Annotated in this window: 107 protein-coding genes, 2 tRNA genes and 1 pseudogene (1 of these 110 running past the window's edge); 52 read left to right on the top strand and 58 right to left on the bottom strand. The window is 69.5% G+C overall.

The window, feature by feature from the left end; translation table 11 throughout:
- From gltB to ACPW96_RS10710, 4 genes are all read left to right on the top strand, one after another.
- Positions 1-3,692, top strand: partial view of a glutamate synthase large subunit gene (gltB, locus tag ACPW96_RS10725; protein ID WP_425883078.1) — the 3' portion only. Its footprint begins 883 nt before the window's first position; 3,692 of the gene's 4,575 nt are visible here — the last part of the coding sequence; its start codon lies off the left edge, out of view; it ends in the stop codon at positions 3,690-3,692.
- Positions 3,685-5,151: a glutamate synthase subunit beta gene (locus ACPW96_RS10720; protein ID WP_425818253.1), complete on the top strand. Its 1,467-nt coding sequence runs from the start codon at positions 3,685-3,687 to the stop codon at positions 5,149-5,151. The genes gltB and ACPW96_RS10720 overlap by 8 nt, the downstream gene beginning before the upstream one ends.
- Before the next feature lie 78 nt (positions 5,152-5,229).
- Positions 5,230-6,678: a pyruvate kinase gene (gene pyk, locus ACPW96_RS10715; protein ID WP_425818251.1), complete on the top strand. Its 1,449-nt coding sequence runs from the start codon at positions 5,230-5,232 to the stop codon at positions 6,676-6,678.
- 65 nt (positions 6,679-6,743) lie between these two features.
- Positions 6,744-7,910 (top strand): low temperature requirement protein A, encoded by a 1,167-nt coding sequence (locus ACPW96_RS10710; protein WP_425883076.1) that lies wholly within the window; start codon positions 6,744-6,746, stop codon positions 7,908-7,910.
- A 76-nt stretch (positions 7,911-7,986) separates the two neighbouring features.
- On the opposite strand, the gene ACPW96_RS10705 is transcribed toward ACPW96_RS10710, so the two are convergent.
- A tRNA-Leu gene (locus ACPW96_RS10705) sits at positions 7,987-8,069 on the bottom strand.
- Positions 8,070-8,105: 36 nt separating this feature from the next.
- On the opposite strand from ACPW96_RS10705, the gene ACPW96_RS10700 reads away from it, so the two are divergent.
- Positions 8,106-8,726 carry an ANTAR domain-containing response regulator gene (locus ACPW96_RS10700; RefSeq protein ID WP_425818247.1) on the top strand — a complete coding sequence of 207 codons (621 nt, stop codon included), beginning with the start codon at positions 8,106-8,108 and terminating at the stop codon, positions 8,724-8,726.
- Between the two features lie 43 nt (positions 8,727-8,769).
- On the opposite strand, the gene ACPW96_RS10695 is transcribed toward ACPW96_RS10700, so the two are convergent.
- The gene (locus ACPW96_RS10695) at positions 8,770-9,216 is read right to left on the bottom strand and encodes a PaaI family thioesterase (RefSeq protein ID WP_425883074.1); all 447 of its coding nucleotides are present in this window, start codon (positions 9,214-9,216) and stop codon (positions 8,770-8,772) included.
- 65 nt (positions 9,217-9,281) lie between these two features.
- On the opposite strand from ACPW96_RS10695, the gene polA reads away from it, so the two are divergent.
- Together polA and ACPW96_RS10685 are read left to right on the top strand one after the other, a co-directional pair.
- On the top strand, positions 9,282-11,921 hold the full coding sequence (polA, locus tag ACPW96_RS10690) for a DNA polymerase I (RefSeq protein ID WP_425883072.1): 2,640 nt from the start codon (positions 9,282-9,284) through the stop codon (positions 11,919-11,921).
- An 88-nt stretch (positions 11,922-12,009) separates the two neighbouring features.
- Complete coding sequence (locus tag ACPW96_RS10685; RefSeq protein WP_425883070.1) at positions 12,010-13,686, top strand: DUF885 domain-containing protein; 1,677 nt, start codon at positions 12,010-12,012, stop codon at positions 13,684-13,686.
- Between the two features lie 169 nt (positions 13,687-13,855).
- Here the strand turns inward: ACPW96_RS10685 and ACPW96_RS10680 are convergent, their stop codons facing one another.
- Positions 13,856-14,476, bottom strand: coding sequence for a phosphoribosyltransferase (locus ACPW96_RS10680; protein ID WP_425883069.1), 621 nt, complete (start codon positions 14,474-14,476; stop codon positions 13,856-13,858).
- An 89-nt stretch (positions 14,477-14,565) separates the two neighbouring features.
- Here ACPW96_RS10680 and ACPW96_RS10675 point away from each other — a divergent pair, with 89 nt between their 5' ends.
- Genes ACPW96_RS10675 through ACPW96_RS10665 form a run of 3 tightly spaced genes read left to right on the top strand, consistent with a single transcriptional unit; the run spans position 14,566 to position 17,800 of the window.
- Positions 14,566-15,624, top strand: coding sequence for an LLM class flavin-dependent oxidoreductase (locus tag ACPW96_RS10675; protein WP_425883068.1), 1,059 nt, complete (start codon positions 14,566-14,568; stop codon positions 15,622-15,624).
- Between the two features lie 16 nt (positions 15,625-15,640).
- Entirely contained in the window at positions 15,641-17,002 is a 1,362-nt protein-coding gene (locus tag ACPW96_RS10670; protein WP_425818237.1) for an MFS transporter, read from the top strand.
- Between the two features lie 33 nt (positions 17,003-17,035).
- Positions 17,036-17,800, top strand: coding sequence for an SGNH/GDSL hydrolase family protein (locus ACPW96_RS10665; RefSeq protein WP_425818235.1), 765 nt, complete (start codon positions 17,036-17,038; stop codon positions 17,798-17,800).
- Here ACPW96_RS10665 and ACPW96_RS10660 read toward each other — a convergent pair.
- The 4 genes from ACPW96_RS10660 to ACPW96_RS10645 form a co-directional block, all read right to left on the bottom strand.
- Positions 17,797-18,276, bottom strand: coding sequence for a hypothetical protein (locus ACPW96_RS10660; protein WP_425883067.1), 480 nt, complete (start codon positions 18,274-18,276; stop codon positions 17,797-17,799). The genes ACPW96_RS10665 and ACPW96_RS10660 overlap by 4 nt on opposite strands.
- A 287-nt stretch (positions 18,277-18,563) precedes the next feature.
- Positions 18,564-19,106 (bottom strand): hypothetical protein, encoded by a 543-nt coding sequence (locus tag ACPW96_RS10655; RefSeq protein WP_425883065.1) that lies wholly within the window; start codon positions 19,104-19,106, stop codon positions 18,564-18,566.
- 49 nt (positions 19,107-19,155) lie between these two features.
- Positions 19,156-19,785 (bottom strand): GNAT family N-acetyltransferase, encoded by a 630-nt coding sequence (locus tag ACPW96_RS10650; RefSeq protein WP_425883064.1) that lies wholly within the window; start codon positions 19,783-19,785, stop codon positions 19,156-19,158.
- Positions 19,778-20,359, bottom strand: coding sequence for a dihydrofolate reductase family protein (locus ACPW96_RS10645; protein ID WP_425818227.1), 582 nt, complete (start codon positions 20,357-20,359; stop codon positions 19,778-19,780). Before ACPW96_RS10645 ends, ACPW96_RS10650 begins: the two co-directional genes overlap by 8 nt.
- Before the next feature lie 73 nt (positions 20,360-20,432).
- On the opposite strand from ACPW96_RS10645, the gene ACPW96_RS10640 reads away from it, so the two are divergent.
- The 5 genes from ACPW96_RS10640 (at position 20,433) to helR (ending at position 24,307) form a co-directional block, all read left to right on the top strand.
- Positions 20,433-20,795, top strand: a complete 363-nt coding sequence (locus ACPW96_RS10640) for an ArsR/SmtB family transcription factor (RefSeq protein ID WP_425883062.1) — start codon at positions 20,433-20,435, stop codon at positions 20,793-20,795.
- Entirely contained in the window at positions 20,792-21,262 is a 471-nt protein-coding gene (locus ACPW96_RS10635) for an SRPBCC family protein (RefSeq protein ID WP_425883060.1), read from the top strand. The genes ACPW96_RS10640 and ACPW96_RS10635 overlap by 4 nt, the downstream gene beginning before the upstream one ends.
- Positions 21,263-21,320: 58 nt before the next feature.
- Complete coding sequence (locus ACPW96_RS10630) at positions 21,321-21,566, top strand: hypothetical protein (RefSeq protein ID WP_425883058.1); 246 nt, start codon at positions 21,321-21,323, stop codon at positions 21,564-21,566.
- A gap of 131 nt (positions 21,567-21,697) precedes the next feature.
- Positions 21,698-21,961 carry a DUF6458 family protein gene (locus ACPW96_RS10625; protein WP_425818219.1) on the top strand — a complete coding sequence of 88 codons (264 nt, stop codon included), beginning with the start codon at positions 21,698-21,700 and terminating at the stop codon, positions 21,959-21,961.
- A gap of 183 nt (positions 21,962-22,144) precedes the next feature.
- A complete protein-coding gene (gene helR, locus ACPW96_RS10620) occupies positions 22,145-24,307 on the top strand; it encodes an RNA polymerase recycling motor ATPase HelR (protein WP_425883057.1) in 2,163 nt (720 codons plus the stop codon).
- A gap of 11 nt (positions 24,308-24,318) precedes the next feature.
- Here the strand turns inward: helR and ACPW96_RS10615 are convergent, their stop codons facing one another.
- Entirely contained in the window at positions 24,319-24,828 is a 510-nt protein-coding gene (locus tag ACPW96_RS10615) for a nucleotidyltransferase domain-containing protein (protein ID WP_425883056.1), read from the bottom strand.
- Between the two features lie 116 nt (positions 24,829-24,944).
- Here ACPW96_RS10615 and ACPW96_RS10610 point away from each other — a divergent pair, with 116 nt between their 5' ends.
- Positions 24,945-25,172 (top strand): hypothetical protein, encoded by a 228-nt coding sequence (locus ACPW96_RS10610; RefSeq protein WP_425883055.1) that lies wholly within the window; start codon positions 24,945-24,947, stop codon positions 25,170-25,172.
- Between the two features lie 2 nt (positions 25,173-25,174).
- Here the strand turns inward: ACPW96_RS10610 and ACPW96_RS10605 are convergent, their stop codons facing one another.
- A complete protein-coding gene (locus ACPW96_RS10605) occupies positions 25,175-26,401 on the bottom strand; it encodes an FAD-dependent monooxygenase (protein ID WP_425883053.1) in 1,227 nt (408 codons plus the stop codon).
- A 121-nt stretch (positions 26,402-26,522) separates the two neighbouring features.
- On the opposite strand from ACPW96_RS10605, the gene ACPW96_RS10600 reads away from it, so the two are divergent.
- From ACPW96_RS10600 to ACPW96_RS10590, 3 genes are all read left to right on the top strand, one after another.
- Positions 26,523-26,960 carry a MarR family winged helix-turn-helix transcriptional regulator gene (locus ACPW96_RS10600; RefSeq protein WP_425883051.1) on the top strand — a complete coding sequence of 146 codons (438 nt, stop codon included), beginning with the start codon at positions 26,523-26,525 and terminating at the stop codon, positions 26,958-26,960.
- Between the two features lie 168 nt (positions 26,961-27,128).
- Positions 27,129-28,049 carry an AEC family transporter gene (locus tag ACPW96_RS10595; RefSeq protein ID WP_425883050.1) on the top strand — a complete coding sequence of 307 codons (921 nt, stop codon included), beginning with the start codon at positions 27,129-27,131 and terminating at the stop codon, positions 28,047-28,049.
- A 93-nt stretch (positions 28,050-28,142) separates the two neighbouring features.
- Positions 28,143-28,709, top strand: coding sequence for an HdeD family acid-resistance protein (locus ACPW96_RS10590; RefSeq protein WP_425818204.1), 567 nt, complete (start codon positions 28,143-28,145; stop codon positions 28,707-28,709).
- Between the two features lie 74 nt (positions 28,710-28,783).
- Here ACPW96_RS10590 and ACPW96_RS10585 read toward each other — a convergent pair whose 3' ends face one another.
- Positions 28,784-30,778: a prolyl oligopeptidase family serine peptidase gene (locus tag ACPW96_RS10585; RefSeq protein WP_425883048.1), complete on the bottom strand. Its 1,995-nt coding sequence runs from the start codon at positions 30,776-30,778 to the stop codon at positions 28,784-28,786.
- 2 nt (positions 30,779-30,780) lie between these two features.
- On the bottom strand, positions 30,781-31,545 hold the full coding sequence (locus tag ACPW96_RS10580) for an SDR family oxidoreductase (RefSeq protein WP_425818201.1): 765 nt from the start codon (positions 31,543-31,545) through the stop codon (positions 30,781-30,783).
- A gap of 173 nt (positions 31,546-31,718) precedes the next feature.
- Between ACPW96_RS10580 and ACPW96_RS10575 the strand changes: the two genes are divergently transcribed.
- The 4 genes from ACPW96_RS10575 (at position 31,719) to ACPW96_RS10560 (ending at position 34,448) form a co-directional block, all read left to right on the top strand.
- Positions 31,719-32,207 (top strand): NfeD family protein, encoded by a 489-nt coding sequence (locus tag ACPW96_RS10575; RefSeq protein WP_425818199.1) that lies wholly within the window; start codon positions 31,719-31,721, stop codon positions 32,205-32,207.
- A gap of 23 nt (positions 32,208-32,230) precedes the next feature.
- A complete protein-coding gene (locus ACPW96_RS10570) occupies positions 32,231-33,151 on the top strand; it encodes an SPFH domain-containing protein (RefSeq protein WP_425883046.1) in 921 nt (306 codons plus the stop codon).
- On the top strand, positions 33,148-33,939 hold the full coding sequence (locus tag ACPW96_RS10565) for a glycerophosphodiester phosphodiesterase family protein (RefSeq protein ID WP_425883044.1): 792 nt from the start codon (positions 33,148-33,150) through the stop codon (positions 33,937-33,939). The genes ACPW96_RS10570 and ACPW96_RS10565 overlap by 4 nt, the downstream gene beginning before the upstream one ends.
- 125 nt (positions 33,940-34,064) lie before the next feature.
- Positions 34,065-34,448, top strand: a complete 384-nt coding sequence (locus ACPW96_RS10560) for an RNA polymerase-binding protein RbpA (protein ID WP_425818193.1) — start codon at positions 34,065-34,067, stop codon at positions 34,446-34,448.
- Here the strand turns inward: ACPW96_RS10560 and lnt are convergent.
- The 9 genes from lnt to ACPW96_RS10515 all read right to left on the bottom strand — a co-directional run bounded on the left by lnt (position 34,445) and on the right by ACPW96_RS10515 (position 44,366).
- Positions 34,445-36,004, bottom strand: coding sequence for an apolipoprotein N-acyltransferase (gene lnt, locus ACPW96_RS10555; RefSeq protein ID WP_425883042.1), 1,560 nt, complete (start codon positions 36,002-36,004; stop codon positions 34,445-34,447). The two genes, ACPW96_RS10560 and lnt, sit on opposite strands and share 4 nt — an antisense overlap.
- Positions 36,001-38,484 carry a DEAD/DEAH box helicase gene (locus ACPW96_RS10550; protein ID WP_425818189.1) on the bottom strand — a complete coding sequence of 828 codons (2,484 nt, stop codon included), beginning with the start codon at positions 38,482-38,484 and terminating at the stop codon, positions 36,001-36,003. The genes lnt and ACPW96_RS10550 overlap by 4 nt, the downstream gene beginning before the upstream one ends.
- Positions 38,481-39,302 (bottom strand): twin-arginine translocase subunit TatC, encoded by an 822-nt coding sequence (tatC, locus tag ACPW96_RS10545; RefSeq protein WP_425883040.1) that lies wholly within the window; start codon positions 39,300-39,302, stop codon positions 38,481-38,483. Before tatC ends, ACPW96_RS10550 begins: the two co-directional genes overlap by 4 nt.
- Positions 39,303-39,309: 7 nt before the next feature.
- Positions 39,310-39,585 (bottom strand): Sec-independent protein translocase subunit TatA, encoded by a 276-nt coding sequence (gene tatA, locus ACPW96_RS10540; protein ID WP_425883038.1) that lies wholly within the window; start codon positions 39,583-39,585, stop codon positions 39,310-39,312.
- A gap of 78 nt (positions 39,586-39,663) precedes the next feature.
- Positions 39,664-40,623 carry a helix-turn-helix transcriptional regulator gene (locus tag ACPW96_RS10535; protein ID WP_425883036.1) on the bottom strand — a complete coding sequence of 320 codons (960 nt, stop codon included), beginning with the start codon at positions 40,621-40,623 and terminating at the stop codon, positions 39,664-39,666.
- The gene (locus ACPW96_RS10530) at positions 40,620-41,618 is read right to left on the bottom strand and encodes a helix-turn-helix transcriptional regulator (RefSeq protein WP_425818182.1); all 999 of its coding nucleotides are present in this window, start codon (positions 41,616-41,618) and stop codon (positions 40,620-40,622) included. Before ACPW96_RS10530 ends, ACPW96_RS10535 begins: the two co-directional genes overlap by 4 nt.
- A 45-nt stretch (positions 41,619-41,663) precedes the next feature.
- Entirely contained in the window at positions 41,664-42,632 is a 969-nt protein-coding gene (locus ACPW96_RS10525; protein WP_425883034.1) for an FKBP-type peptidyl-prolyl cis-trans isomerase, read from the bottom strand.
- Positions 42,633-42,642: 10 nt separating this feature from the next.
- Positions 42,643-43,689: a tRNA (adenine-N1)-methyltransferase gene (locus tag ACPW96_RS10520; RefSeq protein WP_425818178.1), complete on the bottom strand. Its 1,047-nt coding sequence runs from the start codon at positions 43,687-43,689 to the stop codon at positions 42,643-42,645.
- Positions 43,686-44,366 (bottom strand): HAD family hydrolase, encoded by a 681-nt coding sequence (locus ACPW96_RS10515; RefSeq protein WP_425818176.1) that lies wholly within the window; start codon positions 44,364-44,366, stop codon positions 43,686-43,688. Before ACPW96_RS10515 ends, ACPW96_RS10520 begins: the two co-directional genes overlap by 4 nt.
- A 92-nt stretch (positions 44,367-44,458) precedes the next feature.
- On the opposite strand from ACPW96_RS10515, the gene ACPW96_RS10510 reads away from it, so the two are divergent.
- Positions 44,459-45,322, top strand: coding sequence for a PAC2 family protein (locus tag ACPW96_RS10510; RefSeq protein ID WP_425818174.1), 864 nt, complete (start codon positions 44,459-44,461; stop codon positions 45,320-45,322).
- Positions 45,323-45,359: 37 nt separating this feature from the next.
- Here ACPW96_RS10510 and ACPW96_RS10505 read toward each other — a convergent pair whose 3' ends face one another.
- The gene (locus ACPW96_RS10505) at positions 45,360-46,190 is read right to left on the bottom strand and encodes an undecaprenyl-diphosphate phosphatase (RefSeq protein WP_425883032.1); all 831 of its coding nucleotides are present in this window, start codon (positions 46,188-46,190) and stop codon (positions 45,360-45,362) included.
- 72 nt (positions 46,191-46,262) lie between these two features.
- Complete coding sequence (locus tag ACPW96_RS10500; RefSeq protein ID WP_425883031.1) at positions 46,263-47,594, bottom strand: M20/M25/M40 family metallo-hydrolase; 1,332 nt, start codon at positions 47,592-47,594, stop codon at positions 46,263-46,265.
- An 82-nt stretch (positions 47,595-47,676) separates the two neighbouring features.
- Here ACPW96_RS10500 and ACPW96_RS10495 point away from each other — a divergent pair.
- Positions 47,677-47,760 (top strand) — tRNA-Leu (locus tag ACPW96_RS10495).
- 178 nt (positions 47,761-47,938) lie between these two features.
- Positions 47,939-48,448 carry a hypothetical protein gene (locus ACPW96_RS10490; protein ID WP_425883029.1) on the top strand — a complete coding sequence of 170 codons (510 nt, stop codon included), beginning with the start codon at positions 47,939-47,941 and terminating at the stop codon, positions 48,446-48,448.
- A 49-nt stretch (positions 48,449-48,497) separates the two neighbouring features.
- Here the strand turns inward: ACPW96_RS10490 and ACPW96_RS10485 are convergent, their stop codons facing one another.
- Positions 48,498-49,577 carry a VIT1/CCC1 transporter family protein gene (locus ACPW96_RS10485; protein ID WP_425883027.1) on the bottom strand — a complete coding sequence of 360 codons (1,080 nt, stop codon included), beginning with the start codon at positions 49,575-49,577 and terminating at the stop codon, positions 48,498-48,500.
- A 201-nt stretch (positions 49,578-49,778) separates the two neighbouring features.
- Positions 49,779-51,602 (bottom strand): DEAD/DEAH box helicase, encoded by a 1,824-nt coding sequence (locus ACPW96_RS10480; protein WP_425883025.1) that lies wholly within the window; start codon positions 51,600-51,602, stop codon positions 49,779-49,781.
- A gap of 126 nt (positions 51,603-51,728) precedes the next feature.
- On the opposite strand from ACPW96_RS10480, the gene ACPW96_RS10475 reads away from it, so the two are divergent.
- Positions 51,729-52,583 (top strand): SGNH/GDSL hydrolase family protein, encoded by an 855-nt coding sequence (locus ACPW96_RS10475; protein ID WP_425818162.1) that lies wholly within the window; start codon positions 51,729-51,731, stop codon positions 52,581-52,583.
- A 247-nt stretch (positions 52,584-52,830) separates the two neighbouring features.
- On the opposite strand, the gene ACPW96_RS10470 is transcribed toward ACPW96_RS10475, so the two are convergent.
- A complete protein-coding gene (locus tag ACPW96_RS10470; protein ID WP_425818160.1) occupies positions 52,831-53,412 on the bottom strand; it encodes a dihydrofolate reductase family protein in 582 nt (193 codons plus the stop codon).
- A gap of 88 nt (positions 53,413-53,500) precedes the next feature.
- Complete coding sequence (locus tag ACPW96_RS10465; protein WP_425883024.1) at positions 53,501-54,298, bottom strand: TrmH family RNA methyltransferase; 798 nt, start codon at positions 54,296-54,298, stop codon at positions 53,501-53,503.
- 167 nt (positions 54,299-54,465) lie between these two features.
- Here ACPW96_RS10465 and ACPW96_RS10460 point away from each other — a divergent pair, with 167 nt between their 5' ends.
- The gene (locus ACPW96_RS10460) at positions 54,466-55,311 is read left to right on the top strand and encodes a Sir2 family NAD-dependent protein deacetylase (RefSeq protein WP_425883023.1); all 846 of its coding nucleotides are present in this window, start codon (positions 54,466-54,468) and stop codon (positions 55,309-55,311) included.
- Between the two features lie 19 nt (positions 55,312-55,330).
- Positions 55,331-55,942 carry a histidine phosphatase family protein gene (locus ACPW96_RS10455; RefSeq protein ID WP_425818156.1) on the top strand — a complete coding sequence of 204 codons (612 nt, stop codon included), beginning with the start codon at positions 55,331-55,333 and terminating at the stop codon, positions 55,940-55,942.
- A 13-nt stretch (positions 55,943-55,955) separates the two neighbouring features.
- Here the strand turns inward: ACPW96_RS10455 and ACPW96_RS10450 are convergent, their stop codons facing one another.
- The 6 genes from ACPW96_RS10450 to ACPW96_RS10425 all read right to left on the bottom strand — a co-directional run bounded on the left by ACPW96_RS10450 (position 55,956) and on the right by ACPW96_RS10425 (position 63,387).
- The gene (locus ACPW96_RS10450; protein ID WP_425883021.1) at positions 55,956-56,810 is read right to left on the bottom strand and encodes a PHP domain-containing protein; all 855 of its coding nucleotides are present in this window, start codon (positions 56,808-56,810) and stop codon (positions 55,956-55,958) included.
- A gap of 123 nt (positions 56,811-56,933) precedes the next feature.
- Positions 56,934-57,746, bottom strand: coding sequence for an HpcH/HpaI aldolase/citrate lyase family protein (locus ACPW96_RS10445; protein ID WP_425883019.1), 813 nt, complete (start codon positions 57,744-57,746; stop codon positions 56,934-56,936).
- Positions 57,743-58,414 carry a MaoC/PaaZ C-terminal domain-containing protein gene (locus ACPW96_RS10440; protein WP_425883017.1) on the bottom strand — a complete coding sequence of 224 codons (672 nt, stop codon included), beginning with the start codon at positions 58,412-58,414 and terminating at the stop codon, positions 57,743-57,745. Before ACPW96_RS10440 ends, ACPW96_RS10445 begins: the two co-directional genes overlap by 4 nt.
- Before the next feature lie 10 nt (positions 58,415-58,424).
- Complete coding sequence (locus ACPW96_RS10435) at positions 58,425-59,594, bottom strand: acyl-CoA dehydrogenase family protein (RefSeq protein WP_425883016.1); 1,170 nt, start codon at positions 59,592-59,594, stop codon at positions 58,425-58,427.
- Between the two features lie 17 nt (positions 59,595-59,611).
- The gene (locus ACPW96_RS10430) at positions 59,612-61,672 is read right to left on the bottom strand and encodes an acetyl/propionyl/methylcrotonyl-CoA carboxylase subunit alpha (protein WP_425883015.1); all 2,061 of its coding nucleotides are present in this window, start codon (positions 61,670-61,672) and stop codon (positions 59,612-59,614) included.
- Between the two features lie 92 nt (positions 61,673-61,764).
- On the bottom strand, positions 61,765-63,387 hold the full coding sequence (locus ACPW96_RS10425) for a carboxyl transferase domain-containing protein (protein WP_425883013.1): 1,623 nt from the start codon (positions 63,385-63,387) through the stop codon (positions 61,765-61,767).
- Positions 63,388-63,492: 105 nt separating this feature from the next.
- On the opposite strand from ACPW96_RS10425, the gene ACPW96_RS10420 reads away from it, so the two are divergent.
- The 3 genes and pseudogenes from ACPW96_RS10420 (at position 63,493) to ACPW96_RS10410 (ending at position 65,932) form a co-directional block, all read left to right on the top strand.
- Positions 63,493-64,086 (top strand): TetR/AcrR family transcriptional regulator, encoded by a 594-nt coding sequence (locus ACPW96_RS10420; RefSeq protein ID WP_425883011.1) that lies wholly within the window; start codon positions 63,493-63,495, stop codon positions 64,084-64,086.
- 50 nt (positions 64,087-64,136) lie between these two features.
- A pseudogene (locus ACPW96_RS10415) lies at positions 64,137-65,557 on the top strand (alkaline phosphatase family protein); the annotation flags it as partial.
- A gap of 12 nt (positions 65,558-65,569) precedes the next feature.
- Complete coding sequence (locus ACPW96_RS10410) at positions 65,570-65,932, top strand: hypothetical protein (RefSeq protein WP_425883399.1); 363 nt, start codon at positions 65,570-65,572, stop codon at positions 65,930-65,932.
- 18 nt (positions 65,933-65,950) lie between these two features.
- Here the strand turns inward: ACPW96_RS10410 and ACPW96_RS10405 are convergent, their stop codons facing one another.
- The 3 genes from ACPW96_RS10405 to ACPW96_RS10395 all read right to left on the bottom strand — a co-directional run bounded on the left by ACPW96_RS10405 (position 65,951) and on the right by ACPW96_RS10395 (position 69,508).
- Positions 65,951-67,456, bottom strand: coding sequence for a DEAD/DEAH box helicase (locus ACPW96_RS10405; RefSeq protein WP_425883009.1), 1,506 nt, complete (start codon positions 67,454-67,456; stop codon positions 65,951-65,953).
- Between the two features lie 711 nt (positions 67,457-68,167).
- Positions 68,168-68,941 (bottom strand): hypothetical protein, encoded by a 774-nt coding sequence (locus tag ACPW96_RS10400; RefSeq protein WP_425883008.1) that lies wholly within the window; start codon positions 68,939-68,941, stop codon positions 68,168-68,170.
- A gap of 18 nt (positions 68,942-68,959) precedes the next feature.
- Positions 68,960-69,508, bottom strand: coding sequence for an NUDIX domain-containing protein (locus ACPW96_RS10395; protein WP_425883007.1), 549 nt, complete (start codon positions 69,506-69,508; stop codon positions 68,960-68,962).
- A gap of 170 nt (positions 69,509-69,678) precedes the next feature.
- Between ACPW96_RS10395 and ACPW96_RS10390 the strand changes: the two genes are divergently transcribed.
- Positions 69,679-70,932, top strand: a complete 1,254-nt coding sequence (locus ACPW96_RS10390; RefSeq protein ID WP_425883005.1) for a family 1 glycosylhydrolase — start codon at positions 69,679-69,681, stop codon at positions 70,930-70,932.
- Between the two features lie 209 nt (positions 70,933-71,141).
- Here ACPW96_RS10390 and ACPW96_RS10385 read toward each other — a convergent pair whose 3' ends face one another.
- From ACPW96_RS10385 to pdhA, 3 genes are read right to left on the bottom strand one after another with little or no spacing between them, the layout of a single operon-like run.
- On the bottom strand, positions 71,142-72,503 hold the full coding sequence (locus ACPW96_RS10385; protein WP_425883003.1) for a dihydrolipoamide acetyltransferase family protein: 1,362 nt from the start codon (positions 72,501-72,503) through the stop codon (positions 71,142-71,144).
- A complete protein-coding gene (locus ACPW96_RS10380) occupies positions 72,500-73,510 on the bottom strand; it encodes an alpha-ketoacid dehydrogenase subunit beta (RefSeq protein ID WP_425818132.1) in 1,011 nt (336 codons plus the stop codon). Before ACPW96_RS10380 ends, ACPW96_RS10385 begins: the two co-directional genes overlap by 4 nt.
- Entirely contained in the window at positions 73,507-74,649 is a 1,143-nt protein-coding gene (pdhA, locus tag ACPW96_RS10375) for a pyruvate dehydrogenase (acetyl-transferring) E1 component subunit alpha (RefSeq protein WP_425883001.1), read from the bottom strand. The genes ACPW96_RS10380 and pdhA overlap by 4 nt, the downstream gene beginning before the upstream one ends.
- 172 nt (positions 74,650-74,821) lie before the next feature.
- Between pdhA and ACPW96_RS10370 the strand changes: the two genes are divergently transcribed.
- Entirely contained in the window at positions 74,822-75,295 is a 474-nt protein-coding gene (locus ACPW96_RS10370) for an Lrp/AsnC family transcriptional regulator (RefSeq protein WP_425818128.1), read from the top strand.
- Here ACPW96_RS10370 and ACPW96_RS10365 read toward each other — a convergent pair.
- Positions 75,267-76,349 carry an EamA family transporter gene (locus ACPW96_RS10365; protein ID WP_425882999.1) on the bottom strand — a complete coding sequence of 361 codons (1,083 nt, stop codon included), beginning with the start codon at positions 76,347-76,349 and terminating at the stop codon, positions 75,267-75,269. The genes ACPW96_RS10370 and ACPW96_RS10365 overlap by 29 nt on opposite strands.
- 73 nt (positions 76,350-76,422) lie before the next feature.
- On the opposite strand from ACPW96_RS10365, the gene ACPW96_RS10360 reads away from it, so the two are divergent.
- On the top strand, positions 76,423-76,986 hold the full coding sequence (locus ACPW96_RS10360; protein ID WP_425882997.1) for a CGNR zinc finger domain-containing protein: 564 nt from the start codon (positions 76,423-76,425) through the stop codon (positions 76,984-76,986).
- Here ACPW96_RS10360 and ACPW96_RS10355 read toward each other — a convergent pair.
- The gene (locus ACPW96_RS10355) at positions 76,943-77,872 is read right to left on the bottom strand and encodes an alpha/beta fold hydrolase (protein ID WP_425882996.1); all 930 of its coding nucleotides are present in this window, start codon (positions 77,870-77,872) and stop codon (positions 76,943-76,945) included. The genes ACPW96_RS10360 and ACPW96_RS10355 overlap by 44 nt on opposite strands.
- Positions 77,873-78,033: 161 nt before the next feature.
- Here ACPW96_RS10355 and ACPW96_RS10350 point away from each other — a divergent pair, with 161 nt between their 5' ends.
- Positions 78,034-78,765, top strand: a complete 732-nt coding sequence (locus tag ACPW96_RS10350) for a 3'-5' exonuclease (protein ID WP_425818122.1) — start codon at positions 78,034-78,036, stop codon at positions 78,763-78,765.
- A gap of 46 nt (positions 78,766-78,811) precedes the next feature.
- Here the strand turns inward: ACPW96_RS10350 and ACPW96_RS10345 are convergent, their stop codons facing one another.
- From ACPW96_RS10345 to glgA, 3 genes are all read right to left on the bottom strand, one after another.
- Entirely contained in the window at positions 78,812-79,069 is a 258-nt protein-coding gene (locus ACPW96_RS10345) for a type B 50S ribosomal protein L31 (RefSeq protein ID WP_425818120.1), read from the bottom strand.
- A 106-nt stretch (positions 79,070-79,175) separates the two neighbouring features.
- Positions 79,176-79,961 carry an ABC transporter ATP-binding protein gene (locus ACPW96_RS10340; protein ID WP_425882994.1) on the bottom strand — a complete coding sequence of 262 codons (786 nt, stop codon included), beginning with the start codon at positions 79,959-79,961 and terminating at the stop codon, positions 79,176-79,178.
- A 10-nt stretch (positions 79,962-79,971) separates the two neighbouring features.
- Positions 79,972-81,219 carry a glycogen synthase gene (glgA, locus tag ACPW96_RS10335; RefSeq protein WP_425818116.1) on the bottom strand — a complete coding sequence of 416 codons (1,248 nt, stop codon included), beginning with the start codon at positions 81,217-81,219 and terminating at the stop codon, positions 79,972-79,974.
- A gap of 45 nt (positions 81,220-81,264) precedes the next feature.
- On the opposite strand from glgA, the gene ACPW96_RS10330 reads away from it, so the two are divergent.
- The 3 genes from ACPW96_RS10330 to ACPW96_RS10320 all read left to right on the top strand — a co-directional run bounded on the left by ACPW96_RS10330 (position 81,265) and on the right by ACPW96_RS10320 (position 84,078).
- A complete protein-coding gene (locus ACPW96_RS10330; RefSeq protein ID WP_425818114.1) occupies positions 81,265-82,509 on the top strand; it encodes a glucose-1-phosphate adenylyltransferase in 1,245 nt (414 codons plus the stop codon).
- A gap of 154 nt (positions 82,510-82,663) precedes the next feature.
- Positions 82,664-83,305: a phosphoserine phosphatase SerB gene (gene serB, locus ACPW96_RS10325; protein ID WP_425882992.1), complete on the top strand. Its 642-nt coding sequence runs from the start codon at positions 82,664-82,666 to the stop codon at positions 83,303-83,305.
- A 74-nt stretch (positions 83,306-83,379) separates the two neighbouring features.
- Positions 83,380-84,078, top strand: coding sequence for an alpha/beta fold hydrolase (locus ACPW96_RS10320; protein WP_425818110.1), 699 nt, complete (start codon positions 83,380-83,382; stop codon positions 84,076-84,078).
- 54 nt (positions 84,079-84,132) lie between these two features.
- Here the strand turns inward: ACPW96_RS10320 and fabG are convergent, their stop codons facing one another.
- Positions 84,133-84,843, bottom strand: coding sequence for a 3-oxoacyl-ACP reductase FabG (fabG, locus tag ACPW96_RS10315; RefSeq protein ID WP_425818108.1), 711 nt, complete (start codon positions 84,841-84,843; stop codon positions 84,133-84,135).
- 143 nt (positions 84,844-84,986) lie between these two features.
- On the opposite strand from fabG, the gene ACPW96_RS10310 reads away from it, so the two are divergent.
- The 3 genes from ACPW96_RS10310 to ACPW96_RS10300 all read left to right on the top strand — a co-directional run bounded on the left by ACPW96_RS10310 (position 84,987) and on the right by ACPW96_RS10300 (position 87,123).
- Positions 84,987-85,439, top strand: a complete 453-nt coding sequence (locus tag ACPW96_RS10310; RefSeq protein WP_425818106.1) for a DUF4190 domain-containing protein — start codon at positions 84,987-84,989, stop codon at positions 85,437-85,439.
- An 87-nt stretch (positions 85,440-85,526) separates the two neighbouring features.
- The gene (locus ACPW96_RS10305; protein WP_425882990.1) at positions 85,527-85,889 is read left to right on the top strand and encodes a DUF3099 domain-containing protein; all 363 of its coding nucleotides are present in this window, start codon (positions 85,527-85,529) and stop codon (positions 85,887-85,889) included.
- Positions 85,890-86,217: 328 nt separating this feature from the next.
- Positions 86,218-87,123 carry an SURF1 family protein gene (locus tag ACPW96_RS10300; protein WP_425882988.1) on the top strand — a complete coding sequence of 302 codons (906 nt, stop codon included), beginning with the start codon at positions 86,218-86,220 and terminating at the stop codon, positions 87,121-87,123.
- 10 nt (positions 87,124-87,133) lie between these two features.
- Here ACPW96_RS10300 and ACPW96_RS10295 read toward each other — a convergent pair whose 3' ends face one another.
- Positions 87,134-88,732, bottom strand: coding sequence for an ABC-F family ATP-binding cassette domain-containing protein (locus ACPW96_RS10295; RefSeq protein ID WP_425818102.1), 1,599 nt, complete (start codon positions 88,730-88,732; stop codon positions 87,134-87,136).
- Between the two features lie 194 nt (positions 88,733-88,926).
- On the opposite strand from ACPW96_RS10295, the gene ACPW96_RS10290 reads away from it, so the two are divergent.
- The gene (locus tag ACPW96_RS10290; protein ID WP_425882987.1) at positions 88,927-89,559 is read left to right on the top strand and encodes a biotin transporter BioY; all 633 of its coding nucleotides are present in this window, start codon (positions 88,927-88,929) and stop codon (positions 89,557-89,559) included.
- A 69-nt stretch (positions 89,560-89,628) separates the two neighbouring features.
- Here the strand turns inward: ACPW96_RS10290 and ACPW96_RS10285 are convergent, their stop codons facing one another.
- The 12 genes from ACPW96_RS10285 to sufB all read right to left on the bottom strand — a co-directional run bounded on the left by ACPW96_RS10285 (position 89,629) and on the right by sufB (position 101,225).
- Entirely contained in the window at positions 89,629-90,669 is a 1,041-nt protein-coding gene (locus ACPW96_RS10285) for an ABC transporter substrate-binding protein (protein ID WP_425882985.1), read from the bottom strand.
- A 23-nt stretch (positions 90,670-90,692) separates the two neighbouring features.
- Positions 90,693-91,514 (bottom strand): ABC transporter ATP-binding protein, encoded by an 822-nt coding sequence (locus ACPW96_RS10280; RefSeq protein ID WP_425818096.1) that lies wholly within the window; start codon positions 91,512-91,514, stop codon positions 90,693-90,695.
- Positions 91,511-92,530, bottom strand: coding sequence for a FecCD family ABC transporter permease (locus tag ACPW96_RS10275; RefSeq protein WP_425818094.1), 1,020 nt, complete (start codon positions 92,528-92,530; stop codon positions 91,511-91,513). Before ACPW96_RS10275 ends, ACPW96_RS10280 begins: the two co-directional genes overlap by 4 nt.
- Complete coding sequence (locus tag ACPW96_RS10270; RefSeq protein WP_425882983.1) at positions 92,527-93,537, bottom strand: FecCD family ABC transporter permease; 1,011 nt, start codon at positions 93,535-93,537, stop codon at positions 92,527-92,529. Before ACPW96_RS10270 ends, ACPW96_RS10275 begins: the two co-directional genes overlap by 4 nt.
- Positions 93,534-94,478: a siderophore-interacting protein gene (locus tag ACPW96_RS10265; protein ID WP_425882981.1), complete on the bottom strand. Its 945-nt coding sequence runs from the start codon at positions 94,476-94,478 to the stop codon at positions 93,534-93,536. Before ACPW96_RS10265 ends, ACPW96_RS10270 begins: the two co-directional genes overlap by 4 nt.
- 97 nt (positions 94,479-94,575) lie before the next feature.
- Entirely contained in the window at positions 94,576-95,961 is a 1,386-nt protein-coding gene (locus ACPW96_RS10260; protein WP_425882980.1) for an MFS transporter, read from the bottom strand.
- On the bottom strand, positions 95,958-97,130 hold the full coding sequence (locus tag ACPW96_RS10255) for a MalY/PatB family protein (RefSeq protein WP_425882978.1): 1,173 nt from the start codon (positions 97,128-97,130) through the stop codon (positions 95,958-95,960). The genes ACPW96_RS10260 and ACPW96_RS10255 overlap by 4 nt, the downstream gene beginning before the upstream one ends.
- Before the next feature lie 56 nt (positions 97,131-97,186).
- Positions 97,187-97,516, bottom strand: a complete 330-nt coding sequence (locus tag ACPW96_RS10250) for a metal-sulfur cluster assembly factor (protein WP_425818084.1) — start codon at positions 97,514-97,516, stop codon at positions 97,187-97,189.
- Positions 97,517-97,525: 9 nt separating this feature from the next.
- Entirely contained in the window at positions 97,526-98,296 is a 771-nt protein-coding gene (gene sufC, locus ACPW96_RS10245; protein WP_425818082.1) for a Fe-S cluster assembly ATPase SufC, read from the bottom strand.
- 2 nt (positions 98,297-98,298) lie between these two features.
- Positions 98,299-98,625: a non-heme iron oxygenase ferredoxin subunit gene (locus ACPW96_RS10240; RefSeq protein WP_425818080.1), complete on the bottom strand. Its 327-nt coding sequence runs from the start codon at positions 98,623-98,625 to the stop codon at positions 98,299-98,301.
- Positions 98,622-99,806, bottom strand: coding sequence for a Fe-S cluster assembly protein SufD (sufD, locus tag ACPW96_RS10235; protein WP_425882977.1), 1,185 nt, complete (start codon positions 99,804-99,806; stop codon positions 98,622-98,624). Before sufD ends, ACPW96_RS10240 begins: the two co-directional genes overlap by 4 nt.
- Positions 99,807-101,225 (bottom strand): Fe-S cluster assembly protein SufB, encoded by a 1,419-nt coding sequence (gene sufB, locus ACPW96_RS10230; RefSeq protein ID WP_425818076.1) that lies wholly within the window; start codon positions 101,223-101,225, stop codon positions 99,807-99,809.
- Between the two features lie 254 nt (positions 101,226-101,479).
- On the opposite strand from sufB, the gene ACPW96_RS10225 reads away from it, so the two are divergent.
- From ACPW96_RS10225 to ACPW96_RS10215, 3 genes are all read left to right on the top strand, one after another.
- Entirely contained in the window at positions 101,480-102,493 is a 1,014-nt protein-coding gene (locus ACPW96_RS10225; protein ID WP_425882975.1) for a COX15/CtaA family protein, read from the top strand.
- A 90-nt stretch (positions 102,494-102,583) separates the two neighbouring features.
- Positions 102,584-103,012, top strand: a complete 429-nt coding sequence (locus ACPW96_RS10220; RefSeq protein WP_425818072.1) for a dinucleotide-utilizing enzyme — start codon at positions 102,584-102,586, stop codon at positions 103,010-103,012.
- A gap of 35 nt (positions 103,013-103,047) precedes the next feature.
- Entirely contained in the window at positions 103,048-104,616 is a 1,569-nt protein-coding gene (locus ACPW96_RS10215; RefSeq protein WP_425818070.1) for a Na+/H+ antiporter, read from the top strand.
- A 428-nt stretch (positions 104,617-105,044) separates the two neighbouring features.
- On the opposite strand, the gene ACPW96_RS10210 is transcribed toward ACPW96_RS10215, so the two are convergent.
- Positions 105,045-105,971 (bottom strand): heme o synthase, encoded by a 927-nt coding sequence (locus tag ACPW96_RS10210; RefSeq protein WP_425882973.1) that lies wholly within the window; start codon positions 105,969-105,971, stop codon positions 105,045-105,047.
- A gap of 306 nt (positions 105,972-106,277) precedes the next feature.
- On the opposite strand from ACPW96_RS10210, the gene tkt reads away from it, so the two are divergent.
- The 6 genes from tkt to pgl are packed head-to-tail and all read left to right on the top strand — an operon-like array spanning position 106,278 to position 114,381.
- The gene (tkt, locus tag ACPW96_RS10205; RefSeq protein WP_425882971.1) at positions 106,278-108,377 is read left to right on the top strand and encodes a transketolase; all 2,100 of its coding nucleotides are present in this window, start codon (positions 106,278-106,280) and stop codon (positions 108,375-108,377) included.
- Positions 108,374-109,483: a transaldolase gene (gene tal / locus ACPW96_RS10200; RefSeq protein ID WP_425818066.1), complete on the top strand. Its 1,110-nt coding sequence runs from the start codon at positions 108,374-108,376 to the stop codon at positions 109,481-109,483. Before tkt ends, tal begins: the two co-directional genes overlap by 4 nt.
- Positions 109,480-111,099, top strand: a complete 1,620-nt coding sequence (locus ACPW96_RS10195) for a glucose-6-phosphate isomerase (RefSeq protein ID WP_425882970.1) — start codon at positions 109,480-109,482, stop codon at positions 111,097-111,099. The genes tal and ACPW96_RS10195 overlap by 4 nt, the downstream gene beginning before the upstream one ends.
- Positions 111,100-111,114: 15 nt before the next feature.
- A complete protein-coding gene (zwf, locus tag ACPW96_RS10190; RefSeq protein WP_425882968.1) occupies positions 111,115-112,662 on the top strand; it encodes a glucose-6-phosphate dehydrogenase in 1,548 nt (515 codons plus the stop codon).
- On the top strand, positions 112,659-113,609 hold the full coding sequence (locus ACPW96_RS10185) for a glucose-6-phosphate dehydrogenase assembly protein OpcA (protein WP_425818060.1): 951 nt from the start codon (positions 112,659-112,661) through the stop codon (positions 113,607-113,609). Before zwf ends, ACPW96_RS10185 begins: the two co-directional genes overlap by 4 nt.
- Positions 113,599-114,381 carry a 6-phosphogluconolactonase gene (pgl, locus tag ACPW96_RS10180; protein ID WP_425818058.1) on the top strand — a complete coding sequence of 261 codons (783 nt, stop codon included), beginning with the start codon at positions 113,599-113,601 and terminating at the stop codon, positions 114,379-114,381. Before ACPW96_RS10185 ends, pgl begins: the two co-directional genes overlap by 11 nt.
- The last annotated feature ends 134 nt before the right edge of the window (positions 114,382-114,515 follow it).

Genomic DNA, 114,515 nt, shown 5'->3' with positions numbered 1-114,515 from the left:
GCGACTCCGCGTCGTTCGACGAGGTGCTCGAGCTGCTCACCCTGACGGGACGCAGCCTGCCGCACGCCATCATGATGATGGTGCCGGAGGCCTACGAGAAGCAGGCGGACATCGACCCGCAGCTGCGCGCCTTCTACGACTTCCACTCCATGCAGATGGAGCCGTGGGACGGCCCCGCCGCACTCATCTTCACCGACGGCACGCTGGTCGGCGCCACCCTCGACCGGAACGGGCTGCGTCCGGGTCGCTGGACCGAGACGACCGACGGGCTCGTCGTGATCGGCAGCGAGACGGGCGTGCTCGACTTCGAGCCCGAGCGCATCAAGCGCCGCGGGCGTCTGCGCCCCGGGCGCATGTTCCTCGTCGACACCGCCGCCGGCCGCATCGTCGAAGACGACGAGATCAAGGCCGAGCTCGCCTCGCTGCAGCCGTGGCAGGAGTGGCTCGACAAGGGCACCGTCCGCCTCGCCGACCTCCCCGACCGCGAGCACATCGTGCATCCCATCGCCTCCATCACCCGTCGCCAGCGCACCTTCGGCTACACGGAGGAGGAGGTGCGCATCCTGCTCATGCCCATGGGCCAGACCGGCGCGGAGCCGCTCGGGGCGATGGGCAGCGACACCCCGATCGCCGTGCTCAGCGAGCGTCCTCGCCTGCTGTTCGACTACTTCACGCAGCAGTTCGCCCAGGTCACGAATCCGCCGCTGGACTCCATCCGCGAAGAGGTCGTCACGAGCCTCAAGCTGGGCCTCGGCCCAGAGCGGAACCTGCTGGACTGGGGACCGGAGCACGCACGCTCGGTCACGCTGGATTTCCCGGTGATCAACAACGACGAGCTCGCGAAGATCCAGCACATCGACACCGCCCTCCCCGGACGCAGCTCGGTGACGATCCGCGGCCTCTACCGCGTAGAGGCCGGACGCAAGGGCATGGAGAAGCGCATCGCCCAGATGTGCCTCGAGGTGGACCAGGCGATCGAGGACGGCGCAGAGCTCATCGTGCTCTCCGACCGCGACTCGAACAAGGACCTGGCCCCCATCCCGTCACTGCTCATGCTGGCCGCGGTGCACCACCACCTCATCCGCAACGAGACGCGGATGAAGGTCGGCCTGGTGGTCGAGGCCGGCGACGTGCGGGAGGTCCATCACGTCGCGACCCTGATCGGCTACGGCGCATCCGCCGTCAACCCCTACCTGGCCATGGAGACGGTCGAGTACCTCGTGCGCGCCGGCTACATCACCGGCGTGACCCCCGAGAAGGCCGTCAAGAACCTGATCTACGCGCTCGGCAAGGGCGTGCTGAAGATCATGTCGAAGATGGGGATCTCGACCGTGTCGTCCTACGCCGGCGCGCAGGTCTTCGAGGCCGTGGGGCTGTCGGACGAGTTCGTGAAGGCGTACTTCACCGGCACCGAGAGCAAGCTCGGCGGGGTGGGCATCGACGTGATCGCCACCGAGAACGCCGCCCGTCACGCCTACGCGTACCCCGAGGACGGCGCGGCCCGCGCCCACGAGCGCCTCTGGACCGGCGGCGAGTACCAGTGGCGGCGCGACGGCTCGCCCCACCTCTTCAACCCGGACACCGTCTTCCGCCTGCAGCACGCCACCCGCTCCCGCCGCTACGACATCTTCCGCGAGTACACGCAGCTCGTCGACGATCAGGCCCAGGAGCTGAAGACCCTGCGCGGGCTCTTCAAGCTGCGCTCCGGCGCTCGCAAGCCCGTGCCGCTCGGTGACGTCGAGCCCGTGTCATCCATCGTCAAGCGCTTCTCGACGGGTGCGATGAGCTACGGCTCCATCTCGAAGGAAGCCCACGAAACGCTCGCCATCGCGATGAACTCCATCGGCGCCAAGTCGAACACCGGGGAAGGCGGCGAGGATGTCGACCGCCTGCTGAGCGAGGACCGACGCAGCGCCATCAAGCAGGTCGCCTCGGGCAGGTTCGGTGTGACGAGCCTGTACCTCACCAAGTCGGATGACATCCAGATCAAGCTCGCCCAGGGCGCCAAGCCGGGGGAGGGCGGACAGCTTCCACCGACGAAGGTGTACCCGTGGGTCGCCCGCACGCGCCACGCGACCGCGGGCGTGGGCCTGATCTCGCCCCCGCCGCACCACGACATCTACTCGATCGAGGACCTCAAGCAGCTGATCTTCGACCTCAAGCGGTCGAATCCCGAGGCGCGCATCCACACCAAGCTGGTGAGCCAGTCGGGGATCGGTGCCGTCGCCGCCGGCGTTGCGAAGGCCCTGAGCGATGTCATCCTGGTCTCCGGGCACGACGGCGGAACGGGCGCCAGCCCACTGAACTCGCTGAAGCACGCGGGAACACCGTGGGAGCTCGGGCTCGCCGAGACCCAGCAGACGCTGATGCTCAACGGCATGCGGGACCGGGTGGTCGTGCAGGTCGACGGGCAGCTGAAGACCGGCCGCGACGTGATCATCGGCGCGCTGCTCGGGGCCGAGGAGTTCGGCTTCGCGACCGCGCCGCTGGTCGTCAGCGGCTGCATCATGATGCGCGTCTGCCACCTCGACACCTGCCCGGTCGGCGTCGCGACCCAGAACCCGGTGCTGCGCGAGCGCTTCACGGGCAAGCCCGAGTTCGTCGTGAACTTCATGGAGTTCATCGCCGAAGAGGTGCGCGAGTACCTGGCCGAGCTGGGCTTCCGCTCGCTCGACGAGGCGATCGGCCACAACGAGCTGCTCGACATCAACGGCGCCGTCGAGCACTGGAAGGCATCCGGACTCGACCTCGCGCCGATCCTCGAGGGACCCGCGTTCTCGGAGGACGAGCCGCGCCGCAACACCCACGGGCAGGACCACGAGCTGCACGAGCACTTCGACGTGCAGCTGATCGAGCGCGCCCAGGACGTGATCGCACACGGCGGCGAGATCGTGATCGAGCTTCCGGTGCGCAACACGGCCCGGGCCGTCGGCACCATGCTCGGCAACCGCGTGACCAAGGCCCACGGCGAGAACGGTCTGCCTTCGGGCTCGATCGTGGTGAACCTCACCGGGTCGGCAGGCCAGTCCTTCGGGGCCTTCATGCCCGCCGGCATCACGCTGCGCCTCGAGGGCGACTCGAACGACTACGTCGGAAAGGGACTCTCGGGTGGCCAGATCGTGATCCGGCCGCCTCGGCGTGCGACCTTCCCCGCATCCGAGAACGTCATCGCGGGCAACGTCATCGGCTACGGCGCCACGCAGGGCACCATGTTCCTCAGCGGCGTCGTCGGCGAGCGGTTCTTCGTGCGCAACTCCGGCGCCACCGCGGTCGTGGAGGGCGTCGGAGACCACGCCCTCGAATACATGACCGGCGGCCTCGCCGTCATCCTCGGCAAGACGGGTCGCAACCTCGGTGCCGGGATGAGCGGAGGCAGCGCCTACGTCTACAAGCTCGATGAGGCGCTCGTGAACCGCGAGGCGCTCGTGTCCGGAGAGCTCGTGCTGCAGGAGCTCGGCTCGGGCGACGTCGAGATCCTGCGCGACCTGCTGGAACAGCACGTCGCCGAAACCGACTCGGTGCTCGCGAAGGCGATGCTCGAGGACTTCGAATCCGAATCGCTCAACTTCGTGCGCGTGCTGCCTCGCGACTACGCGGCCGTGCTCGAAACCCGCCAGGCGGCCGTCGCCGAGGGGCTCGACCCCGACGGCGACGTCGTCTGGACACGCATCCTGGAGGTGACAGGTGGCTGACCCCAAGGGCTTCCTCAAGACGACGGAGCGCGAGCTGCCGCCCCGACGCCCGGTTCCCGTCCGGATCATGGACTGGAAAGAGGTGTACGAGTCGGCCGAGTCCGGCGTCATCCGCCGCCAGGCCGGTCGGTGCATGGACTGCGGCATCCCGTTCTGCCACAAGGGCTGTCCGCTCGGGAATCTCATCCCGGAGTGGAACGACCTGATGTGGCGCGGCGAGGGCCGGTCGGCCATCGAGCGCCTGCACGCCACGAACAACTTCCCCGAGTTCACGGGGCGCCTGTGCCCCGCTCCGTGCGAGAGCGCGTGCGTCCTGGGGATCAACCAGCCGGCGGTGACGATCAAGCAGATCGAGGTCTCGATCGCCGATGAGGCCTTCGCGAACGGCTGGGTCGAACCGGAGCCGCCCGCGCGCCTCACGGGCAAGACCGTCGCCGTCGTCGGCTCCGGTCCCGCCGGTCTCGCGGCCGCCCAGCAGCTCACCCGCGCCGGCCACACGGTGGCCGTCTACGAGCGCGATGACCGGATCGGTGGGCTCCTCCGCTACGGCATCCCCGACTTCAAGATGGAGAAGAAGCACCTCGAGGCCCGCCTCCGTCAGATGCGCGACGAGGGCACGCGCTTCCGCGCCGGTGTCACCATCGGCGTCGACATCTCCTGGAGCGACCTGCGCGGCCGCTACGACGCCGTCGTGATCGCCACCGGGGCGACGATCCCGCGCGAGCTCGCCATCCCGGGTCGCGACCTCGCGGGTGTGCACTTCGCGATGGAGTACCTCATCGAGTCGAACAAGGCCGTCGCGGGCGATCAGGTGCCGAACCAGATCAGCGCGGAAGGCAAGCACGTCATCGTGATCGGCGGCGGCGACACCGGCGCCGACTGCATCGGCACGGCACACCGCCAGGGTGCGCTCAGCGTCACCAACCTCGCGATCGGCGTGCAGCCGGCGACGTCGCGCCCGGAGCACCAGCCGTGGCCGATGGACCCGACGGTCTTCGAGGTGAGCTCGGCGCACGAAGAGGGCGGTGAGCGCATGTACCTCGCATCCACCGTGGAGTTCCTCTCCAACGGCGCCGGAGAGGTGCGCGCGCTGCGCGTGGCCGAGACCGAGTACGTCGACGGCCGGCGCGTTCCCAAGAGCGGCACCGAGCGCGAGATCCCCGCGGACCTCGTCCTCATCGCCATGGGCTTCACCGGCCCCGAGCGCACGGAGCTCGAGGAGCAGCTGCGACCGCAGTTCACCGGACGGGGCAACGTCGAGCGCGATGACCGGTACGAGACCTCGGTGTCCGGCGTCTTCGTCGCCGGCGACGCCGGTCGCGGTCAGTCGCTCATCGTCTGGGCGATCGCGGAGGGCCGCGCCGCCGCCGCACACGTGGACTCCTTCCTGATGGGGGAGACCGCCCTGCCGGCGCCCGTCCGCCCCCACGATGTCGCCATCGGGCTCCAGCCCGCGTAGGCTGGCGACGCATTTGCCGCCCTTTCAGGGCGTTCCCGATCTCCCCCCACATCACCAACCGACTCGGAGCACATACGGATGAGACGCGCCAAGATCGTCGCCACCCTTGGGCCGGCCACATCGTCGTACGAGATGGTTCGCTCCATCATCGACGCCGGCGTGGACGTCGCCCGCATGAACCTCAGCCACGGCGACTACTCGGTGCACGAGGCGAACTTCGCCAACGTGCGTCGTGCGGCGGATGACGCGGGCCGGCCTGTGGCCGTGCTCGTCGACCTGCAGGGCCCGAAGATCCGCCTCGGCAAGTTCGCCGACGGACCGCACGATCTGCAGGTCGGCGACATCTTCAAGATCACCACCGATGACATCCAGGGCACCAAGGAGATCGTCTCGACGACCTTCAAGGGGCTGCCCGACGACGTGAATCCCGGCGACTTCCTGCTGATCGACGACGGCAAGGTGCGCGTCGAGGTCGTCGAGGTCGAGGACAGGGTCGTGACCACCAAGGTCATCGTGGCGGGCCCGGTGTCCAACAACAAGGGCATCAACCTGCCCGGCGTCGCGGTCAACGTGCCTGCTCTGTCCGACAAGGACGAGGCGGACCTGCGGTGGGGCCTGCGCATCGGCGCCGACCTGATCGCGCTCTCGTTCGTGCGGAGCGCGAAGGACGTGCAGCGCGTGCACGTCATCATGGCCGAGGAGGGACGTCACGTCCCGGTGATCGCCAAGATCGAGAAGCCGCAGGCGGTCGACAACCTCGAAGAGATCATCGACGCGTTCGACGGCATCATGGTCGCCCGTGGCGACCTCGGCGTCGAGCTGCCGCTCGAGGCCGTGCCGATCGTGCAGAAGCGCGCGGTGGAGCTCTGCCGGCGCATGGCCAAGCCGGTCATCGTCGCGACGCAGATGCTGGAGTCGATGATCGACAACCCCGTCCCCACCCGGGCCGAGACCAGCGACGTGGCCAACGCCGTGCTCGACGGTGCCGACGCGGTCATGCTCTCGGGCGAGACGAGCGTCGGCAAGTATCCGGTGGTCGTCGTCGAGACGATGGCGAGGATCGTCGCATCGACGGAGGACCACGGTCTCGAGCGCATCGCGAAGCTGACGACCAAGCCCCGCACCCAGGGCGGGGCGATCACGCTCGCCGCGATGGAGGTCGCGGAGTTCGTCGAGGCGAAGTACCTCTGCATCTTCACCGAGTCGGGCGACACCGCACGCCGGATGTCGCGTCTGCGGCCGCACATCCCCATGATCGGCTTCACCCCCGAGCCGGCGATCCGTCGCCGCATGGCCCTGACCTGGGGCATCCAGTCGGCCCTCGTCGAGCACGTCGCCCACACCGACCGCATGTTCATCCAGGTCGATGACTACTTCCTCTCGAACGACCTCGCCAAGGTCGGCGACAAGGTGGTCGTGATCTCCGGATCGCCCCCCGGAATCATCGGCTCCACCAACGACATCCGCATCCACAAGATCGGCGACGCCGTGCACGGCAAGGCCCCGGTCTACAAGCTCGACGCATAACCGGCCCCGCAGCCACCCAGGGCACGTCTCCCGCTCCGGCGGGGGACGTGCCCTATGCTGTCGCCGTGGATGACGCGCAGGCACCCGGTCGAAGCGGTCGCCGAGTCCATTGGCTGGAACTGTTCTTCGACCTGGTCATGGTCGCGTACATCGGCCAGATCGCCCATACGATGCACGGGGACCCCGGCTGGGTGCAGGCCGGCGCATTCTTCGGGCTCCTGGCCGCGGCGTGGTGGGCCTGGGTGAACGCCAGCCTCACCATGAACCTCTTCGGTGCGCGCGTGACGCCATCCATCTGGGTGTCCGTCACCATCGCGATGGTGGCGATCGGGGTGATGGCGGCCGCCGTCCCCGAAGCGTTCGGCGACCGTGCCGCTGCCTTCGCGATCGGCAACGCCGTCATCCGGATCGTGTGGTTCGCACCGTGGTTCGCCAAGCGGGAGAAGGTCGGCGTGCCGCTCTGGCGGCCCGTGCTCTACTCGATCGTGACGGCGGGTCTCTGGGTGGCGTCCATCTTCGTCCCACCGCCTTCGCAGTTCCTGCTGTGGGTGATGGCGGTGGCCATCGAGGTGGCGCTGCTGAGTGCGCTGGGGAGCCAGGCCGAGTGGCTGCGGGCGAGCCTGGACATCGACCACCTCGTCGAGCGGATCAGCCTGCTCGTCGTGATCGTGTTCGGCGAGTCGATCCTCTCGATCATCGCCGAGTTCGACGCACACTGGGCTCCGCTGCCCGCCGTCACGGCGGTGCTCGGGCTGCTGGCCGTCTCCGTGCTGGCGTGGATCTTCTTCGGCTACGGCGCCGTGGCCGCGGAGCGCGGACTGCGCGGCCTGCAGCTGCGGGGAAGCATCGGCGGGCTGCGGGACACCGTGATGTATCTGCCGTTCCTGCTCATCGCCGGCATCACGATGTTCGCCGCGGCGCTGGGGACGGCGGTGGCGGAGGCCGGGCATCACCTGCCCGCAGGGGCGGCGGTCTGCCTCGCCGCCGGCGTGTCGCTGTTCTTCCTCACGTGCGCCGCCGAGGCACTCCGCTACGGCGCCGCGAAGAGGGATGTGGTCCTCTGGGGACCGGCCGGCATCGTGCTCCCATGGGCGCTCGTGCCGATCGCGCAGTGGGTCGACGCGACGGCCGTCGTGGCGGCATCCGTCGTTCTTCTCGCCCTGCTGGCAGGCCTGAACGAGCTCAACGTGCGGCGGATGCGCGCCCGAGGGGCACTCGCCGCCGTCGGCTGAACGGATGCCGCGGCCGCGGGCTGCCGGCGGTCCGGGTGAAGGAGGAGGGCGCCCCGTGATGGGCGCCCTCATGCCGTACCGGTGGTGGGACTCGAACCCACACGCCCTCTCGGACAAAGCATTTTGAGTGCTCCGCGTCTGCCATTCCGCCACACCGGCCCGCGTTCGTTCTTGACCATACCGTAGGATTCAAGAGTGACTGAGCAAGAACAGAGCGATACCCCTACGACGCCCGCACCCCGCCGCGTGGTGGTCGCAGAAGACGAGTCGCTCATCCGTCTCGACATCGTGGAGATCCTCCGCGACAACGGATTCGATGTCGTCGGCGAGGCCGGAGACGGTGAGACGGCCGTGCAGCTCGCGACCGAGCTGCGCCCCGATCTCGTGATCATGGATGTCAAGATGCCGCAGCTCGACGGCATCAGCGCCGCCGAGAAGCTCAGCAAGAACCACATCGCCCCCGTCGTGCTGCTGACCGCCTTCAGCCAGAAGGAGCTCGTCGAGCGCGCCAGCGAGGCCGGCGCTCTGGCGTACGTCGTGAAGCCGTTCACGCCCAACGACCTGCTCCCCGCGATCGAGATCGCCCTCAGCCGTTACCAGCAGATCATCACGCTCGAGGCCGAGGTCGCCGACATGGTCGAGCGCTTCGAGACCCGCAAGCTCGTCGACCGCGCGAAGGGCCTGCTGAACGAGAAGATGGGCCTCACCGAGCCCGAGGCGTTCCGCTGGATCCAGAAGGCGTCGATGGACCGCCGTCTGACGATGCAGGATGTCGCCAAGGCGATCATCGAGCAGCTCGCGCCCAAGAAGGCGTAGCCCCCACCCGGCGGGGCCCGACTCGTGGGCCGCCGCGGCCGACTCAGACGGGCGCGTCCCGGATGATGTTGGTGATGCGGATCGTCGAGAGCCGGCGGCCCTGCTCGTCGCTCACGGTGATCTCGTGCACCGTCAGGCTGCGGCCGAGGTGAACGGGCGTACAGACCCCCGTCACGACGCCCGACGTCGCAGAGCGCGTGTGCGTGGCGTTGATGTCGACACCCACGGCGAGCCGGCCAGGACCGGCGTGCAGGTTGGCGGCCATGGAGCCGAGCGACTCGCCGAGCACGACGTACGCCCCGCCGTGCATGAGCCCCACGGGCTGCGTGTTCCCCTCGACGGGCAGCGTCGCCACACAGCGCTCCAGGGAGAACTCGAGGAACTCCATGCCCATCTTCTCGGCGAGGGCTCCCATGCCGCGACGGAAGGCCCATTCCATGCCGTTGACGGGCTCCGATCCGTCTCCGGGCGTCGGTGATGTGTCGGTCATGGCGGCACTCCAGAGGGCACGGCGGCGTGGGAATCGATGTCCCCACCCGTGGCTAGGCTGACATGGTGACGGACTCCGCAAAGCCTACCCTCCTCCTCGTCGACGGCCACTCGCTCGCTTATCGGGCGTTCTTCGCACTCCCCGTCGAGAACTTCTCCACGAAGGACGGGCAGCACACCAACGGCATCTACGGGTTCCTCTCCATGCTGATCAACCTGATCAAGGCCGAGAGGCCCACGCACATGGCGGTCGCCTTCGACACCTCCCGGCAGTCGTTCCGCAGCCGTGAGTACGCCGAGTACAAGGCCAACCGGTCCGAGAGCCCGTCGGAGTTCAAGGGCCAGGTCCCGATCCTTCAGGACTGCCTCGCCGCCATGAGCATCAAGGTGCTGCACAAGGAAGACGTCGAGGCCGACGACATCCTCGCGACGCTCGCCACCGAGGGCGAGGCCGCCGGATTCGATGTGCTGGTCTGCTCGGGAGACCGGGACACCCTTCAGCTGGTCAACGAGAACATCACGGTCCTCTACCCCAACGTGCAGGGCGTCTCCCAGCTCAAGCGCTACGACACCCAGGCCGTTCTCGACCGGTACGGGGTGCCGCCGGAGCAGTACCCCGACATCGCCGCTCTGGTCGGCGAGACGAGCGACAACCTGCCGGGTGTGCCGAAGGTCGGGGAGAAGACGGCGGTCAAGTGGCTCGGCCAGTTCGGCTCGCTCGACGCCCTGCTCGAGAACGCCGACAAGGTCACGGGCGTCGTCGGCAGCAATCTTCGCGAGCACCTCGACGACGTCCGGCGCAATCGCAGCCTCAACCGCCTGCTGCGCGACGTCGAGCTGCGGGTCTCCGTGGCCGACCTCGAAGTGCAGCCGATGGATGCGCAGGCCGTGCGCGACATCTTCGCGCGGCTGGAGTTCAAGACCCTGATCCCTCGGGTCGCCGAGCTCGCCGGCATCGAGCAGCAGATGGCAGCGGTGACATCGGCGGCTTCGGTTCCGATGCCCGTGCCGACCGAGCTGGCGCCGGGGGAGCTCCGCGCGTGGCTCGGCGACGCCGACGGTGAGGTCGGCGTCACGATCCTGGAGGCGGCCGGCCTGCCGTCTCGCATCGGCTTCGCCACGCCGGATGCCGCGGTCGAAGCCGCATGGACACCCGAGATCTCCGAGGCGCTCGCGGAGTGGCTCGCCTCCGACTCCCCGAAGATCTTCAGCGATGCCAAGCCCCAGGTGAAGGCGCTGCGCCGGGCAGGACTGCGCCTCGGCGGCCTGGCGTTCGACGCCATCCTCGCGGGCTGGCTGCTGCGTCCGAGCTTCCCCGACAGGAAGCTCGCCGACCTCGTCGACCGCTATCTCGACGAGAAGCTGCCCGAGTCCGACCCCACGCAGCTCGTTCCGGAGACGGAGGGAGCCACGCCCGGGCAGCTGTCGTGGTACACCCTGCGCGTCACCGCCGCGCTGCGCGCCGAGCTGGCAGAGAGCGTGTCGACGGTGCTCACCGACATCGAGCTGCCGACGCTGTCGACCCTCGCCGACATGGAGCTCGCTGGCGTGTCCGTGTCGCACGAGAAGCTCACCGACTTCTCCTCGACGCTCGCCGAACGCGCCGACGGGATCGCCCAGGAGGCGTATGCGGCGATCGGGCGCGAGGTCAACCTCGGCTCTCCCAAGCAGCTGCAGGAGGTGCTGTTCGAGGAGCTGCAGCTGCCCAAGACCCGCAAGACGAAGACGGGATACTCGACGGATGCCGCGGTCCTGGCCGATCTGCAGGAGGCGGCCCCGCATCCCTTCCTCGACCTGCTCCTGCAGCACCGCGAGGCCACGAAGCTTCGTCAGATCATCGAGTCGCTCGACGTCGCGATCGGCCCGGATCACCGCGTGCACACGACGTACCTGCAGACCGGCAGCCAGACGGGCCGTCTCTCGAGCACCGATCCGAACCTGCAGAACATCCCCATCCGCACCGAGGAGAGCCGCCGAATCCGATCCGCGTTCGAGGTGGGCGAGGGCTACGAGGCGCTGCTGACGGCCGACTACTCGCAGATCGAAATGCGCATCATGGCCCACCTCTCCGAAGACCCCGGACTGATCGAGGCCTTCAACAGCGGCGAAGACCTGCATCGTTTCGTCGGCGCACGCGTCTTCGGCGTCGAGCCGCGAGATGTCACGCCCGCCATGCGCACCAAGGTCAAGGCGATGTCGTACGGGCTCGTCTACGGCCTCTCGGCGTTCGGGCTGTCCAAGCAGCTGCGCATCGAGCAGACCGAGGCGAAGCAGCTCATGATGGAGTACTTCGCCCGCTTCGGGGCGGTCCGCGACTATCTCCGCTCCTCCGTGCAGAAGGCGAAGGTCGACGGCTACACCGAGACGATCTTCGGGCGCCGCCGGCCCTTCCCCGACCTCGCCAGCCCCAACCGCGTCCTCCGCGAGAACGCCGAGCGCGCGGCGTTGAACGCCCCGATCCAGGGCAGTGCGGCGGACATCATGAAGATCGCGCTGTTCCACATCCACGACTCCCTCCGCGAACAGGGCATGCGGTCGCGCGTGCTCATGCAGATCCACGATGAGCTGGTGGTGGAGGTGGCACCGGGGGAGTGGGATGCCGCCGAGAAGATCGTCCAGGAGCGGATGGGCGACGCGGCGAACCTCTCGGTTCCGCTGGACGTGCAGATCGGCCGGGGAATGGACTGGAACGAGGCCGCGCACTAGCCGAGCGGAGCCGCGCGACCGGATCCGATCGGGTTCATGTGAGTCGCCGACTGGATGGCACGCCGGTCCCGTGCATAGGCTCGACCTCATGACTGAATCACCCCGGACCCCCACGCCCGTCGACACGATCGCCGACGCGTGGGTCGACACCCTTGCAGAGCTCGACCCGTACCTCGCCACCTACATCGGCCGCTCGGAGTACAACGACCGCTACCCGGACTTCTCGCCCGACGGTCAGCAGCAGTTGGTGGACGCGGCGAGATCGACTCTCACCGCCCTCGACGGCGCGGTTCCCGTCGACGCGATCGACGAGGTCACCAAGGAGGACCTGGGACGCGAACTGCGGCTCGCGATCGAGACGCACGACGCCAAGTGGTACCTCCGCGACCTCAACGTGATCGCCTCGCCCGCCCAGGACCTCCGCGCCGCGTACGACATCATGCCGTCGGACACGGCCGATGACTGGTCCGTCATCGCGGCGCGACTCAAGGCTCTTCCGAGTGCGGTCGACGGCTACGTCGCCAGACTGCGCGAGGGCATCGCGCAGGGCGTCGTGCCCGCGCGCCGTCAGGTGTCCGAGGTCGTGACCCAGATCGGGCGGTACACGAGCGACACCGGCTTCTTCGCCGCGTTCGCCGCCGACGCCGCCCCGAAGGACGGTCAGCTGCCCGCATCGCTGGCTCGCGAGATCGCCGACAACTCCAACGCCGCCCGCGTCGCCTACGACGAACTCGCCTCGTTCCTCTCGAACGAACTCGCGCCCGAGGCGGGCGAGGAGGACGCCGTCGGCCGTGAGCTCTACGCTCTGCGCTCCCGCCGCTTCCTCGGGGCGACGATCGACCTCGACGAGACGTACGAGTGGGGCGTCGAGGAGCTCGCCCGCATGGTCGCCGAGCAGGAGTCCATCGCGAGGGAGATCAAGGCCGGGGCATCCGTCGAGGAGGCCGTGGCCTTCCTCGAGGCAGACCCGTCGCGCAAGCTGCATGGCACGAAGGCCCTGCAGGAGTGGATGCAGATCACGAGCGATCGCGCCGTCGAGGAGCTCGGCCGGACCCACTTCGACATCCCGGAGAAGATCCGAACGCTCGAGTGCATGATCGCTCCGACGCAGGAAGGCGGCATCTACTACACCGGCCCCACCGATGACTTCTCGCGTCCCGGCCGCATGTGGTGGTCGGTTCCCGAGGGCGTCACGGAGTTCGACACCTGGCGCGAGCTGACGACCGTCTACCACGAGGGCGTGCCGGGGCACCACCTTCAGATCGCGCAGGCGGTCTACAACCGCGGTGAGCTCAACTCATGGCGGCGCCTGGTCGCCGGCACCTCCGGTCACGCGGAGGGGTGGGCGCTCTACGCCGAGCGCCTGATGGAGCAGCTCGGCTACCTCGATGATCCGGCCGACCGGCTCGGGATGCTCGACGGCCAGCGGATGCGGGCCGCGCGCGTGGTGCTCGACATCGGCGTGCACCTGCGCAAGCCGCGCCTGGACGGCGAAGGCGCGTGGGACCACGACTACGCGCTGGCGTTCATGCGCCGAAACGTCAACATGTCGGACGAGTTCGTGCAGTTCGAGGTCAATCGCTACCTCGGGTGGCCGGGGCAGGCTCCGGCGTACAAGGTCGGCCAGCGCATCTGGGAGCAGGTGCGGGATGACTACGAGGCGGAGAAGGGCGAGGACTTCTCCATCAAGGAGTTCCACAAGCGGGCCCTCGACGTCGGCAGCGTCGGGCTGGACACCCTGCGGACGGCGCTTCTCAAGGGCTGAGTCCCGTCCGCGAACGCTGAGCCACACCCGCGGTCGCTGGGCCCCACCCGCGGTCGCTGAGCCGCACCCGCGGTCGCTGAGCCGCACCCGCGGTCGCTGAGCCGCACCCGCGGTCGCTGTGCCGCACCCGCGGTCGCTGAGCCTGCCGAAGCGCGACGCTTCGGCAGGCTCAGGCGTTGCGGAGCAGCCGCTCGACCTCGGCGTCCTCGGTCTGGGTGAAGTCGTCGTAGAACTGCCCGACCGCCCAGAAGTCCGGCTGAGGAGCGAGGCAGATGTATTCGTCGCAGACGTCCTGACCCGGTCGCCAGTTCGCCGGAGCCACGGGCGTCGCAAGCACCACGCTCGCAGCGCCGCGCGCCTTGAGGCTCTGGCAGGCGGCGATCGCCGTGGCGCCGGTGGCCACCCCGTCGTCGACGATGATCGCTGTCCGCCCGATGACGTCCAGGCGAGGCTGGCCGAAGCGCTCGATGCGCCGTCGCAGCTCGACCCGCTCCATATCCTCGACGAAGTTGAGCTGCTCCGGCGTCACTCCGGCGTTCTGCACCGCGCCGGGACTCACCACACGAACCCCGTCGGCGATCGCGCCGACGGCGAACTCCTGGTTGCTGGGAGCACCGAGCTTGCGGACCACCGCCACATCCAGGGGTCTCCCGAGTGCCCGCGCCACCTCTGCGGCGACGACGACGCCGCCTCGCGGGATGCCGCAGACGACCGCGTCCTGACCCCGCCACCTCTCCAGCACCTCTGCCAGACGGCGGCCTGCGTCCGCTCGATCGGCGAAGAGGCTCACGGTCACACGATACGCCGCCATATGCTGGCCGGGAATGTCACCGCCGAACACACGGTTGCATGCGAGTGAATAGAACAGGATGGTGCACCGTGAGCGGATCACGCACAGTAGACCTCGGCCTCGATACCTTCGGCGACGTGACGCAGGACGAGCAGGGCACGCCGATCAGCGACGCGGCGACGATCCGCAACGTCGTCGAGCAGGCGGTGCTCGCCGACCAGGTCGGACTCGCGTTCTTCGGAGTGGGGGAGCACCACCGGCCGGAGTTCGCGATCTCGAGCCCTGAGATCGTGCTCGCCGCCGCGGCGGCGCGTACGCGCGACATCCATCTGGGCACCGCCGTCACCGTGCTCTCCTCGGATGACCCGGTGCGCGTCTACGAGCGCTTCGCGACCCTGGATGCCGTGAGCGGCGGCCGCGCGGAGGTCATCCTCGGTCGCGGATCATTCATCGAATCGTTCCCGCTGTTCGGCTACGACCTGCGCGATTACGAGGTGCTGTTCGAGGAGAAGCTCGACCTCTTCACCCGCCTGCTCGAGGAGAAGCCCGTCACCTGGCAGGGCACGACCCGCGCGCCACTGGTGGACGCCGACGTCTTCCCGAAGACGGAGAACGGTCTGAAGGCGTGGATCGGCGTCGGCGGAACGCCTGAGTCCGTCGTGCGTGCCGCGCGCCACGGTCTCGGGCTGATGCTCGCGATCATCGGCGGGCCGGCCGGCCGCTTCCGGCCGTTCGTCGACCTCTACCACCGCTCCCTCGACTCCTTTCAGCGCGAGGAGCTCCCCGTCGGCATCCACTCGCCCGGCCACATCGCCGAGACGGACGCGCAGGCGTGGGAGGAGGCGTACCCGGGCTTCGAGTCGATGAACAACACGATCGGCCGGGAGCGCGGGTGGCCCCCGTACAGCCGGATGCGATTCCAGCACGACGTCGGACCCGAGGGCTCGATCTACGCCGGGTCGCCCGAGACGGTCGCGCGCAAGATCGCCGACACCGTCCGCACGCTCGGCGCCCAGCGGTTCGACATGAAGTTCTCGACCGGCACCCTCTCGCACGACAAGCTGATGCGCAGCATCGAGCTGTACGGCACGCGCGTCGCGCCGATGGTGGAGGAACTGCTGGCCGAGCAGCCCCGTCGCGTCTCCTGATCCGTACGATGGCGGGATGACGGATGCCCGGATGAAGGTCGCTGCGACGCGCTCGGAGCGGCTGGACCGACTGCCCTTCACCCGCCAGCACCTGAAGGTGCTGACGGGCTCGGGGATCGGCTGGGCCCTCGACGCGATGGATGTGGGGCTGATCTCCTTCATAATCGCGTCGCTGGCGGTGCAGTGGAGCCTCGAGCCGTCGCAGGCGTCGTGGATCGCGTCGATCGGCTTCGTCGGGATGGCGGTCGGCGCCAGCGTCGGCGGGCTGCTGGCCGATCGCATCGGCCGCCGCCAGGTCTTCGCCGTCACGCTCGTGATCTACGGGCTCGCGACCGGTGCGTCCGCCCTGGTCGGCGGGCTGGCCATGCTGCTGGTCCTGAGGTTTCTCGTGGGTCTCGGTCTCGGTGCCGAGCTTCCCGTCGCGTCGACGTACGTGAGCGAGCTGGCGCCGGCGCGCATGCGGGGGCGGCTGATCGTCATCCTCGAGGCTTTCTGGGCGGTGGGCTGGACCGCGGCCGCGCTGATCGGCTTCCTCGTCATCCCGAGTTCGCCCGATGGATGGCGCTGGGCCTTCGCGCTCGGGGCGCTGCCCGCCGCCTATGCGCTCGTGGTGCGCTGGGCCCTGCCCGAGTCGGCGCGGTGGCTGGAGCGACGCGGTCGTTCCGCCGACGCGGAGGCTGTCGTGCGGCGTTTCGAGGAGGCCGCAGGCGTCGAAGCACCGATCGACCCGGATGCCTCCGCCGAGGCATCCGTCGTCGCACCACCCCAGCCGAGCGCGGGCCAGCGCCTCGCTGCACTGTGGACCCGCGAGTTCCGGGTGCGGACGGCGTGCCTCTGGCTCGTGTGGTTCTGCGTGAACTTCTCCTATTACGGAGCGTTCATCTGGATCCCGACGATCCTCGTGGCGGCCGGGTACGACCTGGTTCGCTCCTTCGGGTTCACCCTGATCATCACGCTCGCCCAGCTGCCCGGATACGCCGTCGCCGCGTGGCTCATCGAGGTCTGGGGACGCCGCCTCACACTGTCGGTGTTCCTCGTCGGATCGGCGGTGGCGGCCGTGTTCTTCGGGACCGCGACGACCGAGGCGGCCGTCATCATCAGCGGGATGGCGCTGTCGTTCTTCAACCTCGGCGCGTGGGGCGCGTTGTACGCCGTCACGCCCGAGATGTACCCGACATCATTGCGGGCCACGGGGTCCGGGTGGGCGGCCGGCGTCGGGCGCATCGCCTCGATCGGCGCGCCGCTGTCTGTGCCGATCCTGCTCGCAGTCGGCGGTGCTCCGCTGCTCTTCGTGGTCTTCGCCGTCTTCTTCCTCGTCGCTGCCGGTGCGGCGTGGGGGCTGGTCGACAAGCGAGGACTCGCACTGGATGACCGCTGAGCCGGCGCCCGCTGACCCCCGTAGGGTGGGGGAGTGTCATCCGTTCGCTACGTCGCCATCGGCGACTCGTTCACCGAAGGAGTCGGCGACGAGCTTCCCGATGGGCGCACCCGAGGCTGGGCCGACATCGCCGCGCAGGGGTGGGCCGACGGCATCGGCGAGCCGATCGAGTATGCGAACCTGGCGATCCGGGGCAGGCTCGTCTGGCCCATCGTCGACCAGCAGCTCGAGCCCGCGCTCACGCTGAAGCCCACGCATCTCTCGTTCAACGGCGGCGGCAACGACATGCTGCGGCCGAAGGCGGACGTTCAGCGCATCGCCGACGCATTCACCCACGTGCTGCGCCGTTGCGACGAAGAGGGCGTGCGGCTCATCCTGCTGTCGGGCGCGAACCCCTCGGGACAGCTTCCGCTCGGCCGCGTCATGCAGCGACGTGGCGATCTGCTGACGGTCGCCGTCAACGATCGGATCGCCGACCGTCCCGACGTCATCCGTGCGCTGAACTGGCCTGATCGGGAGCTCGGCACGCCCCCGTTCTGGTCGGAGGACCGGTTGCACATGAATTCCCGTGGGCACCACCGTGTCGCGGCCCGAGTGCTGGATGCGCTCGGCGTGCCGCGGCCGGAGGAGTGGTGGTCGCTTCCCGAGCTTCCGGAGGTGGAGCGGCTGCGCCGGGCGCAGTACTACCGGGAGCACGTGGGGCCGTGGGTGCGCCGGCGACTCACCGGCACGTCGTCGGGTGATGGTCGCGAGCCCAAGTACGGGTCGTGGACGACGCTGGAGCCGACGGCCGCTTAGCAGCCCGGTCCGGTGGGATTCTCGATGCAGGTCCTGTCCACCAGTCCGGTGTGCACCTCGACCACGCGGACGTCGTAGCCTCCGGTGGTCGCCTCCACGAATCCGGGCACCGGTCGCCAATTGCCGGTGCCGAAGTCGACGGATGCCGAGTACAGCACGGTGACCGACACGGGGTACGTTCCGCGGGTGCGGTAGACATGGCTCGTGTCGGTAGGCGTGAAGTCCGCCTGCCCAAGCGCGGCCCAGCTGGTCCCGCCCGTTCCGCTCGTGCGGGTGGAGCCGTCTCCATAGGCGAACCGGAAGCCGGCAGGCACGAACCGCACCGTCACGGCGAAGTCGAAGAGCGTGCCGGCGATGCGCTGCTCGGATGCCGCGGCCACGACGTTCGTCGGCATCCCCAGCACCCCGAGCCCGGCGGGCTCGCCCGACAGCTCCGGCTTCGCCGGCACGAACGATGCGATGTCGGCCAGAGTCACGTCTGGGAGTGTCACGACGGTGTAGTTGCCACGACATCCGATGACCGGCGGGCAGACCTCTTCGGGTTCCGGCGCAGAATCCGCCTTCGCATCCGGGTTCGAGGGGCGATTCGATGGACCGCCGTCGGGACGGGATGATCCCGGGCTGTTCAGTGACCCGCCGATGTCGACTTGGTCGCCTGAATTCGAGACTTCACACGATCCGGTCCAACCCAGTCGATCGCAATCGTCGGCCCAAGCCGGAGTCTCGACGACTGCAAGTAATACGACCAGCGCCGCGGCGGCAGCTACTCGGAGCCACACGTCGGATCGCCCTCGCGCCCTTCGATCTCGGACACGAGCCATCCGTCTGGCGCACTCCGCGATGCATCCAGGTGGATCGTCATTGAATGCACGTCGCCGCGGTCGTCGCTGACGACTGAGGCACCCTCAGAGTCGAGGACGCGCACATCCGACACAACCAGGCAGATCGAGAGTTGCAAACTGTCCGGCAACCCTTCCTGTGCGCCATCCTCGATGACTGTCGGTATCGAATCGCCCGCGACGGCCCAGCCGTCCGCGTGCATCTGCGAGAACGACTCGCGGGCCGCGGCGTTCGCTTCTCCGGTCGTCAACGCGAACACCGGCTCGAACGTCTCCGGGTCACTGAGGTCCACCTGGTTCACGGCATCCACGTACGCCCGATAGGTCTCCTCGGCCGCGGCGAACGCCTCGTCCTCGGACACGAACGCCGGCGTCGTCTCGGCAGGCGCTGGCTCTCCGACACAGCCGCTGAGGAGCCCGGCGACCACCGCGAGGGTCACGAGGGTTCCGAATCGGCGAGAAGTCACCCGACTACGGTAATCCGCCGGCCTCGAAGCTCCGGAAGTTATCCACAGCTCACGGCTCTGCGCGGGAGTACTCGGACCCCGACCTCGTGCGCGCGAGCACACCATGGTCGACCATGTGCCGCCGCAGCAGCGCGACGTCGTTCGTGAGGCCGCTCAGCCGTTCGTTGAGCGCCCGTTCCGACAGCACCTCACCGGGGGAGAAGGTACGGTCGGCCACCCACGCGAGCAGTTCCCGCAGCTCGGCCGCTCTCACGGGGAACCGGTCGATACGACCATCCGCGTCGACGAATCGCCCCGGTCCGGATCGCGGCCGCCGCGGACCCGGGGCCGCCCGCTCCCAGTGCTCCGACCCTGTGGCGTCGCTCCCGGACGCCGAGAATCCGGCCGACGCCGCAACCGCCGCCGCGGCCCGGTTGTCGGGGTCCAACGTGATGCGAAGCGTCTGGGCATCCGGCCACGCCCGCAGCCCGAGGAACTGCCCGAGGGCCGCCGTGGCCACCCCTCGTCCGCGCCGCGCCTCGGTGACGAACAGACGGACATCGATGCGCCCTCCGAGGCGATCCGCCTCCAGTGAACCGACGTCCTCGCCGTCGGCCGTCAGCGCCCAGATCCGGTGGTCCGAACTTGTCGCGTCGTCGCGTTGCTCGAGCGATACGCGAACACGCGACCGCTCAGCCATCGGCCGGGTGCACCGAGTAGGTGAGCTCCGCGAACTGACCGACCTGCCGCAGCTTCTCGAGCTTCAGGCGGGGCCACTCGAGTCGTCGGGGGAGGAGCGGCCGACCCGACTCGAGAGTGGCCGGGGCGATCGTGACGAGCAGTTCATCGAGCAGCCCGGCATCCGCGAACTGCCCCGCGAGGTCACCCCCGCCGACCACCCAGACGTCCTTTCCTCCGGCCGCTTCGACGATCGAGGGCCAGGCGTCCACCACGGATCCCGAGACGAATCGCACGTCGGCACCCGGAACGGCCGGCAGCGTACGCGAGGTGAAGACGAAGGTCGGACGGGCACCGTAGTACTCCGGCCACTTCTCCGGCTGGTCGACGAGATTTTCGTGCGCGAGCACCCACTCGTATGTCGTGGATCCCTGGACGAGCACTCCCACGTCGGAGAGGAAGCTCTGGATCCCGTTCTCTTCGCCGCCCTCGCCCCCTTCGCCGCCCGGTACGGCGAACAGCCAGGAAAGCGAGTCGGCATCGTCCGCCAGGAATCCGTTCAACGTCGTGGCGGTGTAGAAGATGGTGCGTGGCATGAATTCACGGTAATCAGCGCCTCCGACATCCGCATCATTGAACTTTCTGGTTCAGTGTCGTATAGTGAACCTTATGGTTCAGCAATTAGCGCTCGACGCGACGTTCGCGGCCTTGGCCGACTCGACGCGGCGGGAGATCCTCGCGCGTCTGGGTGAGGGACCCGCCTCGATCACCGAACTGGCCGCGCCCGCCGGCATGACGCTCACGGGCATGAAGAAGCACGTGCAGGTGCTCGAGGATGCCGGCCTCGTCGTCACCGAAAAGGTCGGTCGTAGCCGGCAGTGCCGGCTGGGCACCGAGCGATTGGACGACGCCATGGCCTGGATCACGTTCTACCAGAAGCTCTGGGAGCGCCGCCTCGACGGACTGGAGGCATACTTCACGCTTCGCACGAATCAGAACACCAACACCACCACGAACGGAGAATCGGAATGACACAGGAAAGCCCGGCGCGCGACGCCGAGACCATCGAGATGCGGATGACGCGGGTCATCCCCGCGAGCCCGGATGCCGTCTTCGACGCCTACACGGATGCCGAGAAGCAGAAGGTCTGGTTCACCATCCTGGATGAGCGGCCCGGGATCGTCGAGGTCACCACCGACCTCCGCGTCGGGGGAGTGCAGACGGCCGTGTGGGGTCCCGATGAGAACACGCTGTTCCGCGAGACGCAGACCTTCCTCGAGATCGACCGCCCTCATCGCCTGGTGACGGAATCGGTCGGCAGCAGCCCCGACGGGATGACGATGACGACGCGCATCGAGATCACCTTCGCCGAGCAGGGGAGCGGCACCCTCGTCACCGTCCTGCAGTCGGGCTTCCCCGTTCCCGAGGTCCGTGACTTCTTCGAGACCGACGTCTGGGTCGGCGCGTTCGATCGCATCGAAGCGTACCTGACCCGGTAGCAGTCGCCGCTGCCAACGGAGCAACCCATGGTTCACCGCGGTGCCGGTGGGCGTCGGGATGACGATCGCGGCGCTGCTGCCGGTGGCCTGGCGATGGGTCACCCCGACGGCCCTGGTGCTGACGGTGATCGCCGGTCTCGGCTCGATCGTCGCCATGCCTCTGCAGACCGATCTGGATGCCGCGAGCGCGCTCGCCCTGTCGCTCTGCCACGTCGCGGTGACCGTGGTGACGTGCGCCGGGCTGATGCGACTGCACGCCATACGGCAGTCGGCCACCCATCGAGAGGTCCGGATGCGGGCGTAGCGGTGTGTGCAAATCGTTGTCAACGGGCTACCGCGTTCGCCGCCGGCGCGGGATTATGGTGGCGTTGCGGCGGCCGAGACCCGGCGCGCCGCAGGTGGTCTCGCCCGCGAGCCGCCGGAAGGAGAAACATCGTGAGTATCGGCACAGGAGTCGTCCTCTTCGTCATCGGGGCGATCCTCGCATTCGCAGTCAATGTCGAGGTCAGCTACGTCAACCTCGATCTGATCGGCTACATCCTGATGGGCGCGGGCGTGGTCGTCTTCGTCATCGGACTCGTGCTCATGCTGCGCAAGCGCCAGAGCGTGGCGACCTCGCACACGAGCGTCGACCCGGTCAGCGGTGACCGCGTGACCCGCCAGGCCACCAGCCGCACGGACGACCCGCCCGTCGTCTGAGCCTCGTTCGGCGAAGCCGCCGGCATCCCACGGATGCCGGCGGCTTCGGCGTGTGCGGCGCGGTCGGCGAGGGGGTGTCCCGGAAACACGAAAGGAAGGGAGAAACTCTCCCTTCCACTCTCAATCTATAGCGCGACCGGGGGCTTGCGGCAAGACCCCGGTCGTGGCGCAGACTCGTTGATCGTGACTCTCACCGCCGGCGCATTCCGCCTTCCCGACCGTCTCGCCGCCAAGGCCGATCCCGCGCTGATCGCGGACGATGAACAACGCTTCGCGACGATCGCCGAGACCCTCGAGCACTCGATCGCTGACCTCTCCGACCGCGTCGATGCCGTCCGCCTGGCACCGGGCGGCGTGGGGCAGCAGGCGATGGACCGCGACATCCAGATCCACCAGCTCACCGCACGACTGCGTCTGCTGCGCCGCTTCGGGCTCGATGTGTGCCTCGGACGGATGGTCCGAGCGGATGATCCGGAGCCGCTGTACGTCGGGCGGTTCGGCCTCACGGACGAGAACGGCGCTCGTCTGCTGATCGATTGGCGCTCGCCCGCGGCCGAACCGTTCTTCGGTGCCACCCACGCGAACCCGATGGGCCTGACGAGCCGGCGGCGATATCGCTGGACCGGCGGCCGGATCAGCGATTACTGGGACGAGGTCTTCAGCCCCGACGGTCTCGAAGGTCACGCGGCCCTCGACGATCAGTCGGCCTTCATCGCCAGCCTGGGGAGCAGCCGGTCGACCCGGATGCGCGATGTGCTGAGCACGATCCAGGCCGACCAGGATGCCATCATTCGGGCCGGCTCCCGAGGCGCCCTCGTCGTCGACGGCGGACCCGGTACGGGAAAGACCGTCGTGGCCCTGCACCGCGCGGCCTACCTCTTGTACTCCGAGCCGAGGCTCACCCGAGGGGGAGGCGGGGTGCTCTTCGTGGGTCCGAGTCCTGCGTACCTCGCCTATGTGGACGACGTGCTGCCGAGCCTCGGAGAGGAGGCGGTGCACATCTGCACCCTGCGAGACCTCGTGGCAGAAGGGGCGACGGCACAGCCGGAGCCGGATGCTGACGTGGCGCGCCTCAAGTCGTCCGGCGAGGTCGAGAGGGCGATCGAGGCGGCGGTCGCCCATCACGAGCGTCCGCCGTCGAGGGGCCTGCTGGTCGAGACGCCCTGGGCGGACCTCTGGCTGAGCGCCGCCGAGTGGGCCGAGGCGTTCGACGCCGCCGACCCCGGCACACCGCACAACGAGGCGCGGGACCAGGTGTGGGGGGCCCTGCTGGACATCCTCACCGATCAGCTCGACGACGCCGGCGTGCCACCGAAGCTGCTGCGCCGCGAGCTGGCGCAGAACGAGGAACTGACCACGACCTTCACCAACGCCTGGCCACTGCTCGACCCGGCGGGCGTCGTCGGCGAGTTGTGGTCGGTTCCCGCCTACCTCGCGGCCTGTGCGCCGTGGCTGAGTGCCGCCGAGGTGTCGGCGCTGCAACGGCGACACCCCGCGGCATGGACGGTCTCCGACCTTCCGTTCCTGGATGCCGCCCGGCGGCGGGTCGGCGACCCGGAGGCTTCCAGGCGCCGACGCCGCGAAGAAGCCGCGGCCGCTGCAGAGCGCGACCGGATGGCGGACGTCGTGGCGGATCTCATCGCGTCGGATGACTCCGAGATGCTCGTGATGTCGATGCTGCGGGGGGAGGACCTGCAGAACGCCCTGGCGAACGAATCCACTCTGCCGCGGACCGAGCCGGAGGTGCTCGCCGGGCCGTTCGCGCACATCATCGTCGACGAAGCCCAGGAGCTCACGGACGCGGAATGGCGGATGCTGTTAGGCCGATGCCCCTCCCGCAGTTTCACGATCGTGGGGGATCGGGCGCAGGCGCGACACGGCTTCGCGGAATCGTGGGAGGAGCGGCTGCGCAGGATCGGGGTCGACCGCGTCGAGCTCGCGTCCCTCAGCATCAACTACCGCACGCCCGAAGAGATCATGGCCGAAGCGGAGCCGGTCATCCGGGCGGCGCTTCCCGACGCAAATGTGCCGACCCCGATCCGACGCAGCGGCATCCCCGTGCTGCACGCGCCGGCCTCCGAGCTGCCGGCTCTCATCGAGAACTGGCTGGCGACGCACGCGGAGGGCATCGCCTGCGTCATCGGCGACACGAGCCTCCCGGAGACCACACGGGTCCGGTCGCTGACGCCGGAGCTGTCGAAGGGCCTCGAGTTCGACCTCGTCGTGGTCGTCGATCCGGATCGGTTCGGCACGGGAATCGAGGGAGCGGTGGATCGCTACGTCGCGATGACCCGAGCTACGCAGCAGCTCGTGGTGGTGGAGTCCGCCGGAGGAGGCCACAGGTGAGCCGGCGAAGGTCACCCGGCCTGTCCACGACCGCGGGCCAGCTCCATCAGCAGCGCGACATCGTGCACATCGACGGGTCGCGGTGCGTATCCCTCCCGAAACCGCAGCTGCTGATCCACCGAGAGGCACGGGATCGGCACGCCCTCGATCGTGCCGATGGTGAAGCCATCCGCGGCGTAGTGGAAGCTCCCGCCGCCGAGTCCGGTCTGCACTCCGCTGCCGTCAGCACCGAATGCGACGGGATGGATGTCCACCACGCGCCCGTCCGCTGCCGTGAGCTCCAGTCGCGAAGGCGCCCAGTCGACGGTGACGGAGAAGCCGTCGCGGTCGAGGAGGTCGAGGAGGCCCATGAGGTGCACGCTGTCCACGGCAAGATCGAGGTCGCCGTGCTCGCGCGTCTGCCGGCCGACCAGCGCGTCGACGGCCCAACCGCCGCCCGCCCACGCCCGGATGCCCGCTGCACGGAACGATCCGAAAAGTGCGACGACCTCGCCGCCGGACATCATCGGCTCTCCAGACATGGGGCGACGGGTGATGAACTCACGCGTGAAACGTATCGCGACCCACCCAGGAGCGTCTCCACCGCCCAACGCACTGCGGCCTTTCCGTCGGCTGCGCAGGGTGACAGGCTCGCGGTATGGAGATCATCGAGTGGTGGCCGAAGATCGACCCCACCGCAAAGGAATGGCTGGTCACCCACAACGGGGAAGCCGTCGCCCCGGACGTGTTGACCAAGATCGTCGCGGCCGGCGGCTCGCTCACCTCGGACGCACGGTGGATCGGCGAAGAGGGACCGGACGGGTTCTACCTCTCCGACGAGGCGATCGACTGGATCGAGGCGACCGCGAACGGCGAAAAGGCCTGAGGTCACCCGCCCGTTTGAGGCTGCTTCGCGGCGGCCCCCTCGACCGGTCGCTCCCAGGGGATCTCGTGGTTGTAGAGCCAGTCGTTGCGGGTGTCGTCGGCGGCGTTCTTCAGGAAGCGAGGCATCATCCAGTCCCGGATGGCGATGCCCAGACGGCTCTTGGTCACCCGCTTCTGCGCGTCGATGCGGCGCGCGTAGCGGACCACCGCCTCCGCCCGCGGCGCGCGAACGGCCTGGTAGTCCGCGAAGGCGGTGGCGCGGTCCGGTCGATCGCGCAGGCACCGCGCCAGGGTGATCGCATCCTCCAGCGCGAGCGACGCGCCCTGCCCGGAACTGGGGGAGGCCGCGTGCACCGCATCACCGACGGCCACGACGCGCCCCCGGCTCCAGGAGCGCACACCGGCCAAATGGTAGATCGGGTACCCGGTCAGCTCTTCGTCGGTGCCGGCCAGGATCTGCGGCACCGGACTCGGATCGTCCGAGTGCAGGTCACGCAGTTCGATCAGCCACTCCGCGCTCGAGACGCCCGTGAGCGACCCTCGGGGCGGCTCGGGCATCGTCAGGTTCGCGAACCAGTACGCGGTGCCGTCGTGCCGCACCAGATAGCCGAAGAATGAGCGCGCCCCGAAGACGAAGTGCTGGGCGTCGGGCGTCGCTTGGAGCCCGTCGATCCGCGCGATCCCGCCCGTGCCGACGAGTCCCGAGTAGCGGGGGACCGGTGCCGACGGATCGATCCAGCGCCGGGTGAGGGAATGGATGCCGTCGGCCCCGATGAGGATGTCGCCCTCCGCGGTGCTTCCATCGGCGAAGCGCGCGTGCACAGAGGTCGGCGTCTCCTCGATGGAGGCCAGGCGCGCGCCGGAGCGGAACGGGATGCCGGCGGCCGTCGCGGCCTCGCGGATCACCTGGTGCAGCCAGGCTCGCCGCACGATGACGCTGCCTCGCTCAAGGTCGCGGGCGGGACCGTTGGGCACTTCGCCGAGGGTGCGCCCGGTTCCGCTGAGCATCACCATGCGCGACGCCCTGTGTGCATCTGTCAGCAGGCGCTCCCGCAGCCCGAGCTGTGCGAGCACCGCGAGGCCGTTGGTCGCGACGTTGAGGAAGAGCCCGCCGTACGGGTCGGGGGAGTCGGCGGCTTCGAACACTTCGACATCCCACCCGGCCCGCGTGAGGAAGAGGGCGGTGGCCGGACCCGCGATGCCGGCGCCGATGACGAGTGCTCTGGGCATGAGCGAAGAACCTTTGCTAGTGTGGAGTGAGCTGGAGACTCTCGCATATGGAGCCTCTCGTATTTGGAGAGAATAGCGGATGCCGGTGGAAGAGTCAACGCGGGACGCATCGATTCAGCGCATGGCAGACGTCATGCGCAATTTCATGGCGCGAGCGGTGCTCTTCCAGGATGCCGTTGCACGCTACGGCGGCATCAACAGCACCGACATGCAGGCGGTGGGCCTGCTGATGAGCGAGGGCCCGGCGACACCGGGGGAACTGGCCGAGCGCACGGGCATGACCGCCGGAGGGGCGATCACCGCCGTCATCGACCGCCTGGAGCGGGCGGGTTACGTCACCCGCCAGCGCGACGGGGCGGACCGCCGCCGGGTCATCGTCACGGCGGTGCCCGAGACGGTTCTGGCGAAGGTGGGGCCGATCTACGGACGAATCGCGGCACGCTGGGCCGACTACCTGGAGACGCTGAGCGACGAGCAGCTCCAGTTCGCCGAGGAGCTCTTCACGCGCGCCACGGAGATCAATCGTGAAGAGACCCAGGCGTTGCGGGGGACGCCTTAGTTCGCCCGTTGCACGACGTGATTCTCCTCGAACTGACATAATGCGCATTATCGGCAATTGCGCGAATGGCCGCGCAACGATGAACCCCTAGGCTCGGAGCATGACATCGCGCCGCCGCGACCGCGGCGTCCGCCTTGCGGTTCGCTTCCTGAGATCCCCGGGTCTGCCATGATCGGCGTGTTCACCGGATTCGTCGTCGTGGGACTCGCGATCGTCGTGGGCTACATCCTCGGACGGCTCGACCTGCTCGGCGAGCACGCGCGCTTCGTGCTGAGCCGCCTGACGTTCTTCGTGCTGTCGCCCTTCCTGCTCTTCGTCGTGCTGGCCGGCGCGGACGTCCGGACGCTCTTCTCGTCGCTGCTGCCGGTGTCGGCACTCGCGGCGATCGTCGTGTTCGCCGTGCAGGCCGTGTTCAGTGGCCTCCTGTGGCGCCGCGGACTGGGCGACACCGTGGTGGCGGCGCTCTCGAGCGGAATGGTCAACTCGAACAACATCGGCATCCCGATCTCGCTCTACCTGCTCGGCAACGCCGCCTACTCGGCTCCCGTGATCCTCGTGCAGCTGCTCGTCTTCATGCCGATCTCGCTGGCACTGCTGGATGCCGCCACCTCAGGAGCGAAGTCGTTCGGGCGCATCATGCGTCAGACGGTGCGCAACCCGATGCTGATCGGCTCCGCACTCGGCGTGCTGGTGTCGCTGTCCGGCATCGAGCTGCCGCCCATCGCGCTCGATCCGCTCACGCTCATCGCCAACGCGTGCGTGCCGATCATGCTGATCAGCTACGGCATCTCGCTGCACGGCCAGCGCGTGCTGACCTCGGCGGGAAGTCGTCGCGACATCGTGCTCGCGACCGCGCTGAAGCTGATCGCGATGCCTGTCGTGGCGTGGGCGCTCGGTGCCTTCGTCTTCCACCTCTCCCCCACCGGCGTGCTGATCGTCGTCGTGCTCGCGAGCCTTCCCACCGCCCAGAACGTCTTCAACTACGCGCAGAGGTACGACGTCGGCGAGACGATCGCCCGCGACACGATCTTCCTGACCACGATCGGCTGCATCCCCGTGCTGCTGCTCGTATCCGTGCTCTTATCGTGATGTGACGCGCCACTGAAATGTGCGGGGGCGCCACGCCGGGAAGGCGTAATCTGAGGGACGCCACTCACAGTAAATTCCCAGAAAGGCACTTTCATGTCCTCTGCAACCCCCCGCTCTGAGGATACGGCGGCCCTCAACGGCATCCGTACCGCCCTCGGTCTCGGCGGAGTGATCTCCCTCATCGTCGGTATCGCGATCCTGGTCTGGCCGGGCAAGTCCGCGGTCGTCGTCACGGCGATCATCGCCGTCTACGTCATCGCCGCCGGCCTGGTGTACGCCGGTCTCGGGATCTTCTCCAAGAACAAGCGCGGCTGGTCCCGCCTCGGCCACATCGTGCTCGGCATCCTGTTCATCATCGCCGGCGTGGTCGCATTCGCGAACCTGAGTCAGACGGCCGCGTGGTTCGCGACCTTCGCGGGCATCCTCGTGGGTATCCTCTGGATCGTCGAAGGCGTGGTGGCCCTCTCGACCCTCGGGGACGCCCGATCGAAGGGCTGGACCGTCTTCTTCGCGATCATCAGCATCATCGCCGGTATCGCACTGCTCTTCTCCCCCCTCTACGGGGCGGCGGTCCTCTGGTGGCTGCTCGGCATCGGGCTCGTCGTGCTCGGCATCATCCAGATCGTGCGCGCGTTCACGTTCGGCAACAGCCGGGCCTGACCGAGGCACGCACGCAGAAGGGCCCGGGACGTGTACCGGGCCCTTCTGCGTGAGCGTATGGGGCGCTCGTGGTATCAGGCGCGAGCCGGCAGCTTGCGCGCCCACCAGTCCAGCACCGCGTCGAAGCGCTCCAGACGGTGCCGGGGCTGCCCGGACCGCGTCAGCTCGTGATTCTCGCCGGGGAAGATCAGCAGTTCCGCATCCACGCCGTTGCGCTTCAGGGCCGAGTAGTACCGCGTCGCCTGCTCGAGCGGGCAGCGGAAGTCCAGCTCGGAATGAAGGACGAGCGTGGGGGTCCGCACCTTGCCCACCACCGCCATGGGACTCTGCCGCTGCATCGCCTCCGAGTCGATCCCGACGTATTCGTCGCCGAAGAACGATCCGATGTCGCTGGTGCCCTGGAAGGACACGGGGTCGAGGAATCCCCGCTCCACGATGGCGCCGGCGAAGCGGTTCTCGTGCCCGATCACCCACGCGGTCAGGTAGCCCCCGTACGACCCGCCCATCACGCCGACGCGCGCGCCGTCCAGCCTGTCGTCCGACGCGACCGCGCCGTCCAGGAAGTCGAGAACGTCCGCGAAGTCGACGGTCCCCATGGCCTGGCGGATGCTGCGGCCATGCTCGCGTCCATACCCGGCGGAGCCGCGCGGGTTGCAGTAGGCGACGGCGTAGCCGGCGTCCACCAGGGTCTGCACCTCGTCGAAGGGGTGGATGCCGTACGTGGCATACGGACCGCCGTGGATCATGAGGATGACGGGGTGCGGCCCCTCGCCGTCGGGCACCGCCACCCAGCCGTGCACCGGGTAGCCGTCGCGTCCGTCGATCGTCAGCTCGCGCACGGGAGCCAGCCGCGCGCGCCGCAGCTCCGCCCCGAAGTCGGTCAGCGGGCGGACGGAGCCGTTCTCGACGAGCACGAGCTCGCCGAACGTGTCGGGCCGGGCCAGCGTCGCCACGATGCGTTCACCCGCGGCATCCTGGCCACCGACCTCGACGTCTCCGCCGATCACCGCCGCAGACTCGCCGGCACGCGTGATCCGCAGAAGGTGCACCCGGCCGCGCGTGCGATTCTGCACGAGGAAGTCGTCGCCGAGAGGCGTGATGTGACTGCCCACCTCGCCGAGATCGACGGTGTCGGCATCGGTGATCCGTCGGGGACCGCCCTCCTCGAGCAGCCACAGTGCCACGCCCGGCGCGACGAAATCGATGCCCTCGGCGCCGACGTCCGAGGCGAGCACGGCGATCGCGCCGTCCTCGGCGACCACGACATCCGACAAAGACAGGTTCGCCGTGCGGCCGAGAACCTCGCGCTCGCCCGAGCCGTCGACGCGCACCGCCACCAGCCGCGAGCGGAGATCCCGGCGGTGCCCCTCGATCTCATCGACCACGGTCAGCACCTCGGAGCCGTCGGGCGAGAAGACGACGCTGCCGTGATCGGCCACGCCGGACGTGACCTGGATGGACTCCGCGGGGACGGCCGGCTTCTTCGGCGCCTGGGCACCCTCCGGCAGCACGGACGAAGCAGGGGCGTAGAGCGGCTCCGCCCCGACATCCGGCACATCCACGACGAAGACCTGCGCGGGCCGGTCGGCGATGTACCCGAGACCGTTGGCGTGCCACCGGATGCCCGTGATGCGCCGAGGCGCCTCGGCGTCGGCATCCAGCCCTTCCACGGAGCCGTAGCGCCCCTTCTCGGGCACACGCGCCGAATAGGCCAGGCGCGCTCCGTCCGGCGCCCAGTCGAAGGAGCCCACCCCCAGCGGCTGGTCGGTGACCTGCACCGGCTCTCCCCCGGCGGCGGCGACGACATGCAGCTGCGGCCGCTTCTTCTCGTCGCCACGCAGGAACGCCACGAGACCGCCATCGGGCGCGAGCCGCGGTGACGAATCCGCGACGCCCCGCGTGAGGCGGCGCGGTGCTCCCGGCTCGTCGAGCTCCACGCGCCACAGCTGACCGACGTTCCGGTTCGCGGCGGCATCCGGGCGCGACGTCGCGAAGATCGCGAACGATCCGTCGGGCGCGACCGTGGGCCGGGAGACGGAGACCAGCTTGTCGATGTCGGCGGGGCGCATCGTCACCTTCCTTCGAAGTCGCTCGTGTCGCCGACGAGACGGGTGTTGCCGGCCGGCACGGGTTCGACGGCGGCCAGCGCGACCTCCCTGGCGAACTCGTCGACGTTGTAGAGCTTGCCGGCCGCGTCGCGACGTCCGGCGATCGCCCCCGGGTTCGCCCGCTCGAGCAGCGTCGCCGTGATGGTGCCCTCGATCATGTCGCCCGAGACGACCACGAATTCGATTCCGCGCCCCTCGAGTTCGGGGATCAGGGCGCGGAGCGCGTCCTCGCCCGCTCGCTTCGAGAGAGCCACCGGGAGGTACTCGGGCATCGTCGGCGTCGTCTCGATGAAGTGCGCCTGGTGGCTGGTGACGAAGACCACCCGAGAGCCGTCGCCGAGCAGCGGCAGCGCCGTCTGCAGCACGTTCACCTGAGCGTCGCGGTTGAGCTTCAGCGCGTAATCCTCGGCCATGCCCGACTCCATGCCTCCGGAGGCATTCAGCACCAGGATGTCGAGCTTTCCGTACTCGCGCCGCACCTCGTCGAACATGTCCGCGACGGATGCCGGATCGGTGAGATCGGCGCCGACCACGAGAGCGCGGACCCCCGTCTCGCGCAGCTGCGCGGCGAGCTTCTCGGCCCGCGGCGCCTTGTTGCGGAAGTTGATGACGACGTCGGCGCCCGCCGCCGCGAGGTGGCGGACGGTGTCGGCTCCGATCCCTCGGGACGACCCCGTGACGAGCGCGGTCCTGCCGCTCAGCGATCCTGGTGCAAGGGACTCGGACACGGGTGACTCCTCGGTTTCTCGTACGCGGTCGCGCCCCTCCGAGGTGCTCGCGAGGGGCCCTTCGACCCTACCAACCGGCACCGCCGAGGCCACTTCGGAACGGGCTCCGGCGGCCTCGGATCCCGTCCTCCGAAAGGACCACCGTGATAGGTTCGAGAGCAGGGAGGCACACCGTGGAGCTCATCCAGACCATCGAACAGTACGCATGGATCGGGTGGCTCGTCCTGATCGCCGCCTTCCTCATCATCGAGATGCTCACCCTCGATTTCACCTTCCTGATGCTCGGCATCGGAGGGATCGTCGGACTTCTGTCAGACCTTCTGGGAGCGCCCGTCTGGCTGCAGGTGATCATCGCGGCCCTGGCGGCCGCCGTGCTGCTGTTCACCATCCGTCCACCGCTCCTGCGACGACTGCGCCGCGGTGAGGACCCCGCGAAGAGCAACGTGGAGGCCCTGATCGGCCTTCACGGGCAGGTCATCTCGACGGTCTCCCGCCTGAGCGGACAGGTGAAGCTCAGCAACGGCGATGTCTGGACCGCTCGCACCCATGGCCACGAACTTCCCCCCGCCACCTCCGTGACCGTCGCGGCCATCGACGGCGCGACCGCCCTGGTGACGCCGGCCGAGGGCGCCATCACCTCCGAGAGCGAGCCACAGCTGTGAGAACCGCCGCAAGCGTGACCGAAGTGACGCAGTACATCCCCACGGTGATCGGGTGGGTGCTGGCCCTCGCGGTCTTCGTCTTCGTGCTGGTCATCATCGTGCGCTCCATCCGGATCATCCCGCAGGCCACGGCGGGCGTCGTCGAGCGCCTCGGCCGGTACCACAAGACTCTGATGCCCGGACTGAACCTCCTCGTGCCCTTCATCGACCGGGTGCGCCCGCTCATCGACATGCGTGAACAGGTGGTCTCGTTCCCGCCCCAGCCCGTCATCACCGAGGACAACCTGGTCGTCTCGATCGACACCGTCGTCTACTTCCAGGTCACCGATGCCCGCGCCGCCACCTACGAGATCGCCAACTACCTCGGCGCCGTCGAGCAGCTCACCACCACGACGCTGCGAAACGTGGTCGGCGGGCTCAATCTCGAAGAGGCCCTCACCAGTCGCGACAACATCAACGGGCAGCTGCGTGTCGTTCTCGACGAGGCCACGGGGAAGTGGGGCATCCGGGTCGGCCGCGTCGAGCTGAAGGCGATCGACCCGCCGCACAGCATCCAGGACTCCATGGAGAAGCAGATGCGCGCCGAGCGGGACCGCCGGGCGCTCATCCTCACCGCAGAGGGGACGAAGCAGTCCGCGATCCTCACGGCGGAGGGACAGCGGCAGGCGGAGATCCTGAAGGCGGAGGGCGACAAGCAGGCCGCCGTCCTTCGAGCTCAGGGCGAGTCCGAAGCCATCGAGATGGTGTTCAACGCCATCCACCGGGGCGACGCCGACGAGAAGCTGCTCGCCTACCAGTACCTCCAGACGCTGCCGAAGATCGCCGACAGCGCCTCGAGCAAACTGTGGATCGTGCCCAGCGAGCTCACCGATGCGCTCAAGGGCATCGCCGGCGGCTTCTCGGCGCAGCGCGACGAGAACAGGCCTCCCCCTCCCCTCGCGTGAGCCCCCATCCCTACCTGGCCGGAGCCGCGCTCCCCCGGGTGCTGGCGCATCGCGGGCTGGTGACGGCGGATGCCGCGAGTCACGGCATCGCGGAGAACTCCTTCGCCGCCGTGGCCGCCGCCCACGCCGCCGGAGCCCTTTACATCGAGTCGGACTGCCATCGCACAGTCGACGGCACGGTCGTGCTGTTCCACGATCCGGGCCTCGAGCGCGTGACCGGCGACCGGCGGCTGGTCTCCGAGGTGACCGAGCGAGAGCTCGAGCAGCTGATGGCGCCGCGGGGTGGTCTGATCACCCTCGCGCAGGCATTGGACGCCTTTCCCGGCGTGCGGTTCAACCTCGATGTCAAGGCGGCCGACGCCGCGCCGTCGGTCGGGCGCATCGTCGCGCCGCACGCCGATCGGGTCCTGGTGACGAGCTTCTCCGATGCCCGCCGCCGCGCCGCCGTGGACGCCGCCGTCGACGCCGGTGCCGGCATCCGCCCCGCCACGTCGGCGGGGAGCCGCACCATCCTGGATGTGGTGATGGCCGTTTCGCTGCGCTCGCGTCCGCTCGCGGTACGAGCTTTGGAGGGCATCGACGCGCTCCAGATCCCCGAACGCCATGGGCGGCTGCGCCTGCTCACGCCCCGCCTGCTCGACGTGGCGCACGCCCTGGGCGTAGAGGTTCACGTGTGGACGGTGAACGACGTGGATCAGATGCGACGGCTCGTCGACATGGGGGTCGATGCCGTCGTCACCGACCGAGCAGACGCGGCGCTCCGTGCCTTCGGAGGGCCCGCATTGTAGATCGCGGATGCGGCTGCCACAAGGGCTGCTGTGCATTGACTGGGAAAGGGCGGAAAATGGCCGCAGTTCGGATGATGCGCTCAGACTAGGACGTTATACCTGGGTAGCGACGAGAGGACCACACAATGGCAGACCGCAGTTTGCGCGGCATCCGACTCGGTGCCCAGAGCTTACAGAGCGAAGAGGGCGTCGTGTTCATGGAGCGCACCCAACACATCTACGCCTGCACGGTGTGCGGGCGCGACACCACCCTGACCTTCGCGGCCGACGCCGAGGCGCCCGAGACGTGGGAGTGCCGCACGTGCGGTGCCGAAGCGGTTCTCCGCATCGGGGAAGGCACGGCGGTCATCGACCACAGCGAGGACAAGATTCCCCGCACCCACTGGGACATGCTGCTCGAGCGCCGCAGCCGCGCCGAGCTCGAGGAGCTGCTCGAAGAGCGCCTCGCCTTCATCCGCGCCCGTCGAGGCGCCGGTGAAGACGTCACGGCGGAGAAGATCGGCGCCTAGACCAGCGCATCGTTCAGAGACGCCGGCCCTTTCGGGGCCGGCGTCTCTTTGCGTGCGCGGAGGCGGACGGTGAGGCCCAGCGCGACCAGCGCCGCGACGCTCCCCCACCCGATCAGCACCTGCACCCACGGCCCGAGCAGCACCGCCGGCGTGAGGCCCGTGCGGAGCTCGACATCCGTCAGCATCTGGCCCGCCTCGCCCGCCGGCAGCGTGTCGAGGGTGATGCCGTCGGGGCCGATGACCTGGCTCGTTCCCACGGTCGAGATGTTCACCACGGATCGGCCGGTCTCGATGGCCCGCATCCGGGCGAAGGCGAGCTGCTGCAGGTTCTCGTCGGTGTCACGGAAGTCGGCGTTGTTCGTCTGGAACATGTAGACCTGGGCGCCGTCGCGGGCGCCCTCCCAGATGACGCCGTCGTAGATCACGTCGAAGCAGATCGCCAGGCCGATCCCGACGCCGTCGAGGTCGATCAGCGGCGGGTTCGTGCCCGGCGTGTACTCCCGCTGGATGAGGCCGATCAGGTCGGGGGCGAGGGCCTCGAAGAACGGCCGATCGGGCACGTACTCCCCCATCGGCACGGGGTTGCGCTTGTCGTGCAGCTGCACCGCACCCTCCCCGCCGACCCAGAGCATCGACGTGTTGAAGATGTCCTCTCGGCGGGTGGTGGCCGCGTTGACGAGCAGCGGCGCGCCCACCCGTTCCGCCAGCGCATCCAGCACGCTCGCGGTCGCTTCGTTGCGGAGCGGATCCGAGTCGATGCCACCCTCGGGCCACAGCAGCACGTCGAGGTCCTCGCCGAACAGCGGAACGGACGCATCGACCTGAGCCTGCAGCACGGCGTTCTGCGCTCGCTCATCGAAGTAGCCGGACGGGCCGTTCCCCTGCGCGCTGCCGACCCGCAGCTCGCCCGCCGTGGACGTCTGCCACGCGGGAGTGGCGAGCACCAGCAGCGCGAGGACGCCGGAGGGCAGCGCCGTGCGCAGGTCCTTGAACTGCGCGTTGCGCCCCCACTCGATCGCCGCGGCGCAGAGCGCGACCATCAGAAACGTCAGCCCGGCCACGCCCAGCCAGGACACGACGTGCGCCAAGGGGCTCTCGGACTGGCTCATGCCCAGGCGCGCCCATGGGAAGCCGGTGTACGGCCATGACCCCATGAACAGCTCGCGCGCGGTCCAGAGTCCGGCGACCAGCAGCGGCAGCAGCGTGAGCTGCGCCCAGCGGGCCGGAAGCGCCCGCGGCATCCAGCGGTACGCCAGAGTTATCGGGATGGCGCCCAGTCCCATGAAGAGCGTCTCGAGCCCGCCCAGCGCGAACCACGGGACGACGCCGAGGTAGCGGGTGATCCACGCGATGTGCACGAAGTAGAAGAACGCGCCGAAGACGAGGCCGACCGCCAGGGATCCCCAGGCGCTCCGCCCGATGAGCGTGAGCAGAGACATCGTCACGCCGATGAAGGCGACGGGCCATGCCCCGACGGACGGATACGCCATATCGAGGATCGGGCCGGCGGCGGCCGCAACGAGCAGCGCCGCCCACAGCGGCAGAAGCGGCTTCATACGCTCGAGTAGGCCACGATGCCGCGGCGCACGGCGTCGAGGGCCTTCCGGGCCGTCCGGCCGAGGTTGCCGTCCTCGGCGACGATGGAGAGCTGATCGAGCAGATCGATGGTCTGCTTCGCCCACCGCACGAAGTCGCCGGCGGCCATGTCGGCCTCGTCGAGCACCCGGTCCAGCGGCATGCCCTTCGCCCAGGAGTGCATCGCCTGCGCGAGTCCGGCGGATGGGGCCTCCGACCCTGGCAGGTGGTGGTCCTGCTCGAGGTCGTCGAGGCGGGCCCACAGCTCGAGCGTCTCGTTGAGCGCGACGCGGAACGGGCCGCGCGGCCACCCGCGCTCGTCGGGCCCTGCCTCGTCCCGCCGCGGTTCGTAGACCAGGCAGCAGGCGACCGCCGCAAGGGATGCGGCATCCAGGCTCTTCCAGAGTCCGAGCCGCAGGGACTCCGCCACGAGCAGGTCGCGCTCCCCGTAGATGCGGCGCATCGTGCGACCCGCTGGCGTCAGGCTCGTCGCGCCCTCGTCGTCGATGCGCACGTAGTCGAGGGCCTGCAGCACATCGACCACGCGATCGAAGATCCGCGCGACCGTACCGGTGCGCTGCTCGATCTGGCTGCGTGTCTTGTCGACCTGGCGCTTGAGCTTCCAGTACCGCTCGGCCCAGCGGGCGTGCTGCTCCCGGTCGGGACACTGATGGCACGGATGCCGCTGCATCCGCTTGCGAAGCGTGGCGATCTGCTGCTGGCGGCGCTCCCGGGTTCCGCGCGATACGCCGGCGTCGACCCGGTTCTGCTTCTCGAGATCGCTCAGCTCGCGGCGGATGCCCGAGTACTCGGCGAAGTCGCCGCGGTCGCAGGTCATCGCCTTTGCATAGCCCTCGAGGGACTCCTCCCCCTCGCGCACCTGACGGGCGAGCCCCACGACCGCGCGGTCGGCCTGGAACTGTGCGAAGGACGACTCGAGGATCTCCCTCGCTCTCGGACGCCCGAACCGGTCGATGAGGTTGACCGCCATGTTGTACGTCGGCCGGAAGCTGGAGTTGAGCGGATACGTCCGCCGAGAGGCGAGGGCAGCGACCTGCTGAGGATCGACGCCCTCGGTCCACTGCACGACGGCATGGCCCTCGACGTCGATGCCGCGCCGGCCGGCCCGGCCGGTGAGCTGGGTGTACTCGCCCGACGTGATCGCGACCCGCGCTTCGCCGTTGAACTTCTCGAGCTTCTCGAGCACGACGGTGCGCGCCGGCATGTTGATGCCGAGGGCCAGCGTCTCGGTGGCGAACACCACCTTCACGAGCTTGCGCTTGAACAGCTCCTCGACGACCTCCTTGAAGGCCGGCAGCAGACCGGCGTGGTGTGCGGCCACTCCCCGCTCGAGGTTCTCCCGCCACTCCCAGAAGCCGAGCACGGCGAGGTCCTCGTCGTGCAGGGCACGGGTGCGCTCCTCGATGATCTCCCGGATCTCGGTGCGCTCCTCCTGAGAGGTCAGCCGCACACCGGCGCGGCGCACCTGCTGCACAGCGCCCTCGCATCCGGCGCGGGAGAAGATGAAGAAGATGGCGGGAAGGAGGTTGGCGCGGGCCAGCAGCTCCACCACGTCCGGCCGATCGAGCCGCTCGATGCGCTGCACGTTTCCCGGCCGGACCGGGCGGCGCCCGCCCCGGTTCGGACGACGGCTCACCTCTCCGAGCTGCCGTCGGCTGTTCGCGTTCTGAACGCGCCGGTTCTCCTCGAAGTTCTGGCCCTTGAAGGACCGGATGCGCATGAGCTCCTGGTTGACCTGCGCCGTGGCGACGCCCGCGCGGTCATCGAAGAGGGGCAGCAGGTCGCCTCGCACGAGCACATGCTGCTCGAGCGGCACGGGCCTGATCTCGGAGACGATCACCTCGGTGTCGCCCCGGACGGTGTCGAGCCAGTCGCCGAACTCCTCGGCGTTCGACACGGTCGCGCTGAGCGAGACGAGCCGCACGGACTGCGGCAGGTGGATGATGATCTCCTCCCACACCGCGCCGCGAAAACGGTCGGCGAGATAGTGCACCTCGTCCATCACCACGAAACGCAGGCCGCGGAGTGCCGACGAATCGGCGTACAGCATGTTGCGCAGCACCTCGGTCGTCATGACCACGATGCGCGCGTTGCCGTTGATGTTGGTGTCACCCGTGAGAAGGCCGACGTTCTCGGCGCCGTACACGTCCTGGAGTTCGCGGAACTTCTGGTTCGAGAGCGCCTTGATCGGCGTCGTGTAGAACGCCTTGTCGCCATCGGCGAGCATCGCCAGGTGCACTGCGAACTCGCCGACGATCGTCTTGCCGGCACCGGTCGGCGCCGCGACCAGCACGCTGCGCCCCTCTTCGAGCGCGCGGCACGCCTCCACCTGGAAGGGGTCGAGCGAGAACCTCTGGGCCTCGGCGAACTTCGCGGTGATCGGATGCCGGCGGCCCTCGCTCGCGGCCGCGTAGCGCTCCGCGGGCGACGGCGTGCTCACGCCGGAGGTCCGTCGGCCAGGAGCTTCTGCTCGCGCTTGGATCGGCGCCGGTCGAAGAGCAGTGCCACACCCACGGCGGCGAAGTACAGCACCACCATGATGCCCGCGAGCATGAGCATCGACACCACGTCCGCCGCGGGGGTCGCCATCGCGGCGAACAGCGTGATCACGAGCACGGCGACCCGCCACCCCTTGAGGATCGCGATGCCGCTCATGATCCCGGCGAGGTTGAGCAGCACCAGGAACACGGGAAGCACGAACGAGACGCCGACGACGAGCAGCAGCTTGAGCACGAAGTCGTAGTAGTACGTGGTGTCGTAGAACAGGCTTCCGCCGTCCGGCACGAAGGTCGCCATCAGCTCCACGATGTGCGGCACGATCAGCCAGCCGACGTAGGTGCCCGCGAAGAACAGCGGAATCGCGGCGCCGAGGAAGCCCCACGTGTAGCGGGTCTCCTTCCGCGTCAGGCCGGGCATGACGAAGAGCCAAATCTGCGACAGCCAGACGGGCGCGGAGAGGATGAGCCCCACCACGACCGAGATGCGGATGCGCAGCTCGAAACCGCTCGTGACCGTCGTGAACATCAGAGCGACCTGGTCCGCATCGCCGCGCGATTCGGCCACGAGGCGGATGGGGTCGGTCAGCACCTGGATGATGGCGTCCGTGACGATGAACGCGATCACCATGCCGGCGATGAGTCCGAGCACCGAGATCAGCAGGCGGCGCCGCAGTTCCACCAGATGCGCGCCGAGTGACATGCGCTTGTCGCGCCGAGGGACCTCCGGCTGAGGCACGCCTAGGGGGTTGGCCGTGGCCACGGCCACCCTACTGCTTGGATTCGGCGGTTCCGCCGGACGAGTCGGCGGGCGCGCGCACGGGCGTCCCGGGCGTCGGCGTTCCCGTCGCACTGGGAGTCGCGGGTGCCTCTACGGACTGGGCGGTCGTCGCGTCATCCTCTTTCATCGCCTTCATCTCGCCCTTGAAGACGCGCGCGGACTGACCCATGCTCTTGGCCAGAGCGGGAAGCTTCGCTGCGCCGAAGAGCAGCAGGATGACCGCCAGGACGATCAGAAGGTGCCATCCGGTGAGTCCTTGCCACATGGTCGTTTCCTTTCGCGGGCGTACCGACAGTCTAACGCTCCGCCCCGGCGCCGCCGCCGTTGCAGCCCTGTGTACGGTCTATGAATACTGCGCGAGCCCGGCCTCTGCCCACTCGACGGCGGCGACTCTGGCCGCCTCCGGCTCTTCGATGACCACCGCTCCGCCTCGTCGCGCGGCGAGGCGCTTCAGCGCCTGCTCGTCCGCGACGCGGAGTGTTGCGGACGAACGCCCCGCGCCCTGCTCGACCACCGCGTGATCGAGATACTGCCCGAGCAGCGGTGCCAGGTGGTTCGGGTAGGTCACGCGGATCTCGAGGTCTCCCCCGTCTCCCGAGAAGACCTGGGTCTCCGGGTCATCGTGCCGGCCGGACGGGATGTCGGTGACGACGAGGTCGCTGACGCGATCGAGATGGAACGTGCGGATGTCCTGCCTCATGTGGCACCAGCCACGCAGGTACCACTGCGCGTCGTTGATCAGCACCCGCACGGGGTCGACGGTGCGCGTCGTCGCCGATGCCGCATCCGGCCGCCGGTAGGTGAACGACACGGCGACGCCCCGGTCGAGGGCATCCATGACCGCCTCCCGCACCTCGTCGACCGGGTCGGCGGTGAGCACCAGCTCGGCGGGCGGCGCGCCGGCGCCGCGCGCGAGCTTGGCGATGAGCCCGGCCACGACGCCCCGGCTCGCGACGCCCGGAAGGGACTGCGCGAGCTGAAGTCCCGCGAGCAGGGCCGCGGCCTCACGGGATGTCAGGCGAGGGGCGCGCTCGAAGGCGACGATGTGGTCGAGGTCGAGGGCGAGCTCGTCGTGCTCGTCGAGCAGGTCCCAGTCGATCCCGAAGAGGTCGTTGTCCATGCCGCTCGGGAGGCCGATCAGCGTGAGACCCTCGGCCATCTTGCGCATGACCTGCGGCGAGACATCGAAGTCGGCCGCCGCTTTGGCGACCGGCACCGGCCCCTTCTCGATCAGATAGGGCACCAGGGTCATGACGATCGAGACGCGGTCGGACGTGAGCAGCGCCGGCTTCTGACCGTTCACGGGGCACCTCCGATGGTGTGGGCAGCGGCGTGGGCATCGATGGTGCGCCGGAGCCGCGCGATGACCTCGTGGCGCAGGCCGGCGGGCTCGAGCACGCGGACCTCGGGACCGTACGAGGCCAGTTCGTCGGCCAGCACGTGCACGTCGACGAACGGGACGTGCACGGTGGCGCCGTCGACGGTCCCCCGCCGCAGGCGCAGCGCGGCCTCGGTGTCCGGGCGCACCTCGAGCACCGCGATGTTGCGGCGGGCGACATCCTGCAGCCCCTCCTCGGCACGGGTCCCAGCGCCCTCCCGGAGCGAGGGGTCGAAGGTCTCCCTCGTCACCTCGACCGGCCCGACGATGCGCGTCAGCAGGAAGGTGCGCTCCTCCTCGATGTCGAGGTCGATGCCGAACACGTGCCACCGGCCCTCGAACTCGATCAGGGCCAGCGGGGCGACGCGGCGCACCCGAGGCGCGTCGTCGCCGGGCTTGACGTAGGAGAACCGCACGACGCGCGACTGCTCGTGCGCCGTCTGCAGGGCGGCGAACGAGGGATCGCGAAGGCTCACGCGCGGCGCGTAGCCGATGATGGGCTCATCGACGTCGATGCCGAGCGAGCGGATCTTGCGGAGCGCGCTCCGCGCATCGGTCGACATCGAGCTCTGGCTCCACACCGCCCCTGCGAGATTCAGCACGGCGACCTCGGCGGGAGTGAAGACGATGTCCTCGGGCAGCACGTAGTCCGTCTTTGGGATGAGATAGCGCGCCTCGCGCAGGTCGTCCGGGTCGGCGTTGTCGCCGAGGGTCTGGATCGGCACGCCGAGGCGGCGGAGCTCGTCCTTGTCGCGCTCGAACATCTTCTCGAGGGCGTCGGCGCTGGCACCTTCCGATCGCTTCTCGCGGTACCCCGAGACGCTCGAGAGGACCTGCTCCTTGGTGAGCCCGTAACGGCTCGCCATCAGGGCGACCGTGAGGCTCAGCAGGCGCTCCTCAGGAGGGATCTTGGTGGGCACGACCCCATCCTAGGACGGGCCTCGCGCCGGTTCCGGCCCCCTTGACTATTGCGCGGGGGCGGCGTCGATGCCGAGGATGTCGATCACGAACACCAGCGTCGAATTCGCCGGGATGCTGCCCTGCGCCTGGTCGCCGTAGCCGGCCTCCGGCGGGATCACCACGAGGATCTGCGAACCGACCGTCTGACCCTCGAGCGCCTGCCCGAAGCCCTCGACGACTCCCTCGACCGTGAGCGATACGGGCTCCTTGCCCCAGGAGCTGTCGAAGACCTCCTTCTCCGCCCACGTGACACCGGTGTAGTGGACGCGCACGGGGTCATCGCCGGTGACGACCTCGCCGTCGCCCTTCTTGAGCACCTGCACGACGACCTCGTTCGGCGGGGCGGCATCCGGGATCATGATCCCGGGCGTGCCATCGGCCGCACGGACGACCGTGGGCAGCCCCCGGCCTTCGACGAACTGGTCTCTGCCGTCGGCCCTGGGAAGGTAGACCTTGCGCACGTCGACCACGGCCACGGCGGAGTCGCCCTCCGCCAGGCCGATCGTGGACGCTGCGCCGGCGTCGATGTCATCGGGGGCGATGACGGCGACAACCCGGGACCCCTCGGTGGCGCACTCCAGCGCGTCGCCCAGCCCCGGGACCGCCCCGGTCCAGTCCGACAGCGGGACGACCTGGGCATTCGAGCCGTCGTAGGCCGTCTGGAAGAGCGTCTCGCCGTCGGTGCCGTTGACGATGGTCAGATCGAGCACGACGAGCTGGCCGTCCTCGGTGATGGCGGCGCCGGTGCCCGTCTCGATGTCGGCGAACGTGGTGGACTTGGCCTTCAGCGGCGTGTATGCGTCGACCTCCGGAGCGGAGTCCGTGTCACCGGAGACCGTGACGAGATCGGCCGCGGCCCCGTCCGAGGCCGGTCGGGTGCATCCGTCCGGGCTCGCGGAACCGGACGAGGAGCACCCGGCGAGGGTCAGAGCGGCGAGCGCCGAGACGGCCAGGACAGCGGGGATTCTACGCACGCGCTTCAGTCTATTCGGTCGGCTCCGGCGCGATCTGCGGCTGTGAGCGGGAGTCGTCTGCGGGGGGAGCGGATGCCGCGAGGCGAGCGCCGTCCGCGGCGCGCTGCGCCTCGCGGACGCGCTTGCGGAGGTTCTTGTCGGTGATGTCGCGGTCACCGACGGCCCCAGGCGTCCAGAGCTCGACGTCCTGGTCTCCGTAGCTGGACTTCGACGCGCGGCGCTTGACCTCCGGCAGCACCGACCCCGGCGCCAGGCGCCGGGCCGTGAGCAGGAATCCGGTATGCGCCACCATCCGGTGATCCGGCCGCACGGCGAGTCCCTCGACGTGCCAGCCGCGCACCATGGTCTCGCTGGCATCGGGCTCGGTGAACAGGCCTGTGCCGCGGATGTACTCCGCGACACGGGACAGCTGCGTGGCCGTCGCGATATAGCAGAGCACCACTCCCCCAGGCGTCAGGGCATCCGCGACCGCGTCGATGCACTCCCACGGCGCCAGCATGTCGAGCACGATGCGGTCGACGCTTCCGGCCGCCACGTGATCCGGCAGCTCCTCGACCAGGTCTCCCACCACCACCTCCCATGATGGGGGCGCTTCTCCCAGGAACGTCTCGACGTTCGCCCTCGCGACATCAGCGAACTCCTCGCGTCGCTCGAACGAGACGAGGCGCCCCTCGGGGCCGATGGCCCGCAGCAGCCACAGTGCCAGCGCGCCCGAGCCGACACCCGCCTCCACGACGGTGGCACCGGGGAACACATCGGCCTGCGCGAGGATCTGCGCGGCATCCTTCGGGTAGATGATCGCGGCCCCGCGCGGCATCGACATCACGAAGTCGCGCAGAAGAGGCCGCAGGGCGAGGTACTCGTGACCAGCGCTGTTGGGGACCACGGATCCGTCGGGAAGCCCGACGAGAGCCTCGTGCTTGAGGACGCCGTGATGGGTGTGCAGCTCGCCGCCCGGTCGCAGCGTCACGGTGTGCAGCCGGTTCTTGGGTCCGGTCAGCTGCACGCGATCGCCGAGCCGAAAGGGTCCGCTCGGCCGGGTGTCGACATCCGTCATCTCTTCGCTCCTGTGTGCGCGGCATGGAACTGCGCGATGTCGTCGACGGTGCGCCCGTCGAGGCTTGGCCAGAGGCCGGCGGCGCCGGCACCCTGCAGCGAGACCATGTGCGGCACGCCGAGGGTCACCGCGCCGGATGCGACGGCCGAGCGGATGCCGTTCGGGGAGTCCTCGATCGCCACGGTCTCGCTCGGGTCGACGCCGAGCGCGGCGCAGGCCTGCAGATAGGGGTCGGGGAAGGGCTTCGGACGCGTGGACTCATCGCCGGCGATGACCACGTCGAACGCCGGGAAGTCGATCAGCTCGATGATGCTCTGCGCCATGCGACGCACCGACATCGTGACGAGCGCGGTCGGGATGCCTGCCATCTTGAGGTCCTGGAGCAGCTCGCGCGCGCCGGGACGGAACGGAACCCCGTCCGCAGCCACCCGACGCAGCACGCTGTCGGTCAGGGTCTCGATGATGTCGTGCACGCCCATCCGCACGCCGGCGCTCTGGAAGATCCGCGCCGAGTCCTCGAGCCCCAGCCCGACGAGCTGGAGGCCCTGTTCGTGCGACCACGTGCCCCCGAAGCCCTCTACGAGGGGGTACTCCGCCGCCATCCAGTACGGCTCGGTGTCGACGAGCGTGCCGTCCATGTCCCACAGCACGGCGCGCGGAGGAAGGGGCGCTGTCACTTCATCAGGTTACCGGGCGGGATGCCGCCGCCCGCTCCGGAGACCGTGCGCCTATCCTGGAGGGAACCCGCGCGGCGGGCGCTGGAGGTGTGGTGGACGGACTGGGACGCAGGGTGATCGTGGCCGCGTTCGACGGCTGGAACGACGCCGGCGAGGCGGCCTCCTCAGCGGTGGCGCAGCTTCGCGACGAGGGCTCGTACGAGCCGGTGTTCTCCGTCGACCCGGAGCTCTACTTCGACTACCAGTACACGCGACCCACCGTCGCGATCGACGGGGAGGGCAACCGCGAGCTGCGCTGGCCCGAGGCGACGCTGCTGCGACCGGTCAAGCCGAGTCGCGGTGTTCAGCTCTGGCTGCTGACGGGCGTGGAGCCCGCTCGCGCGTGGCAGGCGTTCTCCACGGAGTTCGTCGACGTCGCCCTCCGCGAGGACATCACGGGCTTCGTCGCGCTCGGATCCATGATGTCCGACGTGCCGCACACCCGCCCGATCTCGATCTTCGCCGGCAGCGACAACGAACGGGTGCGGGATGAGCTCCGGCTCGAGCGCAGCACCTACGAAGGCCCGGTCGGCATTCTGAGCGTGCTGGCGCACTCGGCCGAGCAGGCCGGCATCCCCTCCGCCAGCCTCTGGGCGAGCGTGCCGCACTACGTCGCCGGGCACACCCCCTCTCCGAAGGCGACGCTCGCCCTGCTCGACCGCCTCGAGGACATCACGGGAGCCGAGGTGAGCCGGGGGGAACTGGCCACGCAGTCGGCCGCGTGGGAGGCATCGATCGACGCGGCAGCGGCTGACGACGAGGAGATGACCGAGTACATCCGCCAGCTGGAGCGCACCCGCGACACGTGGGACTCGCCGGAGGCCTCCGGGGATGCGATCGCCCAGGAGTTCGAGCGCTACCTCCGCCGCGGCGGCGACGGGCCGTCCAAGCCCGGTCGCGACGACCCGCGCCGTTGACCCCACGACAGGCTCAGGGACCGTCTGGCTGCGGGTATCAGTACGGCTGGAGCACCCCGGTGCTCAGCAGCACGATCAGCAGAACGCCCAGAGCCAGCCGGTAGATCACGAACGGCAGGAAGCTGCCGCGCTTGAGGTACTGCATCAGGAACGCGATCACGCCGAGGCCGACCGCGAAGGCGACGCCCGTCGCGACGGCGGTGTCGATCGGCCCGTACGGGCCGCCCTGCTCCTCGAAGCTCTGGATGAGCTCGTACAGGCCGCTGCCGAAGACGGCGGGCACCGCGAGCAGGAAGGCGTACTCCGCGGCGGCCGGACGCGTGTAGCCCAGCGCCAGTCCGAGCGTCGTGGTGGCCCCGGAGCGGGAGACGCCGGGGATGAGTGCCAACGCCTGCGCGAAGCCGAGGCCCAGGCCGTGCGGGTAGGTCAGGTCGGGAAGCTCGCGCGTTCGCTTGCCGTAGCGGTCGGCCGCGCCGAGCAGAAGGCCGAACACGATCATGACGACCGCGACGAGCCACAGGTTGCGGAAGGTACCGCGGATGACGTCCTGGAAGAGAAAGCCCAGCACGCCGATGGGGATCGTGCCGATGATGATCAGCCAGCCCATGCGGGCGTCCGGGTCGTTGCGGGGGATCTTGCCGCCCAGCGCCTGGAACCACGCCTTGATCACGCGGGTGATCGTTCCCCAGAAGTACACGAGCACCGCCGTCTCGGTGCCGAGCTGCGTGATGGCGGTGAACGTGGCGCCCGGATCCTGCGCGGACGGCAGGAACTCGCCGATGATGCGCAGGTGTGCGCTGGATGAGATGGGCAGAAACTCGGTGAGGCCCTGCACGAGGCCGAGGATGATCGCTTCGATCAACTGCATGGACGGCGCCTTTCGGTTGGACGCGACGGTGCGAGGGGTGATCTGGATGCCACGCTCGCGGCATCCGGGGGGTCAGTAGCTTCGCAGCAGGTCGGTCAGCACGCGCTGTCCGAAGACGAGCGCGTCGATGGGCACGCGTTCGTCCACACCATGGAACATACCCGTGAAATCGAGATCGGCCGGCAGGCGCAGGGGCGCGAAGCCGTAGCCGGTGATGCCCAGAGTGGAGAGCGCCTTGTTGTCGGTGCCCGCCCCGAGCAGGTATGGGATGACGGGGATGCCCGGGTCGTGGCGACCGAGCGAGGCGACCATCGCATCGACGAGCGATCCCTCGTAAGGCACCTCGAGGCCGATATCGCGGACGACGATCTCGATCTCGATGTCATCGCCCACGATCCGCTGGATGTCGGCGAGCGCCGCGTCTTCGGTGCCCGGGAGGGTGCGCACGTCGATGAGGGCCTCGGCGGTGTCGGGGATGACGTTGTGCTTGTAGCCGGCGGTCAGCACGGTGGGATTCGTCGTGGTGCGGAACGTCGAGCGGATGAACGCCTCTGCGGCGCCCGTGGTTTCCGCGAGGGCGTCCGGATCGTCGTCGTTCGACCCGCTGACATCCTTCAGGCCGGCCAGCAGCGCCTCGGTGGTGGTCGTCAGGCTCACCGGCCACTCGGTGCGGCCGAGCGCCGCGACGGCTTCGGCCAGTCGCGTGATCGCGTTGTCGGGATGCACGCGGCTGCCGTGACCCGCGCGTCCGCGGGCGCGGAGCCGGATCCAGACCAGGGCCTTCTCTCCGACCTGCAGGAGATAGGCCCGACGGTCGCCGACCGAGATGGAGTAGCCGCCGACCTCGCTGATCGCCTCCGTGGCTCCCTCGAACCACTCGGGACGCTGCCTCACGACCAGGGCCGAGCCTTCGACGCCGCCGTTCTCCTCGTCGGCGAAGAAGGCCAGGATGATGTCCCGCTCGGGTTGTTCGCCCGCGCGGAGGATGTCCGCCACGGCGGTGAGGATCATGGCATCCATGTTCTTCATGTCGACGGCGCCACGGCCCCAGAGCAGGCCGTCGCGCACGACGCCCTCGAAGGGATCCACGCTCCACGACTCGGCAGCCGCCGGAACCACATCCAGATGCCCGTGCAGGATGAGCGCGGGCTTGTCGGGATTGCGACCCGCCACGCGCGCCATCACGTTGGTACGCCGCGCGATCGGCTCGAAGTACTCCGGCTTCAGGCCGATGCTCTCGAGGTAGGCGCCGACGTACTCGGCCGCTTCCCGCTCGCCCTTCGCGTTGCCGCCGCCGTAGTTGCTGGTGTCGAACCGGATGAGGTCCGCAGCGATGCGCGCCACCTCGGGAAGGTCGGTGGATGCCGCTGCGCGCGTCTCGTCGGAGTGCGGTTCGGCGGGCATGCGCACCAGGCTACCTGCGTTCGGTCGCCCACCCGAAACGTGATAATGTCGTTCTTCGGTTGGGAACAGCCGAGACACCCTTGCGCGGGTGGCGGAATAGGTAGACGCGCTAGCTTGAGGTGCTAGTGCCCGAAAGGGCGTGGGGGTTCAAGTCCCCCCTCGCGCACATTCGTGAAGAAGGCCCCCGGTAGGGGGCCTTCTTCCGTCTCGCCCATTGAGGTGCGTGTCGCCCAGTGGGATCCTGGTGTCTCAATCGCGGTATCTCGACGCCCTGGGTCGTAGCGCCGTTTCGCCCACCCGACCGCCCGAACGTGGAACGTACCGCCCTATCCCGGGAGGCTCTCATGTTCATCGCCTCGCGACGCCGGCTCGGTGTCGCAGCACTCCTCGCGGCGGCGTTCAGCGTCGTCGCTCTGCCGTCGGCGGCGCTGGCCGCCGAACCGTATGACGCGCAATTCCCCGCCGGTCAAGCCTGCAGCTTCGAGCTCGGGCTGAACATCACGTCCGGTGGAAACATGGTCGAGCGGGAATTCACCGACCGCGAGGGCAACGTCGTGCGCACGCTCACGGCTGGGAAGGGATTCGGCCTGACCTTCACCAACGTCGACACCGGAGCTGCGCTCTCCTCCCGGAGCAACGGATTCGCCACCCGGACCGTTCTCAATCCCGACGGATCCTCCACCGTGACCAGCACCGGTCACACCCTGGTGATCCTCTTCCCCACCGATGTCCCGGCCGGGCCCAGCACGACGCTGTACGTGGGCCGCGTGACCTATACGTCGACAGCCACCAATGACTTCACGATCACCGGGTCATCGGGACGGACCATCGACGTCTGCCGTGAGCTGACCTAGACACGAGCAGGACCGGGGTCGCGGCATCCACACCACGTGGTGTCGCGGATCAGCCCATCGAGACGCCGAACAGCAGACCGAGGGCGTAGGTGATCGCCGCCGCGCCGTAGCCGATCATCAACTGGCGGAGCGCCCGTCGCAGTGGCGGGCCGCCCGAGAGCAGCCCGACCATCGCGCCGGTGGCGAGCAGCGCGATGCCGACAAGCACCAGCGCGACGACGACGGCGGCGACTCCGGACAGTCCGAAGATCCATGGAAGCACCGGGATGATCGCCCCGGAAGCGAAGAAGAGGAAGCTCGAGACGGCCGCGCCCCAGGCGCCGCCGACGACGTCGTACCCGTCCGGGCCGTCGTGGGCGGCAGCGGGCGACGCGCCCGCTCGGGCCGCTTCGACGACGAGACGGGCCCGTGCGAGGGCCTCGTCGCTGTCCATACCCCTCGTCCGGTAGACGAGAGCCAGTTCGTTGGCGTCGAGGTCGAGGTCGGGCAGCACGTCGTCGGCGTATCCGTTCGGCTCCGTCGCGGCGAGCAGCTCCCGCTGCGACCGCACCGACACGAACTCCCCCGCCCCCATGGAGAGGGCACCGGCAAGGAGACCCGCGATGCCGCTGAACAGGACGAACTGGGGCGCGACACCGGTCGCTCCGATGCCGAGCACGAGCGCGAGGTTGCTGACGAGGCCGTCGTTCGCGCCGAAGACCGCGGCCCGGAAGGTGCCGGACAGGCGCCGGCGCCCGCGCGCCGCGAGTCCGCGTACCACCTCGTGGTGGATCTTCTCGTCGGCGCGCATCGTGTCGGTGGCCGCGTCGTCCTTCTCGTACGGCGAGCGCCCCTCGGCCTGCTGTGCGAGAGCGAGCACGAAGATGGTGCCGAAGTGACGAGCCATCCAGGCGAGGGTCCTGGTGCCCAGGTCGGGCTGCGGGAGCCGGGCCGGCTCCCCGTCGAGGAGCGTGAGCCAGTGCCTCTCATGCCTGCCCTCGGCAGCCGCGAGCTCGAGGAGGATCTCGCGATCCTCGCCGGACTTGCGGGCGGCCAGTTCCCGGTAGAGGCGCGCCTCGGCGCGCTCGTTGACGAGATAGCGCGCCCACCGCCGGCGATCGGCTGCGGTGGGTGCTGCGGGCGCGCTCATAGGGGCCTCCGGAGACAGGCGGGCACGAGGGGGGACGTCTCCACGCTACCGACGCCTTCGCTTGCCGCCCGCCTCGAGACGGGGATTGTCAGTATTTCGGACCCCCGAAGCGGCAGGGGTGCAGCGGCCGGCGCACGACCGGCGCCGGGCGGCGGGCGTAGGGCGCCAGGCGTCCAGAGGCGGTTGGACGGGGCGGCAGGCCTACGAACGGACGCGCGCGCGCAGCACGTCGACCCGGGCCTGCAGCTGTGCGACCGTCGCCTGCGCGACCGCCGGCCCGCCGCACACGCGGCGGAGCTCGGCGTGCACGGCACCGTGCGGCTCGTTCGTCTGGCGTGCGTACAGACCGACGAGGCTGTTCAGGAGCTGCCGCTGCTCTTTCAGCGTGCGGTGCAAGGCAACGGGGAGAGTGGATGCCGCGGCATCCGGATTCTGCGCCTCCCGCTGCTCCCTCGAGTGCCGGTGGCGGGACTGCCGAGCTTGACGCTGCATCAGCAGGTCGTGCACGTGCTCGGGTTCGAGCAGGCCCGGAAGCCCGATGAACTCCAGTTCCTCCTCGGTGCCCGGTTCCGCGAGCTGACCGAACTCCTTGCCCTCGAACACGACCCGATCGAAGTGCGCGAGCGAGGAGATGGCCTGGTAGGTGAACTCCTCGGTCAGGGAGTCCGACGCCTTCTCCTCGCGATTCTCCGACTCGAGCAGGTCGTCGTCGAGCCCGTCGTCGTCCTTCTCGCCGCGATCGAGGGCGTGGTCGCGCTGTCGCTCCAGCTCGCCCGCGAGGGCCAGCAGCGTCGGCACGTTGGGCAGGAAGATGCTCGCGGCCTCACCTCGCCGCCGCGCACGCACGAACCGGCCGATGGCCTGGGCGAAGAAGAGCGGCGTGGAGGCGGAGGTCGCGTAGACGCCGACCGCGAGGCGCGGGACGTCGACCCCCTCCGACACCATGCGGACCGCCACCATCCAGCGCGAGGTCGAGGACCCGAACTTCTCGATGCGGGCGGAGGCCTCGGCCTCATCGGACAGCACGACGGTCGGACGCTCGCCCGTGATGCCGCGCAGCAGCTCGGCGTAGGCCCGCGCGCTGGTCTGGTCGGTGGCGATGACGAGGCCGCCGGCATCCGGCACATGCTCCCGGATCTGGGTGAGCCTCTGATCGGCCGAGCGAAGCACCGCCGGCATCCACTCCCCCGCCGGATCGAGTGCCGTGCGCCACGCCTGCGCGTTCACATCCTTCGTGTTGTCCTGGCCGAGGTGCGCCTCCAATTCATCGCCCGCTCGCGTGCGCCAGCGCATCTTGCCGGCGTACACGTGGAAGAGCACCGGGCGCACGACGCCGTCCGCCAGGGCCCGCGCATAGCCGTAGGAGTAGTCCGTGCGGGAGACCCGGATGCCGTGCTCGTCGGGGAGGTACTCCACGAACGGGATCGGCGCCGTGTCGCTGCGGAACGGGGTTCCGGAGAGGAGCAGGCGGCGCGTCGCCCGGGCATAGGCCACGCGGAGCGCGTCGCCCCAGCTGAGCGCGTCACCGCCGTGGTGCACCTCGTCGAGGATCACGAGCGTGCGCTGCTCGAGGATCAGCCGCTCGTGCACCGACGCCTTCGTCGCCACCTGCGCGTAGGTCACGGCCACGCCGTGGAAGTGCCGGGCAGGCGCGGAGTACCGGTTGCTGAACGCCGGATCGAGCCGGATGCCGACCCTGGCCGCGGCATCCGCCCACTGCGTCTTCAGGTGCTCGGTCGGTGCCACGACGACGATGCGGTCGATCACCCGGCGCCGGATGAGCTCGGTCGCCAGGCGCAGGGCGAACGTCGTCTTTCCGGCGCCCGGTGTGGCGGCGGCAAGGAAGTCCCGTGGCCCTGACCCCACGCCGTCAGGCCCGTCCATGCCGAAGTAGAGGTCGAGCGCCTCGGCCTGCCACGCCCGGAGCCGCTCCGCGGTGCCCCACGGGGCTCGCTGCGGGTAGGAAGGCGACAGGTGCTCGGCGGCGAAGGAGCCGAGATGCGGGGCGGCCTCGACATCCGTCATGCGCGCCCCCTTCCGTACCCGTGCGCCGCGCGACACACGAGGGTCCACCATAGACGAGGTGGCCGACAGAGGCATGTCGACGTCCCGCGCTAGTGTCGACGGCGGGGGTCACGAACGAGGAGCGACATGTCCAGCATTGAGGCGGATCACCCGCCCGCCAACCCGGCGCCGCACCCCTGGCGGCGCTTGGTTGCGATCGGCGACTCCTTCACGGAGGGGATCGGCGATCCGGAGCCGAGCCTTCCCGACGGGCATCGCGGATGGGCCGACCGCGTCGCCGAGGTGCTCGCCCTGCAGGTCGACGATTTCGCCTACGCGAACCTGGCGGTGCGGGGCAGGCTGATCGCTCAGATCGTGGCCGACCAGATCGAGCCGGCGCTCGCGCTGAAGCCCGATCTCGTCACGTTCTCCGCCGGCGGCAACGACGTGATCCGGCCCGGGAGTGACCCGGATGCGGTCGCGAACCAGTTCGAGGATGCCGTCGTGCGGCTGCGCCGCGACGGCGCCACCGTGGTCGTCTTCACGGGAATCGACACGTACTTCACGCCGGTGTTCCGCGGGATCCGGGGAAAGGTGGCGATCTACAACGAGAACATCCGCGCCGTCGCCGAGCGCTACGACTGCATCGTCGCGGACATGTGGGCGCTGAAGGAGGTCCAGGACATGCGCTTCTTCGACCCGGATCGCCTGCACCTCAATCCCCTGGGCCACCACGAGGTCGCGCGCATGGTGCTGCGGGCGCTCAACGTGCCGAACGACCTGCAGCCGATGCAGCCCGACCCCCTTCCCCTGACGAAGTGGCGGCAGGCCCGGGCGAGCGATCTCGTGTGGGCTCGCTCGCACCTGATGCCCTGGGTGCTGCGACGCCTGCGGCATGAGTCGTCGGGGGATCACGTCACGGCGAAACGGCCGGAGCCGCTGCCGATCATCACTCTGGCGCCGGGTGCGGATGCCGCGGCAGAGCCCGGCGAGAAGGCCTGACGCTTCGATCCGCGCGGATGTGCCCGGTGAGCCAGCAGACGAGCGCCAGGAGCCGACGTTCGGCTGGCGAGGCTTGACTCAGGACGGTCCACGTTCTCGCGTCACATGGATCGATCAGCATGGCGTTCGCCTTCCCGAACTCGTCGAGGCAAACCCGCCCATACGGGGTTGCATCTCGATGTGTAAGAGGGAGGAGGCGGCGGTTTTCGTACGTCGCTCAGGTCAGAGCGGCATATCGGGGACGCGCCTAGGCGTGCCCGGCGAGGTCGGGAGGTCCGTCGAGCGGCGTCGGCACGTATTCGAGCAGCTGCAGTCTGCCGTCGAACAGGCGGCTCTGTACAAGCTCGAGGCGCACATCCGGGTACCCGTCGAAGATCCGGTCCGTCCCCGTGGCGCCCGTGATCACCGGGAAGAGAACGACCCGGTAGCGGTCGACGAGACCGGCGCGGAGCAGATCGCGGCAGAGTGAGACGCTGCCGAGGGTGCGCATCGGCCGGTCGGCGGACTCCTTCATCGAACGCACCGCCTCCACGGCGTCTTCTGTCACGAGCTCTGTGTTCGCCCACGAGAGCGGCGCCTCGAGAGTCGATGAGAACACGACCTTCGTTGCGGCGGTCAGCTCCCCCATCCCCCCTTCCTCGCCCGTCTCGGCGAAGCCGGACATCAGCCGGTACGTGTTGGCCCCCATCAGGACGATGTCGTCCTTCTCGGGCGACGTGTCGAGCCAGCCGAGGTATTCCGGACCTTCCATGCCCCAGAAGCCGGGCCAGCCTTCCGCCGCCCCGTATCCGTCCAGCGAGATGATGAAGTCGACGGTGACCCTTTGCATGACGCTTTCCTTCCGCTGCGGCCCGCAGGAGCGCGAGACGCGGCCATGGTAACGCCGGTGCCGTTCTCGGCGCGAGGACTGCGGCTGCTCAGCGCCGGAGCGCCCACAGCGCGACGGCGCTCGCGGCCGCGACGTTGAGCGAGTCGACGCCGCCCGCCATCGGGATCGTGACGATCGAGTCCGCCGCTTCGAGGGCGCGCGAGGTGAGTCCGTCACCCTCGGCGCCGAACACCACCGCGACCCGCTCATGCGCGGCCGCCGCGAACTCGTCCAACGGCACCGCCCCGTCGGCGAGGGCGAGCGCCGCGATGTGAAGATCCGCGGCGTGCAGGATGTCGCGCGCCTGCCCCCAGTCCGGCAGACGCGTCCACGGAACCTGGAATACGGTGCCCATGCTGACCCGGACGCTGCGGCGGTAGAGCGGATCGGCGCACCGCGGGGTGACCAGCACCGCATCGGCGCCGAGACCGGCGGCGGCGCGGAAGATCGCGCCGACGTTCGTGTGGTCGACCATGTCCTCGAGCACGACGACGAGCCGAGCGTCTGCGACGATGTCCGCGACGGACGGCAGCGGAGGGCGATGCATCGCGGCAAGGGCTCCCCGATGCACGGCATACCCCGTCAGCGCCTCGGCGATCTCGGGCGCGACCACGAACACGGGAGTGTCGTCGGTCAGAAGCGGCTCGACATCCGCCAGCCACTTCGCCTGCACGAGCACAGATCGCGGCCGGTGCCCCGCCGCGAGCGCCCGCGCGATCACCTTCGCCGACTCCGCGATGTAGAGCCCGCCCTCCGGCTCCAGCACACGCCGGAGCGCGATGTCGGTCAGGTCGCGATAGTCGCGCAGCAGCGGATCCTGGGGGTCGCCGACCGGGATGACGCGCATCGACGCTCCCTTCCGCTCCGCTCGACTCCACTCTGTCGCATCGGGCACTCCCCCGCATCGGGCACTCCCCCGCACCGGGCCGCTACGCCTCAGATCCCGGATGGCCCGTAACATCCCGGAAAAGCCCGGCACGTAGACTCGCCCCACCGCGAGAGGAGGCGAATCGAGTGGCGACCGTTCCACAGCTCGACGCTGAAGCGACCGCCATGGTCGATCGCGCCATCGCCACGCTCGCCGGACGGCGCGTCGCCGTGCTGACCGGCGCGGGCATCTCGACGGACTCCGGCATCCCGGACTACCGCGGTCAGGGCGCCCCGGTGCGCACCCCCATGACGGCCCAGCAGTTCCTCGCCGACGAGGCGGCGCGGCGGCGGTACTGGGTCGGCAGCCACCTCGGGTGGAACGCCTTCTCTGCCGCCTCCCCCAACGCAGGGCACGAGGCCCTGGCGACGCTGGAGTCACGCCGCATCGCCACGGGCGTGATCACGCAGAACGTCGACGGGCTGCACCTGCGAGCCGGCAGCAGCCGTGTGGTGGAACTGCACGGCACCATGCGCCGGGTCTTCTGCACCCACTGCGGCCAGGTGTTCGACCGGCGCGACATCGCCGCGCGCGTCGAGGCCGACAACCCCTGGATCTCCGTGCCCGCGAACATCCGCCTGGCGCCCGACGGCGACGTGCTGCCCGAGAGCACGGACGGCTTCCTCGTTCCCGCGTGCACCGTCTGCGGCGGGATGCTGAAGCCGGATGTCGTGTTCTTCGGCGAGTTCATCCCGCTCGAGAAATTCCGTGAGGCCGAAGCGCTCGTGCGGAGCAGCGATGCCCTCCTCATCGCCGGATCGTCGCTGGTGGTCAACTCCGGCATCCGGCTCGTCGAGCGCGCCCGCCGCCGCAGGATCCCCGTGGTCATCGTGAACAGGGGCGAGACCCGCGCCGACGCCCGTGCGACCGTGAAGGTCGATGCTGGCACGAGCGAGGTGCTCCGGACCCTGGCCGAGGCTCTTCCCAGCTGAAGCCCCCTAGGCTCGGATGGTGACCCTGCTGACCCTCGTGCGCCACGGCCAGACCGACTGGAACCTGGCGCGGCGTATCCAGGGATCGACGGATGTCCCCCTCAACGACACGGGTCGGGAGCAGGCGCTGGTTGCCGCCGCCGCCATCCGCCACGACCTGGAGGCCGAAGGCGGCCCCGCCCCGGTGATCGTCGCGAGCGACCTGTCGAGGGCCCGCGAGACAGCGGAGATCATCGCCACCGAGCTCGGTCTCCCCGCCCCGCGGCTCTACCAGGAACTTCGCGAACGCGCGTACGGCGAGGCCGAGGGCGTGCTCGTCGAGGAGTTCGGGGAGCGCTTCGGCGGGTGGGACCGCGACAGCATCCCGGGCGCCGAGTCCCGCAGCGCCCTGCGCCGCAGAGCGGTACGAGCCGCTCGGCGCGTCGTCCGCGATGTGCGGCACGACACCGCCCCGAGTCCCGTCGCGGTGATCGCCGTGTCGCACGGGGCCCTGATCAGCGAGCTGATCCGCCACGCGAGCGGCGACAGCCTTCCCCTTCCGGGCGAACGACTGGGCAACGGCTCCCTGCACCGCTTCGTCGTGGAACGGCACAGCATCCGGCTGGTGTCGTACGCGGGCGCGGTCCTCTAGCCTCCGAGCGGCGTCACCGGATCCAGAAGTCCTCCGGGCGTGACCCCGCTCGGAATCCGAACCACTCGAGCATCGCCGTCGCCTCCGGGAAGCCGGCTGCGAGACCGTCGGCCCCGTGCGCATCGCTGCCGAAGGAGACGGCTCGCCCGCCCTCTTCCCTCCACCACTGCGGAAGCCACGGCCACAGGCGCCGGGTGTTCATCTCCAGCACGCGGCCGGAGTCCGCGAGCGCACGCATCGCAGCCCGGAAGCCATCCTCGAACCTGCGGGGGTCGAACGGACCCTCGGCCTCGACCGGCCAGTAGCGCACCGCGTAGTCGATGTGGGTGAGCACCACGAACGAATCCGATCCGGCGACCATCCGCGGGATCTCCTCGAGGTACGCCCGCATCACCTCCTCTGCCGGCCTGTAGCGGAACAGTGTGGTCGGCTCCGACCGATTCCCGTCCTCGAACGGGAGCACGTGAAGCGAACCGTTCACGCGGTCGATCACACCGCTCGACAGCAAGGAGGCGGCCTGTGCGTCTCTCAAGTGCGGCTGCCCGAATTCGACACCCGTGAGGATACGAAGACCCGGGTGGCGATGGCGGCAGCGATCGATCGCCTCCAGGTAGCCGTCGGCGTCGAACGGCGGCAGTCGCACATGGCCGGTCGCGTCGACGTACTTCTGCGCGTGCTCGCCGATGTCGCCGTCATCGACCCGCCAGGCGTCCTCGAAGTCGAGGTGCTCGGTGAACACCACGGCCGGCAGTCCGATCCGCACCGCCCGCTCGCACGTGCGGGCCATCGACCCCGCGGACGCCGGATCGGAGCCGCAATCCCAGGACCACTCGCTGTGGACGTGCGAATCGGCGGGCAGGACCGTCATCTCTTCGAGGGTAGTCCGCCGCCGACGATGCGGCGAGGGTGAGGCGATCACGCGCGGCCGGGTCACGGCCGCCATCGCCGAGAGGCGGGCCGTGGACGAGAGGCTCGAGCGGCGTGCCGCGGACTAGGAGCCCGCGCGCCGCAGCATCGCCCGCGCGTGCCGCAGCACGGGCTCGTCGACCATACTGCCGCCGTACGTGAAGACGCCTCGCTCGCCTCGCGCGGCGGCGAGGACGGACTGTGCCCACGTGAGGTCCTTCTCCGCCGGCCGGTAGGCGTCGCGGATCACGTCCACCTGAGAAGGATGGATGCACGCGGTGGCCGCGAAGCCGGATGCCGCGGCGTCGGCGGCCTCGATGGCGAGGCGCTTCGTGTCGGCGATATCGAGGTGCACGGCATCGATCACCGCCTTGCCACGCGCTCCCCCGGCGAGGAGCACCCGCGAGCGGGCATACCGCGCGATGTCGCGATAGCGGCCGTTCGGCTTGCGGCTCGAACTGCCGCCGAGTGAGGCGACCAGGTCCTCCGCGCCCCACATCAGCGCCGTGACCTGAGGGCTCGCAGCCAGCTTCTCCGCGGCCGCGACTCCTCGTGCCGTTTCACACAGCGCGATGAGCGAGAAGCGGGGGTCGATCGCCTTCAGCACCTTGACGCCCTCGGCCTTCGCCACCATCACGGTGCGATAGTCGGTCTGCGAGAGGGTCGACAGGTCCGACGCGAACTCCTCGGTACCCGGTGGGTTGATCCGCACGATCACGCGGTCTGGGTCGAGGTCGGACTCGATCACCGCACCGCGCGCCGCCGTCTTGGACGTCGCCGAGACCGCATCCTCCAGATCGAGGATGACGGCATCCGCTCGTTCGAGCGCCTTCGCGAAGCGCTCGGGCCGGTCTGCCGGGCAGAACAGCAGAGCCGGGCCCAGCGTGAACTCGGTCACGACGACCCCTCGACAGGCTCGGGGACCGGACCGTCGGCGTCGGGAACCAACCCCTCGACAGGCTCGGGGACCGGACCGTCGGCGTCGGGGACCGGACGGTCGACAGGCTCGGGGACCGGACGGTCGACAGGCTCGGGGACCGGTCGGTCGACAGGGGGGGCCGGACGGTCGGCATGGGCATCCGCGCACCACATCAGCGCCACGCGCGTCGCGGTGGCCACCACGGTGCCGTCCTGGTTGCGGCCGGTGTGCCGCATCGTGACGAGCCCCTGACCGGGGCGGGACGAAGAGAGGCGCTTCGACTCGATCGTCGTCTCGGTGTAGAGGGTGTCGCCGGCGAACAGCGGATGCGGGAAGGCGATGTCGGACAGGCCGAGCTGCGCCACGAGCGTGCTCTGTGTCAGCTGCGTGACGGATGCGCCCACCATCGTCGCGAGCGTCCACATGGAGTTCATCAGCCGCTGACCGAACGGCTGAGTCGCGGAGTACGCGGCGTCCAGGTGCAGTGCCTGCGTGTTCATGGTGAGCGCCGAGAACAGCACGTTGTCGGCCTCGGTGACGGTCCGCCCCGGCCGGTGCGCGTAGCGCGCGCCCTCCTCGAACTCCTCGAAGTACAGCCCGCGCTGCACGATCTCTCGCCCGGAGTCCGGCCCTTCGCTGTGCGCCACGCTCGCCACGCTACCCGTGCAGGCCGAGCGCGCGCGAGATGACGAGAAGCTGCACCTCGTTCGTGCCCTCGCCGATCTCGAGGATCTTCGAGTCGCGATAGTGCCGGGCGACGGGGTATTCGTTCATGAAGCCGTTGCCTCCGAAGATCTGAGTGGCGTCGCGGGCGTTGTCCATCGCCGCATCGCTCGAGGTGAGCTTCGCGATGGCCGCCTCCACCTTGAACGGCCGGCCCGCGTCGCGCAGCCGGGCGGCGTGGTGCCAGGCGAGCCGGGCATTGTGCACGCGGGCCTGCATGCGGGCGATCGTGAACTGGATGTGCTGGCGGCTTGAGAGCACCTCGCCGAAGACGGTGCGCTTCTTCGCGTAGTCGATGGCCGCTTCAAGGCATCCCTCTGCTGCGCCGGTGGCGAGCGCCGCGATCGCGATGCGCCCCTCGTCGAGGATGTGCAGGAAGTTCGCGAATCCGCGGCCCTCCTCTCCCAGCAGATTGCCGACGGGCACGCGAGCGTCCTGGAATGTCAGCGGATGCGTGTCCGACGCGTTCCAGCCGACCTTGTCGTACGCCGGCTCGACGGTGAAGCCCGGCGTGCCGTGGGGCACCATGATCGTGGAGATCCGCTTGCGGCCGTTCTCTTCGCCGGTCACGGCGGTCACGGTCACGAAGCGCGTGATGTCGGTGCCGGAGTTCGTGATGAACTGCTTGGACCCGTTGATCACCCACTCCTCGCCCTCTCGGCGCGCGGTCGTGCGGGTCGCGCCGGCATCCGAGCCCGCCTCCGGCTCGGTGAGCCCGAACGCGGCCAGCGAGCGGCCGGCGAGCAGGTCGGGCAGCAGGTCCGCCTTCTGCGCGTCCGTGCCGAAGCGGAAGACCGGCATGGCGCCGAGGCTGACCCCGGCCTCGAGCGTGATGGCCATCGACTGGTCGACCCGGCCGAGGGCTTCGATCGCGAGGCAGAGGGCGAAGTAGTCGCCTCCCTGGCCGCCGACGTCCTCGGGGAACGGGAGCCCGAACAGCCCCATCTCCCCCATCTGCGCCACGACGTCCAGAGGCAGCCTGTGGGTGCGGTCGGCCTCGTAGCTGCGGGGCGCCACCACCTCATCGGCGAAGTCGCGCACCATCGAGGCGAGCTCGCGCTCATCGTCGGTCAGCTGGTCATTGGTGTGCAGGGAGTCGTACATGGGGTGTCCTCTGGTTCTCAGTCGAGCGATGCTGCGGCGTCGGGTTCGACGCGGGCAAGGATCTGTTCTCGGCGCACCTGGTCGCCCAGAGCGACGAGGATGCGCGCGGTTCCCGGGTGCGGAGCGGTGACGTACTGCTCCATCTTCATCGCCTCGATCGTGACGACGCGGTCCCCGGCCTGGACCATCGCGCCGTCCGCGACGTGAACCGCCACGACGGTTCCCGGCATGGGGGCGAGGAGCTCGGGATGCGTGGCGGCGATGTCGCCGTCCGCCTCGGCCAGTCGGCGCTCGAGCGCCACACGACGCGTCAGGGCAGTGAGCCGGTGAGTGGCGCCATCGGCGTGCACCCACAGGGAGCCGTCGGCATCCATCGCGACCCGCGTGTCCGGTGGGCCGGAATAGCCGAGCATCCGGCGCTTGGCGCCGGTGCCCATGCTGACGGCCTCCCCATTCCGCGGTGTGGTCGCACTCAGGATCTCCCCCGTGTCGGTCGCGAAGGTCTGCGCAGCGGGCCGGGACGGCAGCCCGGGGCGCCAGCCGCTGCCCGCCCGCCACAGGGGGCTCGCGAGCCGGGCCGGACGAGGCACTACGCCGCCATCCAGAGACAACGCGCCGCGTGGCGTCTCGCCGCGCATCACGTTTCTCACGAACGATGCGGCGGCGCCGAGGGCGGCTTCGGCCGGCCCCGCGGCGACGAAGGGCGGCATCCGGCCTATCAACCCGGTGTCGAGGTCGCCGGCTCGCACCGCGGCATCCGCCAGCAGCGCTCGCAGGAAGCCGACGTTCGTGTCCACACCGAGCACCGCCGTCTGAGCGAGCGCGCCGTCGAGCGTTGCCAGCGCCCCCGCACGGTCCTCACCCCACGCGATCACCTTGGCGATCATGGGGTCGTAGTCGGGGCTCACGCGCGAGCCCGTCTCGATCGCCGAGTCCACGCGCACATGGGCACCGGTCGGCTCGATCCACTCCAGCACGTCGCCGGTCGCGGGAAGGAAGCCTCGTTCGGGGCTCTCCGCGTACACGCGGGCCTCGATCGCGTGACCCGTGAGCCGCACATCATCCTGCGTGAACCCGAGCGGCTCGCCCGCCGCGACACGCAGCTGCAGCTCGACGAGGTCGAACCCCGTGACGAGCTCTGTGACGGGGTGCTCGACCTGCAGGCGCGTGTTCATCTCGATGAAGAAGAACTCGTCGGGACGCGCGGCCGCGACCAGGAACTCGACCGTCCCGGCGCCTCGGTAGTCCACACTCGCGGCGGCCGCGCAGGCCGCCGCGCCCAGCCGCTCGCGTGTGGCGACGTCCACGATCGGCGACGGGGCCTCTTCGATGACCTTCTGGTGCCGGCGCTGCATCGTGCACTCCCGTTCGCCCAGGTGCAGCACGGTGCCGTTCGCGGCGGCGAGAACCTGCACCTCGATGTGCCGAGGGCGCTCGATGAGCCGTTCGAGCAGCAGCGTGTCATCGCCGAAGGCCGCGCTGGCGACGCGACGGGCGGTGGCGAGCGCCTCCGGCAGCGCGGATGCCTCGCGCACCACCTGCATCCCCTTGCCGCCGCCCCCGGCGGACGGCTTGATCAGCAGCGGGTAGCCGACAGCTGCCGCGGCATCCGCGATCTCGTCATCCGTGAGGCCGGTCGCGTCGATCCCGGGAACGACCGGCACGCCGCTCGCCGAGACGTGCGCCTTGGACCGGATCTTGTCGCCCATGACGTCGAGCGCCCGCTCCCCCGGGCCGATGAAGACAATGCCCGCGGTGGCGCAGGCGCGGGCGAAGGCGACGTTCTCCGACAGGAACCCGTACCCCGGGTGGATGGCCTGCGCCCCTGATTCCCGGGCCGCGGCGAGGATGGCATCGGCATCCAGGTAGGACAGCGCCGCCGCCGCGGGACCGATGCGGTAGGCGGCATCCGCCTCTCGCACATGCGGGGCGTCGGCATCCGCGTCGCTGTAGACGGCGACCGAGCGGATGCCGAGCCGCTTCAGGGTGCGGATCACCCGGCGGGCGATCTCGCCCCGATTGGCGACCAGGACGGTGTCGAACGCCGGCGTCGACGGTTGGTGAGCCTGTCGAACCACAGGGACCGGCGTCGACGGTTGGTGCCCTTCGACAAGCTCAGGGACCGGGACAGGCTCAGGGACCGGAGTGGGAATTGTGCTCTCCATGGTGCTCACATCCGGAAGACGCCGAAGCGTGGTTCGGGGAGCGGCGACCGGGAGACGACATCGAGCGCGAGCCCGAGCACGTCACGCGTGTCGGTCGGATCGAGAACGCCGTCGTCCCAGAGCCGCGCGGTGGCGTAGTAGGGGCTGCCCTGCGTCTCGTACTGCTCCCGGATCGGCTCCCGGAACGCAGCCTCGTCCTCGGCCGACCACTCCTCTCCGCGTGCCTCGAGCTGGTCGCGCTTGACGGTGGCGAGGACGGATGCCGCCTGCGGGCCGCCCATGACGGAGATGCGGCTCGCGGGCCAGGTCCAGAGGAACCGCGGCGAGTACGCCCGGCCGCACATCGAGTAGTTGCCGGCCCCGAAGGACCCGCCGATCACGACCGTCAGCTTGGGCACGCGCGTGGTCGCGACAGCCGTGACCATCTTCGCGCCGTCCTTCGCGATGCCGCCGGCCTCGGCATCCCGCCCCACCATGAAGCCCGAGATGTTCTGCAGGAAAAGCAGGGGGATCCCTCGTTGGTCGCACAGCTCGATGAAGTGCGCGCCCTTCTGCGCGGACTCCGAGAAGAGCACGCCGTTGTTCGCGAGGATCCCGACCGGATGACCGTGGATGCGGGCGAATCCCGTGACGAGCGTGTCGCCGTACAGCCGCTTGAACTCGTGCAGCTCGCTGCCGTCCACGAGCCGCGCGATGACCTCGCGCACGTCGTACGGCTGATTGACATCGACCGGCACCACGCCATAAAGCTCGTCGGGATCGACCACCGGGGGCACGGTCTCCGCGACGTCCCACGCGGGCGCGAGCGGCGGGGGCAGCGTCGCGACGATGTCGCGGACGATCTCGAGCGCGTGCTCGTCGTCCTCCGCAAGGTGATCCACGACCCCCGAGGTTCGGGCGTGCAGGTCTCCCCCGCCGAGCTCTTCCGGCGTCACGATCTCGCCGATGGCGGCCTTCACGAGGGGCGGCCCGCCGAGGAAGATCGTGCCCTGGTTGCGAACGATCACGGTCTCGTCGCTCATCGCGGGAACGTAGGCGCCCCCGGCCGTGCACGAACCCAGCACCGCGGCGATCTGCGGGATCCCCTGCGCCGACATCTGCGCCTGGTTGTAGAAGATGCGCCCGAAGTGGTCGCGGTCGGGAAACACCTCGTCCTGCTTGGGCAGGAATGCCCCGCCGGAGTCGACGAGGTAGATGCAGGGCAGCCGGCTCTCCAGCGCCACCTCCTGTGCGCGCAGGTGCTTCTTGACCGTGATCGGCAGGTATGTGCCGCCCTTCACCGTCGCGTCGTTGCACACCACCATCACGTGGCGGCCGTGCACCAGCCCGATTCCGGCGATCACGCCGGCGGCGGGCACCTCGTCGTCGTACAGTCCGTCGGCGGCCAGCGGCGCGAGTTCGACGAATGGGCTGCCCGGGTCGAGCAGCCGCTCGACGCGGTCGCGCGGCAGCAGTTTGCCGCGGGCGGTGTGGCGCGTGCGCGAGGACTCCGGCCCGCCGAGGGATGCCGCGGCCAGCCGCTCCCGCAGGTCGGCGGCGAGCCCCGCCTGCCCGTCGCGCGTGCGGGTGAAGGCATCGTCGTGCACCACCCCGCTGGACAGGGTCGTCATGCTGCTGCGGGTCGGCATCCGGTCTCCGTCGACGTCACGATCTCATCACACGGCTTGTCCGCCGCGCGTGTACCCGGTTAGTGTGCACTAACTGAAATCCAAGGTTAGCGAGGATTAACTGAGATGGCAAGCGTCCCCACCGAACGCGACCGGGCCAAGGCCGACCGGCAGTCCGCGCTGCTGCGCGAGGCGGCCCGCCTCTTCGCGGACCGGGGCTTCTCGGGCGTCAGCCTGGAGGAGCTCGGGGCGGCGGTCGGAATCAGCGGGCCGGCCGTCTACCGGCACTTCGCCGGCAAGCAGGCGCTCCTCGGCGCCATTCTCGTGCGTGTCAGCGAGGGGCTCCGAGACGGGGGTCGGGAGGTCGTCGAGGCCGGTGGCAGCGCACGCGAACGGCTCACGGGGCTGGTGCGCTTCCACGTCGACTTCGCCCTCAATCAATCCGATGTCATCCGGGTGCAGGATCGCGAGCTCGCGAACCTCGTCGAGGACGATCGCCGCGCGGTGCGGCGCCTGCAGCGCGAATACGTCGAGACCTGGGTGGGTGTGCTCGCGGAAGCGCACCCGGATGCGGCCGAACGCGAGCTGCGCGTACGGGCGCACGCCTGCTTCGGCCTGATCAACTCGACCCCGCACAGCGTGCGCGGACTCCGCGACGCCCCCGACGAGGAGACCGTCCGCGAACTCCTCGAGTCGATGGCCCTCGCCGCCATCTCGTAGTCCCCGTTCCACCCACCCTCGGGTCCCAGGGCGCCGGTACCCTGGAGGCGATGGCGCGGGAGCGGAACACCGAGGGCGAGGCGGATGCTGAGGCGTCCGCCCCCACCGCGTCTCCAGCCACCGCCTCGTCGCGGCGCGACTTCCTCAAGGTCGGCGGTCTCGCCGCCGCGGGCCTCCTCGTCGGCGGAGCGGCGGGCGCCGCGGCGGGAGCCGCCATCGGGCATGCCGCAGGGTACAAGGAGGGCGCGCTGGACTACGGGGCCCTCTCCCCCCGTGAAGAGCCGGGATTCGACCACGTGATCGTGCTGATGGGCGAGAACCGCTCATTCGACAACCTGCTCGGCTGGCTGTACACCCCCGACACGCTGCCCGGGGGCGAGACCTTCGACGGCCTGGCGTTCGGCGACTACTCGAACCTCGACCCCACGGGCCGACGGGTCCCGGCGCATCGATACGAAGGACCGACCGACGAGGTGATGGGCAGGCCCAACCCCGATCCGGGCGAGGAGTTCCCGCACGTCAACACCCAGCTCTTCGGCACGGTCGATCCGGCGGGAAACGCGCAGCTCTGGGTCGACGCCATGACGGCGCCGTACAACGCTCCGGCATCCGGCGCCTCTGCGACCATGGACGGCTTCGTTCAGGACTACTACATCAACATCGAGCGGTCGCGGAAGGGCAAAGTGCCGGACCCCGCCGAGGCCGATCACATCATGGGTGGCTTCGCCCCAGAGATGCTTCCGGTGCTCTCGACGCTCGCGAAGGAGTTCGCGGTCTTCGACGCCTGGTTCGCCGCCGTGCCGTCGCAGACGTACTGCAACCGTTCGTTCTTCCACGCATCCACCTCGCACGGCCATGTGACAAACAAGCACGGCGGCGGGTACACGAAATGGATCGACGCGGCCCCGGCAACCACGATCTTCGACCGCCTGCAGGAGGCCGGGCTGTCGTGGAAGGTCTACTACGACGAGCAGCAGCTGGTCTCCCTCACGGGCGTCATCCACGCCCCTGCGCTCGAGGACTACTGGCGCACCGAGCACTTCGGGTTCATGTCGGAGTTCTACGAGGATGCCGAAAGCGGCACCCTGCCGGCGTACGCGTTCATCGAGCCGCGGATGATCTACAACCACAACGACTTCCACCCGCCGTTCGGCGTCTTCCGCAGCAGTGAGGTCGACGGGTCGGAGGTGCTCGATTCGGCCGTGTCCGACGTCCGGGCGGGTGAGGCGCTCGTCGCGAACGTCTACAACGCCGTGCGGCGCAGCGCCACTCCTGAGGGTTCGAACGCGCTCAACACTCTCCTGCTGATCACCTTCGACGAGCACGGCGGCACGTACGACCACGTCGCTCCCCCGGCCGCGACGCCGCCGGAGGCCGATGCACCTGCGGGCGAGATGGGTTCGCCTTCGATCGGCTGGGTCCGCGCGTGCCCGCGATCGCCGTGTCTGCGTACACCCGGGCCGGGACGATCGTCCACGACGAGATGCACCACGGATCGGTGATCGCCACGCTCTGCCGGCGGCACGGGCTGAGTCCGCTGACGAGGCGAGACGCCGGAGCAAACGACCTGTTCTCGATCGTGAACCTGCAGACGCCGCGCGACCCCCGGCAATGGCCGGGCGTGCACCCGATGTATGTTCCGTCGAACCCGGAGGCGCAGGACGCGCCGGATCCCACCCAGCATCCGCACAAGGACAAGCCGCTGAGCCCTCCGGGAAAGGGACTCGTGGGCCTGCTGCTCGCGCGGTACGGGTCGGGTTCCGACCCCGAGCCCGAGACCTACGCCGATGCCTACAACGTGCTCAAGACGCATGGGCTCGGGCTGTTCTACCCGAAGCGCGTGTAGGCGCCTCGGGTAGAGCGATCAGCCCTGCGAGCGGCGGTTGGTACGGGGCCGTCCACCGACGGTGTCGCCGACGCGCATGCCGCCGCTGCGGGGAGCCTGACCGCCCGAGCGCTGGCCGCCGCCGCCGGTGCGCTGGCCGGACTGGCCGCTGCGCGTGCTCGGCTGACCCTCGCCACGTGCGGCCGGCTGACCCGAACGGTGCCCGCCCTGGCCGCGCTGTCCCTGGCGCTGTCCGCCCTGAGCGCCGTCGCGCGCCGCGCGCTTGCGCTGCGCGTTGGCACCCTGCGAACGCCCGCCGCCACCCTGCTGCTGGACCACCGGGCGCGGCTCGGGCTTCACGTACGCCGCGGTCTCGCCGACAAGCGTCGTCACGGCGTGGGAGTCGTGCACCACCGGCGTAGGCTTCACGGCGATGGCGGCCTTCTTGAGGAGCGACACGGTGTCGCCGCGCTGCGAGGGCAGCATGACCGTCACGACGTCACCCGCGCTGCCGGCGCGAGCCGTGCGGCCCGAGCGGTGCAGGTACGCCTTGTGCTCCATGGGCGGGTCGACGTGCACCACGAGCGCGACGTCGTCGACGTGCACACCGCGGGCCGCGACATCCGTCGCCACGAGCACCCGGACCGAACCGTCGCCGAACGCGGCGAGGTTGCGGTCACGCTGCGGCTGCGACAGGTTGCCGTGCAGGTCGACGGCCGGGATTCCCGACTCGGTGAGCTGCTTGGCGAGCTTCTTTGCCTGGTGCTTCGTGCGAGTGAAGAGGATGCGACGGCTGCGACCGGACGCGAGCGTGTTGATCAGATTGCGCTTCGTGTCGTTGTCGGCAGTCTCGAACACGTGGTGGGTCATCGCCGCGACGTGCGAGGTGGCCTCGTCGACGGAGTGCAGCACCTCGTTCTGAAGGAAGCGGCGGACAAGCTTGTCCACGCCGTTGTCGAGCGTGGCGGAGAAGAGCAGCCGCTGGCCACCCTGGGGCGTCTTGTCGAGGATGCGGGTGACGACCGGGAGGAAGCCGAGGTCGGCCATGTGGTCGGCCTCGTCGAGCACGGTGATCTCCACGGCGTCGAGGGTGATGAACCGCTGGTTCATCAGGTCTTCGAGGCGACCGGGGCAGGCCACGACGATGTCGACGCCGGCGTTGAGTGCGTCGACCTGGCGCTTCTGGTTGATGCCGCCGTAGATGGTGGTGGTCTTGAGGCCGTAGGCGGCTGCGAGCGGCTTGATGACCTCGTCGATCTGGGTGGCGAGCTCACGGGTCGGCGCGAGCACAAGGGCGAGCGGGCGGCCGGCGCGGCGGCTGCCGCCGGCGAGCTTGCCGCCGAGGCGGGCGACGAGGGGCAGCGCGAACGCGAGCGTCTTTCCCGAGCCGGTCTTGCCGCGTCCGAGCACGTCGCGTCCGCCGAGCGTGTCGGGCAGGGTGTCGACCTGGATGGGGAACGGCTCGCTCTTGCCCTGCTCCGTGAGGACGCGCACGAGCGGGGCGGGTACGCCGAGAGCGGCGAAGGTGGGGATTTCGGTGGTCATGTGGTGGTGCCTTTCGGGCAGTGTCCACCCGCACGCGCCGGAAGGCGCTGTCATGCTGCGTTCGGGCGCGGCATCGCGGTGGGGATGAGGCGAAGGCGTCGGTCGACGCATCCGTTCGCCGTGAGAATTATGCAGGAATCCGCTCGCTGAGCGAGGGCCTCATGGTGCGTTCTGACGACGCAAGGGAGCAGATGAGCTCCGCAGGTATCCCCAGTCTACCGCAACGGACGCGCACACCCTGGCAGGGACCCGTATCCGGATGCCGCGGCCTCCCCAGCTCCAGCCCAGCTCGGCTGATTCAAGACCACAGCGGCGTGTGGACGATCTGGGTGGGGAGATACAGCCAAAGTGAAACCAGTGCGAGAACGGAGACTGCACACATGGTCGCGCCTGTGCACCCGAGATTGATCGCGGCCCGGCGCCGGGGGGCGTCAGCAGAGCTCGATCGGCCCTCGATCCAACAGATCAGCCCAAGCGCCATTCCCACGAACGCGGTAAGCAGCCCGAAGGCGCAAGGAACCCCCACTATGACGTTCGGCCCGAGAAGGGCCAACGGGGTGAACGCGACGACGACTGCGGCGACGACTGCAACGAGGAAGGACGTCGGCGCGAGCACGATCGACCTCACTCCGTACGCGGTCGACACCGCGGTGGGGCGCTCGGGTTCAGGGGGCACGGTCGCAGTCTGGCGTGGGCCTGGCGGGCTAGGGGTCACGCGAACATCTGGCGCAGCACGTCGAGATCGCCGACGGCGAGCGCCTGCGCGATGACGTCGGCGTGGGCGGGGTTGGGGAACAGGCGAGACAGGTCGTCGGCGAAGATCGCGCGCATGGCCTCGAGGTCGTCCGCGTGGGCCGCGGCGCTCATCGCCTCAACCGCGAGCTGGTACGGGATCTGCTGGTACCCGGCGGGCGCGTCGTCGGGGCTGAAGTACGGAATCCACGGGATGGAGCTGTCAGGGTGGAGGAGCAGCACCTCGCCGGGCTGGATCGTCCGCGTGTGGTTGAGGTCGGCGATAGCCAGCGCGTTCGCGATGCAGAACCGGTCACCGATCGCTAAGAGCGCGTCACCGGGAGCGACGGTGTAGGTCACGATCCGGCCCTCGTCGTCCAGGCTTGTGATGCCCGCGGCGAGGTCTCGTGCGCCGCGGTCCACCAGGTCCACACTCAGGCTTGCGCTCATCCCTCCGGCGTTCAGCCAGGCCGGGTTCTCGCATCCGGCAGGAACGCCTTTGGGGATGGCGGTGCCGTTTCCGACGTACACGTAGCCGTCGCCGAGCTCATCGATCATCTTCTTGCCGATCGGGTCGTCCTCCGCGGACGCCAGCTCCCCGCTCGGCTCCTGGGTCGGCTCCTCGGTGGGCTGGAAGATCGGCCAGGACGACAGCTGAGCGTATGCGCCAGACACGGTCGGCACAGCGACGGCGACGAGGCCACCGACGACGAGAACGGCAACGCCCGTGGTGATCCTGGCGGCGAGGTGCATGTGAACGAACCTACTGGGTCAGGCGAACCGGCCGAGGTGAACCGCGGCCAGTGCGATCGCCGCGATCGACTCGCCATCGCTCATGCCGCCGCGGCCGATCAGCGACACGAGCTCCGAGAACGGCATCCGTTCCACTGCGTCGATGCCCTCCTCCCGCTGCGCCTCGGAGAGCAGACCTCCGGCATCGGAGCGAAGTCCGCGCGCAAGGAAGACGTGCTCAGGCGCGCTGGCGACGCCGTTCAGGGCGTTCATGCGGCCGACCTCGAGCCAGTCCTCTGCGATCAGTCCGGTCTCTTCACGCAGCTCGCGCTGCGCCGCGGCGAGCGGATCCTCTCCGTCGGTTCCGCCGGCGGGGACCTCGAGTGACGGTCCGCCGGTCGCGTATCGCTCCAGCCGGACCAGACACACCCGATCGGACTCGTCCACCGCGACGACGAAGACCGCCGGATGCCGCATCTCCACCACGCCGTAGATGCCCGGCCCCCCAGGGCCGATCACGTCGTCCTCCCGTACGCGGATCCAGCGGTTCTCGTAGACGGTCCGCGACGCGAGAGTCTGCCATGCCATGCGCCCCACGATAGGCCGCGAATGCGCGCTCGCGCGGAGGCCAGGTGCCCATCGTCGGGTGGGACTCCGTCGGGCACTCACCGTCGACCCGGTCCGCGCCTCTACGGCGGCTCTTGCACTTCGGAACAGCGGGGCCTCCCGCGGCCGGTCGCTCTGTGGTCTAGTGGAATATGGGCCAGCCGCAGCGCCAGGGGATCTTTCCCACTTTCTTCCTCTCCGGTTTCGAGTGCTCGACGTTCCTGTGGCAGGACGGGCGTCGCCGTGACCTGGTGGCCGAGACGCAACACCGCGCGCACGCACTGGAGGACTACCGGGTGCTGCGGAACCTCGGCATCGCGGTCGCCCGCGAGGGCATCCCGTGGCCGCTGGTCGACAAGGGTGGCGGCCGCTACGACTTCTCCCCCATCGAGCCCGTGCTCGATGCGATGCGGCAGACCGGCGTGCGGCCGATCTGGGATCTCTTCCACTACGGCTACCCGGGCGACAGCGACCCGTTCGACGATGCCTTCGCCGCCCGGTTCGCGGACTACTGCCGTGCCTGCGCCCGGCACGTGTCCGAACAGCTCGACGGCCCGAGTTGGTTCACCCCCGTCAACGAGATCACGTTCTTCTCGTTCGCCGGGGGCGAGTGGGGCTGGGCGGCGCCGTACGGCAAGGACCGGCAGACGCGCGAGCGCTTCCGGCTCGCGCTCTGCACAGCGTCGATCGCCGGCGTGAAGGCCCTGCGCGAGGTGCTGCCGCAGTCGCGGATGGTCCACGTCGACCCCCTGATCCAGGTGGTGGCCCCGCCGGACCGCCCGGACCAGCAGGAGGCCGCGGAGCACGAGACCTTCGTCGACGCCTTCCTGGCGTGGGACATCCTGTACGGCAGGGAGCACCCGGAACTCGGCGGCGCGCCCGAGATCCTGGACATCGTCGGGGCCAACAACTATTCGTTCGGGCAGATGGAATACCGCGAGAGCGGGCCCCACCAGGCCCTGCCTCCCGGCAGTCCGGGCATCCAGCCGCTGTCCACCCTGTTGCAGCGCATCTGGGACCGCTACCGGCGGCCGATGATCATCGGAGAGACCAGCGGCCTGGGCGAAGGGCGTCCCGACTGGCTGCGGGACGTGATGAACGAGTCGATGGCGGCCGTCAACCTGGGCATGGACCTGCACGGCGTCTGCCTGTTCCCCGGTGTGGACATGCCCGACTGGCACACGGGCGAGTGGCTGCACAACGGCATCTGTGATCTGGTGCCCTCTGGACAGGAGTTGTCGCGCGTGCCGCACGAGCCGTACATCTCAGAACTGCGGCGCTGGCAGAAGGAGCTGAACCGGGTGACCGAGCTGGACGAGGACCCGTTCAGCGATCCGGTGGACCTGCAGGACGTGGTCGACGCCGCCCAGCGCCTGCGGCCCGCGCCCGACGAAGACTGGTCGTAGGGCGTGCGTGGCCGGACGGGCCGAAGAAATGCGCTCGGGTCGACATCGACCCGAGCGCATACTTTGCAAGGCGTCATCGGTGCGACTGATCCCCACCCGCCCCAGCCGGTGCGCCCCGATTGCGATAGTCAGACTACGCCCGCGCATGCCGAGCGTCTAGACCTCAACGTCTGATCGTCGGCGATCGTCTCGCTGCAAGATCGTTCAGGTCAGCCCAGCAGCATCGCCCGGCCGGGTTCGCGCAGGATGTCGCCGACATCCACCAGGAACCGCGCGCCCTGCTCGCCATCCACCAGACGATGGTCGAACGAGAGGCTCAGCGTCATGACGTCGCGCAGCGCGATCTCACCGCGGTACTCCCACGGCTGACGCCGCACCGCGCCGAGTGCCAGGATGCCCGCTTCGCCGGGGTTGATGATGGGCGTCCCCGCCTCGACTCCGAAGACGCCGACGTTGGTGATCGAGAAGGTGCCGCCCGTCATGTCGCCCGGCGTGGTCTTGCCCGCCCGAGCCGTCGTAGCGAGGGCGCCGATCGCATCGGAGAGCTCGACGAGGTTCATCGCGTCGGCGTCCTTGATGTGCGGCACGACCAGGCCGCGCTCGGTGGCCGCGGCGATGCCCAGGTTCACGTAGTGGTGCTGCACGATCTCGCCGGCGGCTTCGTCCCACTTCGCGTTCAGGCTCGACGTGCGCGACAGGGCGAGGCACACCGCCTTCGCCGCGACGGCGAGAACGCCGATGCGGTGCTCGGCGAGCGACTTGTCCGCGCGGAGCGAGGCGATCAGCTCCATCGTCGGCGTCACATCGACCGTGTGGAAGGTGGTGACGTGCGGGGCGGTGAAGGCGCTGCGCACCATCGCCTCCGCCGTGAACTTGCGCACGCCGCGAATGGGCACGCGCGTCGTGCGGGTGGCATCGTCGCGGCCGGGCGCCGGAGCGGCCGACGTGGGACGCGCAGCCGCGGGCCCGGTCACGGGCGCGGCTACCCGAGACGCGTAGGCCTCGACGTCTGCGCGGGTGATGAGGCCGGACTCCCCCGACCCTTCGACGAGCGCCAGGTCGACGCCGAGGTCCTTCGCGAGCTTGCGCACCGGAGGGGTGGAGCGCGGGCGCTCGATCGGCACCTCGTGAGCGAGCTCCGTCTCGCGAAGCACGTCGTGCGGCGCGGCCTCGAGGACGGCGGTGTCGACGGCGGGAGAGTCGGTACGGGCGCCGCGTGCGCGACGAGCGGGTCGACCGGATGCCGCGGGAGCGGCGCCGTAGCCGACGAGGTTCGGTGGCAGCTTCTCCGCCTCGGCGGTCTCATCGGGCGCCGCCGCGTGCGCGGAGGAGCCACCCAGCTCGAACGAGATGAGCGGGGCGCCGACCGCGACGACGTCGCCGGCTTGGGCGTGGAGTGTCGTGACGACGCCGGCGTGCGGTGAGGGCAGCTCGACGACGGCCTTGGCCGTCTCGACCTCGGCGATCGTCTGGTTGAGCGTCACCGTGTCGCCGACGCTCACGAGCCAGGACACCAGCTCCGCCTCGGGAAGGCCTTCGCCCAGGTCGGGCAGCGTGAACTCCTGGATCACAGCTGAACCCCCGAGAGGCTGTTGGGGCGGTCGAGCGCGCGGTCGACGCCGTCGAGGATGCGGTCGAGGTCCGGGATGTGGAACTGCTCGATCTTGGCCGGGGGGTACGGGATGTCGTGGCCCGTCACGCGCACGGGTGCCGATTCGAGGTAGTTGAAGCAGCGCTCGGTGATGCTCGCGATGAGCTCGGCTCCGACGCCGCCCTCCCGCGCCGCCTCGTGGGTGACGACGACCCGACCGGTCTTGCGGACCGATGCATCGATCGTCGTGTAGTCCACCGGAGACACGGATCGCAGGTCGATCACCTCGATCGATGTGCCCTCGTCCTCGGCCGCGGCCGCGGCATCCATCGCCGTCTTGACCTGGGCGCCATACGTGATCAGCGTGACATCCGTGCCCTCGCGCACGACGCGCGCGACGTGCATGGGCGGCGCATCGGCCAGGCTCGCGCCGAGGTCGACTTCGCCCTTGGTGTGGTACAGCCGCTTCGGCTCGAAGTAGACCACGGGGTCATTCGAGGCGATCGCCTGCCGGAGCATGAGGTGGGCGTCCTGCGGATTGGACACGGCGACGACCCGCAGACCCGAGGTGTGCACGAAGTACGCCTCCGGCGACTCGGAGTGGTGCTCGGCGGCGCCCACCCCTCCCGCCCACGGGATGCGGATCGTGATCGGCATCGTGACGTTGCCGCGGGTGCGGTAGTGCAGCTTCGCGACCTGGCAGACGATCTGATCGAACGCGGGGTACACGAACCCGTCGAACTGGATCTCGACGACCGGCCGGTAGCCGCGGTACGCGAGCCCCACCGCGGTGCCCATGATGCCCGACTCGGCGAGCGGGGTGTCGATGACGCGGCGCTTGCCGAACTCGTCCATGAGCCCATCGGTGACGCGGAAGACACCCCCCAGCTTGCCGACGTCCTCTCCCATCACGACGACTTTGGGGTCGTCCTTCATGGCCTGACGGAGCCCCTCGTTGATGGCCTTCACCATCGTCAGCTGCGTCATCGTCCCGCTCCCTCGCTCGAAGCGCCCGGCTCCGGTGCGAAGCCGTCGAGGTAGGCGGCGAACTCGGCGCGCTGGCGGTCCAGCCCTGAGTGCGGTTCGGCGTAGACGTGGTCGAGCACGCCGATCGGAGGCCGGGAGGTGAGTGCCAGCGTCTGGGCCCGCAGCTCGGCGCCCACCCGGTCCGATTCTTCGGCCACCGATGCGGCGAACGCCTCGTCGAAGCCGCCGATGCCGCGAAGGTAGGCCTCCAGGCGCGCGATCGGGTCGCGGCGACGCCAGAGCTCCACCTCGTCCTTGTCGCGGTAGCGCGACGGGTCATCCGCGGTCGTATGCGGGCCCATCCGGTAGGTGACGGCCTCGATATAGGCGGGACCGTTGCCCTTGCGCGCGTTCTCGAGCGCCCACCGCATCGCCGCCACGCAGGCGAGCACATCGTTGCCGTCGACGCGCATGCTCGGGATGCCGAAGCCCGGTGCCCGGCCGGCGATCGGGAACTTCGCCTGAACCGTCACCGGCTCGGAGATGGCCCACTGGTTGTTCTGGCAGACGAAGACGACCGGCGCGCGGAACGACGACGCGAAGATCATCGCCTCGTTGACATCGCCCTGGCTGGTGGCTCCGTCGCCGAAGTACGTGACAGCGACCTGATCGGTCTCGTCGTTCTGGATGCCCATGGCGTATCCGACGGCGTGCAGGGTCTGCGCTCCGATGATGATCTGCGGCGTCGCGACGTTGATGTCGTACGGGTTGAAGGAGGAGTGCTCCTCACCGCGCCACGCCCGCACGAAGTCGACGAGCTCCGCGCCCCGCACGTAGTTGACGCCGATCTCGCGGTAGCTCGGGAAGATGAAGTCGTCGGAGCGCACCGCATGGGCGGTGCCGACCTGGGCGGCCTCCTGGCCCTGGCACGGCGCCCAGAGCGCGAGCTGGCCCTGACGCTGCAGCGCCATGCCTTCGGCGTCGATGCGGCGCACCACGACCATGTCGCGGTAGAGGCCCTCCATCTCAGCCACGTCCATGCCGGCGAGGAATCGGTCGAGGTCCGCGTTCGGAAGCCTCTCACCGTTCTGATCGAGAACCCTGGAGACGTCGTCGACGTCGATCGAGGGTTCTGCTGCGGGTGTTCGGGTCTGCGCCATCGCTGTACCTCCAGAATCGCGGTCCGCCCTCGTGAGGCCGACCGGACCGATCGCCGGCAGCTTCGCCGACCATTCGAGATTACGTCGGCGAGGCACCTAGCTCAAGCATGTGCATGAGACTTGAGCATGTTGCCAAGTGGGGCACCCCGATGACGTGCTATTGTTTCGCACTATGGCCTCCCTCGACCACGTCGACCTCGAGCTTCTCGCCGCGCTCGCCGATGATCCCCGCGCCACCGTCGTCGCGCTCGCCGATCGACTGGGGCTCTCGCGCAACACGGTGCAGGCCCGGATGGCCAGGCTGGAGCGCGCCGGGGTCTTCCTCTCCTTCGAACGGGCCATCTCCTCGAGTGCGCTGGGCTTTCCCCTCGAGGCCTTCATCAACGTCGAGGTGCGCCAGGTGGAGCTGCCGCGCATCACCCAGGAGCTCACTCAGATCCCCGAGGTCGTACAGGCCCACGGGCTGAGCGGTCAGGTGGATCTGCTCGCGCGGGTCGCCTGCAGAGACGCGCGGCACCTGTTCGACATCGACGCGCGCATCCTGGGCATCGAAGGCGTGGAGCGCACCGAGACCTCCCTCGTGATGGGCGAAGTGATCCCCTACCGCCTGGCCCCGCTCATGGAGCTGGCACGGCGGGAGCCGTAGCCGCGGCCGCGGAGCGATCCGCCTCAGCCGCCGCGGAGCGATCCGCCTCAGCCGTCGCGGAGCGATCCGCCTCAGCCGCCGCGGAGCGGCGTGGGACAGCGGCGACCGCCTCGGCATCCATCCTGACCAGGATGACGCCACCGAGGATGAGCGCTCCGCCCAACAGCTGCACCACAGATGGCGCCTCCCCCAGCAGCAGCCACGCGAATCCCAGCGCGAACAGCACCTCCGAGAGGCCGACGAACGAGGCGACTCGCGAGCCCACACGGGGCACCGCCATCACGCCCAGCGCGTAGCCCACCGTCGTCGCGACGCCCGCGACCCACAGCAGCGGGACGAACCACGGCAGCTCCATGCCCGCGAGCGGAACCGAGACAGCGGGAGCCGCGAAGGGCAGGATGCCGCTGACCAGGAGCAGGCCCATGAACGCCGTGCCCACCAGCAGTCCTCCCCCGGCGAGGGCGAGCGGGGGCAGGTCATCGCCTGCCCGCTCCGAGATCAGGAAGTAGGCCGCGACGCAGACGGCCGCGGCCAGGGCGAGCAGCGTTCCGATGAGATCGAATTTCGCCCCGGCGATGTCGACGACCAGCACCAGGCCCGTGACGGCGACGATGGTGCCCGCGATGACGAGGCGGGAGGGGGCACGCCGGGTGCGCACCCAGGCATAGCCGACGAGCAGCACGGGTGCCAGGTACTGGATCAGCAGCGCGATGGCCACCGGCATCCGCTGCATCGCCCCGAAGAAGAAGATCTGGCAGCCGGCCACCGCGGTGAGTCCGAAGCCCACGATCAGCAGGCCGTGGCGACGCAGAAACCCCGGCTGCCGCGTGATCGCGAGGAGGAGGGGCGCGGAGAGGATGAGCCCCGAGACTCCCATGCGCACCAGCAGGGCGGCGCCGACCGACCATCCCGCCTCCAGCAGCGGCTTGATCAGAGGCCCGCTCGAGGAGAACGCGAGGGCGGAGGCCACGGCCATGAGGAGACCTGTGGTGCGCACACGTGATGAGACGGCCGCCATGGGAGCGGGAGCGATGGATGCGGTCGAAGCAGTCATGCGGGATCCGTCTGTCAGGAGTCAATGAGCGTTACACTCGTGACGATACGGTACTTGCTTGTCAGGAGTCAAGATGGTTTTCATTGATGACACGCGCCTTGCGCTCGAGGCGGCGGCGGCGCTCGCAAACACGCACCCCGATACGGACAGGGACGGCGCGGACCGCCTCAGCGATCTGGCCGATCTCGACGCCTTCCTTCGCGACCGTCCCTACACGGGCGACATCCGGCGGGACGCAGAGGAGCTCGCGGAGATGCGCGAGATCCGGCCACGGCTGCTCGCGCTGTGGGCGACGGACCGCGACGGCGCGGTTCCGCTTGTCAATGCCATGCTGCGCGACGGCCGAGCGCTGCCGCAGCTCGTGATCCACGACCAGTACGACTGGCACGTCCATGCCACCGGTGACGACGCGCCCCTGGCGACGAGGATCCTCGTGGAGACGGCCATGGCGTTCGTCGACGTCATCCGCGCCGACGAATACGACCGCGTCCGCGTCTGCGAGGCCGACGACTGCGCCGGGGTCTACGTCGACTATTCCCGCAACGGGTCGAAGCGCTACTGCGACTCCGGCAACTGCGGCAACCGGATGAACGTCAACGCGTACCGCCGTCGGCGGGGGCTGCAAGAAACCCCGTGATCGCGGCGGCCGCCTCGAGCGGCTTCTCGTAGTGGATGAGGTGGCCGACGTCGGCGATCTCGACGAGCTGCGCGTCGGGGAAGATGCGCGCCAGCCGGCGCTCGGCCTCGATCGGCGTGATGTCGTCGCGGTCGGCGGCCACCAGGAGAGTCGGCACGGCGATGCCCGGGGCGTACTCGCTGACATCGTGCGAGACGCTCGTGACGAATGCGTCGCGCAGCACGTCCCGGTCGGCGAACCGCGAGAAGTAGGTGTCGTGCTGCTCGTGGATGAAGCGCCGCAGGCGCTTGTCGTCGGTCTTCGCCATCGACACGCTCATCACGCGCACGATCACCCCGTTGCGCAGAAGAGCCGTGCCGAGCTTCCGGGGCAGGCGCGCGCCCGCCCAGTAGTAGAAGATGGCGAGTCTCGTCTGAACGCCCCTCGGCCCTGTGAGCGCTGGAGCGCCGATCGGATTCACGAGGATGAGGCGCGGCGTCACCAGACCCGCGGCGACCGCCGCCGAGGCGACGATCGACCCGAATGAATGGCCGAGGATCACAGCGCCGGGCGCGACCCCTTCGACGAAAGCCCGCAGCCAGTCGGAGTACGCGTCGATGTCGTGCGTGCGGCCGGGGAGGGGCGGCGTCTCGCCGAAACCGGGAAGATCCGGCGAGATGATGCGGATGCCGGGAAGAGCCGCGACGACGGGCTCGAGTCCGTGGTGCTCGCCCCGGAAGCCGTGCACCGCGACGACGGTGTTCACGGCATCCGCTGGACCGTACACCCAGTAGGCAGTCGTGCCCCCCGCAGCCTCGAGTTCGCGGCGTGTCGGCGCCAGCGTGTCGAGGGGCACGACGGGGTGGGGCACCATCGGGCCTGACGCAGTGGTGTGGGGAGCGGGCACCCGCCCGAGTCTACGGACCGGATGCCCGGTGCGCCTGCGGGCGGAGCCCGGTGCGCCTGCGGGCGGAGCCCGGTGCGCCTGCGGGCGGAGCCCGGTGTGCCTGGAGGCCAAGCCCGGTGTGCCTGGAGGGCGATGTCCGAGCCGGCCCATACCTTGGGCGCATGAGCACCTGGCACGCCGTTCCACTGGCCCTCTTCGAGACGCCCGCCTGGAGCCACGTCGTCGGCGTGTTCGACCTCGAGACCACCGGGATCGATGTCGAGGCGGATCGCATCGTCACCGCGCACGTCGGCCTGCTCGATGCCTCTGGCACCGTTCTGCGCGCCCGCGACTGGATCGCCGACCCCGGCATCGAGATCCCGGCCGGCGCCACGGCTGTGCACGGCATCACGACCGCGAGGGCTCGCGCGGAGGGGCGACCGGCGCCGGAGGTGATCCGCGAGATCATCGCCGCGCTGCGTGCGCTGTTCGCCAACGGCATCCCGGTCGTCGCCTACAACGCGCCGTACGACTTCTCGCTGCTCAAGTACGAGGCGCTCCGCCATGGCATCGAGCCGATCGCGTCCCCGTCTCCGGTGATCGACCCGCTGGTCGTCGACAAGACGTTCGATCGGTATCGCAAGGGCAAACGCACCCTCGACGTGGTGGCCGCGCACTACGCGGTGCTGCTCGATGGCGCGCACGAGGCATCGGCCGACGCGATCGCCGCCGGCCGCGTCGCCCAGGCGATCGCGCAGCGCTTCGCCGACGTGCTGCCGCCGACCGTCGACGAGCTGCACACGAGGCAGATCGCATGGGCGCGGGCTCAGGCCATGAGCCTCACGGAGTACTTCATCAGCATCGGCCGGCTGGACCCGGACGACGAGCTCGACGGCAGCTGGCCGATCCGGTAGCCGGACACGCGAAAGGCCCCGCCGAGGCGGGGCCTTTCGTGGTGGCTTACTTGCTCGAGCCGCCGAAGTTCTTGAAGCGCTGGTTGAACTTCTCGACGCGACCGGCGGAGTCCATGATGCGCTGCTTGCCCGTGTAGAAGGGGTGCGACGCCGACGAGATCTCGACATCGATGACCGGGTACTCGACACCGTCGATCTCGATCTTCTTGTCGCTCGTCACCGTGGAGCGGGTGAGGAACGTCTCGCCCGAGCCGAGGTCGCGGAAGACGATCGGCCGGTACTCGGGGTGAATCTCAGTCTGCATGGGAAGTCCTTGCGGGATGTGCGGCCCTTGAGGAGTTCAGGGACCCGTGGAAAGTCTGCGGTGCCGTGTGCACCAAGGATCGATCTTATCAGATGAAGCGCGGTGCTCAGGATGCTGCGCGGGCCGCGTAGCGTCCCTCGTCGTGGGTGAGCACGATGGGCACTCCGAAGGTCTCGGTGAGCGACTCCGCCGTCAGCGTCTCGGCGAGCGGCCCGGCCGCCACGACGCCGCCGTCCTTCATGAGCAGCACATGCGTGAAGCCCACCGGGATCTCTTCGACGTGGTGCGTCACCATGATCATCGCGGGCGTGGTCGGCGCCTGCGCGTAACCGCCGAGAAGCAGGAGCAGCTCTTCGCGAGCGCCGAGGTCGAGACTGGCGGTCGGCTCGTCCAGCAGCAGCAGTTCGGGGTCGGTCATGATCGCCCGCGCGATCTGCACCCGCTTCTGCTCGCCGTCGCTCAGCGTGCCGAAGGTGCGATCCGCGAGGCCCTCGAGATGCCATTCGGCGAGCACGCGCAGGGCGCGCCGCTCATCGATGTCGTCGTATTCCTCGTTCCAGCGACCGAGCACCGAGAACGCCGCAGTGAGCACGACGTTCAGCACCGTCTCTTCACCCGGGATGCGCTTGGCCATCGCGGACGACGCGAACCCGATGCGGGGCCGCAGCTCGAACACGTCGGTGCGACCCAGGCGCTCCTCGAGGATCGTGACCTCTCCCGAGGTCGGATGCAGCAGCGTGTCCGCGAGCTGCAGGATGGTCGTCTTACCGGCGCCGTTCGGTCCCAGGATGACCCATCGCTGGTCGTCGTCGACCGACCACGTGAGCCGATCGACGATGTTGCGGCCGTCCCGACGGACAGCGACGTCGGAGAACTCCAGCACGTGCGGCATGCCGCCAAGCCTATCGGCTCGTCGTTGCCGCTCCCGTGCCCGCCGCGGCGCGTGCGGCACTCGCGACCTCGGAGTAGAGCGCCTCTGTGGTGGCGGCGATCTGCCCCCAGCTGAAGTCGTTCGTCGCGCGCTCCCGCCCGGCCCGGCCGTACTCAGCAGCACGCGCCGGATCGCTGACCACCTCGGTCAGCACGCGGGCCAGGTCGTTCACATACCGGTCGGGGTCGACGGGCGTGCCGGTGCCGTCCTGCACCTGCTCGATCGGAACGAGCCGGCCGGTCACGCCGTCGACGACCACCTCGGGGATGCCCCCGGTCGCCGTGCCGACGACTGCCGCGCCGCACGCCATCGCCTCGAGGTTCACGATCCCGAGCGGTTCATACACCGACGGGCATACGAACGTCGTCGCCGACGAGAGGATCGCGCAGAGTTCGTGCCGGGGCAGCAGGCGGTCGATCCAGACGACGCCCGAGCGCGTCTCCTGCAGCTTTCGCACCCCCGCCTCCACCTCGGCCATGATCTGCGGAGTGTCGGGGGCGCCGGCGCAGAGCACGAGCTGCACGTCGGGGGGCAGCTGCTCCGCCGCGCGCAGTAGGTACGGGAGGCCCTTCTGACGGGTGATGCGACCGACGAAGACGATGGACGGCTTGGAGGGGTCGATGCCCTCGGCCTCGAGCACGGCGGCGTCCTCGACCGGACCCCAGGCATCCACGTCGATGCCGTTGTAGATCACGCGCACCTTGGCAGGATCGAGCGAAGGGTAGCTGCGCAGGATGTCGGCACGCATGCCCTCGCTCACGGCCACCACCGCGGCCGCCGACTCGTAGGCCGTCTTCTCGACCCAGCTCGAAACGGCGTATCCGCCGCCGAGCTGCTCGGCCTTCCACGGCCTCAGCGGCTCGAGACTGTGAGCGGTGACGATGTGCGGGATGCCGTGCAGCATCGAGGACAGGTGACCGGCGAAGTTCGCGTACCAGGTGTGGCTGTGCACGACGTCGGCGCCGGCGACATCCGAGACGATCTCGAGGTCGGTTCCCATCGTCTGGATCGCGCCGTTCGCGCCGGCCAGTTCGGTCGGCACGCCGTACGCGGTCGTGCCCTCCTCGTCGCGCGGCGCGCCGAAGCAGCGCACCTGCACATCGAGCGGCCCGTCGGATGAATCGACCGCCCTGAGCGCCTTCACGAGTTCGGCCGCATGCACCCCCGCTCCGCCGTAGATCTCGGGCGGATACTCCTTGGTGATGATGTCGACGCGCATGCCAGAACGCTAGTACAGCGCGGCGGGGCGCTCTAGGGTGGTGCCATGCCTACAGCGCCGAAGGTCTTTGGAATCGTCCTCGCCGGTGGGGAGGGGAAGCGCCTCATGCCCCTCACCGTCGACCGTGCGAAGCCCGCCGTGCCCTTCGGGGGGCAATACCGGCTGATCGATTTCGCGATATCCAATCTGATCAACTCCGGCCTCAGACAGCTCGTCGTGCTGACGCAGTACAAGTCGCACAGCCTCGACCGGCATGTATCGCAGACGTGGCGGATGTCTGCATTGCTGGACTCGTATGTGACGTCCGTGCCCGCCCAGCAGCGACTCGGCAAGCGGTGGTTCAGCGGATCGGCCGACGCCATCCTGCAGAGCCTGAATCTGATCCGCGACGAGAAGCCGGACATCGTCGTCGTCGTGGGCGCGGACCACGTCTACCGGATGGATTTCCGCCAGATGCTCGACGCGCACATCGCGTCGGGCGCACGAGCCACGGTCGCCGGCATCCGGCAGCCGATCGAGCTCGCCAACCAGTTCGGGGTCATCGACGTGCAGCCCGATGACGCCACGCGCATCCGGGAGTTCCTCGAGAAGCCGAGCGAGATCGAGGGGCTGCAGGACTCCCCCGGCGAGATCCTGGCGTCGATGGGCAATTACATCTTCGATGCCGACGCCCTCATCGAGGCGGTCGAGCACGACGGCGAGCTGCCCACCTCGAACCACGACATGGGCGGCGACATCATCCCGTACTTCGTGTCGCGGGGCGAGGCGGGGGTCTACGACATGAAGGCGAACGACGTGCCCGGCTCGACGGAGCGCGACCGCGACTACTGGCGCGATGTGGGAACGATCGACTCGTTCTTCGACGCGCACATGGACCTGATCTCGACGCTGCCCGTGTTCAACCTCTACAACATGGAGTGGCCGATCCACTCCCAGACGGTGAACTCGCCCCCGGCCAAGTTCGTACGGGACTCGATGGGGCGCATCACGAACACGATCGATTCCATCGTCTCGCTCGGATCGGTGCTCTCGGGCACGCATCTCGAGCGCAGCGTGGTGGGTCCGTGGACGCTGGCAGGCGGCGGATCGACCGTGACGGATGCCGTCGTCTTCGACGGGGTCCTCATCGGCAAAGGAGCCCGCATCCATCGGGCTATCCTCGACAAGAACGTCGTGCTCGATGACGGTGCCACCGTGGGCGTGGACCGCGACAGAGACCTGGAGCGCGGCTTCACCGTGACGGACTCGGGCATCACGGTGGTGGCAAAGGGCATTCACATCACGGCATGAACCGGATGCCGCGGTGCATCCGGTACCTCCGCGGGACGCGCTGCCGTTTGCTTTTCGCGCCGCGATGTGACGCAGCGCGCGACGAGCACTGCTGCGCGAGCGCGATGGGTCGGCATCGACGGCGATGACGGCCGTCCCGCTACGCTCTTGTGTCGTGCCCTCCCGACCCCTGCTCGTCGTGCTCGACGCCGACTCAACGCTCATCCGCAACGAGGTCATCGAGCTGATCGCAGACGAGGCCGGACGGGGACCCGAGGTCACCGCCGCCACCGAGGCCGCCATGCGGGGGGAGGTGGACTTCGCGGAGAGCCTGCGCACCCGAGTCGCCGCTCTCACGGGTGTGCCGGTGTCGGCGTTCGCCCACGTGATCTCGCGGATCGAGCCGACACCCGGTGTGCGGGAGCTGATCGCCGCCGTGCACGAGCGGGGCGGGACCGTGGGTGTGGTCTCGGGAGGCTTCCACGAGATCCTCGACGTGATCTGCCCCGATCTCGGAGTGGACATCTGGCGCGCCAACCGGCTCGGCGTGAAGGACGAGGCGCTCTCGGGGCTGGTCGATGGTCATATCGTCGATGGGTCGGCCAAGGCGTCCGCGCTGGTCGAGTGGGCCGCAATGCACGGCGTCCCACCCGGCGCCACGATTGCGATCGGGGACGGTGCGAACGACCTGCTGATGCTCGGCGTGGCGGGACTCGGCCTCGCCTTCAACGCCAAGCCGGCGGTCCGGGCGGCCGCGGACCTCGTCGTGGGTCCTCTCGACCTCCGTGAGGTCATCCCGCTGCTGCCTCCACGGTGAGAGGCGGGAGCAGCGGGGTCGTGGTCAGGGTTGTGATCGTGGCCGGTGTCGGAGGCGGGGCGTAGCGTCTCGGCATGGATGTTCTTCTGATTCCGGGCCTCTGGCTCGATGCGTCGTCGTGGGACGACGTGATTCCCGTTCTGCGTTCCGCTGGTCACACACCGCACCCGCTCAGCATGCCCGGCGTGGGCTCACCCGGTGACGAGTCCCGCGAGGTCGGGATGGGGGACTGGATTGACGCGGCGGTCGCCCGACTGGACGCGCTCACCGGACCCGTCGCGGTCGTGGGGCACAGCGGCGGCGGCAACGTCGCCTACGGTGCCGTCGACGCGCGCCCCGACAAGGTAGCGAGGGTGATCCTCGTCGACACCTTTCCGCAGGGCGACGGCGGCATCATCTGGGATGAGTTCCCCGAGGTCGACGGGGTCATCCCCTTCCCGGGCTGGGACGCCTTCGAGCAGAACGAGATCCAGGACCTCGACGACGATGCGCGCGCTCGGATCGAGCAAGTGGTCAAGACGGTCCCCCGCAAAGTGCCCGCCGACCCGCTCGTGCTCACGGACGTCCGCCGGCGTGAGGTTCCCATGACCATGATCACGTGCAGCGTCCCGTCCGGCGTGGTGCGGGAGTACATGGCTCAGGGTCCGCCATGGATTGCGGAGCTCGCCGCGATCGAAGATCTCGACCTGGTCGACCTGCCGGCGGGCCACTGGCCGCAATTCAGCCGTCCGACCGAACTCGGCGAGGCGATCGTCCGTTCGTTGACCGACTGACAGCGTGCATCGGCCCGCCCCCGGTTCGCACCGCGAACTCAGTCGACCGGATGCTCAGTGGCCCATGCCGAGGCCGCCGTCGACCGGGATCACGGCGCCTGAGATGTACGCCGAGGCATCCGATGCGAGCCACGTCACGACACCCGCAACCTCGTCGGCGGTCGCGAAGCGGCCGGCCGGGATGTTCCGCTTGTACTCCGCCTGCGTGTCTTCGGGCAGTGCGGCCGTCATGTCGGTCTCGATGAACCCCGGCGCGACGACGTTTGCGGTGATGCCGCGCCCCCCGAGCTCGCGGGTGAGCGATCGCGCGAAGCCGACGAGCCCGCTCTTCGACGCCGCGTAGTTCACCTGACCGGCCGAGCCGTAGAGACCCACGACGCTGGAGATGAGGATCACCCGGCCGAACCGAGCGCGCAGCATGCCCTTGGACGCGCGCTTGACGACGCGGAAAGCCCCACCCAGGTTGGTCGACACCACGCTGTCGAAGTCTTGCTCGCTCATCCGCATGAGCAGCGTGTCCTTGGTGATTCCGGCGTTCGCGACGACGATCTCGACGGGACCGAGCTGCGCCTCCACCTCGGTGAACGCCGCATCCACGGCAGCGGCATCCGTCACGTCCGCTCGCACGGTGAGCGTGCCCTCGGGTCCCTCACCGCTCCGCGCGGTCACGGCGACGCGGTAGCCTTCCGCGACGAAGCGCTCGGCGATGGCGCGGCCGATTCCTCGGTTTCCTCCGGTGACGAGAACGACGCGATCGCTGGTCATATGGGGTACTCCGATGCTCTGGGGAGGGATGAGGGCGGCGCCGGAGCGCTCGCGGCCGAGTCCGCACCAGCCTAGCGTCGCCTCACATTGACACCCCCGGTCCCCGCTGGAACGCTGTATGGAACAGCAACGAAAGGCACACCATGAGCGACAACACCACACCCGGCTCGAATCCCCCGCAGCCCCCCTCCGACCACCCGGGCGCTGCACCACAGCCCCCGGCCTACTCGCCTCCCGCCTACGGGCAGGCCCCGGCCTACGGCCAGGCACCGGCATACGGGCAGGCTCCGGCCTACGGTGCGTACGGCCAGGGCGCGCCGCCGAAGACGAACACGCTCGCCGTCGTGTCCCTGATCAGCGGGATCGCCGGCTTCGTCATCCTGCCCTTCATCGCGTCGATCGTCGCGGTCGTGACCGGGCACATGGCACTCGGTCAGATCAAGAAGACCGGCGAGCAGGGCCGCGGAATGGCCCTTGCCGGAACCATCATCGGATGGGTCGGCATCGCCCTGGCGGTGCTGGGCGTCATCATCCTGTTCGCGATGCTTCCACTGCTGATCGACATCGCCAACAACCCGCAGAACTACCGCGCTTAATCGCTCGCTGTCAGTCGTCTCGACGACGAGATACTCTCATGGTGCACCCGGCCTGCGTCGCTTCGCGCGGCGTACGCTGGATGTACCGTGAAATCCACCGCGAAGGCCCAATCCACGACGTCGGTGCCGCGTGCCCCGCACGAGGAGGCCGGAGCGCGCTTCACGAAGTACCTCGTCACGATGGGCATCCGCATCGCCTGCTTCATCCTGATGGTGGCGATCACGCCGTACGGCTGGTACACGTGGGTCTTCGGCATCGGGGCGATGGTGCTGCCCTACGTCGCCGTGGTGCTCGCGAACGTCGGCCAGGACACGCACATCTCCCGTGCCGAGAGCCCGTTCATCGCGATCGAAGCGCCTCTCCCCCCGATCGAGCCACCGAGCGCGGCGCCGCCGGTCATCCGCATCGCCGAGGCGCCGCCGGCACCGACGGAACCCCGACAGGCCTGATCGTGGCCGCACCACCGGAGCAGCCCGTCTGCTCTCGCGCGGGCTGCCGCGCCCCCGCGACGCAGAGCGTGGTGTGGCGGAACCCCCGGATCCACACGGCCGACCGCCGCAAGGTCTGGCTGGCGTGCGACGAGCACGCACCGTACCTGAGGGACTACCTCGCGGCTCGGTCGTTCCCCGTTTCGGTCTCGCCGTTCGTGGCGCCCCTTGATGGGGCTCCGCCCCAAACCCCCGGCTCGCTGACGCGCGCCCCTGATGGGGCTCCGCCCCAAACCCCCGGCTCGCTGACGCGCGCCCCTGATGGGGCCGACCCGACGGTGGTCGCGCCGTGAGCCTGCGGGAGGCCGAGGTGGCGCAGGCGCCGCGCCGGAGCGACACACGGCGCTCGGCTGCGCTTCGCTGGAGCGGGTACGTCGCGCTCGCCCTCGCGTTCGCGGTCGGCTGCTGGTTCCTCTCGCAGTGGCAGTTCGCGCGCAATGAGCAGCGCGCGGCTCAGTTGGACCTCGTGGCCGAGAACTACGACGCGGATCCCGTGCCGATCGGCGAGGTCCTGACCGGGCTGGTGGACTTCGACTCGGGCGACGAATGGCTGCCCGTGCTGCTCACGGGCGAGTACGTGGTCGAGGACCAGCTTCTCGCGCGCAACCGACCGCGCGGCGGCACCAGCGCCTTCGAGGTGCTGACGCCCCTGCGGCTCGATGACGGTCGGATCTTCATCGTCGACCGCGGGTGGGTGCCGCCGGGTGAGGGCACGGTGCCCGATGTGATCCCGGCACCTCCGACCGGCGAGGTGACCGTCATCGCGCGACTGCGCCCCGGCGAGGCGCTTCCCAGCCGTTCGGCGCCGGAGGGTCAGGTTCCCACGATCCACCTTCCGAGCATCGCCGAGGTCAGCGGGGCGAGCACCATCACCTCCGCCTATGGCCTGATGATCTCGGAGGACCCGGCCCCTGTCACCCGACCCAACGCGCTCGACGCGCCGACCGAGGACCCCGGACCGCACCTGTCGTATGCGATCCAGTGGATTCTGTTCGCTCTCATGGGCTTCATCTTCATCGGCTACATCATCCGCACCGAGATCAAGGTGCGCCGTGAAGACGCCGAGGATGCGGCTGCGGAAGCCGAACTTCCGCAGGACGCGCCGAAGCCCCCGCGTCGGCAGCGCACCCCGACCAGGCGTCGCGACCGCGACATGTCGGAAGAGGACGCGATCCTCGACTCAGCGGGCCGCTGACCCTTCGACATCAGGCGAGGGCGATGAGGTCCTGGTACTCGCGATTCCAGAGGTCCTCGACCCCGTCGGGCAGGATGAGCACGCGCTCGGGGTTGAGCGCCGACACGGCGCCCTCGTCGTGCGAGACCAGCACGACGGCGCCCTCGTAGTGCGCGAGCGCACCGAGGATCTCCTCGCGTGAGGCCGGGTCGAGGTTGTTCGTCGGCTCGTCGAGCAGCAGCATGTTGGCGGATGACACCACGAGCGTCGCGAGCGACAGGCGCGTCTTCTCGCCGCCCGAGAGCACGCCCGCGGGCTTGAGCACGTCATCCCCGGTGAACAGGAAGGAGCCGAGCACCTTGCGCGCCTCGGTGGCGCTGATGTCCGGCGCGGCAGACATCATGTTCTCGAGCACCGAGCGCGAGACATCCAGGTTCTCGTGCTCCTGGGCGTAGTAGCCGATCTTCAGCCCGTGTCCCGGCTCGAGCTGCCCGGTGTCGGGCTTGTCGACGCCGGCGAGAATGCGCAGCAGCGTCGTCTTGCCGGCGCCGTTCAGGCCGAGCACGACGACCTTGGAGCCGCGGTCTATGGCGAGGTCGACATCCGTGAAGATCTCCAGCGAGCCGTAGGACTTCGACAGCCCCGACGCCATGAGCGGCGTCTTGCCGCACGCCGCGGGCTTCGGGAACCGGAGCTTCGCCACGCGCTCCACCTGGCGCACCTCGTCGAGGCCGGAGAGCATCTTCTCGGCACGGGCGACCATCTGGTGCGCCGCCGCGGCCTTCGACGCTTTCGCTCCGAACCGGGCGGCCTGCATCTGCAGCTGAGTCGCCTTCTTCTCGACGTTGACGCGCTCCTTCTTGCGACGCTCCTCGTCGGCCACCCGCTGGCGCAGGTAGTTCTTCCAGTTCATGTTGTAGACGTCGATGACCTGGCGGTTCGCGTCGAGGTAGAAGACGCGGTTGACCGTCTCGCCGACGAGCTCCACGTCGTGGCTGATCACGATCAGCCCGCCCTTGTAGTTCTTCAGGAACTCGCGCAGCCACACGACGCTGTCGGCGTCGAGGTGGTTGGTGGGCTCGTCGAGGATCATCGAGTCCGCGTCGGAGAACAGGATGCGCGCCAGCTCGATTCGTCGGCGCTGACCGCCGGAGAGGGTGCGCAGCGGCTGGTCGAGGATGCGGTCGGGAAGCGAGAGATTGTGGGCGATGGATGCCGCTTCGGCCTCGGCCGTGTAGCCGCCGAGCCCCTCGAACCGCTCGGTCAGGCTGCTGTAGCGCTTCATCGCTTTGGCGGCGACATCCGGGTTCTCATCGCCCATCGCCATCGACGCCTCGTGCATGCCGAGCGCGATCGTGCCGAGGCCGCGCGCGTCGAGGATACGGGTGCGCGCGAGCATGTCGGGGTCACCGGTGCGGGGGTCCTGCGGAAGGTAGCCCAGCTCACCGTGTCGCTCCACGCGGCCGTCGGCCGGGAGCAGGTCGCCGGCGAGCACCTTGGTGAGCGTGGTCTTGCCGGCGCCGTTGCGCCCGACGAGGCCGACCTTGTCGCCCGGCGAGACGCGGAACGACACGTCGGACATGAGCACGCGGGCGCCGACGCGGATCTCGAGGTCGTGAACGGCAAGCACAGCGAAACGTCCGTTCGTTCAGGGAGGAAGGTGAGGGGCGGCCGATCGGCCGACCTCCAAGTATAAGCGGCGATGGCTGGAAGCGGAGTGCGTCCTCGACGCCCGGGGCGCTGGAGATCCCTTACAGACGGCGCGCCGATCATTGGTGGACTCCATCCAAGATGTGCGGACAGCCGCCCTCTAGGCTGAGTCCCATGTCAGCCATCGCCGTCGCCCCCTCGCCCCGTCGCGTCCTCGCCGATGTGATCGCCCGTCCCTCGTCACGGGCGCGGGCTTTCGCCCTCGACACGGCGCTCGTCCTCACGGGTGTCGCCCTGGTCGCGGTGCTCGCCAAGGTCTCGTTCTTCATCGGCCCGGTGCCCATCACCGGCCAGACGCTCGGCGTGATCCTCGTCGGCGCCGCGCTCGGCGCCAAGCGAGGCGCCGCCAGCCTCACGACGTACATGCTGCTCGGCCTCGCGGGGCTCCCCATCTTCGCCGGTCCGGTCGCCGGCCCCGCCTACGTGCTGTCGCCCTCGTTCGGGTTCATCGTCGGCTTCATCCCCGCGGCCTTCGTCGCGGGCTGGTTCGCCGAGCGTGCGTGGGACCGCAAGCCCGTGCTCGCCTTCGTCGGCTTCGTCGCGGCCAGCGTCATCCCGTTCCTCGTCGGCGTTCCGTACATGGCATTCATCCTCAGCAGCGTGATGGGTGTCGACATCACCTTCGCGTCGGTGATGGAGGCGGGCGTGCTGCCGTTCATCGCCGGTGGCGTCATCAAGGCCGCCATCGCCGCCCTCGCCATCCCGCTCGCGTGGCGCGGTGTTCGCGCCCTCGATGCCCGCAAGTGAGTGCCGCGGCATCCTGAACGCACGAAAGCCCCGGCGGGATGGCCGGGGCTTTCGCCATGTTCGAGCTGATCAGCCCTGAGCCGCCGCCGTGGCGGCCGCGAGCTGCTCGACCACCTGGGGCAGGATCCACGGGAGGGTCAGCGCCGTCGGCGAGATGGCGGCGACGTTCTCCTCTCCGACGATGGCACCCACGGCACCGGATGCCACGCCGGGGATGAGCTTCGTCCGGTCGGACGTGAGGAAGGTCTGCAGCTCGTCCTCGCTGTCCACCTGGGTGAAGATCACCTCGGCGTCGATCTGGTCGAGGTTCTCGCTGCTGACCGTGGTGTAGAACGTGGCTTCTCCGGTGTCGAGTGCGGTGACCGCTTCGGCGGTGACGAAGCCGAGGTCCTCGAGGATCTCCACGCGCGGGTCGGCCGGCAGATAGAGGTAGAACGTGTCGACGTCGTCGGCCGCGTACGCGATCGTGGTGCCGTCGAACTCCGGGTTCTCCGCCGCGGCGTCGGCCACCTGCTGGTCGAGGTCGGCCAGCACCTGCTCCGCCTCCGCATCCAGACCCAGCGCCTTGCCCGTCTCGGTGATGACTTCGCGCCACGGAGTGGACCAGAGCGCCTCTGCGGGGGCGAGGACGGGGATGCCGGCGCCGGTGACCGCGTCGTACTCCTCCTGCGTCAGACCCGAGTACGGCGCGATGAGCACATCCGGGTCCGACGCCAGCAGCTCTTCGACCGAGAGCTCGAATGTGGCGTTGTCGAGGATCGCTGGCTCCTCGCCGCCGAGGTCGGCGATGGCATCCTCGACCCATGGCGTGATGCGGTTGTCGCCCCCGCCGTAGTCCATCGAGGCGATCGCGACGGGCACGATGCCGAGCGCGAGCACCGCATCGGTGGCACCCCAGCCCCAGGTCGCAATGCGCTCCGGAGCGGACTCGATGGTCGTCTCGCCGTACATGTGCTCGAACGTGACGGGGAACGCGTCCGCCGAGCCGGCGGGGGCGTCGGAGGAGCCGGCGGTCTCGGTGCCGGGGGTGCCGGCGCAGCCGGCGAGGACCAGCCCGCCGGCCACCGTGAGCGCGGCGAGGGCGCTCAGGCGGGAGGTGGATGAGGACATGCGGGACTTTCCTTTCGGTCGCGTCATGCCTCGTCCGCGGCGGCGTGGGCGCCGCCGGGGACGGGGATGACGAGGGGGGTGGAGGTGAGGGGGTCGGGTATCACGAGGGCCTCGAGGTCGAACGCCTGCGACACCACCTCGCGGGTGAGCACCGCGGACGGCTCGCCGTGCGCGACGACCCGTCCCGCGCTCATCACGACGAGGTCGTCGGCGTAGCGTGCGGCGAGGTTGAGCTCGTGCAGCACGACGACGATGGTGGTGCCGTCTGTGCGATTCAGGGTGCGCAGCAGATCGAGCACCTCGATCTGGTGGCTCAGGTCGAGGAAGGTCGTCGGTTCGTCGAGGAGCAGCACACGGGGCTCCTGAGCGAGGGCCATGGCGATCCACACGCGCTGGCGCTGCCCGCCCGACAGGTCGCCGACCGGGCGATCGGCGAGGGCGCGGACGCCGGTCTTCGCCATCGCGTCGTCCACCCGCGCCGTGTCCGCCGCGCTCCAGCGCTGGAAGAGCCCACGATGCGGGTGGCGGCCGCGCGAGACCAGCTCGGCGACCGTGAGCCCGTCGGGGGCGGTGGGATGCTGCGGCAGCAGGCCGACGCTCTGGGCGAACCGCCGGCGCGGCAGCGTCGAGACGTCGGCTCCGTCGAGTTCGACCGTTCCCGCAAGGGGTTCGTTGACGCGGGCGAGGACGCTCAGGAGCGTGGACTTGCCGCACGCGTTGGCACCGATGATCATCGTCATCCGTCCCGGCGCGAAGTCGAGGTCGAGGCCTTCGATGACGCGGCGGCCCGGATAGCCGGCGGAGAGACCTCTGGCCGACAGACGTGGGGCGGATGCCGTGGTCACAGGTGCCGTCCTTTCGATGTGGCGAGCAGCCAGAGCAGGAACACCGAGCCGATCGCGCCGGTCACGACGCCGACGGGAACCGACACGCCCGGAAGAGCGAACTGCGCGACGAGGTCGGCCGCCGCGAGCAGGCCGGCGCCGGTCGCGGCGCTCGTGCCGATGCCGACCGCGCCGTGACCGAGAAGCGGCCGCGCGATGGCCGGGGCGCAGAGCGCGATGAAGGCGATGGGACCCACGAACGCGCACGTCACGGCGGTCAGCAGGACGGCGGTGAGGATCGTGACCAGCCGCACGGTCGAGGACCGCACCCCCAGCGACGCGGCCGTGGGCGCCCCCATCTGGGTGATCGGCAGCCAGCGCGCACACGCGACGACCGCCGGCGTAGCGATGACGAGGACGATGAGCACGGTGGCGACGTTCCACCACGGCGTCGATGCCAGGCTGCCGGTGAGCCAGATCAGGGCCGATTGGGCCAGTTCCACCTGAGCCCGCACCATCAGGTAATTCGTGATGGCGACGCTGAGGAAGGCGACTCCCACGCCGGCGAGGATCAGGCGATAGCCGCCGTCCGCGCGGTGCCGGCCGGCGAGCAGCAGGAATGCGGCGACCGCGATCCCGCCGAGGAACGCCGCGGCCGCGAGCAGCGGACCGCCCACGCCGAGGATGAGGAGCGCGAACACCGCTGCTGCGCCCGCGCCGCCGCTGATTCCGAGCAGGTCCGGGCTCGCGAGCGGGTTCCCCAGGAGGGACTGCAGCAGCCCGCCGGCCGCGCCGAGCGCGGCACCGACGAGAAGCGCCATCGCGAGCCGGGGCGCGCGCACTTGGAAGACGACGTACGACTCCACGCGCTCGCCGCCGCCCCAGAGGGTGCGCCACAAGTCAGCCGGCGCGATCCGGTAGTCGCCGATGGAGAGCGACAGCATCGCCACGGCGAGAACCGCGAGGAGGACCGAGACCACGACCGTGGTCCGGCGCCGACGGACGAGCGAGCGGATCTCGAGCACGGACGACGTCACAGCGTCACCCGCCCCGGCCGCAGCACGATGGAGATCAGCACGGGAGCGCCTACGAAGGCGACGACGAGCCCCGCCTGCACTTCGCCCGGCAGCGCGATCACCCGTCCGAGCACGTCGGCCGCGAGCAGCACCACGGCGCCCGCGGGGGCACCGATGGCCAGCAGCCAGCGGTAGTCGCCCCCGATGAGCGCTCGGAGTGCGTGCGGCACGAGCAGGCCGACGAAGACGATCGGCCCGGCGATGGCGGTCGCGCTGCCGCACAGCAGTACCGTCGCGACGATGCCGAGCGCACGCGTGCGGGCGACGCTGTGCCCGAGACCGGTGGCCGTGTCGTCTCCGAGAGCCATGAGATCGAGCCCACGCGCCGACGTGAAGGCGATGATCGCACCCACGAGGAGAGGCAGGAGCACGACCGCGACGGTGTCGAGCCCGCGCGCCGTCAGGCCGCCGACCTGCCAGTAGCGGAAGACGTCGAACGCCGTGATGGAGGTGGTCAGGATCAGCATCGTGACGGCGGTGAGCCCCGCCGTCACGGCGGCGCCGGTCAAAGCGAGCTTCGCGGGACTGGAGCCGTCCGGACCGCGCGTTCCGATCGCCGCGACGACGACGGACGCGACAGCGGCGCCCGCGAAGGCGAACCACACGAAGCCGGAAGGCGCGGTGATGCCGAGGAGCGTGATCGCGGCGAGCACGGCCACCGACGCGCCGGCGTTGACGCCGAGCAGACCGGGGTCGGCGAGCGGGTTGCGGGTGAGACCCTGCATGAGCGTGCCCGCCAGGGCGAGGGCGGCTCCGGCCAGCACCCCGATCGCCGTGCGCGGCACGCGCTGGCCGAGGATCACGGTGTGGTCGGCGATCGACATGTCCGGCCGCAGCATGGCGTCGATCACCACCGCGGGCGCGACGGGCCGCGCTCCGATCGCCAGGCTCGCACCGATCAGGAGCAGGAGCAGCGCGACCGCGAGAAGAAGCAGCAGACGCCCTCGTCGATCGCGAGCGGTGGTCATTCCTGGCGCTCGGACTGGCCCAGGCGCCAGTAGCCCATGAAGGCCACGCGCTTGCGATCCACCCCGCACCCCTGCACCAGGTGACGGCGCAGGCCCTTGACCATGGCCGCCTCCCCCGCCATCCAGGCGTAGAACTCGCCGTCCGAGTCGTCCGGGCTGTCCCACAGGAGATCGACGTCGACATCGACCTCGGCGAGTTCCTGACGCCGGGGGGACGCCGCGGCGGCGAGGACGTCCGCCGCTCCGGCGCTCCAGCCGGTGACCGCCTCGGTGAGGGCGGCGCCGTGCGCACGGTCTCCGCGCGCGAGCCACGTGACCCGGAAGCCGGTCGGCAGGTCGACCTCGAGGAAGTCGTCAGCGGTCGGAACCTCGATGAACGCATCGACGGCGTAGGACTCGTCGAGCGATTCGAGGATCGAGCAGATCGCCGGAGCGGCCGTCTCATCGCCCGCCAGCACGACCCGGCGGGCGGTGCCGGGGTGCCAATCGAGTCCGAGTCGGAAACCCTCGCTTCGCTGATCGGGTCCGACGACCACGATCTCCTGACCGACCGCGGTCTGCTCCGCCCAGCTGCCGGCCGGACCGGCGTCGTGGTGCACGACGAAGTCGACGAGCAGCCGGCGGGCGGCGGGATCGATCCGGCGGACCGTGTACGTGCGCAGAGGGCTGCGCGTCGCGGAGGGGATCTCCCGCCACGCGGTGTACCAGTCCCCCGCGTCGATCGCCTCATCGTCGTGCTGACCGATGTCGCTGAGCGTGCCGTCCTCGAGCGGCAGGATGAGCTTGACCCGCTGGTCGAGACCCGCCGTGCCGAACACCTCGAAGTCGGGACCCGTGAAGGCGACGCGCACGAAGTGCGGGGAGAGCCGTTGCACCTCGGCCACCGTCGCGGCATAGGGGCGGTACGCGGGGCGCGTGCGGAGTGCGGTGGAAGAGCTCACCCAGTAAGGGTAGCCTTACCTCTCTTCCGGGGCCAAATCCCGGCGTGTCACTCGACCGGGCGGCTCACTCGACGGCGACTTCGTGGAACGAGGCCCTTCACGCGGCGCGGACCGCGGAGGCCTCGTGCGCGTGCCCGAGCCGCAGACCGGGCACGAGCGCGACGAGGGCGAGACCGGTGGCGAGGGCGAAGACCGCCGGGAACCCGGCATCCACCGTCTGGAGCGCCGTGAAGACGAGTCCCATCACCGCGATGGAAGCCGATGCGCCGATGGAGTCCGAGATGGACAGCGCCGACGAGTTGAAGCCCTGGTTCTGCGGCGTCGAGTACGCGAGCGTCAGCACGGTCAGCCGGGCGTACATGAGTCCCATGCCCGCGCCGGCGAGCGTCCAGCCGGCGATCAGCACCGCCGGCGGCAGACCGAGCAGCGCCGTCGCGCACGCGGTGGCGGTGGATGTCGCCAGAAGCGTGATCCCGATCAGGGTGATCCGCCTGTTGCCCAGCCGGTCGCCGAACCGCCCCTGCACGTCGGCGAACGCGGCCCACGCCAGGGCCGCGACCGTCAGACCGAGGCCGGCCAGCGTCGGTGAGAAGTCGTAGCGGTCGATGAGCAGGTAGGGCACATAGATCTCGGCGCCGAACAGCGTTCCGGCGATGAGTCCTCGCATCAGCACGACGCTCGGCAGCCCCCGACCCGCCCGCAGGGTGTGCGGAGGCAGCAGGCGGCGGGCGGCGAGGCCGATGAGAACGAGGGATGCCGCGGCCACGGCCCACCCGAATGCCGGCACTTGGCCCGACAGGCCGAGGGCGAGGGCGCCGGCCGCCACCAAGACCGCGAGTCCGAGGCGGGTTGCCACCCCGCCGCTCTTCCCCGTACCGTTCGAGTGCATGTCGACGCCCCGCAGCGTTACCACGACCATCGCGAAGGCGACCGCGGTGAGCACGGCGACGCCGAGGAAGACCCAGCGCCAGTGCAGGAACTCGGCGACGGCGCCCGCGAGGAAGGGCCCGACCAGTGACGGCACGACCCATGCCGCCGCGAAGGCGGCGAAGACGCGGCCGTGCAGGGCCGACGGATAGACCCGGGCCACCACGACGTAGAGCGCTACCGTCTGACCGCCGGCTCCCAGCCCCTGAACGAGGCGGCCGAGCACGAGGAGCTCCATCGTGGGTGCGAGCCCGGCGATGAGCAGCCCCGCCACGAACAGGCCCGTCGCCGCGGGGAGCGGCGGCATGGGGCCGGCCCGATCCGACCAAGCACCGGTCGCGACCATCCCGATCACGCTGGTGGCGAGGGTCGCCGAGAACGCCACCGCGTAGAGCGCCGCACCGTCGAGTTCCCGGCTCACCACTGGCATGACCGTCGTGACGGCGAGTGCCTGCACGGCTGCCAGCAGGACGAGCGCGACGGAGCCGATCGTGACCCAGACGACGCGAGGGTCCCAGATTCCGGTCGGCTCCTCGCGGGTGCGCTGCTCGGTCACGAGTCGACGAGCGCACCCACGCGCTCCATCGCCTCCCGCAGCACCTCGGGGGAGCAGCCGAAGTTGATGCGAACGTGCCCGACCCCTTCTTCGCCGAACGCCGGCCCGAAGTGGAACGCGACCTTCGCGTCCCGGAGGATGCGCTTGGCCGGGTTGCGTCCCCAGCCCAGGGCCGTGAGGTCGACCCACGCGAGGTAGCCCGCATCCGGCGCGATGTACCGCGCACCCGGCAGGTGCTCGGCCAGCAGATCCGCGAGCAGCCGGCGGTTCTGATCGAGCGTCATGAGCAGCCCGTCGAGCCACGCATCGCTCTCGGGAGAGAGTGCCGCCACGCTCGCGAGCATCCCGAGCTGGGACGTGCGCCACTCGACCTCCACCGGCATCCCGCGCACGATCCGGCCGGGCCGCTCCCCCGCGGTCACCATGACGGCGCACTTCAGGCCGGCGAGGTTGAAGGCCTTGCTCGCGGATGCCACGGCGAAGCCGATCTCGCGAGCCTCGGGTGCGGCATCCAGGAACGGGGTGAACGGCACCCCCGGCTGAGTGAGCGGCGCGTGGATCTCGTCGCTCACCACGCGAACGCCGAACCGCGCGGCGAGGCGGGCGAGGGCCGCCAGGCTTTCGCGCGAGTGCACGGTTCCGGTGGGGTTGTGGGGGTTGCAGAGCAGGAAGGCGCGGGCTCCCGCGGCGAACGCCGCCTCGATCCCGTCCAGGTCGAGCTCCCAGCCGGTCGCGGTGCGCAGGAGCGGGACGCGCTCGTCCACGGCGCCCGCCTCCTCGATCAGGTCGTAGAACGGCGGGTAGACCGGCGGGGTCACCACGACACGGTCGCCACGGTTTGTGATGCGGCGCAGGATCTCTACGATCCCCAGGCTCACGTCGGCCGTCGAGCGGACCATCGCGGGGTCGACGGTCCACCCGTAGCGCCGCTGCGCGAACTCCGCGTAGGCCCCCGCCAGCGGGTTGCGGGATGCCGTGTAGCCCGTGTCTCCGAGGTCAATGGCGCGGTGCAGGGCGGAGCTGATCGCGGGCGCCAGGGGGAAATCCGTCTCGGCGACGAACATCGGGAGGACATCCGCGTCGTATTCGCGCCACTTCTCGCTCGTCCGCTCACGGAGCCGCTCGAGCGGCAGTGCCTGGACGGGTTCGGTGCGGGCGTCGATCGTCACCACACGAGCCTACGGCGTGCCTTCGCCGTTGGGCCTGCCCTGAGCTTGTCGAAGGGTCAGATCGCGAAGCCGAGCGCGCGCATCATGTCGCGACCGTCGTCGGTGATCCGCTCCGGACCCCACGGCGGCATCCACACCCAGTTGATGCGGAACCGGTCGACGACGTCATCCAGGGCCTGCGCCGTCTGCTCCTCGAGCACATCGGTCAGCGGGCACCCCGCGCTGGTGAGCGTCATGTGGATGACGAGCGCGTCGTTCTCGTCATCCCAGCCGAGGTCGTAGATGAGCCCGAGGTCGACGACGTTGATGCCCAGCTCGGGGTCCATGACGTCCTTGAGCGCCTCGGTCACCTCGTCGAACTTCTGCGGTGTGAGCGTCGCGTTCATACGGCGATTCTACGCTTCCACATCTGTGACGGCCTCGAGGTACCTGTCATAGCCCTCGTCCTCCAGCCGGTCTGCGAGCTCGGGCCCGCCCTCTTCGACGATGCGCCCGCCGATCATGACGTGCACGAAGTCGGGGTGGATGTAGCGCAGGATCCGCGTGTAGTGCGTGATGAGCAGCACGCCCAGATCAGTCTCGGCCTTGGCGCGGTTCACGCCCTCCGAGACGATCTTCAGCGCGTCGACATCGAGGCCGGAGTCGGTCTCGTCGAGGACTGCGATCTGCGGCTTGAGCAGCTCGAGCTGCAGGATCTCGTGACGCTTCTTCTCGCCGCCGGAGAAGCCCTCGTTGACGTTGCGCGATGCGAACTTCGGGTCCATGCGCAGGTTCTTCATGGACTGCTTGACGTCTTTGGTCCACGTGCGGATGGGCGGGGCCGCACCGTCGATCGCGGTCTTGGCCGTTCGGAGGAAGTTCGTGACCGTGACCCCGGGGATCTCCACCGGGTACTGCATCGCGAGGAAGAGGCCGGCGCGGGCGCGCTCGTCGACGGTCATCGCGAGCACGTCGTCGCCGTCGAGCGTGATCGAGCCGCTCTGCACCTTGTACTTGGGGTGACCGGCGATCGTGTACGCGAGGGTGGACTTGCCGGAGCCGTTGGGGCCCATGATGGCGTGGGTCTGTCCGGTGCGGATCGTGAGCGTGACGCCGTTCAGGATGGGCGTGGTGCCGGCATCCGTCTCGACGGTGACGTACAGATCGCGGATCTCGAGCACTGCCATGTTCAGACTTCCTTCGTGACGTTCGGATCGATGAGCACGTCGTCGCCGTCGATTTCGACGACGTAGACGGGGACGGGCTCATACGCGGGGAGGTTCAGGGGGTGGCCGGTGCGCAGCGAGAACGCGGAGCCGTGGGCCCAGCACTCGAGGCTGTCGCCCTCGACGAAGCCCTCGGCGAGGGAGATGTCGCCGTGGGTGCAGGTGTCGCCGATCGCGTGCACCTCGCCGGCGGAGTCGAGGACCACGGCGATCGGCACCTTCTTCACGACGACGCGCTTGGGCGTGTCCTGCTCGAGTTCGCTGAGTGAGCAGACGCGGGTCGCGGTCACAGCGCCGTACCTTCCATGAGTTCGGCCTCGATGGCCGCCGACAGTTCTGCTTCGAGCTCGGGGATGCCGATGCGCTGCACGATCTCGCTGAGGAAGCCGATGACGACGAGTCGACGGGCCTCCTCTTCGCTGATGCCGCGCGCCTGCAGGTAGAACAGCTGCTCATCGTCGAAGCGCCCGGTGGCGCTCGCGTGCCCGGCTCCGCGGATGTCGCCGGTCTCGATCTCGAGGTTCGGGATGGACTCGGCGCGAGCGCCGTCGGTGAGCACGAGGTTGCGGTTGGCCTCGTACGAGTCGGTGCCGACGGCATCCGGCCCGATCAGCACATCGCCGATCCACACGCTGCGAGCCCCCGCGCCCTGCAGGGCGCCCTTGTACAGCACGTCGCCGCGGGTCTCGGCGCCCTTGTGGAAGAGGTAGACCTGGCTCTCGAGGTGCTGGCCGGCGTCCGAGAAGCTCAGGCCGTAGAGCTCGCCCTGCGAGCCCGTGCCCGCGAGCTCGACGCTCGGGTTGACGCGGACGACGCCGCCACCGAAGCTGACGACGATGTGCCGGAGCGTCGCGTCGCGATCGACGCGGGCCTGGTGGGATGCCGCGTGCACCGCGTCATCCGCCCATTGCTGCACCGTGATGACCGTGAGATGGGCGCCGTCGCGGACGAGGATCTCGACGTTGGCGGCGACCTGCACCGACCCGCTGTGGCGCAGCAGCACGATCGCGTGGGAGTTCGGCTCGGCCTCGATCAGGACGTTGGCGTGCGTGAGCCCGCCGTTGCCGTGCACGTCGACGACCACCGGCTCGGAGAGCTCGGCGGAGGCCGGGATGCGGACGTGCAGCGCCTCCACGGCACGCTCCCAGGCGATGGCGGCGGCCAGGTCCTCGGGCACGAAAACCTCGCCGCGGGGCGCATCCGCCGCGCGCTTGGGCGCGGCGACGACGCCATCCGGTGCGGTCACGGTGAGCGTGACGGCCTCGGCATCGCCGTCGACGTTCTCGAACAGGGGCGAGAGGCGGTCGACGGGGGTGTGCTTCCAGTTCACCTCACGCCCGCTCGGCCGCTCGAAGTCAGCGGCGTGGAACGAACGAGGGCGCTCTGATCGGGTCTGGATCGGAGCCCAGCCGCCGTCGGAGTGCGCCGTCGAGCCCGGCACCGGGGCGGGTGCCTGTGTCGTGGTCGTCATCTAGCCGACCGATCCTTCCATGCCCATCTCGATGAGCTTGTTCAGTTCGAGCGCATACTCCATCGGCAGCTCGCGGGCGATCGGCTCGATGAAGCCGCGCACGATCATGGCCATGGCCTCGTCCTCCGGCATGCCGCGGGACTGCAGATAGAACAGCTGCTCCTCGCTGACCTTCGAGACGGTGGCCTCGTGACCCAGCTGCACGTCGTCGACGCGGATGTCGATGGCCGGATACGTGTCGGAGCGCGAGATCGTGTCGACCAGCAGCGCGTCGCACCGCACCGTGTTCGCCGAGTGGTGCGCATTCGCATCCACCCTCACCTCACCGCGGTAGCCGGCCCTGCCGCCGCCGCGTGCGATCGACTTCGAGACGATCGATGACTGCGTGTAGGGCGCCATGTGGATCATCTTCGCGCCGGCGTCCTGGTGCTGACCGGGGCCGGCGAAGGCCACGGACAGCGTCTCGCCCTTGGCGCGCTCGCCGACGAGGAAGATCGACGGGTACTTCATCGTGACCTTCGAGCCGATGTTGCCGTCGATCCACTCCATCGTCGCGCCCTCGTGCGCGATCGCGCGCTTGGTGACGAGGTTGTAGACGTTGTTCGACCAGTTCTGGATCGTCGTGTAGCGAACGCGCGCGTTCTTCTTCACGATGATCTCGACGACGGCCGAGTGCAGGGAGTCGCTCTTGTAGATAGGGGCGGTGCAGCCCTCGATGTAGTGCACGTACGAGCCCTCGTCCGCGATGATCAGCGTGCGCTCGAACTGGCCCATGTTCTCGGTGTTGATGCGGAAATACGCCTGCAGCGGGATCTCGACGTGCACGCCGGGCGGCACGTAGACGAACGATCCGCCCGACCAGACGGCCGTGTTGAGCGCGGCGAACTTGTTGTCACCGGAGGGGATGACGGTGCCGAAGTACTCCGTGAAGAACTCGGGGTGCTCGCGGAGCGCGGTGTCGGTGTCCATGAAGATGACGCCCTGCGCCTCGAGCTGCTCGTTGATCTGGTGGTAGACCACCTCCGACTCGTACTGCGCCGCGACACCGGAGACGAGACGCTGGCGCTCGGCCTCGGGGATGCCGAGGCGCTCGTACGTGTTGCGGATCTCCTCGGGGAGCTCCTCCCATGAGCCTGCCTGCTTCTCCGTGGAGCGCACGAAGTACTTGATGTTGTCGAAGTCGATCTCGCTGAGGTCGGCTCCCCAGGTCGGCATCGGCTTGCGCTCGAAGAGCTGCAGACCCTTCAGGCGCGCCTTGAGCATCCACTCCGGCTCGTCCTTCAAGGTCGAGATGCCGCGCACGACGGCCTCGCTCAGTCCGCGCTGGGCGATCGCCCCGGCGGCGTCGGCGTCGTGCCAGCCGAATTCGTAAGTACCGAGCCCCGCGAGCTCAGGTCGGTCGATGAGCACATCAGACATGACGTCACACTCTCCTCTAGGCCTCAACGGTGTCATCCGCCCCGACATCCGAGACCACGAGGTTTCGTGGGGGTGGATGCCGCTGGTGGGCCCTTCTCCGAGGCGCAGTCTCGCGCGCCTACACTTGAAGCGATGCGTCGAACGCTCAGCGCGCGCACCGCAACACCTCGATTCTACAGGTTCCGCCCCCTCCGCCGGGCGGGCACCGGCCCCTCCCGCAAGACGTGGAGGGCAATCCCAGGAGGCTTCACCCGATGACCGACGCCGGTGGCACGACCCAGCGACCACGGCTCGGCGCCCGCCTCTGGGCGTGGTTGCCCGATCGCATCGACCGACGCGTCGTCGCGGCCGCGTGGGCGACGCTCGTGGTGCAGATCGGCATCGTCGGCACCGGCGGGCTGGTCCGGCTCACGGCATCCGGACTCGGCTGTCCCACGTGGCCGCAGTGCACCGACGGCTCTTTCGTGCCGACCCCCGAGCTGGCGGCCCACGGCGCGATCGAGTTCGCGAACCGCATGCTGACGTTCGTGCTGGTCGCCGTCGCGATCCTGATGTTCCTCTTCGTCGTTCGCTTCCGGAGCGAGCGACGGGACCTGTTCTGGCTGGCGCTGTCGATCGGCCTCTACGTCCCCTTGCAGGCGATCATCGGCGGGATCACGGTGCTGACGAACCTGAACCCCTACGTCGTCGGCCTGCACTTCTTCGCCTCGGTCGTCCTCGTCGCGCTGGCGACCGTGCTCGTCTACCGGGTGTACACCGCACCCGGCGCGCGCACCTCGGCGGTTCCGCGCTGGTACGCGGCGGTGACGCATCTCACGAGCGCCGCCGTGCTCGTCACCGTGCTCGTCGGCATCCTCGTGACGGGCGCCGGTCCCCACGCCGGCGATGCAGGCGCGGCGCGCAACGGCCTGGACCCCGAGCTGATGCAGCACCTGCACGCGTGGCCGGGGTACGTCACCTTCGCGCTCACCGTCGTGCTGCTGGTCGGAGCCCTGCGCGTCGCCCCTGCGCTCCGGCTCTGGGTCGGGCTGCTCCTCGCGGTCGAGCTGGTGCAGATCGCCGTCGGTCTGCTGCAGGCCCGCACGGGCCTGCCGATCGTCCTCGTGAACATCCACATGGTGCTCGCCGTCTGCCTCGTTGCCGCGATGACGGCGGTCGTGCTGCACCTGAAGGCGCCCGTTCCCGCCGCACGAGCTGTCCTCGACCCCGACATTCCGGACCTCGACCGAGCCTCCGTCGCATCCGGCCGGCGCACAGCCAACCCATAGTCCGCGCACACACACCGCACGGAGGCGCGCGGAATCGTGGTGCACGCCGCGGGCAGTACGCCCCCGGAATCCCAACCGAAGGAACGTCACATGAACACCGCACGCCCCTCACTCACGCGCAGCATCCCCTTCTGGGCTCTCGTCGTGCTCTCGATCGCCGCCGTGGCTTACGGTGCGTGGTTCTCGCTGTCGCAGATCACCGCGATGACGGCCGCGCTGAGCGGCCCTGCGCCCACCCCCGCCGACGTCTACGGCCCGCAGTCGCTCGTCATCGTCGGCGCCGTCGTGCTCGGCGCCGGACTCGTCGGCATCCTGCTCGCACTCTCGATCGCCACGCTGCGGGCCCTCGTTCCTTCCGAGCCCCTCGAGGTGGTCGACATCGAGCAGGTCGACGCCCACGCCGGACCCTGGGATGCGGCGCCGACCGGCGACCTCGTGGCGACCCCGGCCCCGGCGCCTGTCGCGAGCCCTTCTGCGGACACCGTCGATGACGCACCGCCCGCGCCGCTGACACGCTGACCCGCTCACCGGGCTGAGGGCCCGATACTGACTGGATGGATACCGTCGGCACGATCAGCTGGATCGTCCTCTTCGTGATCACCACGGTCACCGTGACCGGGGTCGTCGGCCGCATCGGCTGGTCGGCCCCGGTCGCCCTCGTTCTGGTCGGCGGGCTCGTCTCCTTCATCCCCGCCGTGCCGCAGGTCGAGGTGCAGCCCGAGCTCATCCTGTACGGCATCCTTCCCCCGCTGCTCTTCGCGGCAGCGCTTCGCACCTCGATCGTCGATGTGCGCGCCAGGAACGACAGCATCCTGCTGCTGTCGGTGGGGCTCGTCGCGTTCACCGTTGTGACAGTCGGCTTCGCCGCATGGCTGCTGGTCCCCGCCATCACGCTCGCGGCCGCCTTCGCGTTCGCGGCCGTCGTGGCCCCTACCGACGCCATTGCGGTGACGGCGATCGCCGGACGGCTGGGGCTCCCCCGTCGCGTCGTGACGATCCTCGAGGGCGAGAGCCTGCTCAACGACGCCACCGCGCTGGTGGCCCTGAACGCATCGATCGCCGCGATCGTCAGCGTCGTCACACCGGCGACCATCGCGATCGACTTCGTCGTCGCCGTCGTGGTCGGCGTGACGGTAGGGCTGCTCGTGGGGTTCCTGGTCTCGTTCGTGCGTCGGGCGCTGCGATCAGCGGTGCTCGACACGAGCATCTCGCTGATCACGCCGTTCGCGGCGTTCCTGATCGGCGAGCTGCTGCACGGATCCGGTGTGCTCGCCGTCGTGGTGACGGGGCTCTACCTCGGCTATCGCGCCCCGGTCGTCTCCTCGGCGGAGGCGCGGGTCGCCGAGCGGCTGAACTGGCGCACGATCCAGTTCCTGCTCGAGAACGCGGTCTTCCTCTTCATCGGGCTGAACCTGAACGGGATCCTCGAGGGCGCCCTGCGCACCGGCCCCGGCGTGTGGGAGACGGTGTGGGTCTGCGTCGGTCTGCTGCTCGCGCTCGTGGCCTCGCGCTTCGCGTGGGTGCTCGGCACGACGGCGCTGTACCGGCACGGGCCGAAGCGGATGCGCGAGCGGGGCTGGGCCTGGGGCAACGGCGTGGCCGTCGCGTCGGCGGGCGTGCGCGGGGTGGTGACGCTCGCCGCCGTCTTCCTGCTGCCCGAGGAGACCCCGGGCCGCGAGTACCTGCAGTTCCTGGCGTTCGTCGTCGTGGTCGCGAGTCTGCTCGGCGGGCTCGCCCTGCCGTGGATCATCCGGCGCCTCCGACTCCCCAGGCCGAGCCTCATGCAGGAGCTCACGGAACGCCGGATGCTGATGGCCGAGGCCCGCCAAGCGGGCATCGAGCGGCTCGACGAGGAGGCGACGAGCGACGACGAGCCCCGGGTCGTCGAGCTGCTCCGATCCGACGCCGGCTTCCTCGGGGAGACCCTCGAGACCTATGGCCCTGACGCCTCGATCCCGCAGTTCGAGGCGAAGCTGCGGCTTCGACGTTCGATGCTCGACGCCGAGCGCGGCGCCGTCCTGCAGGCGCGCTCGGAGGGCCGCTATCAGGAGCCGGCCGTCGCGGCGGCGCTGCAGGCGATCGACGCGGAGGAGACGGCGCTCAGGGCCCAGGACCCGAGGTGAGCTCCGCCAGGCCCGCATCCCGGGCGGGCCCGCATCCCGGGCAGGCCGCACTCGACCACACGCGCATCCCGATCAGGCGCGCATCCCGAGCACAACTGCGGGCCTGATCGCCGACACGCCGTGCAACGGCATCCGGCACCGGCGTGTCGCCCACGATCTCCGCCGTTGTGCGCGCGAGACACCGGATCACGCCCACGGCTGGCGTCCGTGCCGAGCCCGATCGGGAACCGGCGCGCCCCAGCACCATCATCCGGAGTCGCTCCTCCACCGTCCTTGCTGGCACGAATTTCGGAAGATGTCGCGAGCATCGGACCGCGGCCGGAAAATCTTCCGAGCACGCAGACATTCTCCGAAGCCGGTGCCTCTGGAAGAGCGCGACCGATCGGCCATCCCGCGCGAGCGGCCCGCATCCGAGCCGCTCGCGGCGCCTAGAAGGGCAGCAGCGGGTCGATCGCGATCGCCACGAAGAGCAGCGTCAGGTAGGTGATCGAGGCGTGGAAGACCCGCATCGGCGCGGGCTCCGTGCCGCGGACGGCGCGGTTGTAGAGGCGGTGCGATTCGTAGATGAACCAGCCGCCGAACACGAGGGCGGACACCGTGTAGACGAGGCCCATCTGCGCGACCGGGACGAGGAGCAGCGAGCACGCCACCGTTGCCCAGGCGTAGAGGATGACCTGCAGCCCGACCTGCGAACCGGACCGGGTGGCGCCGAGCATCGGCACGTCGACGCCGTCGTACTGATCCTTGTACTTCATGGACAGCGGCCAGTAGTGCGGCGGCGTCCACAGGAACACGAGCGCGAAGAGGATGACCGGCGTCCAGGCCAGTGAGCCGGTGACGGCCGTCCAGCCGATGACCACGGGGAAGCAGCCGGCGATGCCGCCCCATACGATGTTCTGCTCGGTGCGGCGCTTGAGGATCATCGTGTAGATGACCACATAGAAGAAGATGGCGGATGCCGAGAGGGTGGCCGCCAGCCAGTTCGTGGTCACCCAGAGCCAGATCGTGGATGCCGCGGCCAGGGTCCAGGCGAAGACGAGGGCACCGCGGGGCGAGACCTCCCCCGTGACGAGCGGGCGGTTCACCGTGCGCTGCATGTGCGCGTCGATATCGCGGTCGAGGTACATGTTGAAGGCGGCGGCCGAGCCGGCGCTCATCGAGCCGCCGAGGACGGTGGCGAGCACGAGCCAGAGGTTCGGGAGGCCGCCCTGGGCCAGGATCATGACCGGAACGGTCGTGACGAGCAGCAGCTCGAGCACCCGGGGCTTGGTGAGCGCGATATAGGCGCGGATCGTGCGGCCGATGGAGCGGGGGGCAACGGGTGTCGCGAGCCCCGACGTCGTCATGATGTCCATCGCCCCCGTAATATCACCAGCAGATCCCCCCAAGTCTATGGCATCCATCCGGGCCGCCCCCGGCCTCACAACTGCTGTCGCCGCCAGGAGAGCGCGCCGCAACGGGGCCGACACGGCGACGTCATCTGCGGCGCGCCGACCGCTGGCACACTGACGTCACATGAGTCAAGGCATATCCGGAGCGGAATACCGCTTCGCTATGCTGAAGAAACACCGAGCCCTCGCTCCTCCTCCCGTCGTGACCCGCTCCGCGGCGATCGGTGCTGTAGCTGGGCGAGCGCTCTCCCTTCCACGAAAGGCGGTCCGGTGTCGGAACTGCGTTGGGACGAGATCGACGAGCGGGCCGTGGACACGGCACGCGTTCTTGCGGCGGATGCCGTGGAAAAGGTGGGCAACGGCCACCCGGGCACGGCGATGAGCCTCGCCCCGGCCGCATACCTCCTCTACCAGCGCGTGATGCGTCACGATCCGGCGGACAAGAACTGGCCGGGGCGTGATCGCTTCGTCCTCTCGGCCGGACACTCCTCGCTCACGCAGTACGTGCAGCTCTACCTCGGCGGCTTCGGGCTCGAGCTCGACGACCTGAAGTCGCTCCGCACATGGGGCTCCAAGACGCCCGGTCACCCCGAGTACGGGCACACCGACGGCGTCGAGATCACCACCGGCCCCCTCGGTCAGGGGCTCTCGTCCGCCGTGGGCTTCGCGTACGCGGCCCGCTACGAGCGCGGTCTGTTCGACCCGGAGACCCCGGCCGGCGAAAGCCCGTTCGACCACCACATCTTCGTCATCGCGAGCGACGGCGACCTGCAGGAGGGCGTCACGAGCGAGGCATCATCGCTCGCCGGACACCAGGAGCTCGGCAACCTCGTCGTCATCTACGACTCGAACCAGATCTCGATCGAGGACGACACCGACATCGCCTTCACCGAGGACGTCGCCAAGCGCTACGAGGCCTATGGCTGGCATGTGCAGACGGTCGACTGGAAGAAGACCGGCGAGTATGTCGAGGATGTCGCCGAGCTGCACGCCGCGCTCGAGGCGGCGAAAGGCGAGACGGCCAAGCCGTCGATCATCGTCCTGAAGACCATCATCGGCTGGCCCTCCCCCGGCAAGCAGAACACCGGAAAGATCCACGGCTCGGCCCTCGGCGGCGATGAGCTCGCCGCGACCAAGAAGGTGCTCGGCTGGAACCCGGATGAGACCTTCGTCGTTCCCGATGAGGTGCTGGAGCGCACGCGATCCCTCTCGGAGCGCACCTCCGGCGCCAAGGCCGAGTGGCAGCAGGCGTTCGACGCATGGGCCGCCGCCAACCCCGAGCGCAAGGCGCTCTGGGACCGCGTGACCGCACGGCAGCTTCCCGAGGGCATCGCCGACGCGCTCCCCGTCTTCGAGCCGGGCAAGGACGTCTCGACCCGCGCCGCGTCCGGCACGGCCATCAACGCCCTGGCCGCGCAGCTGCCCGAGCTCTGGGGCGGCTCCGCCGACCTCGCCGAGTCGAACCTCACGACGATCAAGAACGCCTCGTCGTTCGTGCCGTCAGAGCGCTCCACCCACGAGTGGAGCGGCGACCCGTACGGCCGCGTGCTGCACTTCGGCATCCGCGAGCACGCGATGGGCGCGATCATCAACGGCATCGTGCTGCACGGCCCGACGCGCCCGTTCGGCGGCACGTTCCTCATCTTCAGCGACTACATGCGCCCCGCCGTGCGGCTGGCCTCGCTGATGAACATCCCGAGCATCTACGTGTGGACCCACGACTCCGTCGCCCTCGGCGAGGACGGACCCACGCATCAGCCGATCGAGCAGCTGGCGGCGCTCCGCGCCATCCCGAACTTCACGGTCGTGCGCCCCGGCGACGCCGCGGAGACCGGGGCGGTCTGGCTCGAGCTGCTGCGCCGCCACGCCGGCCCCGCCGGTATCGCACTGACCCGGCAGAACATCCCGGTGTTCGAACGAGGTGAGGGACAGGCATCCGGCGACACGTTCGCCTCCGCCGACAACGCGGCCAGGGGCGCGTACGTGCTCGCCGAGGCGGGGAACGGCACGCCCGATGTGATCCTCATCGCCACCGGCTCCGAGGTGCAGCTCGCGGTGAACGCCCGCGAGCAGCTCGCCGCCGAAGGCATCCACGCCCGCGTCGTCTCCGCTCCTTCGCTGGAGTGGTTCGACGAGCAGGATGCCGCCTACCGCGAGTCCGTTCTGCCGCCGTCCGTGACGGCGCGCGTATCCGTCGAGGCGGGCATCAAGCTCCCGTGGCGGCACATCGTCGGCGACAAGGGCCGGAGCGTCTCGATCGAGCACTTCGGCGCGTCGGCCGACTACAAGACCCTGTTCGAGAAGTTCGGCATCACCACCGAGGCCGTTGTCGCGGCCGCCCGCGAGACCCTCAAGGAGAACGCATCATGAGTACCCCTACCGCAGCCCTCGTCGCCAACGGCGTCAGCATCTGGCTGGATGACCTGTCCCGGCAGCGCATCATGACCGGCAACCTCGCCGACCTGATCGCCACCCGCAACGTCACCGGCATCACCACGAACCCCACCATCTTCGCCGGTGCCCTCGCCGACGGGGCGGCGTACGAGTCGCAGGTGAACGTCCTGGCCGACCGCGGCGCCAGCGCCGACGAGGCGATCTTCGAGATCACCACCGACGACGTGCGCGCCGCCGCCGACGTGTTCCGGCACGTCTACGACGAGACGCACGGCGTCGATGGCCGGGTCTCGATCGAGGTCTCCCCCGACCTCGCGCACGACACCGACGCGACCATCGCAGAGGCCAAGAAGCTCTGGACAACCGTCGATCGGCCCAACGTCCACATCAAGATCCCCGCCACGCTCGCCGGGCTTCCCGCCATCACCGCGGTCATCGCCGAGGGCATCAGCGTCAACGTGACACTGATCTTCAGCCTGGAGCGCTACGCGGGGGTCATCGACGCCTACCTCACGGGACTCGAGCAGGCCCAGGCGGCCGGCCACGACCTCTCCCAGATCCACTCCGTCGCGTCGTTCTTCGTGTCGCGGGTCGACACCGAGGTCGACAAGCGTCTCACCCAGCTCGGCGCCGAGGCGCTGAAGAGCAAGTCGGGCATCGAGAACGCGCGTCTCGCCTACGAGCTCTACGAGCGCGAGTTCGCGGGCGACCGGGCGAAGAAGCTGCTGGATGCCGGCGCCAACGTGCAGCGTCCGCTCTGGGCCTCGACCGGTGTCAAGGACCCGTCGCTGCCCGACACCCTGTACGTGACGGAGCTCGTAGCCCCCGGCACCGTCAACACGATGCCGGAGAAGACGCTCGAGGCGACGTTCGACCACGGCGTGATCGAAGGCGACAAGGTGACCGGCGCCTATGCCCAGGCGCACGAGTACTTCGACGCGCTGCGCGCCGCCGGGGTGGACTTCGACGACGTCACGCACACCCTCGAGACGGAAGGCGTCGACAAGTTCATCGCCTCCTGGCACGAACTCCAGGAGACGGTGGCCACCGCCCTCAAGGGCGGGGTCGAGGCCGCCCGATGAGCTTCGAGATCCACGTCACGGGTGCGGCCAAGGCCGCCGTCGACGCCCACCTGCCCACGCTCATCACCGACCTGGTCGCCTCGGGCATCACCGCGGGCGATGGCACCCTGTGGGGTGCGGAGGCCGAGGAAGAGTCCTCGAAGCGCCTCGGCTGGGTGCAGGCCGTCACGGTCTCGCGTCCCCTGGTGCCCGAGATCGAGGCGCTCCGCGCCGAGCTCGTGGCAAAGGGCGTCACGCGCGTGGTGCTCGCGGGCATGGGCGGCTCGTCGCTCGCCCCCGAGGTGATCGCGCAGACCGCAGGGGTGCCGCTGGTCATCCTCGACTCCACCGCCCCCGGCCAGGTGCTGGCGGCGCTGGACGGCGACGCCGAGGCCGGCGGCCTGACGCAGACCGTGCTCGTCGTCTCGTCGAAGTCCGGCTCCACGGTCGAGACCGACTCGGCCAAGCGGGCGTTCGAGGCGGCGTTCCGCGACCTCGGCATCGACCCGCTCGAGCGCATCGTGGTCGTCACCGACCCCGGTTCACCGCTCGACGTCGCCGCGCGCGCCGACGGCTACCGCGTCTTCAACGCCGACCCGACGGTCGGCGGCCGCTACTCCGCGCTCACGGCGTTCGGCCTCGTGCCGACCGGTCTCGCGGGCGTCGACATCGCCGAGCTGCTGGATGAGGCCGAGGCCTCGCTGCTCGAGGTCGCGATCGACAGCCCCGACAACCCCGCCCTGGTGCTGGCCGCCGCGATCGCCGGCACGTCGCCGCGCCGCGACAAGCTCGGCCTCATCACCGACGGCACGCACATCGTCGGCCTGCCCGACTGGATCGAGCAGCTCGTCGCCGAGTCCACGGGCAAGAACGGCACCGGCATCCTGCCGGTCGTGCTCCTTCCGGTCTCGCCCGAGGTGGAGAACAAGCCGGACGACCTGCAGATCGTGCGTCTGGTCGACGAGGCGAAGAAGTTCCACCTGTTCGAGCACCACGAGGGCGAGATCCTCGTCAGCGGCTCGCTCGGCGGGCAGCTCATGGTGTGGGAGTACGCGACGGCGATAGCGGGGCGGATGCTGGGCATCAACCCCTTCGACCAGCCCGACGTGGAGTCGGCGAAGATCGCGACCCGCGCGCTGCTGGACGCACGTCCGGAGCCGACGCCGCCGGCGTTCACCGTCGAGGGTGTCGAGGTGCGCGTGAGCGACCCGGAGCTCGCGGCATCCGGAACGGTCGCCGGCGTGCTCGACGCGCTCTGGAAGCGCCTGCCCGCCGATGGATACGTCGCCATCCAGGCGTACGTGAACCGCCTCGAGCTGCCCCAGTTGCTCGGACTGCGCGAGCTCGTCGCGGCCGACTCAGGTCGCCCGACGACGTTCGGCTGGGGACCGCGCTTCCTGCACTCGACCGGCCAGTACCACAAGGGCGGGCCCGCGCAGGGCGTGTTCCTGCAGATCCTCGAGAGCACGGATGTCGATCTCGAGATCCCCGAGCGGCCCTTCACCTTCGGCCAGCTCATCCAGGCGCAGGCGGCAGGCGATGCGAAGGTGCTCGCCGACCACGGCCGCCCGGTCGTGACCCTCACCCTCACCGATCCGCAGCTCGAAGTGCTCTCGCTCTTCGAAGCCGCCCAGTAGGAGCGCACCGCGTACATGCCTGTCCAGATCTCGCGCGGCCACAATCCGCTGCGTGACGCCGATGACCGTCGCCTCAGCCGCATCGCGGGTCCCAGCGCGCTGGTGATCTTCGGTGTCACGGGCGACCTCTCGCGCAAGAAGCTCATGCCCGCGGTCTACGACCTCGCCAACCGCGGCCTGCTGCCGCCGGGGTTCGCCCTGGTCGGCTTCGCGCGGCGCGACTGGGAGGACCAGGATTTCGCGAAGGTCGTCTACGACGCCGTCCGGGAGAACGCCCGCACCGAGTTCCGCGAGGAGACGTGGGAGCAGCTGCTGCAGGGCATCCGCTTCGTCTCCGGCGAGTTCGACAACCCAGAGTCGTTCAAGAGGCTGCGCGACACCGTGGAGAGGCTCGACGTCGAGCGCGGGACGATGGGCAACCACGCGTTCTACCTCTCGATCCCGCCCAAGGACTTCCCGCAGGTCGCCCGGCAGCTGCGGGATTCGGGCCTGGTGGATGACACGACGGACGAGGACCGGTGGCGCCGTGTCGTCATCGAGAAGCCGTTCGGCAGCGACCTCGCCTCGGCGCGGGCGCTGAACGAGGCGCTCGAGGTCGCGTTCCCGGCCGACTCCATCTTCCGCATCGACCACTACCTCGGCAAGGAGACGGTGCAGAACATCCTGGCGCTGCGCTTCGCCAACGAGCTGTACGAGCCGATCTGGAACCGCAACTACGTCGACCACGTGCAGATCACGATGGCCGAGGACATCGGCGTCGGCGGTCGCGCGGGATATTACGACGGGATCGGCGCCGCGCGCGACGTCATCCAGAACCACCTGCTGCAGCTGCTCGCCCTCACCGCGATGGAGGAGCCGATCAGCCTCAAGGCCGCGGACCTCCGCGCGGAGAAGGAGAAGGTCCTCGCGGCCGTCACCCTGCCGGAGGACCTGTCGCTCGCCACCGCGAGAGGCCAGTACGCCGGCGGCTGGCAGGGCGGCGAAGAGGTGCACGGCTTCCTCGACGAGGACGGGATGAACCCGGACTCGACGACGGAGACGTACGCCGCGATCAAGCTCGAGATCGCCACCCGCCGATGGGCGGGGGTGCCGTTCTACCTCCGGACGGGCAAGCGCCTCGGCCGGCGCGTCACCGAGATCGCCGTCGTGTTCAAGAGGGCGCCGCAGCACCTGTTCTCCCGCAACCAGACATCGGAGCTCGGCCAGAACGCGCTCGTCATCCGCGTCCAGCCCGACGAGGGCGTCACGATCCGCTTCGGATCGAAGGTGCCTGGCTCCGGCGCGCAGGTGCGCGATGTGACCATGGACTTCGGCTACGGCCACGCCTTCACCGAGGCGAGCCCCGAAGCGTACGAGCGGCTCATCCTCGACGTGCTGCTCGGCGATCCTCCGCTGTTCCCGCGGCACGAAGAGGTCGAGCTCTCGTGGATGGTCCTCGACCCGGTGGAGGAGTTCTGGGCAACGCAGGGCGGCGCGCTGGAGCAGTACGCACCCGGCTCGTGGGGCCCGGCATCCGCCGACGAACTCTTGGCCCGCGACGGCCGCGTCTGGAGGCGCCCGTGATCATCGAACTGCCCGACACCACCGTCAGCAAGATCGCCCGCCAGCTCGTCAAGGTGCGGGAAGAAGGCGGCGCTGTCGCGCTCGGCCGTGTGCTGACGCTCATCATCTCGACCCGCCACGGGCTCGAGGAAGAGGCGATCGACGCGGCCAACGACGCCTCACGGGAACATCCGATGCGCGTCATCGTGCTCATGACGTCCGATGGCGACACGCCGAAGCTCGACGCGCAGATCCGAGTCGGCGGCGACGCCGGGGCGAGCGAAGTGGTCGTGCTGCACGCCTTCGGCGACGCCTCCTCGAATGCGGAGAGCCTCATCACCGGCCTCCTCCTTCCGGATGCGCCCGTGGTCGCGTGGTGGCCGGATGATCCGCCCCGCGTGCCGGGGGATTCCCCTCTGGGCCGCATCGCACAGCGCCGCATCACGGACGCGTCGACCAGGCCCTACACGACCGATCGTCTGACGACACTCGGCGACAACTACGCGCCAGGCGACACCGACCTCGCCTGGACGCGGCTCACCCACTGGCGTGAGCAGCTTGCCGCCGTGCTCGACCAGCCGCCCTTCGAGCCCGTCACGGCCGTCGAGGTGCGGGGTGCCGCCAGTTCCCCGTCGACGGCCCTGCTCGCGGCGTGGCTGCGGCTCAAGCTCGACGTCGCGGTCGACTGGGAGTACGAGTCCCCCCGCGCGTGGGAGCACGGCATCAAGTCCGTGCGGCTCACACGCGAGAGCGGCGACATCGTGCTCGAGCGTCCGGAACCGGGCATCGCGGTGCTGACGCAGCCCGGTCAGCCCGACCACGACCTCGTCCTGCCGCGACGGACCCTTCGCGAATGCCTTGCGGAGGAGCTCCGTCGCCTCGATCCGGACGTCCTGTATGGTCGAGTGATCACGGAGGCCTGGCAGCTTCTGGGCCCCCCGGCAACGCTGGAGCAGAATGGCGCTTGACAAGGTCACCTCGAAGCGGGTCGTCGTCACGGCCGACCCCGCGGCCCTCGCAGAGGGCGTAGCCGGGAGGTTCATCGGCAAGGTGACCGAGCTCGCGGACGCAGGCCGCACGGTGCACGTCGCCCTTACCGGTGGCACCAGCGGCCTGGCGGTGCTGCGGGCGGCCGCCCGTCACCCCTGGCGCGACAACGTCGACTGGTCGCGCGTGCACTTCTGGTGGAGCGATGAGCGCTTCGTGCCGCGACGCCATGCCGACCGCAACGAGGCGCAGGCCCGCGAGGCCCTGCTGGACGCGCTGGACATCCCGGCCGAGAACATCCACGCCATCGGCGCCAGCGATGACGGCATCGATCTGGATGCCGCGGCCGCAGCCTACGCCGCCGAGCTCGCTCGCTTCGCCTCCGACGATGAGCCGTGGCCCGTCTTCGACATCTGCTTCCTGGGCGTCGGGCCCGACGGGCACATCGCCTCGCTCTTCCCCGACCGGCCAGAGATCCACGTGATCGACGAGGCCGTCGTGAGCGTGCGGGACTCGCCGCGCCTGCCGCCGGAGCGCATCACCTTGACCCGCCCGGTGATCAACTCATCGGTGCGGGTGTGGATGGTCATCGCGGGCGCCGAGAAGGCATCCGCTCTGGGTCTCGTGCTCGCGGGAGCGAGCTACTCGAGCGTGCCGGCGGCCGGGGCGAAGGGTCGCAAGCGCACCGTGATCTTCGTCGACGAAGCGGCGGCCTCCGAAGTGCCGACCGACCTGATCGACCCCGACTACTGATATGTAGTGCCTTCTTGTCAAGAGGGCATGGTGAGGCGCCGTCCGGGATGTCCCGGGCGGCGCCTCTTGCTTCGTGATCGGCTGGTTGGTGAGCGTGTCGTTGCGACGCGCGGTCAGTCTGATATTCGCGGGTT

The organism is Micromonospora sp. DT81.3 (assembly GCF_049847225.1).
Lineage (GTDB): Bacteria > Actinomycetota > Actinomycetes > Actinomycetales > Microbacteriaceae > Microbacterium.
Note: the sequence above shows the minus strand (reverse complement) of the source record. Positions and strands in the feature narration are given on the sequence as shown.

Coding starts and splice junctions, on each gene's coding strand:
- glgA (WP_425818116.1), bottom strand. CDS start 81,219: ATGCGCGTCGACATCATCACCAAGGAGTATCCGCCCGAGATCTACGGC.
- ACPW96_RS10420 (WP_425883011.1), top strand. CDS start 63,493: ATGGCAAGCGTCCCCACCGAACGCGACCGGGCCAAGGCCGACCGGCAG.
- ACPW96_RS10405 (WP_425883009.1), bottom strand. CDS start 67,456: ATGACCACCGAAATCCCCACCTTCGCCGCTCTCGGCGTACCCGCCCCG.
- ACPW96_RS10650 (WP_425883064.1), bottom strand. CDS start 19,785: ATGGCTGAGCGGTCGCGTGTTCGCGTATCGCTCGAGCAACGCGACGAC.
- ACPW96_RS10470 (WP_425818160.1), bottom strand. CDS start 53,412: ATGCAAAGGGTCACCGTCGACTTCATCATCTCGCTGGACGGATACGGG.
- ACPW96_RS10220 (WP_425818072.1), top strand. CDS start 102,584: ATGAACACCGCACGCCCCTCACTCACGCGCAGCATCCCCTTCTGGGCT.
- ACPW96_RS10645 (WP_425818227.1), bottom strand. CDS start 20,359: ATGCCACGCACCATCTTCTACACCGCCACGACGTTGAACGGATTCCTG.
- ACPW96_RS10250 (WP_425818084.1), bottom strand. CDS start 97,516: ATGAACGCGACGCTCACACCGCAGAAGTTCGACGAGGTGACCGAGGCG.
- ACPW96_RS10465 (WP_425883024.1), bottom strand. CDS start 54,298: ATGCGCGTCATCCCGGTCGGCGACCCCCAGGATCCGCTGCTGCGCGAC.
- tal (WP_425818066.1), top strand. CDS start 108,374: ATGAGTACCCCTACCGCAGCCCTCGTCGCCAACGGCGTCAGCATCTGG.
- zwf (WP_425882968.1), top strand. CDS start 111,115: ATGCCTGTCCAGATCTCGCGCGGCCACAATCCGCTGCGTGACGCCGAT.
- ACPW96_RS10225 (WP_425882975.1), top strand. CDS start 101,480: ATGACCGACGCCGGTGGCACGACCCAGCGACCACGGCTCGGCGCCCGC.
- ACPW96_RS10380 (WP_425818132.1), bottom strand. CDS start 73,510: ATGACGCAGCTGACGATGGTGAAGGCCATCAACGAGGGGCTCCGTCAG.
- tatA (WP_425883038.1), bottom strand. CDS start 39,585: ATGTGGCAAGGACTCACCGGATGGCACCTTCTGATCGTCCTGGCGGTC.
- ACPW96_RS10560 (WP_425818193.1), top strand. CDS start 34,065: ATGGCAGACCGCAGTTTGCGCGGCATCCGACTCGGTGCCCAGAGCTTA.
- ACPW96_RS10605 (WP_425883053.1), bottom strand. CDS start 26,401: ATGCCCAGAGCACTCGTCATCGGCGCCGGCATCGCGGGTCCGGCCACC.
- ACPW96_RS10195 (WP_425882970.1), top strand. CDS start 109,480: ATGAGCTTCGAGATCCACGTCACGGGTGCGGCCAAGGCCGCCGTCGAC.
- ACPW96_RS10290 (WP_425882987.1), top strand. CDS start 88,927: ATGTCAGCCATCGCCGTCGCCCCCTCGCCCCGTCGCGTCCTCGCCGAT.
- sufD (WP_425882977.1), bottom strand. CDS start 99,806: ATGACGACCACGACACAGGCACCCGCCCCGGTGCCGGGCTCGACGGCG.
- ACPW96_RS10320 (WP_425818110.1), top strand. CDS start 83,380: ATGGATGTTCTTCTGATTCCGGGCCTCTGGCTCGATGCGTCGTCGTGG.
- ACPW96_RS10340 (WP_425882994.1), bottom strand. CDS start 79,961: ATGCCGCACGTGCTGGAGTTCTCCGACGTCGCTGTCCGTCGGGACGGC.
- ACPW96_RS10500 (WP_425883031.1), bottom strand. CDS start 47,594: ATGCCCGCCGAACCGCACTCCGACGAGACGCGCGCAGCGGCATCCACC.
- ACPW96_RS10360 (WP_425882997.1), top strand. CDS start 76,423: ATGGTTTTCATTGATGACACGCGCCTTGCGCTCGAGGCGGCGGCGGCG.
- ACPW96_RS10685 (WP_425883070.1), top strand. CDS start 12,010: ATGACTGAATCACCCCGGACCCCCACGCCCGTCGACACGATCGCCGAC.
- ACPW96_RS10215 (WP_425818070.1), top strand. CDS start 103,048: ATGGATACCGTCGGCACGATCAGCTGGATCGTCCTCTTCGTGATCACC.
- ACPW96_RS10485 (WP_425883027.1), bottom strand. CDS start 49,577: ATGAGCGCGCCCGCAGCACCCACCGCAGCCGATCGCCGGCGGTGGGCG.
- ACPW96_RS10450 (WP_425883021.1), bottom strand. CDS start 56,810: ATGACGGTCCTGCCCGCCGATTCGCACGTCCACAGCGAGTGGTCCTGG.
- ACPW96_RS10285 (WP_425882985.1), bottom strand. CDS start 90,669: ATGTCCTCATCCACCTCCCGCCTGAGCGCCCTCGCCGCGCTCACGGTG.
- ACPW96_RS10670 (WP_425818237.1), top strand. CDS start 15,641: ATGACGGATGCCCGGATGAAGGTCGCTGCGACGCGCTCGGAGCGGCTG.
- ACPW96_RS10520 (WP_425818178.1), bottom strand. CDS start 43,689: ATGACGGATGTCGACACCCGGCCGAGCGGACCCTTTCGGCTCGGCGAT.
- ACPW96_RS10635 (WP_425883060.1), top strand. CDS start 20,792: ATGACACAGGAAAGCCCGGCGCGCGACGCCGAGACCATCGAGATGCGG.
- ACPW96_RS10695 (WP_425883074.1), bottom strand. CDS start 9,216: ATGACCGACACATCACCGACGCCCGGAGACGGATCGGAGCCCGTCAAC.
- pyk (WP_425818251.1), top strand. CDS start 5,230: ATGAGACGCGCCAAGATCGTCGCCACCCTTGGGCCGGCCACATCGTCG.
- ACPW96_RS10395 (WP_425883007.1), bottom strand. CDS start 69,508: ATGGCATGGCAGACTCTCGCGTCGCGGACCGTCTACGAGAACCGCTGG.
- ACPW96_RS10310 (WP_425818106.1), top strand. CDS start 84,987: ATGAGCGACAACACCACACCCGGCTCGAATCCCCCGCAGCCCCCCTCC.
- ACPW96_RS10480 (WP_425883025.1), bottom strand. CDS start 51,602: ATGACGGATGTCGAGGCCGCCCCGCATCTCGGCTCCTTCGCCGCCGAG.
- ACPW96_RS10350 (WP_425818122.1), top strand. CDS start 78,034: ATGAGCACCTGGCACGCCGTTCCACTGGCCCTCTTCGAGACGCCCGCC.
- ACPW96_RS10475 (WP_425818162.1), top strand. CDS start 51,729: ATGTCCAGCATTGAGGCGGATCACCCGCCCGCCAACCCGGCGCCGCAC.
- ACPW96_RS10610 (WP_425883055.1), top strand. CDS start 24,945: ATGGAGATCATCGAGTGGTGGCCGAAGATCGACCCCACCGCAAAGGAA.
- pdhA (WP_425883001.1), bottom strand. CDS start 74,649: ATGGCGCAGACCCGAACACCCGCAGCAGAACCCTCGATCGACGTCGAC.
- ACPW96_RS10425 (WP_425883013.1), bottom strand. CDS start 63,387: ATGCCGACCCGCAGCAGCATGACGACCCTGTCCAGCGGGGTGGTGCAC.
- sufB (WP_425818076.1), bottom strand. CDS start 101,225: ATGTCTGATGTGCTCATCGACCGACCTGAGCTCGCGGGGCTCGGTACT.
- ACPW96_RS10490 (WP_425883029.1), top strand. CDS start 47,939: ATGTTCATCGCCTCGCGACGCCGGCTCGGTGTCGCAGCACTCCTCGCG.
- sufC (WP_425818082.1), bottom strand. CDS start 98,296: ATGGCAGTGCTCGAGATCCGCGATCTGTACGTCACCGTCGAGACGGAT.
- ACPW96_RS10270 (WP_425882983.1), bottom strand. CDS start 93,537: ATGACCACCGCTCGCGATCGACGAGGGCGTCTGCTGCTTCTTCTCGCG.
- ACPW96_RS10410 (WP_425883399.1), top strand. CDS start 65,570: ATGCACCACGGATCGGTGATCGCCACGCTCTGCCGGCGGCACGGGCTG.
- ACPW96_RS10595 (WP_425883050.1), top strand. CDS start 27,129: ATGATCGGCGTGTTCACCGGATTCGTCGTCGTGGGACTCGCGATCGTC.
- ACPW96_RS10505 (WP_425883032.1), bottom strand. CDS start 46,190: ATGCAGTTGATCGAAGCGATCATCCTCGGCCTCGTGCAGGGCCTCACC.
- ACPW96_RS10615 (WP_425883056.1), bottom strand. CDS start 24,828: ATGTCTGGAGAGCCGATGATGTCCGGCGGCGAGGTCGTCGCACTTTTC.
- fabG (WP_425818108.1), bottom strand. CDS start 84,843: ATGACCAGCGATCGCGTCGTTCTCGTCACCGGAGGAAACCGAGGAATC.
- ACPW96_RS10600 (WP_425883051.1), top strand. CDS start 26,523: ATGGCAGACGTCATGCGCAATTTCATGGCGCGAGCGGTGCTCTTCCAG.
- ACPW96_RS10590 (WP_425818204.1), top strand. CDS start 28,143: ATGTCCTCTGCAACCCCCCGCTCTGAGGATACGGCGGCCCTCAACGGC.
- ACPW96_RS10400 (WP_425883008.1), bottom strand. CDS start 68,941: ATGCACCTCGCCGCCAGGATCACCACGGGCGTTGCCGTTCTCGTCGTC.
- ACPW96_RS10640 (WP_425883062.1), top strand. CDS start 20,433: ATGGTTCAGCAATTAGCGCTCGACGCGACGTTCGCGGCCTTGGCCGAC.
- ACPW96_RS10210 (WP_425882973.1), bottom strand. CDS start 105,971: ATGGACATCATGACGACGTCGGGGCTCGCGACACCCGTTGCCCCCCGC.
- ACPW96_RS10330 (WP_425818114.1), top strand. CDS start 81,265: ATGCCTACAGCGCCGAAGGTCTTTGGAATCGTCCTCGCCGGTGGGGAG.
- ACPW96_RS10630 (WP_425883058.1), top strand. CDS start 21,321: ATGACGATCGCGGCGCTGCTGCCGGTGGCCTGGCGATGGGTCACCCCG.
- pgl (WP_425818058.1), top strand. CDS start 113,599: ATGGCGCTTGACAAGGTCACCTCGAAGCGGGTCGTCGTCACGGCCGAC.
- ACPW96_RS10345 (WP_425818120.1), bottom strand. CDS start 79,069: ATGCAGACTGAGATTCACCCCGAGTACCGGCCGATCGTCTTCCGCGAC.
- ACPW96_RS10435 (WP_425883016.1), bottom strand. CDS start 59,594: ATGTACGACTCCCTGCACACCAATGACCAGCTGACCGACGATGAGCGC.
- lnt (WP_425883042.1), bottom strand. CDS start 36,004: ATGAAGCCGCTTCTGCCGCTGTGGGCGGCGCTGCTCGTTGCGGCCGCC.
- ACPW96_RS10585 (WP_425883048.1), bottom strand. CDS start 30,778: ATGCGCCCCGCCGACATCGACAAGCTGGTCTCCGTCTCCCGGCCCACG.
- ACPW96_RS10370 (WP_425818128.1), top strand. CDS start 74,822: ATGGCCTCCCTCGACCACGTCGACCTCGAGCTTCTCGCCGCGCTCGCC.
- ACPW96_RS10365 (WP_425882999.1), bottom strand. CDS start 76,349: ATGACTGCTTCGACCGCATCCATCGCTCCCGCTCCCATGGCGGCCGTC.
- ACPW96_RS10390 (WP_425883005.1), top strand. CDS start 69,679: ATGGGCCAGCCGCAGCGCCAGGGGATCTTTCCCACTTTCTTCCTCTCC.